Origin of the sequence: Burkholderia sp. AU31652 (assembly GCF_002223155.1) — a bacterium.
Taxonomy (GTDB): domain Bacteria; phylum Pseudomonadota; class Gammaproteobacteria; order Burkholderiales; family Burkholderiaceae; genus Burkholderia.
On sequence record NZ_NKFG01000003.1, the window covers coordinates 1,825,310 to 1,939,824 of the forward strand.

Genomic DNA, 114,515 nt, shown 5'->3' on the forward strand with positions numbered 1-114,515 from the left:
GGCCGCCTTCACGGCCGTGTTCTGCCGCAGCGAAAGATGCATTTCGGTAAAGACTTCGGTCAGCGTACGGCGGTTCGCATCGTCGCGCAGCTGCGTGAGCGTCGCATCGGCGAGCGCCTCGGGCGTCGCGAAATGCTGCAGCAGCTCGGGCACGACGAAACGCCCCGCCAGGATGTTCGGCAAGCCGACGTACGGCAGGTAGCCCTGCCGGCGCATGATCTGCCCGGTCAGCCAGGGCACCTTGTATGAGATCACCATCGGCTTCTTCAGCAGCGCGGCTTCCAGCGTAACCGTGCCGCTCTTCACGAGGATCGCGTCGGCAGCCGTCATCGCGACCTGCGAGCGGCCGTCGGTGATCGTCAGCGCGAGCTTCGGATGCGCATCGACGAGCGGCTGCAGCAGCGCGCGCAGCGCGGGCGTCGCCGCCGGCATCACGAACCGTACGCCAGGCTCGCGCTGCTGCATCAGCGCCATCGCCGCGAAGAACGTCGGGCCGATCAGTGCGATTTCCGAGCGCCGGCTGCCCGGCAACACGGCGATCACCGGGCCGTCGGCCGGCAGTCCGAGCGCGATGCGCGCGCCGTGCGTGTCGGGTTCGAGCGGAATCTCGTCGGCGAGCGGATGGCCGACGTAGGTCGAGGCCACGCCTGCCTTGTCGAGAATCGCCGGTTCGAACGGGAACAGGCACAGCATGTGATCGACGGACTTCGCGATCTTCTTGATCCGGCCGCCGCGCCATGCCCAGATCGACGGGCACACGAAGTGGATCGACGGGATGCCCGCGTCGCGCGCTGCCTGTTCGACGTTGAAGTTGAAATCGGGCGCATCGACGCCGATGAACGCGTCCGGCCGCTCGGCGAGCAACTGGCGCTTCAGCTCGCCGCGAATCCGCAGGATCTCGGGAATCTGGCCCAGCGCCTCGACATAGCCGCGCACGGTCAGCTTGTCCATCTGCCAGTGCGAGTCGAAGCCCTGCGCGATCATTCGCGGCCCGCCGATCCCGTAGTACTGGGCCGATTCGGGCAGCCGCTCGCGCAGCCCGCCGAGCAGCGACGCGCCGAGCAGGTCGCCCGACGGTTCGCCGGCCACCATCGCGAGCCGGAGCTGAGAGGTCGGAAGCGGCATCGCTTAGCGAATGATGCCGCGTTGCGACGCGTCGATGAACTCGACGAGCGCCTTCACGGGTGCGTCGCCCTCGCCGCCCGCCGCCGCCAGCTCGCGCAGCTGCACTTTCGCTTCCTCGAGCGACAGGCCGTTCTTGTACAGCAGGCGGTATGCGCTGCGCAGCGCGGAGATCGCGTCGGGCGAGAAACCGCGCCGGCGCAGCCCTTCGACGTTGATCCCGTGCGGCTCGGCCTTGTTGCCGGCCGCGATCACGAACGGCGGAATGTCCTGCACGAGCGCCGACGCGCCGCCCAGCATCGAGTGCGCGCCGATGCGCACGAACTGGTGGACGCCCGACATCCCGCCGATGATCGCCCAGTCGCCGATCTCGACGTGGCCGGCCATCTGTGCGTTGCTCGACAGGATCACGTGGTTGCCGACGGTGCAGTCATGACCGATGTGCACATAGGCCATGATCCAGTTGTCGTCACCGAGCGTCGTCACGCCGACGTCCTGCACGGTGCCCGTGTGGATCGTCGTGAATTCGCGGATCGTGTTGCGGCTGCCGATCACGAGCTTCGTCGGCTCGTCCTTGTACTTCATGTCCTGCGGACGACCACCGACCGACGCGTAATGGCCGATGCGGTTGTCCTCGCCGAGCGTCGTATGGCCTTCGATCACGCTGTGCGAGCCGATCGTCGTACGCGCGCCGATCGTGACGTGCGGACCGACGATCGCGTACGGGCCGATCTCGACCGATTCGTCGATCTGCGCGCCCGGTTCGACAATCGCGGTGGGATGAATCCTGGTCATGCGCCGTTGCCTCTCGATGTGATGTGTCGCGTTGCGTTGCCTGTCCGTGCCGCGTCGCTCAGGGCGCCACGTCGGTCGTCTTGACCGTGCACATCAGTTCGGCTTCCGCCGCCACCTTGCCGTCCACTTCCGCCACCGCCTTGAACTTCCAGATGCCGCGGATGTAGCGTTCGAACGTCACGTTCAGAATCAGTTGGTCGCCCGGCTCGACCGGACGCTTGAAGCGCGCGCCGTCGATCCCGACGAAGTAGTACAGCGTGTTCTCCGGATCCTTCGGCTGCTCTTCCGAGAAGGTCAGCAGCGCCGCGGCCTGCGCGAGCGCTTCGAGGATCAGCACGCCCGGCATCACCGGCCGCTTCGGGAAATGCCCCTGGAAGTACGGCTCGTTGATCGACACGTTCTTCAGCGCTTTGATGCCCTTGTGCGGTTCGAGTTCGAGCACGCGATCGACGAGCAGAATCGGGTAGCGATGCGGCAGCAGCGTGAGGATCTTGTGGATGTCGAGATTGATTTTTTCAGTGCTCATGATGGTTCGTCTCACGCAGAGGCTGCGCGGTGGTGATGCAAAGGCTGAAGCGGGCCGGCGTGCGGCCCAGTCTGGCAAACCGGGCCGGTTGCGCTGGCCGTACCCGGTTCGAGGTCTCGCATGATGCGCTCAGGCGTCCGTGCCGCCCTGGGCGGCGAGCGCGGCTTCGAGCGCCTTGATGCGCTCGCGCAGCTTGTCGAGGTTGCGCACGAGCGCGGCGCTCTTGTTCCATTCGCCGTGGTCGACGGCCGGGAACGCGCTGGTATAGATGCCGGCCTTCGGCAGCGACTTCGATACGCCCGACTTCGCGGTGATGATGACATAGTCGCCGAGCGTCACGTGGCCGGCGATCCCGGCCGCGCCGCCGATCATGCAGTGGCGGCCGATCGTCGTGCTGCCCGCGATCCCGGCGCTGCCGGCGATCACCGTGTAGGCGCCGATCCGGCAGTTGTGGCCGATCTGCACCTGGTTGTCGATCTTCACGCATTCGTCGATGACGGTATCCGCCATCGCGCCGCGATCGATCGTCGTGTTCGCGCCGATCTCGACGTCCGGGCCGATCGTGACGCCGCCGACCTGCGGGATCTTGACCCAGCTACCGGTGCGCGCATCGCCGTCGCCGACGAAATCCGGCGCAAAGCCGAAGCCGTCGGAGCCGATCACGGCGCCCGCATGGATGATCGCACGCGGGCCGACCTTGCAGCCGTGGTACACCGACGCGTTCGGATACAGGTGCGAGCCCGCGCCGATCGTCGTGCCGCGGCCGATGAAGACGTTCGCGTCGAGCTGCACGCCGTCCTCGATCACCGCACCGGCCTCGACCGTCACGTGCGGGCCGATCACCGCGCTCGCGGCGACCTGCGCGGCCGGATCGATCGTCGCGCTCGGATGCACGCCGGCGGCGCGCTGCGGCGTGGCGAGATCGATGAACATCTGCGCGACGCGCGCGAAGTACGCGTACGGATTCGGCGTCACGATGAAGTTGCGACCGCTTGCGGCCGCGCCCAGCTTTTCCAGATCCTTCGGCGCGATCAGCACCGCGCCGGCGCGGGTCGACTCGACCTGCGACAGGTACTTCGGATTCGCGAGGAACGCGAGTTGCTGCGGGCCTGCCTGGTCGAGCGGTGCGAGCCCGCCCACCTTGCACTGTGCGTCGCCGGCGATCTCGCCGCCGAACCGCTTTACGAGTTCCTCAAGCGTCAATGCCATTCGTCGTCTGCTCCGTTCAGTTCGTCGAGCCGGACGCGAGCGCCTTGAGCACCTTGTCGGTGATGTCGATGCGCGGGCTGACGTACACGGCTTCCTGCACGATCAGGTCGTAATTCTGCTGCTCGGCGATCTGCTTGATGACCTTGTTCGCCCGCTCGAGCACGGCCGCCAGCTCCTCGTTGCGGCGCTGGTTCAGGTCTTCGCGGAACTCGCGCTGCTTGCGCTGGAAGTCGGTATCGAGCTGGGCGAGATCGCGCTGCTTCTGCGCGCGGTCGCCCGCCGACAGCGACGCGCCGTTCTTGTCCAGCGAATCGGACATCGACTTCAGGCGCGCCGCCAGATCCTGCAGATCCTTGTCGCGCTTCGCGAACTCGGCTTCGAGCTTCGTCTGCGCCGCCTTCGCGGGCACCGACTCGCGCAGGATCCGATCCGAATTGACCGCCGCGATGCGGGCGACGTCCTGTGCGTGCACCGTTGCCGCGCCCAAGGCCAGCGCAACGGTCAGCGCGCACATCACTCGTTTCGAAAACTTACCGGTTAGCAAAATTACCCTCTCGTTGCTGTTGTCATGCGTTCGGTCAGAACGCCGTCCCGATCTGGAACTGGAATTTCTGGTACTGGTCGCCTTCATGCTTCTGCAGCGGGAACCCGAGGCTCAGCTTCAGCGGGCCGATCGGCGAGATCCACGCGAGACCCACACCGTAGCCGTAACGCAGGCCGTTGGCGCCCGTACTCGTGCCGCCCGGCGCGTTGCCCCACACGTTACCGCCGTCGAGGAACGTGAATACGCGCAGCGTGCGGTCGTAGCCCGTGCCCGGCAGCGGGAACGTCAGCTCGATGTTGCCGACGACCATCTTCGAACCGCCGATCGGGTCGTTCGTCTTCGTGTCGCGCGGGCCCAGCGAGCTCGGCTCGTAGCCACGCACGGAGCCGATACCGCCCGCGTAGTAGTTCTTGAAGATCGGGTACGGGTTGCCGATACCGTTACCGTAGCCGCCCTGCAGGTTCAGGCCCAGGATGAAGCCGCGCGAGAACGAATAGTAGTACTGGGCCTGCAGGTCAGCCTTGTAGTACTGGATCTTGCCGACCGGCACGCCGTACTCCATGTTCGCCTGCGTGAAGTAGCCGCGGCTCGGAATCAGCGCGCTGTCACGCGCGTCGCGCGACCACGCGACCGTCAGCGGCACCGTGTTCGACACGCGGCCGAACTCGTTCACGTAAGCCTGGTAGCTCTGCGGCGTGTTCGAATCGACGGAGAGACGGTTCTGCTCGAAGCCCGCGCCGAAGTAGACCGTGTCGACTTCCGAGAACGGGATGCCGAACTTCAGGTTGCCGCCCGCACTGATGATCCGGAAGCTCGAGCTCGTCGAATAGTAGAGCGGCTGGTACGTGCGGTAGTAGACGTCCGTGATCCGCTTGATGCCGTCGACCGTGAAGTACGGGTCGACCTGCGTGACGGTCAGCGTACGGTAGCTCTTCGCGGTGTTGACGTTCACCGACAGGCTGGTACCCGAACCGAACACGTTGTCCTGCGACACGCCCGCCGACAGCACGACCTTGTCCGTCGACGAGAAGCCGGCGCCCAGCGTGATCGCGCCGGTCGGCTTTTCGTCGACCTTCACGTTCACGTCGACCTGGTCATTCGTGCCTTCGACCGGCAGCGTCGTCACGTCGACGTTGGTGAAGTAGCCGAGACGGTTCACGCGATCCTTCGACAGCGCGAGGCGGTTCGAATCGAACCACGAGCTTTCGAGCTGGCGCATTTCGCGGCGCACCACTTCGTCGCGCGTGCGCGTGTTGCCGACGACGTTGATGCGGCGCACGTACACGCGGCGGCTCGGATCGACGACGAGGTTCAGGTTCACCTTGTGGTTCGCCTGGTCGATGTCCGGCTGCGCGTTGACGGTCGCGAATGCGTAGCCGTACTCACCGAGCTTGTCGACGATCGACTTGGTGGTCTGTTGCAGCTTTTCGGCCGAGAAGCGATCGCCCGGCTTGATCTTGATCAGCTTGTTGAGTTCGGCTTCGCGATCGAGCAGGTTGCCCGACAGCTTGATGCCCGACACCGTGTACGGCTCGCCTTCGTGCAGCGTGACCGTCAGGTACATGTCCTTCTTGTCGGGCGAGATCGACACCTGGGTCGAATCGATGTTGAACTCGAGATAGCCGCGGTTCAGGTAGTACGAGCGCACCGCCTCGAGGTCGCCGGTGAGCTTTTCCTTCGAGTACAGGTCGTTCTTCGTGTACCAGGAGAACCAGTTCGGCGTCGACAGCTGCATTTCGTCGCGCAGCGTGCTGGTGCTGAATGCCTTGTTGCCGATGAAGTTGATCTGGCGGATCTTCGCACTCGGACCTTCGGCCACCGCGAACAGGATCGACACGCGGTTCGCGTCGACCGGCGTGACCGTCGTCTTGACCTCGGCCGCGTAGAAGCCGCGCGTGAGGTACTGGCGCTTGAGTTCCTGCTCCGCCTTGTCGACGAGCGCCTTGTCGTAGTAGCGGCCGTCGGCGAGGCCGACTGCGCGCAGCGCCTTCGTCAGGTTGTCCTTGTCGAACTCCTTCGTGCCGGTGAAGTCGATCGACGCGATGGCCGGACGCTCCTGCACCTGCACGATCACGACGTTGCCCTGCGTGGCGATGCGTACGTCGTTGAAGAAGCCCGTCGCGTACAGCGCGCGGATTGCTTCGGATGCCTTGTCGTCCGTGAAGGTATCGCCCTGCTTGATCGGCAGGTAGGCGAACACCGAACCCGCTTCGACGCGCTGCAGCCCCTCGATCTTGATGTCTTGCACCACGAACGGTGCCGCTGCATGGGCCGCGAGGCCGTGCGCGGCGAGCGCGGCCGCTGCAACTGTCTTAGGTACAAAGCGATGAGGTTTGAACAACATGCATCCCCAATATTTAGCTGCATCAAATCAGGCGGCTACCCAGCGGCGGCCGCCTGACGCTTCAGAAATGGATTAACCGAGCCAGATCGTTGAACAGCGCGATCGCCGACAATGCGACGATGCAGATCAACCCGGCTCTTTGCAGAATCAGCTGCCAGCGCTCCGAGACGGCTTTCCCGGTCGCGGCTTCAACCGCATAATATAACAGATGCCCCCCGTCCAAAACGGGAATCGGCAACAAGTTCAGGACGCCAAGGCTAATGCTGACAAGGGCGAGGAACGACAGGAACGCCGACGGACCGAGCCGCGCACTCTTGCCCGCGTAGTCGGCGATCGTCACCGGGCCGGACAGGTTCTTCAGCGACGCGTTGCCCGTGATCATGCGCCCGAACATCTTCAGCGAATACACGGAGATGTCCCACGTACGGTGCGCGCCGAGCTGCAGGCTTTCGATCGGCCCATATCGCACGTCGACGGACGGCGCATGCATCGACAGCGCCGCGCCGATCCGGCCGACCTGCTGCCCCGACTCGTCGTCGCGCTGCATCTGCGGCACGATCGACACCGTCTGCGCGGCGCCGTCGCGCTCGATCTGCAGCTCGAGCGGCTTGCCCGCATGGTGTTTCACGAAATCGATGAAGCGCGACGCGCCGCCGATCGGCTTGCCGTCGAGCGCGACCAGCTTGTCGCCGGACTTCAGGCCGGCCTGCTCCGCCGCGCTGCCGGGCTGCACCGACGCGACCGACAGCGTGCCGCCGCCGGTCTCGAAGCCCAGATGGGCCATGAAATCGTCGTCGAGCTGACTTTCGGGAACATGGCGGAGGTCGACGCGGAAATCGAACGTCGTGTTGCCGTCGCGTGCGCCGAGCACGATCTCGCGGTGATCGAATGCAGCGGCCAGCAGCTTCCAGCGCAGGTCCGACCACGACCGCACCGGCTCGGCCTCGCCGCCCTGCGCGTTGCGGATCGACACGATCTTCTCGCTGCCGTCGAAGCCCGCGCGCGCCGCCACCGTGCCGGCGGCCGGCGGTGCGACGATCGCGGCCGGCTCGGTTACGCCGGTGGCGAATACGACGGAAAACAGCACGATTGCCAACAGGAAGTTGGCAATCGGCCCGGCTGCAACGATCGCGATGCGCTTGTAGACGGACTGCCGGTTGAACGCCTGGCCGAGCTCCTCGGGCGCGATGCCGGGGCCGGGATCACGCTCGTCGAGCATCTTCACGTAGCCGCCGAGCGGCAGTGCCGACAGCGTCCACTCGGTGCCCGTCCTGCGGCTGACCCAGCGCGCGACGGGCTGGCCGAAGCCGATCGAGAAACGCAGCACCTTCACGCCGCACCAGCGCGCGACGCGATAGTGTCCGTACTCATGCACGACGACCAGCACCCCGATCGCCACCGCAAACGCGATCAGTTCGACCAGCACGTTCATGAGCACCCCATTCAGACAGTACGCTCCACGCGTGGCGCAGGCGCTTTCGCAATGATCTCGGCGGCGAGGCGGCGTGCCTCGGCATCCGCCGCCAGGACGTCCTCGAGCCCGTCGGGCGTACGGTTCGGCAGCGTGTTGAGCACGGCGTCGACCGTCGCCGCAATCGCCATGAAGCCGATGCGGCGCTCGAGAAACGCTTCGACCGCGACTTCGTTCGCCGCGTTCAATGCGGCGCTTGCGATGCCGCCTTCCTCAAGCGCCTTCAGCGCGAGCGCGAGGCACGGGAAGCGCGCGTAATCGGGCTTCTCGAACGACAGCTGGGCAATTTGCGCGAGATCGAGTTGTTCGACGCCCGCATCGACACGCTCGGGGAACGCGAGCGCGTGCGCGATCGGCGTGCGCATGTCGGGGTTGCCGAGCTGCGCGAGCACCGAGCCGTCGCGATACGACACGAGCGAATGGATCACGCTCTGCGGGTGGATCAGCACGTCGATGCGCTCGCCCGGCAGCCCGAAGATCCAGTGCGCCTCGATCACCTCGAGGCCCTTGTTCATCATCGTCGCGGAATCGACCGAGATCTTGCGGCCCATCACCCAGTTCGGGTGCTTGCACGCCTCGTCCGGCGTCACATCGACGAGCGTGGCCGGTTCGCGCGTGCGGAACGGGCCGCCCGACGCGGTCAGGATGATCTTCGAGATCCCGCCATGCTCGGCCGCGTCGCGCGGCATGCACTGGAAGATCGCGTTGTGTTCGCTGTCGACCGGCAGCAGGATCGCGCCATGGTCGCGCACGGCGTCCATGAAGATCGCGCCCGACATCACCAGCGCTTCCTTGTTCGCGAGCAGGATGCGCTTGCCGGCGCGCGCGGCCGCGAGGCTCGGCGCCATGCCGGCCGCACCGACGATCGCCGCGACCACCGTGTCGCAGCCATCGCTCTTCGACACGTCGACGAGCGCCTGCGGCCCGTGCAGCACGGTCGTCTTGCTGCTCGCCGCGCGCAGTTTCGCGTCGACGTGCGCGGCCGTCTCGGCATCGCCGACCACCGCCACTTCGGGCGCGAAGCGCAAGCATTGCTCGACCAGCTTGTCGCCGTTGCGGTGTGCGGTCAGCGCATAGACCGAGAAGCGCTCGGGATGGCGCGCGACCACGTCGAGCGTGCTGTCTCCGATCGAGCCCGTGGAACCGAGCAATGTCAGACGTTTTTGCATAAAAGAATGAGTGGTTTAACCAAGCAGCAGCATCGCGAGCGGCAGCACCGGCAGCAGCGCGTCGACACGGTCGAGCACGCCGCCATGGCCTGGCAGCAGTCCGCTCGAATCCTTCACGCCCGCCTGCCGCTTCAGCAACGACTCGAACAGGTCGCCGATCACGCTGTATGCGACCAGCAGCGTCAGTGCGGCCCACGCGCCGGGCATCCCGTAGCGCACGGCGAACGCGGAAAACAGGGTCGGCTCGAACGCATGCACGGCCATCGCGACACCGGCGACGACCATCACGGCGAGCCAGCCGCCGATCGCGCCCTCCCAGCTCTTGCCGGGGCTGATCGTGATGGCCAGTTTACGCTTTCCGAAGGCCTTGCCCGCGAAGTATGCGCCGATATCGGCGAGCCAGACGACCAGAAGCAGCGACAGCACGAACGGCACGCCCTGCGCACGCGCCGCGACGAGCGCATGCCAGCAGGCCGCAAAGACCACGAGGCCGGCTGCCAGCAGGAACGGCCGCCAAACGCCGCCCGCGAGCTGGGGCTTGCGCCGCAGCGTGAACGGGCCGACCAGCAGCCAGAACACGCCGGCCGCCATGAAAAGGGGACGGGACGAAGCCGCATCGACGCCGAGCGGCGCCGTTGCCGCGAGCGCCAGGGCCGCGACGACTGCATAGACGACCGGGCCGGCGCCGCCGAGCTTGAGCAGGCGCGCCCATTCCCACGCGGCAAACACGAGCACGACGCCGATCAGCGCGCCGAACGCGGTGAGCGGCGCGAACAGCGTCACCGGCAGCAGGACCGCCAGCATCACGATCGCCGTGATCACACGGGTTTTCAGCATGAAAGGGAGTCGGCGTTCTGCGATTGCGGTTCGAGCTGTGCGCTCGTGCGGCCGAAACGGCGTTCGCGCTCCGTATACGACGCGATGGCGTCGGCCAGCGCCGCGCCGTCGAAATCCGGCCAGTATTTGTCGGTGAAATAGAATTCGGCGTACGCGAGTTGCCACAGCAGGAAGTTGCTGACGCGCTGCTCGCCACCGGTACGAATGAAGAGATCGGGCTCCGGCGCATAGGCCATCGCCAGGTGCGGCGCGAACGCGTCCTCGGTCACTTCGACCTCGCGACCCTCGCGCACGGCCTGCTCGACGAGCTTCTTCGTCGCCTGCAGGATGTCCCACCGGCCGCCGTAGTTGGCCGCGATGGTGAGCGTAAGACGGGTATTGCGCGCCGTCTTGGTTTCGGCGCGGCGAATCAGCTCGCGGATGCGCGGCTCGAAGCGGTCGAGATCACCGACGACACGCAGGCGGATCCCGTTCGCGTGAAGCTTGCCGACCTCGCGCTCGAGCGCGGTGATGAAGAGGCGCATCAGGAACGACACTTCGTCGTTCGGACGGCGCCAGTTCTCCGAACTGAACGCGAACAGCGTCAGGTATTCGACGCCGGCGCGCGCGCAGCCTTCGACCACCGCCCGCACGGCATCGACGCCGCGGGTGTGCCCCGCGACGCGCGGCAAGCGGCGTTCGGTCGCCCAACGGCCGTTGCCGTCCATGATGATCGCGATGTGACGCGGCACGACGCCGACGTCAGGCACGCGAACGGTAGAGCTGGTATAGGTCATGGCCGTTGAGACAGTAATGCGGGAAGAAGGCGGCGCGCGAGGACGGTCGTCAGACCGTCATGATCTCGGCTTCCTTGCTCTGCACGAGCTTGTCGATTTCGGCAACGTGCTTGTCGGTCAGCTTCTGCACGTCGTCGCTCGCGCGGCGCTCGTCGTCTTCCGAGATTTCCTTGTCCTTCACGAGCTTCTTGAGCGCTTCGTTCGCGTCGCGGCGCAGGTTGCGGATCGCGACCTTGGCCGTTTCGCCTTCGCTCTTGACGACCTTGGTCAGCTCGCGGCGGCGCTCTTCCGTCAGCGCGGGCATCGGCACGCGGATCAGGTCGCCGGCGGTGGCCGGGTTCAGGCCCAGGTCGGCTTCGCGAATGGCCTTCTCGACCTTAGCGACCATGTTCTTTTCCCACGGCTGCACGCCGATCGTGCGCGCATCGACGAGCGTCAGGTTGGCGACCTGCGAGATCGGCACCATCGAGCCGTAGTAGTCGACCTGCACGTGATCGAGCAGACCGGTGTGTGCACGGCCCGTACGGATCTTTGCCAGATCGTTCTTGAACGCTTCGATCGAGCGCTGCATCTTTTGCTCGACGCCCTTCTTGGTATCAGCGACACTCATTTCAACCTCCGAACCTTCTAACCTTCAAAGAACACGGGCCCTGCCCGGCGCATCGGGTGCGCCGCGGCCGATGGCCCGCATCCGCGGGAGTTTACACGTGGACGAGCGTACCTTCGTCCTCGCCCAGCACGATGCGCTTGAGCGCGCCCGGCTTGTTGATCGAAAACACGCGAATCGGCAGCTTCTGGTCGCGGCACAGCGCAAAGGCCGTCGCGTCCATCACCTGCAGGTTGCGGCTGATCGCCTCGTCGAAAGTGATCGTCGTGTAACGCGTGGCCGACGGATCCTTCTTCGGATCGGCAGAATATACGCCATCGACCTTGGTCGCCTTCAATACGACCTCGGCGCCCACTTCCGAACCGCGCAGCGCGGCGGCCGTGTCCGTCGTGAAGAACGGGTTGCCCGTACCGGCCGCGAAGATCACGACGCGGCCTTCCTCGAGCTGGCGGATCGCGCGGGGCCGGATGTACGGCTCGACGACCTGGTCCATCCGCAGCGCGGACTGCACACGCGCCTCGATGCCGGCGTGGCGCATCGCGTCCTGCAGCGCCAGCGCGTTCATCATCGTCGCGAGCATCCCCATGTAGTCTGCCGTCGCGCGATCCATGCCGGCCGCGCCACCCGCGACACCACGGAAAATATTACCGCCACCGATCACGACCGCGAGCTGCGTACCGAGACGCACGACTTCGGCGATATCGGCCACCATCCGTTCGATCGTCGCGCGATTGATGCCGAAGGCATCGTCGCCCATCAGCGCTTCGCCGGAGAGTTTGAGGAGGACGCGTTTATAGGCATTGGACATAGGGGCTTCCGAGCGACGAGAGGATGACAACCACGAACTGTAGGGGCGAAATACTGATTCGGGCAAGCGCCGACGGTCGGACCGGGTTTCCCGGCCGGCCGGCGGCGGCGCCGACCGCGGCGGAGCGGACGCCCGCCGCGGATACTGCCTGACTGCTTACGGCTTACTGCTGCTTTGCTGCTGCGACTTGCGCGGCCACTTCGGCGGCGAAGTCGTCCTGGCGCTTCTCGATGCCTTCGCCGACGACGAACAGTGCGAACTTCTGCACTGCGGCATCCGCTGCCTTCAGCATCTGCTCGATCGTCTGCTTGTCGTTCTTCACGAACGTCTGGTTCAGCAGCGACACTTCCTTCAGGTACTTCTGGACGCTACCGTCGACCATCTTCGCGACGATTTCAGCCGGCTTGCCCGATTCCGCAGCCTTCTGCTCGGCCACGCGGCGCTCCGTCTCGATCAGTTCCGCCGGCACGTCAGCCGACGACAGCGCGACCGGCTTCATTGCCGCGATGTGCATCGCGACGTCCTTGCCGACCTGCTCGTCCGCGCCCGTGTACTCGACGATCACGCCGATACGCGCGCCGTGCAGGTACGTTGCGATCTTGTTTGCGGTTTCGAAACGGACGAAACGGCGGATCGAGACGTTCTCGCCGATCTTGCCGACCAGCGCCAGACGCACTGCGTCGACCGTCGAGCCTTCGAGCGGCAGCGCCGACAGCGCAGCCACGTCAGCCGGGTTTTGCGTCGCGACGAGTTCTGCAACCGTCTTCGAGAATGCGAGGAAGTCGTCGTTCTTCGCGACGAAGTCGGTTTCGCAGTTCAGTTCGACCAGCGAGCCTGCGTTGCCGCCGACGAACGAGGCGACGACGCCTTCTGCCGTCACGCGCGATGCCGCCTTGCTCGCCTTGTTGCCGAGCTTGACGCGCAGCAGCTCTTCAGCCTTGGCCAGATCGCCGTCGGCTTCCGTCAGCGCCTTCTTGCACTCCATCATCGGTGCGTCGGTCTTTGCGCGCAGTTCTGCCACCATGCTTGCGGTAATTGCCGCCATCATTCGCTCCTTGAGTCTGTATTCACAACGCCGCCCGCTTGGACGCGAACGGCCGAGATTCGTTTCCGGACCCGCGCCGATTCGGCGCGATCAGGTCCGGCGCACAAGCTTAAAAAAAGGGGGCCTGTTGAGAGCCCCCTTTTTGCGCCGGCTCGGGGCCAGTTACGCGTTTTCCTCGACGTACTCGTCGTCGCCGCGTGCGGCCTGGACCACTTCGTTGACCGCGTTCGCACGGCCTTCGAGGATCGCATCGGCCACGCCTTCAGCGTACAGCGCGACTGCCTTGCTCGAGTCGTCGTTACCCGGGATCACGTAATCCACACCTTCCGGCGAGTGGTTCGTATCGACCACGGCGATGACCGGCACGCCCAGCTTGTTCGCTTCCGTGACAGCAATCTTGTGATAGCCGACGTCGACGACGAAGATCGCGTCCGGAATGCCGCCCATGTCCTTCACGCCGCCGATCGACTTTTGCAGCTTGGCGATTTCGCGTTCGAACAGCAGCGCTTCCTTCTTGCTCATCTTCTCGGTTTCGCCCGATTCGACGGCCGCTTCCATGTCCTTCAGGCGCTTGATCGATACCTTCAGCGTCTTGAAGTTGGTCATCATGCCGCCGAGCCAGCGTGCATTGACGTACGGCATGCCTGCGCGCTGCGCTTCCTGGGCGATCGTGTCACGCGATTGACGCTTCGTGCCGACGAACAGGATCGTGCCGCGGTTCGCTGCCAGCTGGCGCACGTACTTCTGTGCGTCCGTGAACATCGGCAGCGTCTTTTCGAGGTTGATGATGTGAATCTTGTTGCGGTGACCGAAAATGAACGGAGCCATCTTCGGGTTCCAGAAGCGCGTCTGGTGACCGAAGTGGACACCCGCTTCCAGCATTTGGCGCATCGTAACTGCCATGTAAATTCTCCACGAGGGTTGGGTCTTAAGCCGGCCGCCGTACCGCCGCGCGATCCCACCCCGAAGGGCGCGAATTCCGCGCGGCCGGCACCCTGGTTGCGCCGGCTTGCGATTCGACACGTGCAAACGCCCGTGCCGCAAGCCTTCCATCCGCGATGCCGCCCCAACATGGGGCAAGCTCGGCAATTGGATATCGACTTAGCCAAAGAGTATAGCACGCCGATTTGTCCGCCCTCAAGTCGCTCACCACTTTCGCCTGCCGCGCGGCAGCCGGCCGGACAATCCGCGAAAACCCGGATCCGCACCCCCGGCAGGGGCTGCGAGGCCTGCCAGAAGGTGCGATAATCCGTCAATTCACCGCATTCCAGGCATACCTCGATGGCTATTACGCTCAAAAACGAACACGATATCGCCGAGATGCGCGTCGCCTGCCGTCTCGCGAGCGAAGTGCTCGACTTCATCACGCCGCACGTCGTCGCGGGCGTGACGACCGCCGAACTCGACCGCCTCTGCCACGAGTTCATGCTCAACGAACAGGGCACGATCCCGGCACCGCTGAACTACCAGCCGCCCGGCTACCCGCCGTACCCGAAGGCCACCTGCATTTCGGTCAACGACGTGATCTGCCACGGCATTCCCGGCGAGAAGGTGATCAAGAACGGCGATGCGCTGAACATCGACATCACCGTGATCAAGAACGGCTACTTCGGCGACACGAGCCGCATGTTCATCGTCGGCGAGGGTTCGATCCTCGCGAAGCGCCTCGTGCAGACCACCTACGAATGCATGTGGCTCGGCATCGACCAGGTCAAGCCGGGCGCACACCTCGGCGACATCGGCTACGCGATCCAGAAGCACGCGGAAGCGCAGGGCTACAGCGTCGTGCGCGAATACTGCGGCCACGGCATCGGCACGGTGTTCCACGAAGATCCGCAGGTCGTCCACTATGGCCGCCCGGGCACCGGCATCGAACTGAAGGCCGGGATGATCTTCACGATCGAGCCGATGATCAACGCCGGCAAGCGTGACATCCGCACGATGCCCGACCAGTGGACGGTCAAGACGCGCGACCGCAGCCTGTCGGCGCAGTGGGAGCACACGGTGCTCGTCACCGAAACCGGCTACGAAGTGCTGACCGTATCGGCCGGCACGCCGGCGCGCCCGGTATTCTCACAACCAGCCGCCGCCGTCTGAGCGCCGTCGCGCCAGCCCGCCCCACCCGCACCTGAACGGCCGCCCATGAGCGCTCACGCTGCCCCCTCGCCCGAAGCGCTGTCGCGGCGCGCCGAATTCAAGGCCGCCAAGGCGGAGATGCTCGAGCGCTTTCGCCGCGCGGCGAACGTCGCTTCGCTGATGCACGCGCTGTCGAAACTCACCGACGAAGCGCTGAAGCGCGTGTGGGACGACTGCGGGCTGCCCGCGACGCTCGCGCTCGTCGCCGTCGGCGGCTACGGGCGCGGCGAGCTCGCGCCCTATTCCGACGTCGACATCCTCGTGCTGCTGCCCGATGCGCACGATCCGGCACTCGACGCGCGCATCGAGCGCTTCATCGGCATGGCGTGGGATCTCGGCCTCGAGATCGGCAGCAGCGTGCGCACGGTCGCGCAGTGCATCGAGGAGGCGTCGCAGGACGTCACGGTGCAGACCTCGCTGCTGGAAGCGCGCCGCATCGTCGGCAGCACCGCGCTGTTCGAACGCTTCACGGTGCGCTACCACGAGGCGCTCGACGCCCGCGCGTTCTTCACCGCGAAGGTGCTCGAGATGCGCCAGCGCCACGCGAAGTTCCAGGACACGCCGTACAGCCTCGAGCCGAACGTGAAGGAAAGCCCCGGCGGCTTGCGCGACCTGCAGACGATCCTGTGGATCGCGCGCGCGGCCGGTTTCGGCAGCAGCTGGCGCGAGCTCGACACGCGTGGTCTCATCTCCGATCGCGAGGCGCGCGAGCTGCGCCGCAACGAAGGTTTCCTGAAGACGCTGCGCGCGCGGCTGCACGTGATCGCCGGCCGCCGCCAGGACATGCTCGTGTTCGACCTGCAGACGCAGGCCGCCGAGAGCTTCGGCTATCAGGCGACGCAGGCCAAGCGCGCGAGCGAACAGCTGATGCGCCGCTATTACTGGGCCGCGAAAGCCGTCACGCAGCTCGCGACGATCCTGATCCAGAACATCGAGGCGCAGCTCTTCCCCGCGACGAGCGGCATCACGCGCGTGCTGTCGCCCGACCGCTTCGTCGAGAAGCAGGGCATGCTCGAGATCGTCGACGACGGCGTGTTCGAACGCCACCCCGACGCGATCCTCGAAGCGTTCCTGCTGTACGAGACGACCCGTGGCGTGAAGGGCCTGTCCGCCCGCACGTTGCGCGCGCTGTACAACTCGCGCGAGATCATGAACAACACGTGGCGCCGCGATCCGCAGAACCGCGACACATTCATGCGGATCCTTCAGCAACCCGAAGGGATCACGCACGCGTTCCGGTTGATGAACCAGACGAGCGTGCTCGGCCGCTACCTGCTGAACTTCCGCCGCATCGTCGGCCAGATGCAGCACGACCTGTACCACGTGTACACGGTCGACCAGCACATCCTGATGGTGTTGCGCAACATCCGCCGCTTCGCGGTGGCCGAGCACGCGCACGAATATCCGTTCTGCAGCCAGCTGATCGGCAACTTCGAGCGCCCGTGGGTGCTGTATGTCGCGGCGCTGTTCCACGACATCGCGAAGGGCCGCGGCGGCGATCACTCGACGCTCGGGATGGCCGATGCGCGGCGCTTCTGCCGCGAGCACGGCATCGCCGGCGACGATGCGGCGCTGATCGTGTGGCTCGTCCAGCATCACCTGACGATGAGCCAGGTCGCGCAGAAGCAGGACACGAGCGACCCCGAAGTCATCAAGCGCTTCGCCGAAGTCGTCGGCAACGAGCGGTACCTCACCGCGCTGTACCTGCTGACCGTCGCCGATATCCGCGGCACGAGCCCGAAGGTGTGGAACACGTGGAAGGGCAAGCTGCTCGAGGACCTGTACCGCATCACGCTCGCGGTGCTCGGCGGGGCCAATCCCGACGCGCATTCGGAGCTGAAGTCGCGGCAGGAGCAGGCGCTCGCGCTACTGCGTCTCGAGACCGTGCCCGACGACGCGCATCGCGCGCTGTGGGACCAGCTCGATGTCGGCTTCTTCCTGCGTCACGACGCGGCCGACATCGCGTGGCAGACACGCGTGCTGTACCGGCACGTGAATGCCGAAACCGCGATCGTCCGCGCGCGGCCGTCGCCGATCGGCGACGCGCTGCAGGTGCTCGTGTACGTGAAGGATCGTCCGGACCTGTTCGCGGGCATCTGCGCGTATTTCGACCGCAACGGGCTGTCGGTGCTCGACGCACGGGTCAGCACGACGCGGCACGGCTATGCGCTCGACAACTTCATCGTCACGCAGACCGAAAGTGACGTGCGGTATCGCGACATCGCGAATCTCGTCGAGCAGCAACTCGCGTCGCGGCTCACCGAAACCGCACCGCTGCCGGAGCCGTCCAAGGGCCGCCTGTCGAGGCTGTCCCGGACGTTTCCGATCACGCCGCGCGTCGACCTGCGGGCCGACGAGCGCGGCCAGTACTACATCCTGTCCGTGTCGGCCAACGACCGGCCGGGCCTTCTCTATTCGATCGCGCGCGTACTCGCCGAGCATCGGATCGGCGTCCACGCGGCGCGGATCAATACGCTCGGCGAACGCGTCGAGGACATTTTCCTGCTCGCGGGTGCCGGCCTGTCCGACAACCGCCTGCAGATCCAGCTCGAAACCGAATTGCTGCGTGCGATCGCAGTCTGAATGAATTCCAGCGTTTATGCGCACCAAATTAACCGTCAAGAATCCGAAGCCGGCGTCGCCGACCCGCGCCCCTGTCCGCTCCGGCAGCCTCGTCGCCCGCAAGGCGGTGCGTCCCGCCACGCCTCCCGCCGGGGACAAGCCGGCCCGCCCGAAGAAGGCGCCCCCGGCCGGCGCCGGCGAACGCACGTTCAAGCCGCGCGCTGCCGCGGGCGCCGAGCGCCCCGGCGCCGATCGCGCACCGGCCAAGCGTGCACCGCGTGACGGCGGTGCGGAACGCGGCACGCGCGCCCCTTATCGCGACAACGCGGCCGGGGAAGGCGCGAAGCGCAGCTTCGGCGACCGCCGTACGTCGTCGGACCGTCCGCCGCGGCGTGATGACGACGCGCGGCCGCGTCGTGCAGGTGGCGAAGGCGGTGCACGCGCGCCGTATCGCGACAACGCGGGCGGTGAAGGCGCGAAGCGCAGCTTCGGCGACCGCCGCACGTCGTCGGATCGTCCGCCGCGCCGCGATGACGATGCGCGGCCGCGTCGTGCAGGTGGCGAAGGCGGCGCACGCGCGCCGTATCGCGACAACGCAGGCGGTGAAGGCGCGAAGCGCAGCTTCGGCGACCGCCGCACGTCGTCGGATCGTCCGCCGCGCCGCGACGACGACGCACGGCCGCGTCGTGCAGGGGGCGAAGGCGGCGCACGCACGCCTTATCGCGACAACGCATCCGGTGAAGGCGCAAAACGCAGCTTTGGCGACCGCCGCACGTCGTCCGATCGCCCGCCGCGCCGCGATGACGACGCCCGCCCGCGCCGCGCAGGCGCTGAAGACGGCAAGCGCCCGTCGTATCGCGACAACGCATCCGGCGAAGGTGCGAAGCGCAGCTTCGGCGACCGCCGCACGTCGTCCGATCGCCCGCCGCGCCGTGATGACGATGCACGTCCGCGTCGCGCAGGCTCCAGTGAAGGCAGCGCACGCGCACCGTATCGCGACAAGGCAGCCGGCGAAGGCGCGAAGCGCAGCTTTGGCGACCGCCGCACGTCGTCCGATCGCCCGCCGCGCCGTGATGACGATGCCCGCCCGCGCCGCGCAGGCGCTGACGACGGCAAGCGCCCGTCGTATCGCGACAAGCCTGCCGGCGAAGGTGCGAAGCGCAGCTTCGGCGACCGCCCGGCCCGCCCCGCACGCGACGGCGAGCGCCGCTCGTTCGGTGCGGTCAAGACCGCGCAACCGGTCAAGCGCGCCGCCGCCGACGTTGACTACGGCGATGAATCGGGCCTGATGCGCCTGTCGAAACGGATGTCCGAGCTCGGCATGTGCTCGCGCCGCGAAGCCGACGAATGGATCGAAAAGGGCTGGGTGCTCGTCGACGGCGAACGCATCGACACGCTCGGCACCAAGGTCCGCGCGGACCAGAAGATCGAGATCGACGAACGCGCGAGCGCCGCGCAGGCCGCGCAAGTGACGATCCTGCTGCACAAGCCGGTCGGCTACGTGTCCGGCCAGGCGGAAGACGGCTACGAGCCCGCGGCCGTGCTGATCACGCGCGCGAACCGCTGGAGCGGCGACCATTCGCCGGTGCGCTTCTCGCCGCAGCATCTGCACGCCCTCGCACCGGCCGGCCGCCTGGACATCGATTCGACCGGCCTGCTCGTGCTGACGCAAAACGGCGTGATCGCGAAGCAGCTGATCGGCGAGCAGTCGGACATCGACAAGGAGTACCTGGTGCGCGTGCGCTTCGGCGAACGGCTCATCGACATCGACCAGCACTTCCCCGCGGAATCGCTCGCGAAGCTGCGCCACGGCCTCGAGCTCGACGGCGTCGCGCTGAAGCCCGCGATGGTGAGCTGGCAGAACGGCGAGCAGTTGCGCTTCGTGTTGCGCGAAGGCAAGAAGCGCCAGATCCGTCGCATGTGCGAGCTGGTGGGCCTCGACGTGATCGGCCTGAAGCGCGTCCGGATGGGCCGCGTGATGCTCGGCGCACTGCCGCAGGGTCAATGGCGCTATCTGTCGGCCGACGAGACGTTCTGATCGCGGGCGCACACCTGTGCGCCACGCAATGAAAAAGCCCGCGCAAGCGGGCTTTTTCTTGTCTGCGAGAAGCCGGCAAAGCCGGCCAATCAATCGTCGGAAGCCGGATCGAGCCCCGGGAACAGCACTTCCGTGAAGCCGAAGCGCGTGAAGTCGGTGATCCGCATCGGATACAGCTTGCCGATCAGGTGGTCGTATTCGTGCTGGACGACGCGTGCGTGAAAACCGTCGGCCACGCGGTCGATCTTCTCGCCGTACTGGTCGAAGCCGCTGTAGCGCACTTTCGCGTAGCGGCTGACGACGCCGCGCATGCCCGGCACCGACAGGCAGCCTTCCCAGCCCTCTTCCATGTCCGGCGGCAGGTACTCGATCTTCGGGTTGATCAGCACGGTCTCGGGCACCGGGGGCGCGTCCGGGTAACGGTTGTTGTTGCCGAAGCCGAAGATGATGATCTGCAGCCCGATGCCGATCTGCGGTGCAGCCAGGCCGGCGCCGTTCGCATGGTGCATCGTCTCGAACATGTCCGCGACGATCTCGTGCAGTTCGGGTGTATCGAACCGCTCGACCGGCTTGGCGACTTCGAGCAGGCGCGGATCGCCCATCTTCAGGATCTCGCGAATCATGGCGTATTACCCTCCAGGAGTTGGTGCAGGCCGTCTTCGTCCAGCACGGGGATGCCGAGTTCCTCGGCCTTCGCGAGCTTGCTGCCGGCTTCGGCGCCCGCGACCACGTAATCCGTCTTCTTCGATACCGAACCGGCCACTTTCGCGCCCGCCGCTTCGAGCATTTCCTTCGCGGCATCGCGCGTGAGCGTCGGCAGCGTGCCCGTCAGCACGACCGTCTTGCCGGCCAGCACGCCCTGCGGCGCCTTCGGCGCGGGCGGCCCTTCCGGCCACGTCACCTTGCCCGGCGCGCGCAACTGCTCGATCACGGTCCGGTTGTGCTCTTCCGCGAAGAACTGATGGAGCGACTCGGCGACGATCGGCCCGACGTCATTGACTTCGAGCAGTTCTTCGATCGACGCGTCCATGATCGGGGTCAGCGAGCCGAAATGCTTCGCGAGATCCTTCGCGGTCGATTCGCCCACGTGACGGATGCCGAGCCCGTAGATGAAGCGCGCGAGCGTCGTGTGCTTCGCCTTCTCGAGCGAGTCGAGCAGGTTCTGTGCCGACTTCTCGGCGAACCGGTCGAGCTCGGCGAGCGTCGCAAAGCCGAGATTGAACAGATCGGCCGGCGTGCGCACGAGATTCAGCTCGACGAGCTGGTCGATGATCTTCTCGCCGAGCCCGTCGATGTCGAGCGCGCGGCGCTGCGCGAAATGCCACAGCGCCTGCTTGCGCTGCGCCGGGCAGAACAGGCCGCCCGTGCAGCGCGCGATCGCCTCGTCCGGTAGGCGCTCGATCTTCGAGCCGCACACCGGGCATTCGGTCGGCATCACGAACTCGGCCGCATCGGCCGGGCGCCGGTCGAGCAGCGCGCCGACCACCTCGGGGATCACGTCGCCCGCGCGGCGCACGATCACGGTATCGCCGATCCGGATGTCCTTGCGGCGCACCTCGTCCTCGTTGTGCAGCGTTGCGTTCGTCACGGTCGCGCCGCCGACGAATACGGGCTCGAGGCGCGCGACCGGCGTGATCGCGCCGGTGCGGCCGACCTGCACGTCGATCGCGACGAGCCTGGTCAGCGCTTCCTGAGCGGGGAACTTGTGCGCGAGCGCGAAGCGCGGCGCGCGCGACACGAAGCCGAGGCGCTCCTGTTCGTCGCGCCGGTTGACCTTGTAGACGACGCCGTCGATGTCGTACGGCAGCGACTCGCGCTTCTCGCCGACCTTGCGGAAGAAGTCGAGCAAGCCTTCGGCGCCGTGCACCACCGCGCGCTCGCGGTTCACGGGCAGGCCGAGCGACTCGTACCAGTCGAGCAGCGCGCTGTGCGTATCGGGCATCGGCATCCCGTCGAGCACGCCGATCCCGTACGCGAAGAACGACAGCGGGCGCTGCGCGGTGATCTTCGAGTCGAGCTGGCGCAGGCTGCCGGCCGCCGCGTTGCGCGGGTTCGCGAATTCGCGCTGGTCGGCCGCGCGCTGGCGTTCGTTCAGGCGTGCGAAATCGCGCTTGAACATCAGCACCTCGCCGCGCACGTCGAGCACGGCCGGCACGTTCTTGCCCTTCAGCTTCAGCGGAATCGAGCGGATCGTGCGCACGTTCTCGGTCACGTCCTCGCCTGTCGTCCCGTCGCCGCGCGTGGACGCCTGGACGAATACGCCCTGCTCGTAGCGCAGCGAGATCGCGAGACCGTCGAACTTCAGTTCGCATGCGTACTCGACGGGCTCCGTCACCGAGCCGGCGAGATCGGTCGTCTTGTCGAGCGCGTCGGCGACACGCTTGTCGAATGCGACGATGTCCTCGTCGGCGAAACCGTTGTTCAGCGACAGCATCGGCGCGTCATGCACGACCGGCGTGAAACCGCCGGCCGCCTCGCCGCCGACACGCTGCGTCGGCGAATCGGGCGTCACGAGTTCCGGATGGTCGGCTTCGAGCTGCTGCAGTTCGCGGAACAGCCGGTCGTATTCGGCGTCGGGCAGATCCGGCTGGTCGAGCACGTAATAGGCGTAGTTCGCCCGCTCGAGTTGATCGCGCAGCCACGCGGCGCGCGCGTCGGGCTGGCTGGCTGGCGGTTCGGCTTGGGTTCGGGCCATGCTGGCGGCAGAGTCGTTCTGAAAAATCGGAATTCCGATTATCTCAGTTTGACGCCGCAGCGGGGGCACGCGATGCGTGCCGCGCGGGCCCGCTGCAGTGCACACAAGCACGGTGCATGGCAGCGACGGGCGACGGCGCCGGAAGCCGCCGCCCGCCGGGCGCGCGTTACTGGCTGAAGAGGCGGCGCGTGACCGGCGAACCGGCCGGGATGCCGGCTTCCTCGAGCTTCGCGTACAGCTTCATCAGTTGCTGATCGATCGCGACCAGCGTCGATTCCGGCAGCGGCCGCCGCGAATCGTCGACGACCCGCGCGCCGATCCGCTCGGACAGCGATTTCGCGTAGTCGCACATCAGCCGGAACGGCAGGATGTCCTCTTCGGCGACCGGCACGTCGAGCACCAGCGTGATCATGTTGCCGCCCTTGTACGTGAGGTCGTCGCGCAGGAAGTTCGTGTCGCCGAACTGCAGCATGAACACGGGGTTCTGCTTCGCGTCGAGCTTCACGAAACGCGTGCCGTCGCGCGACAGCAGCAGCCCGTCCTGCGACGCGACCGCCTGCACGTAGTTCGCCGACCACGGCGCGCCGTCCGACATCACGTTGATCGACAGCTGCGCGTCGCACTGCGCGGCAAACGCGTCGAGCTCGCGCGCCATCGCGACCGTTTCCATCATGTCCGGGAATTCCGGCGCGCCGTCGATCGCGTCGGCGAACTGCTGGACGCCCGTCACGAATTCCGAGAATTCGAGCTCGTTCAGCGCACCGCTGCGGTTCGCGAGCTGCGCGGCCGCGCGCAGTTCCTCGTAGCGCACGCCGTTCTGCAGCAACTCCCACTGGCCGCCTTCCGGCTTGCCTTCGATGTGCACGGGCTTGCTGCCCGCGCGGCGCAGCCGCTGCGCGGCCGGCAGGATCTTGTCGCCCGGCAGCGACCCGCCGAGGCGGATCGGCACGATGCAGTCGATCCGGCGGTCGACGACCGCCGGCGGAGCCGACGAAATGGTCGTAGCGGCCGGCAGCACCGGTTCGGCCGGCTCTGCCGGTTCAGCGTGCGTGTCGTGCGCGGAAGCCGGTGCGGCTGCTTCGCCGGCAACCGGCTCGACCGACTCGGCCGGTGCATCGATACCGGTCGCCTCGGCCTGCAGATCGGCCGGCGTGTCGGCAGGTGCCGCTCCACCGAACGTCGGCTCGACGCGCGCGACTTCGGCCGGCGTGCCGCCCGTGGCGGCCGCCGGGGCCGGTGCCGCGGGCTCGCGCCGCACCGGCTGGCGCACCGGCTCGATGAACGGCAATTCTTCCTCGCGTTCGGGGCGGTTCATCGCCTCGGCCGCTTCCTCCGGCATCGGGCGCGGCATCCTGCGCCGCACCTTCGCGCCCTGCCATGCGTTGTAGACCACGACGCCGCCCACCACGACGGCGCCCGCGCCGATCAAACCGAGTGTCAACTCGTCCATGCACGCTCCATCAGCAATTCTTGTTCGTCGGAACCGCGAACGGGCGCCCATGCGCCGCGCGAACGCGGTCCGGTTTCGTCAAACGTCAATTCTGGGCAAAACCCGCGGCGGTTTCCATGTCCACCGCAACGATCCGCGACACGCCCTGCTCCTGCATCGTCACGCCGATCAGCTGCTGCGCCATTTCCATCGCGATCTTGTTGTGCGAGATGAACAGGAACTGCGTCTTGTCGGACATCGCGCGCACGAGATTCGCGAAACGCTCGGTGTTCGCGTCGTCGAGCGGCGCGTCGACCTCGTCGAGCAGACAGAACGGCGCCGGGTTCAGCTGGAACATCGCGAACACCAGTGCAGTCGCGGTCAGCGCCTTCTCGCCACCCGACAGCAGGTGGATCGTCGCGTTCTTCTTGCCCGGCGGCTGCGCCATCACCTGCACGCCGGCGTCGAGGATTTCGTCGCCCGTCATGATCAGCTTCGCCTGGCCGCCGCCGAACAGGCGCGGGAACAGGTCGCTGAAGTGACGGTTAACCTCGTCGAAGGTGCCCTGCAGCAGCGTGCGCGTTTCCTGGTCGATCTTGTGGATCGCGTCCTCGAGCGTCGTGATCGCGTCGATCAGGTCGGCCGACTGCGCATCGAGGAACACCTTGCGCTCGCTCGCGGCCTTCAGCTCGTCGAGCGCGGCCATGTTCACCGGGCCGAGCGCGTTGATCGCGTTGTTCAGGCGCGTGACCTCGCCCTGCAGGTACGACGGCTTCAGATCCGGCGTGAGCTTCTCGCGCAGCGCTTCCTCGTCGACCTCGGCCGTCGTCAGTTGCTCGGCGAACTGCTCGACCGACAGGCGCGCGGCCTGCTCCTTCAACTGCAATTCGGTGATGCGGTCGCGCAACGGTTGCAGCGAGCGCTCGGCGACGAGTCGCTGCTCGTCCGACGCGCGCAGCTTCGCGGTCAGGTCATCGAGTTCGATCCGCGCGGCCTGCAGCGCCTCTTCCTTCACCGCGCGAATCTCGAGCGCGTCCTGCAGGCCCGTGTGCGCGGTCTGCTCGTTGATCGTCTCGAGCTCGGCGCGTGCGTCTTCGAGCGACGCGGCGACACGCTCGCTCTGCTCGTGTGCAACCTGGATGCTGCGCTTGAGCTCGTCGATCCGCGTCACGGCATTGCGTGCGGCGAAGCGCGCGTCGTTCGCGCCGCGCTCCAGGTCACGCGCTTCCTGACGCGCCTGCGTCAGCGATTCGTCGAGCGCTTCGAATGCGAGCTGGTTGTCCTCGAAGCGCGCCTGCAGTTCGGCCAGTTCGCCGTCGAAACGCTCGAAATTCGCTTCCGACTCCGCGCGCATCGCGCGCTGCTCTTCGATCTGCGCGCCGATTTCCTCGAGTTCCTCGCGGATCTGCGTGCTGCGCTGCGTGTAACGTTCGTGCGCCTGCGCAAGCTTCAGCACGTCCATCTGCAACGCATGCACGCGCTGCGTCGCACGCTCGGCCTGTGCGCGCACGTCGCCGAGTGCCTGCGTGGCCTGCGTGTGCGTGGCTTCCGCGCGGACAGCGGCCGTGCGCGCCTCGTCGGCGAGCAGCGCCTGTGCACGCACCTGGCGCGTCAGGTTTTCGATTTCCTGCTGGCGGGCCAGCATCCCGGCCTGCTCCGAATCGGCCGCATACAGCTGCACGCCGACGCGCGTGACGATATGGCCGGCCTTGACGACGAACGCGCCGCCTGCCGGCAGCTGCGTGCGCGTCGCAAGCGCCTGCGCGACGTCGTCGGCAACGTACACGTTGCCGAGCCAGTCGTTCAGCACCGCGCGGATGCCCGCATCGTCGATGCGCACGAGCGACAGCACCGGACGCAGGCCGGCCACGGCCGCCGGCGGTTCGCCGGCCGCGGGCGGCGCATAGAACGCGAGCTTCGCGGGCGGTGCGTCGGTCGCAAAAGCCTTCACCCAGTCGAGATTCGACACTTCGAGCGCGGCGAGGCGCTCGCGCAGCACCGCTTCGAGCGCCGCTTCCCAGCCGGCTTCGACGTGCAGCTTCTTCCACAGACGCGGCAGCGCGCCGAGCTCGTGCTTGTCGAGCCACGGCTGCACCTTGCCTTCGGTCTGAACATTTTCCTGCAGCTGCTTCAGCGCGGCGAGACGCGCCTCGAGCTGGTGGATCTGCGCGGCTTCGGCCTGCACGCGCTCCTGCGCGGCACGGCGTTCGCCATCGAGGCGCGGCACCGTTTCCTGCGCGTCGGCGAGGCGCGCCTGCGCTTCGGCCAGGATCTCTTCCTGCTCGGCGAGCTGCATGCGCAGCTCCTCGAGCTGAGCCTCGTCCGGCGCGTCGAGCCCGCCCGCTTCGCTCTTCAGGCGCTCATGGCGCTGCTGCAGCTGCTGGAGCTGCTGGTCGGCGTTGCGCTGGTGCGCGGCTTCGAGCTTCAGCGACTGTTCGGTCTGCGCGATCCGCGCGCGCTCGTCGTTGAGCTGCGCCTGCGCATCGCGGAACTTCGCTTCGAGCGCCGGCAGCGCGTCGTGCTTCGCGGCGGCGTTGTCTTCGGCGAGCGCGGCCTTCTCGTCGGCCATCGCGCGCGCTTCCTCGGCTTCCTCGAGCTCGTCCTGCGCCTTCTCGGCCTGCGCGCGCCATTGCTCGCGCTGCGCATTCAGTGCGGCGATCTGCGCCTGCACGCGGTTGCGCGATTCGACGATGAACTTGATCTCGGCTTCGAGGCGGCTCACCTCGGCGTTCGCTTCGTAGAGCGAGCCCTGCGCGCCCTGCATCGCGTCGCTTGCGGAGTAATGCGCAACGCGCAGCGTCTCGAGCTGCGCCTCGACTTCGCGCAGCTTCGCCGTTTGCGCCTCGAGGTCGATCTGCGCCTGTTCGATCGCGCGCTGCTGCTTCTGCTGCTCGCCGGCGGCCTCGTTCTTGCGCAGCAGCCACAACAGGCGCTGCTTCTCCTCGCCGTCGGCGACGAGTTCCTTGTACTTGGTGGCAACGACGGCCTGCGCCTCGAGCTTCTCGAGGTTCGCGCCGAGCTCGCGGACGATGTCCTCGACGCGGGTCAGGTTCTCGCGCGTGTCGTGCAGGCGGTTCTCGGTCTCGCGGCGGCGTTCCTTGTACTTCGACACGCCCGCGGCTTCCTCGAGGAACACGCGCAGCTCTTCCGGCTTCGCCTCGATGATCCGGGCGATCATGCCCTGCCCGATGATCGCGTACGCACGCGGCCCGAGGCCGGTGCCGAGGAAGATGTCCTGGATGTCGCGGCGGCGCGCCGGCAGGTTGTTGATGTAGTAACTCGACGTGCCGTCGCGCGTCAGCACGCGCTTCACGGCGATCTCGCCGTACTGGCCCCACTGGCCGGCCGCGCGGCCGTCGGAGTTGTCGAAGATCAGTTCGACGCTGGCCCGGCTGCCGGGCTTGCGGGCGGTCGAGCCGTTGAAGATCACGTCCTGCATCGATTCGCCGCGCAGCTCGGAAGCGCGCGACTCGCCGAGCACCCAGCGCACGGCATCGATGATGTTGGACTTGCCGCACCCGTTCGGGCCCACCACGCCGACAAGCTGGCCCGGAACCTGGAAATGCGTGGGATCGACAAAGGATTTGAAGCCAGCGAGTTTGATCGAGCTCAGACGCACGGCGGTATCGGATGTGAAGAAGGTGTGAAACGGACGGAGCCGCACTGCGCGAGGCCGGACGGCCCATGCGCGCGATGCGCTCCGGAATTCAAAAGCGGGGCCGCGCGCATCCAGCGTTGGGCCCCGCAAACGGCTTCCATCATACCATCGCGCGTGCGCCGTCCCGACCGTCGCCGGGTTTGTCCGGTGCCGGCGCGGCACGATGGACCCGGCTCGACAGCAGCGTCGCCAGCACGATGCACGCGCCGCCCGCCCACTCGCGCGCGCTCGGCAGCTCGTTCGCGAACACCCAGGCCGACAACGCGGTGATCACGATCTCGAACAGCATGATGATCGACGCACGGTTCGCCGGCACGCGCGCCAGCCCGTATTGCACGAGCAGGTTGTTCGACGCCATCGTCACGCCGATCGCGACGATGATCAGCGCGGCCGTGCCGAGGTGGCCGCCCGCCGGCGCAGCCGGTATCCCCTCGAACAGCGACGCGATCGCGCCGAACACCGCCGCGCCGCCGAACAGCGTCGCGGTACGCATCTCGGCGCGCATCTCCGGCAGCTCACGGCTCGCCTTGATCACGAGCACGTTGCTCATCGCGAAGCTCAACCCGGCCGCGAGACCGGCCCATTCGGCCGGGGTGGCCGGCAACGGCAGGCCGAGCGTCGGCGACCACAGCATCAGCATCGCGCCGCCGATCGACAGCGCCGCGAGCCCCGCGCCGGCCCAGGTCAGCCGCTCGCGCAGCAGGAAGTGCGCATAGATCGCGGTCCACGCGGGGGTCAGGTAGAACAGCAGCATCACGCGCAGCACCTCGCCGTGGATCGTGCCCCACACGAACCCGAGGTTCGTCACGCCGGCCGTCACCGCGATGCCGGGCAGCACCCAGTGCCAGCGCAGCGTCGCGATCGTGCGGTGGCGCGCGACGATCACGAACAGGAAGGCGACGAGGCTCGTCAGCGCGCTCGCCAGCGTGCCCGTCACGCCGAGCGACGCCAGGATCCGCAGCGGATACCAGATCAGGCCCCATACCGATGCGCCGATCAGGATGGCCAGCGTCGGCAGGCTGCCGCGTACCGCGTTATTCATTTGGTTCAATACCCTTTATTCGACCGGCCCGGCCGCCGTTCCGGCAGGCCGTGACCGCATTCCGTCACGCTATAATCGTCCGTTGCGACCCGCGCGCCATCGGCGCCCGTTCGCAGCCGCGCGGCGCGCCCGCCGCTTCTTTCGCTCCAACCGGCCGCGATGGCCGCTTCGCCCGTGAACCCTCGACTCGACTCGCTCCAGCCCTATCCCTTCGAAAAGCTGCGCGCCCTGTTCAAGGACGTGACGCCCTCCGGCGCCCTCAAACCGATCAGCTTCGGCATCGGCGAGCCCAAACATGCGACCCCGGCGCTGATCCGCGACGCCGTGGTGGCCGCGCTCGACGGTCTCGCGTCGTACCCGGCCACCGCCGGCTCGGACGCGCTGCGCACGTCGATCGCGCACTGGCTCGAGCGCCGCTACGGGCTGCCGGCCATCGATCCGGCCACGCAGGTGCTGCCCGTGTCGGGGTCGCGCGAGGCGCTGTTCTCGCTCGCGCAGACGGTGATCGACGCCCGCCCGGCCGAACAGGGCGAGAAGGCGATCGTACTCTGTCCGAATCCTTTCTATCAAATTTACGAGGGCGCGGCGCTGCTGGCCGGTGCCGAACCCTATTTCGCGAACAGCGACCCGGCCCGCAACTTCGCGTGCGACTACGCGTCCGTGCCGGACGCAGTCTGGGCGCGCACGCAACTGCTGTACGTGTGCTCGCCGGGCAACCCGACGGGCGCCGTGCTGACGCTCGACGACTGGCGCGAGCTGTTCGCGCTGTCCGACCGCCACGGTTTCGTGATCGCGTCCGACGAGTGCTATTCGGAAATCTATTTCGACGAAGCGGCGCCGCCGCTCGGCGGCCTCGAGGCCGCGCACCGCCTCGGCCGCGGCTTCGAGCGGCTCGTGATGCTGTCGAGCCTGTCGAAGCGCTCGAACGTGCCGGGCATGCGCTCGGGCTTCGTCGCCGGCGACGCTGCGCTGCTGAAGAAATTCCTGCTGTACCGCACGTACCACGGCGCGGCGCTGTCGCCGGTCTGGCAGCACGCGAGCATCGCCGCGTGGAACGACGAGGCGCACGTGCGCGAGAACCGCGCGCTGTACCTGCAGAAGTTCAATACCGTCACGCCGATGCTTGCCGACGTGATCGACGTAAAGCTGCCCGACGCGGCGTTCTACCTGTGGGCCAACGTGTCGCGCACCGGGCTGTCGGACACCGAGTTCGCCCGCCGCCTGTACGCCGACTATAATGTGACGGTTCTGCCCGGCTCGTACCTGGCGCGTGATGCGCACGGCACGAATCCGGGCCGCGATTTCATCCGGATCGCGCTCGTCGCGGGCACCCCCGAATGCGTCGAGGGCGCGCAACGCATCGTCGATTTCTGCCGCTCTCTCGCGCGGTAATCGTCCATCCGATCAATTCCATCCATCTCCTGCGAAAACGAACATGTCGCAACAACTTCAGCAAATCATCGATACCGCCTGGGACAACCGCGCCGAGCTGTCGCCGAAGGCCGCACCGGCCGACGTCCGCGAAGCCGTCGCGCACGCGATCGAGCAGCTCGACAAAGGCGCGCTGCGCGTGGCCGAGAAGGTCGACGGCAACTGGACCGTGCACCAGTGGCTGAAGAAGGCCGTGCTGCTGTCGTTCCGCCTGGAGGACAACGCGCCGATGCCCGCCGGCGGCTACTCGCAGTTCTACGACAAGGTGCCGTCGAAGTTCGCGAACTACACCGCTGAAGATTTCGCCGCGGGCGGCTTCCGCGTCGTCCCGCCGGCCATCGCGCGCCGCGGCTCGTTCATCGCGAAGAACGTCGTGCTGATGCCGTCGTACACCAACATCGGCGCGTACGTCGACGAAGGCACGATGGTCGACACGTGGGCAACGGTCGGTTCGTGCGCACAGATCGGCAAGAACGTGCACCTGTCGGGCGGCGTCGGCATCGGCGGCGTGCTCGAGCCGCTGCAGGCGAACCCGGTCATCATCGAAGACAACTGCTTCATCGGCGCGCGCTCGGAAGTCGTCGAAGGCGTGATCGTCGAGGAAAACTCGGTGATCTCGATGGGCGTGTACCTCGGCCAAAGCACGAAGATCTACGACCGCGAGACGGGCGAAGTCAGCTACGGCCGCATCCCGGCCGGCTCGGTCGTCGTCGCCGGCAACCTGCCGTCGAAGGACGGCTCGCACAGCCTGTACTGCGCGGTGATCGTCAAGAAGGTCGACGCGAAGACCCGCGCGAAGGTCGGCCTGAACGAGCTGCTGCGAGGCGACTGATGGCAAAGCCGCACACCGTGGTCGTCTACGGCATTCCGAACTGCGACACCGTGAAGAAGGCCCGCGTGTGGCTCGACGATCACGGCGTCGAATTCGAGTTTCACGACTTCAAGAAGCTCGGTGTCAGCGCACCGCTCGTCGAGGACTGGCTGAAGGACGTGTCGCTCGACGCGCTCGTCAACAAGCGCGGCACGACGTGGCGCGGCCTGGACGACGCGATGAAGGCGGCCGCCGAAACGAAGGCCGGCGCGGTCGCGCTGATGATCCACAAGCCGTCGGTCATCAAGCGCCCCGTGCTAGTGATCAACGGCCGCGTGAAATCGCTCGGCTTCGTGGCCGATCAATACGCGGCGCTGTTTGCCGCATAGGGCTGCCCGCGCTGCGCCTGTCGGCGCAGCCCGACGTCTTGTCGCTGCCGGCCACCGCGCCGGCATTTTTTATCGAAAGTGGTCCGAACCATGTCCGCCACCCTAGCCCTTACCGAACAGCTGATCGCCCGCGCGTCCGTGACGCCCGACGACCAGCATTGCCAGCAGATCATGACCGAGCGCCTCGCCGCGCTCGGCTTCGAATGCGAGACCATCGCGTCGCACGGCGTGACCAACCTGTGGGCCGTCAAGCGCGGCACCGACGGCCGCGACGGCAAGCTGCTCGCGTTCGCGGGCCACACCGACGTCGTGCCGACCGGCCCGCTCGAGCAGTGGAGCTCGCCGCCGTTCATCCCCGCCCATCGCGACGGCAAGCTGTACGGCCGCGGCGCGGCCGACATGAAAACGTCGCTCGCGGCATTCGTCGTCGCGTCCGAGGAATTCGTCGCTGCCCATCCCGGCCACCGCGGCGCGATCGCGTTCCTGATCACGAGCGACGAGGAAGGCCCCGCCACCGACGGCACCGTGAAGGTCGTCGAGCTGCTCGAAGCGCGCGGCGAACGCATGGACTACTGCATCGTCGGCGAGCCGACGTCGACCACCGAGCTCGGCGATGTCGTGAAGAACGGCCGCCGCGGCTCGATGTCGGGCGAACTCGTCGTCAAGGGCGTGCAGGGCCACATCGCGTATCCGCACCTCGCGAAGAACCCGATCCACCTGCTCGCGCCGGCGCTCGCCGAGCTCGCCGCCGAGCAGTGGGACGAAGGCAACGAATACTTCCCGCCGACCACCTGGCAGGTGTCGAACCTGCATGCCGGCACCGGCGCGACCAACGTGATCCCCGGCCACGCCGACCTGCTGTTCAACTTCCGCTTCTCGACCGCCAGCACGGTCGAAGGCCTGCAGGCACGCGTGCACGCGATCCTCGACAAGCACGGCCTCGAATACACGCTGAAGTGGTCGGTGAGCGGCCTGCCGTTCCTCACGCCGCGCGGCGAGCTGTCGGGCGCGCTGGAAAACGCGATCCGCACCGAGACCGGCATCACGACCGAGCTGTCGACCACGGGCGGCACGTCGGACGGCCGTTTCATCGCGCGCATCTGCCCGCAGGTGATCGAGTTCGGCCCGCCGAACGGCAGCATCCACAAGATCGACGAGCACATCGAAGTGCGCTTCGTCGACCCGCTGAAGAACGTGTACCGCCGCGTGCTCGAACAACTGATCGCCTGATGGAGCCTCGCATGACGACACCTTTTGCCACTGTTCGCGACCTGCTGCGCTACGCGGTCACGCGCTTCTCGAAGGCGAAGCTCGCGTTCGGCCACGGCTCCGACAACGCGTACGACGAAGCGGCCTACCTCGTGCTGCGCACGCTCGACCTGCCGCTCGACACGCTCGAGCCGTTCCTCGACGCGCGGCTGCTGCCCGACGAAATCGCGGCCGTGCTCGCGGTGATCGAACGGCGCGCGACCGACCGCGTACCGGCCGCGTACCTCACGCATGAAGCGTGGATGCACGGCCACCGCTTCTACGTCGACGAACGCGTGATCGTGCCGCGCTCGTTCATCGGCGAACTGCTCGACGACGGGCTGCAACCGTACGTCGCCGACCCCGAGCAGGTCGGCGCGGTGCTCGAGCTGTGCACGGGCTCCGGCTGCCTCGCGATCCTCGCGGCGAGCGCGTTCCCGAACGCCGAGATCGACGCGGTCGACCTGTCCGACAAGGCGCTCGAAGTCGCCGAGATCAACGTGCGTGACTACGGCCTCGAAGACCGCGTCACGCTGCACCACGGTGACCTCTACGCGCCGCTGCCCACGTTCCGCACCGACCCGGGCTCGCGCTACGACGTGATCCTGACGAACCCGCCGTACGTGAACGCGTCGTCGATGGCCGCGCTGCCGCCCGAGTACCGGCACGAGCCGGAGATGGCGCTCGCGGGCGGCGATGACGGCATGGACATCGTGCGACGCATCGTCGCCGAGGCCCATCGCTGGCTGCACGACGACGGCGTGCTCGTCGTCGAGATCGGCAACGAGCGCGAGCACGTCGAAGCCGCGTTCGGCGGCCTCGAGCTCACGTGGCTGCCCACCAGCGCGGGCGACGACGCCGTGTTCCTGATCCAGGCGTCGGACCTGCCCCGCAAGGCCTGAGCCTTCCCGGCTCGCCCACCGTGCGGTGCACCGTTGCGCCGCACGGTTGGGTAAGATGCGCGTAGGCGGCCGCCCGGCCGCGCGACCTCAGGAGTCCGACACGCGCCCATGACCCTCGACTGGCTACATCTCGGCACCCTGATCCTGACCATCCACGTGCTCGGGATCGTCGCGGCGTTCCACGCGATCATGAATACACGCACGTCGCAAGGCGCGATCGCGTGGGCCGTCTCGCTCGCGGCCATGCCGTACCTGACGCTCATTCCGTACCTGTTCCTCGGCCGCAGCAAGTTTTCCGGCTACGTCGACGCCCGGCGCCACGAGCTGGAAATGTTGCGCATGCACACACCGCGCTCGCCCTGGCTCACCACCGACGCGACCGACGGGCCGGCCGCCGACGCAATCGGCCAGGCCGCGGTGCTCGCGCTCACGCGGCTCGGCGGCATGCCGTTCCTCGGCGGCAATTCGGTGCGCACGCTCGTGAACGGCGACGCGACGTTCTCGGCGATCCTGGCGGCCATCGACGCCGCGCGCGACTACGTGGTGGTCCAGTTCTTCATCGTGCGCGACGATGCGCTCGGCCGAATGCTGCGCGACTCGCTGCTCGCGCGCGCGGCGGCCGGCGTGCGCTGCTGCCTGCTGTACGACAGCATCGGCAGCTTCGACCTCCCGCACAGCTACGTCGACACGTTGCGCCGGGGCGGCGTCGAGGTTCATCCGTTCGCGACCAACCGGAAGTTCGTCAACCGCTTCCAGCTCAACTTCCGCAACCACCGCAAGATCGTCGTCGTCGACGGCAATCGGGCGTTCGTCGGCGGCCACAACGTCGGCGTCGAGTATCTCGGCGCGAAGCCGCGCCTGTCGCCGTGGCGCGACACGCACATCGAGATTCGCGGCCCGGTGGTCGCGAGCATCCAGTACGTGTTCGCCGAAGACTGGCACTGGGCAACGCAGAAGCTGCCGCCGCTCGCGTTGCCGCCGCCCGCGCAGCCCGGCGACAACATGCATTGCCTCGCGGTGCCGATGGGGCCGGCCGACAAGCAGGAGACGGGCTCGCTGTTCTTCGTCGAGGCGATCAACGCCGCGCGCGAGCGGGTCTGGATCACCACGCCGTACCTCGTCCCCGACGAAGCCGTGATTTCCGCACTGAAGCTCGCCGTGATGCGCGGCGTCGACGTGCGCATCCTGATCCCGAGCCGGCGCGACCACTATGTGGTATTCGAAGCGTCAAAGCTGTACGCGCGCGACCTGGTCGATGCGGGCGTCAAGGTGTTCCGCTACCGGCCCGGCTTCCTGCACCAGAAGGTCGTGCTGATCGACCGCATCGCGGCGGCGATCGGCAGCGCGAATCTCGACAACCGCTCGTTCCGCCTCAATTTCGAGATCATGGTGCTGACCGTCGACCGCACATTCGCCGACGAAGTCGAGACGATGCTCGATGCCGATTTCGCGCAGGCGTACGAGGTCGATGCGAGCGAATACCGCCAATCGCCCGCCTGGCGACGCATCGCGATGCACGTCGCGCGGCTGTTCGCACCGATCCTCTAACGGCCTAGACGACGGCGGCGGCGCCCGTGCGATCCGCACCGGCGCCGCGAACGCCGCCGGCAGCCGTCACAGCAGCTTGTCGATATCCGCGGCGATTTCGTCCGGCTTGGTCGACGGCGCGTAGCGCTTGACGATGCGCCCTTCACGATCGACCAGGAACTTCGTGAAATTCCACTTGATCGCCTTGAGGCCGAGAATGCCGGGCGCCTCGTCGGTCAGGTAGCGGTACAGCGGATGCGCATGGTCGCCCTTCACGTCGATCTTCGCGAACATCGGGAATGTGACGCCGTAATTGCGCTCGCAGAACGCACCGATCTGCGTGGCGTCGCCGGGCTCCTGCTTGCCGAACTGGTTGCACGGGAAGCCGAGCACATAGAAGCCGCGCGCCGCGTACTGGTCGTACAGCTTCTGCAGGCCCGCGTACTGCGGCGTGAAACCGCACTCGCTCGCGGTGTTGACGATCAGCAGCACCTTGCCGCGATATGCGTCGAGCGAGGCCGGCGCGCCGGCAAGCGTCTCTGCGCTGAACGAATACAGGGTGGACATCGGGCACTCCTTTTACGAAACCGGATCGACGTGGAGTCTAGGCGAAATTGCCCCGTTGCGGCATCCGCCGAACGGCCAATGCCCGGCGCGAGCGGCGCGCAGTCTAGAATAGCGGTTTTGGCCAGTCATTTCCGCCGTGATCCGTTTCAATCAGTTCAGCCTTGCGCGCGGCACCAAGCCGCTGTTCGAGTCGACCTCCTTCGTGCTCAATCCCGGCGAGAAAGCCGGCCTGATCGGCGCGAACGGCGCCGGCAAGTCGACCCTGTTCTCGGTCCTGCGCGGCGAGCTGCACTCGGACGGCGGCGATTTCTCGATGCCGCCGTCGTGGCGGATCGCCCATGTGTCGCAGGAAACGCCCGCGGTCGACCGCTCGGCGCTCGACTACACGCTCGACGGCGACGCCGCGCTGCGCGAGATCGAGGCCCGTATCGCCGCCGCCTCCGCCGCGCATGACGGCGCCGCCGAAGCCGACGCGCACGCGGCGTTCGCCGACGCCGACGGCTACACCGCGCCTGCCCGCGCCGAGGCGCTGCTGCTCGGCCTCGGCTTCACGCTCGCGCAGACGCGCGAATCCGTCGCCAGCTTCTCCGGCGGCTGGCGCATGCGCCTGAACCTCGCGCAGGCGCTGATGTGCCGTTCCGACCTGCTGCTGCTCGACGAACCGACGAACCACCTCGACCTCGACGCGATCGTCTGGCTCGAAGACTGGCTGCACCGCTACCCCGGCACGCTCGTCGTGATCTCGCACGACCGCGAATTCCTCGATTCGATCTGCAACGTTACGCTGCATCTGGAAAACCGCCAGGTGAAGCGCTACGGCGGCAACTACTCGCAGTTCGAAGTGCTGCGCGCGCAGCAACTGGCGCTGCAGCAAAGCGCCTACGAAAAGCAGCAGAAGACGATCGAGCACCTGCAGAGCTTCGTCGACCGCTTCAAGGCCAAGGCGACCAAGGCCAAGCAGGCGCAGAGCCGGATGAAGGCGCTCGAGAAGATGGAGCTGATCGCGCCCGCGCACATCGCGTCGCCGTTCACGTTCGAATTCCGCACGCCCGATGCCGCGCCGAACCCGATGATGGTGATGGAAGACGTCCGCTGCGGCTACCACGCCGACGGCGGAGCGGAAATCCCGATCGTCGAGCGTGTCGCGCTGTCGATCCAGAACGGCCAGCGCATCGGCCTGCTCGGCGCGAACGGCCAGGGCAAGTCGACGCTGATCAAGACGCTGGCCGGCACGCTCGCGCCGCTGTCGGGGCACGTCCGCGACGGCAAGGGGCTGACGATCGGCTATTTCGCGCAGCACCAGCTCGAAACGCTGCGCGAAGATGATTCCCCGCTCGCGCATCTGGCGCGGCTCGCGCCCGACACGCGCGAGCAGGAACTGCGCGACTTCCTCGGCGGCTTCAACTTCTCGGGCGACATGGCGACCACCCCGGTCGGGCCGTTTTCGGGCGGTGAAAAGGCACGCCTCGCGCTCGCGCTGATCATCTGGCAGAAGCCGAACCTGCTGCTGCTCGACGAACCGACCAACCACCTCGACCTCGAAACGCGCCATGCGCTGACGATGGCGCTCGCGCAGTTCGAAGGCACGCTGATCCTCGTCTCGCACGACCGTCACCTGCTGCGCGCGACGACCGACCAGTTCATGCTGGTCGCGAAGCACCGGCTGCAGCCGTTCGACGGCGACCTCGACGACTACCGCGACTGGCTGCTGCAGCACGCGGCCGAGCAGCGCGCGGCCGCGAAGGCCGATAGCGCGGCGTCTTCGGGCGCGGGTACGGGTGCCGCAGCCAACCGCAAGGACCAGAAGCGTCAAGCAGCCGAGGAGCGGCAGCGCCTGTCGGTGCTGAAGAAGCCGCTGCAGACGCGCATCACGAAGCTCGAAAAGGAAATGGAGACGCTGCACGCGGAGAAGGCCCGCCTCGACGCATTCGTCGCCGATCCGGCGAGCTACGAGGCTGAGCGCAAGACGGAACTGACCGAGGCGATCCGCAAGCTCGGGGACGTCAACACGCGTCTCGAAACGGTCGAGGCCGACTGGCTCGCCGCGCAGGAAGAGCTCGAGCAGATCGGCTGACCGCCGTCGCGGCGCGCAGCCGACCGATGCGCCCACCAGCCCGGCGTGCCGGCTGGCGCCGCGCCCCCTCGGCATCGCAGCACCTCGACAGACCATCGGGCCGTGGGCGGCCCCAGATGTGACAAGGCCGGGCGCGCCGGCCCGGCCTGTTCATTCATTACCGCAATCACCCAATTCGCCGAGTTGCCGGCTCAACGCCGCGGCAACGTGTCGCGCGGCATCTGCTCGTCGTCGCCCATCAGGTGCCGGCGCCCTTCGGTCGGCCGCCGGATCGCCGCGGCGACTTCCGCTTCCGTCACGTCCTCGGACACGACCTTGCGCGCCAGGCGCCCCTCGTCGTCGATCCATTCGACGATCCGGCATCCGCCGCCCCAGGGCTGGCGAATCGGCTCCGACACGCGGCAGCCACGCAGGTTGTAAAGGCGTCCGCTCGGCGCTTCCCCATACGATTTCAACATAGGATCCCTTCGCATTGCGCGGTTCGACAATCCGGCAAAGGATAGGGAAAAGCGATGTCCGGCGGGTTACATAACCCTACATCTTCTTTACAGCGAATTACGCGACAGATCGCCCGCTCAGATGACACGGGCGCCTGCCGCGCCGGTCACTCGAGATCGCGCACGCGGTCGATCGCCTGCTCGAGCCGATCGACGGCCATCACGTTCAGCCCTTCGATCGGCTGCTTCGGCGCATTCGCCTTCGGAATCAGCGCGGACGTGAAACCGAGCTTCGCCGCCTCGCGCAGCCGTTCCTGCCCGCGCGGGGACGGCCGGATCTCGCCCGCCAGCCCGACTTCACCGAACACGATCAGCCCCTTCGGCAGCGCCTTGTTGCGCATCGACGAATGGATCGCCAGCAGCACCGCGAGGTCAGCGGCCGGCTCGGTGATCTTCACGCCGCCCACCGCGTTGAGGAACACGTCCTGGTCGAAGGCCGCGATGCCGGCGTGCCGGTGCAGCACCGCGAGCAGCATCGCGAGACGGTTCTGCTCGAGGCCGACCGCGAGCCGGCGCGGGTTCGGCACGTGCGCCGTATCGACGAGCGCCTGGATTTCGACGAGCAGCGGGCGCGTGCCTTCCTGCGTGACGAGCACGCACGAGCCGGGCACGACCTGCTCGTGCTGCGACAGGAACAGCGCGGACGGATTCGCGACGCCGCGCAGCCCACGCTCGGTCATCGCGAACACGCCGAGCTCGTTGACCGCGCCGAAGCGGTTCTTGAACGCGCGCACGAGCCGGAACGACGAATGCGTATCGCCTTCGAAGTACAGCACCGTGTCGACGATGTGCTCGAGCACGCGCGGGCCGGCCAGGTTGCCCTCCTTCGTCACGTGCCCGACCATGATGATCGCGGTGCCCGACTGCTTCGCGATACGCGTGAGCTGCGCCGCGCACTCGCGCACCTGTGCAACCGAGCCCGGCGCCGACGTGAGCGCTTCCGAATAGACGGTCTGGATCGAGTCGATCACGGCCACATCCGGCCGTTCCGCGTCGATCGCGGCCTGGATCTTCTCGAGCTGGATCTCGGCGAGCAGCTTCAGCTCATCCGCCGCCGCACCGCCGTCGAGCAGCGCAAGCCGTTGTGCGCGCAACGCGATCTGCGCGGCCGATTCCTCGCCGCTGATATAGAGCGCGCGCCGCTCGCTCGCGATGTCCGCAAGCGACTGCAGCAGCAGCGTCGACTTGCCGATGCCCGGATCGCCGCCGATCAGCACGACACCGCCCGGGACCAGCCCGCCGCCGAGCACGCGGTCGAATTCGCCGATGCCGGTCGAGAAGCGCGGCACGTCGGCCGCTTCGATGTCGACGAGACGCTGGACGGGCGCCCGCTTCGCGAGCGACTGGAAACGATGGGCAGCGGGCGATTCGGCGACCGACTCAACCAGCGTGTTCCAGGCCTGGCACGACGGGCATTGGCCCTGCCACTTCGGGGTCTGTCCGCCGCATTCGCTGCAGACGTATACGGTTTTCTGTTTGGCCACGCGCAACGCCCTTATTCCGCGCGCACGGGCACGCGGCCGGCGACCGCGCACATCAGCTCGTAGCCGATCGTGCCGCAATGGCGGGCGACGTCGTCGATCGGCAGCGCGTTGCCCCACAGCTCGACGCGCGCGCCGACGCCGGCCTGCGGGCACGGGGTCAGGTCGACGGTGATCATGTCCATCGATACGCGACCGACGATCCGCGTGCGGATGCCGTCGACGATCACCGGCGTGCCTTCGGGCGCGACCCGCGGATAGCCGTCCGCGTAACCGCACGCGACCACGCCGATCCGCATCGGCGCCTGCGCGGAGAACGTCGAGCCATAGCCGATGGCCTGGCCCTTCCCGATCGTCTGCACCGCGATCAGCTCGGATGCGAGCGTCATCGCGGGCTTCAGCCCGGTATCGGCGATGTCGGACGACAGCCCGGACGGCGACGCGCCGTACAGTACGATCCCCGGGCGCACCCAGTCGAAGTGGGTATCCGGATGCCACAGCACGGCCGCGGAATTCGCGAGGCTGCGCGCGCCGGCGATGCTTTCCGCGCCGCGCTCGAACGTCGCGAGCTGCTCGGCGACGCCGCGCTCGTTGTCCGCATCCGAAAAATGGGTCATCAACGTGATCTGGCCGATCCCGGGGCACGCGCGGGCGCGCTCCCATGCGGCACGGTATTTTTCCGGCTGGTAGCCGAGCCGGTTCATCCCGCTGTTCATCTTGAGCTGCACGTTGACGGGCTTCGACAGCCGCGCCGTTTCCAGCATCCGCATCTGCTCGTCGTTGTGGACGGTCGTCGTCAGGCTGTAGCGGTCGATCACGTCGATGTCGGTCGAGCGGAAGAACCCTTCGAGCAGCAGGATCGGGCCGGCCCAGCCGAGTTCGCGCAGCTTGACGGCCTCGTCGAGGTCGAGCAGGCCGAAGCCGTCGGTGCCGCGCAGGCCGGGAAACACACGCGCGAGCCCGTGACCGTACGCGTTGGCCTTGACGACCGCCCAGACCTTGGACGGGCCGGCAAAGCGGCGGACGACGGAGAGATTGTTCGCGAGAGCGGCGGTATGGATGGTGGCGGAGATCGGGCGCGGCATGGGAAATTTACGTAAAGACGCTTGCGAATCATCAGCTTACCGCGCCTTTTGAGCACTGAAGCCGACAATTTGCGGAACGATCGGGGAATCTTGCTAGTCCGAATTGGCGTATTTTCATGTTATAAAGCCGTGCGCACAACCCATTTCGAACGGAATAAGCCGATCGCATACTAGGCGGCCTACGCGGCCCTGCCGCAGCGACGAAAGCATCGCATCAGATGAAAAAAGGTTTTTACACCATCATGGCCGCGCAGTTTTTCTCGTCGCTGGCCGACAATGCGCTCCTCATCGCCGCCATCGCCCTGCTGAAAGACCTCCACGCCCCCAACTGGATGACACCGCTGTTGAAGCTGTTCTTCGTGTTGTCCTATGTGGTGCTGGCGGCCTATGTCGGCGCCTTCGCGGATTCGCGCCCGAAGGGCCGCGTGATGTTCATCACCAACTCGATCAAGGTCGTCGGCTGCATGATCATGCTGTTCGGCGCCCACCCGTTGATTGCGTACGGGATCGTCGGCTTCGGCGCCGCGGCCTACTCGCCCGCGAAATACGGCATCCTCACCGAGCTGCTGCCGGCCGACCGGCTGGTCGCCGCGAACGGCTGGATCGAAGGCACGACCGTCAGCTCGATCATCCTCGGCACCGTGCTGGGCGGCGCGCTGATCAGCCCGCACATCGCGTCGCACGTGATCGCGCACACGCCCGCCTGGATCGGCACGCCCGCCGAAGCGGCGATGGCGATCATCATGGCGATCTACGTGATCGCCGCGCTGTTCAACCTGCGCATCCCCGATACGGGCGCCCGCTACCCGAAGCAGGAACGCGGCCCGGTCAAGCTCCTCACGGATTTCGCCGACTGCTTCATGGTGCTGTGGCGCGACAAGCTCGGCCAGATCTCGCTGGCGGTCACGACGCTGTTCTGGGGCGCCGGCGCGACGCTGCAGTTCATCGTGCTGAAGTGGGCTGAAGTGTCGCTCGGCATGTCGCTGTCGGAAGGCGCGATCCTGCAGGCCGTGGTCGCCGTGGGCGTCGCGGCCGGCGCAATCGCCGCCGCCGCCCGAATCCCGTTGAAGAAGTCGCTGACCGTGCTGCCCGTCGGCATCATCATGGGCATCGCGGTGATGCTGATGGCGTTCTACACGCGCGACCTGTTCCCGTCGCACTGGGCCGTGCACATCGGCCACCTGCGCATGCCCGTGTACCTGATCATCGCGTACATCTTCCTGATGTGCGTCGGCGCGTTGTCCGGCTACTTCGTCGTTCCGATGAACGCGCTGCTGCAGCACCGCGGCCACGTGCTGCTGTCGGCCGGCCACTCGATCGCGGTGCAGAACTTCAACGAGAACCTGTCGGTCCTCGTGATGCTGTGCCTGTATGCGGTGCTGGTGTGGCTCGACGTGCCGGTCGGCGTCGTGATCGTGCTGTTCGGCACGTTCGTCTGCCTGACGATGTGGCTCGTGATGCGCCGCCACCAGGCGAACCAGCGCCAGTTCGACTCGGTCGCGCTGATCGGCGAATCGCGGCACTGACGCTACACTTCCCGTTTCCGTCCGCCGGCGCCGGTCCTCGAACCGGCGCGTCGCCCTCATGACGCACCCGATACCCAACATCCTGACGATCGCCGGCTCCGATTCGGGCGGCGGCGCAGGCATCCAGGCCGACCTGAAGACCTTTTCCGCGCTCGGCGCGTATGGCGCGAGCGTGATCACCGCGCTGACCGCGCAGAACACCCGCGGCGTGACGGGCGTGCATGCGCCGGACGCGGCGTTCGTGACCGCGCAACTCGACGCGGTGTTCGGCGATATCCGTATCGATGCGGTCAAGATCGGGATGCTCGCGAACGCGGCGATCGTGCACGCGGTCGCCGACGCGCTGCGGCGCTACGCGCCGCGCTTCGTCGTGCTCGACACGGTGATGATCTCGAAGAGCTCGCACGCGCTGCTCGCACCCGATGCCGTCGACGCGTTGCGCGATGCGCTGCTGCCGCTCGCGACGGTCGTGACGCCGAACCTGCCCGAAGCGGCCGCGCTGCTGAACGATGTGCCCGCAACCACCGAAGACGACATGGTCCGGCAAGGTCAGGCACTGTTACAGACGGGTGCGCGCGCCGTGCTGATGAAAGGCGGCCACCTGCCGGACGCGTCCGCGAGCCCCGACTGGCTCGTGGAAGCGACCCGCACCGTGCGGCTCGACGGCGCACGCGTGCCGGTCAGCAACACGCACGGCACCGGCTGCACGCTGTCGTCGGCGATCGCCGCGCTGCTGCCGCAGCAGCCCGACCTCGAAAGCGCGCTGCGCGAAGCCAAGACCTACCTGACCGGCGCGATCACCGCGAGCGGCCGCCTCGACGTCGGCCACGGCGTCGGCCCCGTCCATCACTTCCATCGCTGGTGGTGAGCGCCGGCTGACGCGGCGTCAGTGATCCTGCGCCGCGAACGCCCGGGCACGCACCGGCCAGTCGTCCGGCACGACGAAGCCGCGCGCCGTTTCGCGCCACGTGCCGTCACTGCCCTTTTCATGAATGCCGATCAGCGCAGGCGCCTCGCGCGTCGTCAACACCGACGGCAATTCCAGCGTGGCCGCCAGCGTTTCGGGTTCGAATCCGCTACCGACGGCAGCCAGTCGCGGCGCTAGCCACGCAAGCCGCGGCAACACGCTCCATGCGACGCCGGCACGCTGAGCGGCCGCCCAGGCCGGCCACTGCGCGTGCGTGAGCCAGAAACCGTGCGGGTGATCCGGCGCGATTTCCGCGGACACCGGCGGCAGCGGCGCGCCATGCGGATAGAACAACCAGCCCTTGATGAACATCTGCGCGTCGGACGGCGCGCCGTAGCCGAGCCGCGCAAACCCGTCGCGATCGCCGAGCCGCAGCTGGTGCTCGAGCAACCGGCGGCGCTTGCGGTCGAACCGGTCGACGAGGTTGGGGCCAACGAAATCGGCAAGCGATGCGCCGGCTTGCACCGGCGCGCACAGGTAGCACTTCACCGCGAGTTCCCAGTGCAGGCGCCGCCCGTCCGGTGCGTCGACGAGAAAATCGACTTCGCCGAGCGTCTTGCCGTTGCTGCGCAGCGGCAGATTGGCCGCGACGAGCCGCAGCGACGGCCCGTGCGTCAGGAAATACTCGAGCAGGCATTCGGCATAGCGGCCGAGGCGGGTGGGCCGGAAGCCGTCGAGCGCGCGATGCAGCGGCTCGGGCTGCGCATCGAGCGCGGCGAGCCATGCTTCGACGGCCGACTGTCCCACCGCATCCAGCCACGGGCGCGCCAGCGGCGCGTCCGGCACCGCGGTAAGCAAGCTCGGGCTGGCCAGCAGCCAGCCCAGATCCCGAACCGCGACGTCGTGCAGCGTATCGACGAATGCGCACGCCGCGCCGGTCGTCATTGTCCGGCCGGCCCGTTCGCGTCGCCGCCCTCTGCGCGCCGGAACGTGTCGCGCGCGAGGCACAGGTCGGCCCACGCCTTCGACTTGTCCTGCAGGCTGCGCAACAGGTACGCCGGATGGTAGGTCACGATCACCGGCACGCCTTCGTACGCATGCACGCGGCCACGCAGCGACGCAATGCTCGCGTCCGTCTTCAGCAGCGTCTGCGCGGCGAAGCGGCCGAGCGCGACGATCAGCTTCGGCTTCACGAGCGCAACCTGGCGCTGCAGATACGGCTCGCAGCTCGCGACCTCGTCCGGCTCCGGATTGCGGTTGCCGGGCGGCCGGCACTTGATCACGTTCGCGATGTACACGTTGTCGCCGCGCTTGAGCGACAGCGAATGCAGCATGTTGTCGAGCAGCTTGCCGGCCTGGCCGACGAACGGCTCGCCCTGCTTGTCCTCGTTCTCGCCCGGCGCTTCGCCGATCAGCATCCAGTCCGCTTCGCGGTCGCCGACGCCGAACACGGTGTTGGTCCGCTTCTCGCACAGACCGCACAGCGTGCAGTCGGCCACGCGCGCGGCCAGCGCATCCCAGTCGAGCGCGGCAACCGGCGTACCGACGGGACGCGCTTCGGCCATCGGCACGGGATCGCCCGGCGGCGCCGCGTCGAACCACGCGAAATCGTCGGGTCCGGCAGGCGGCATGTCATCCATCGGCGGCATCGTGTCGGCCGACGCGACCGGCGTAACCGGTGCAGGCCGCCCGGTCGCGACGGCCGGTGCGGCGTCCACCCCACCGGTTTGCGCGGCGGCGTGCGCTTTGGCTGTCGCGCCCTCGTCCGTGCCTGCATCCGCGCCTTGCCCGCGCCGCACCCAGATCTGCGCAAGGCCCATTTCCTCGAGCGCCGCTTCAGCCCATGCCATGCGCGTCCCCTTCGTCCTTGTTCAGCGTCAGACGCATCACGATCGCGTCCTCCCGGCTGCGATGCTTCGCCGGGTAATAATTCTTGCGCCGGCCGATCGTCAAGAAGCCGAAACGCTCGTACAGATGGATCGCGCGCGGATTGGACGGCCGCACCTCGAGCAGCACGCCGTCGAGCCCTTCCGCGCGCGAAATGCGCACGGCCTCGCGCAGCAGCGCCAGGCCCGCGCCCGCGCACTGCGCGGCCGGCGCGACGCACAGGTTCAGCAGGTGCATCTCGTCGACCACGGGCATCAGCACGCAATAGCCGATCAACGAACCCGTCACGTGCCGCAGGCACACGCCCAGATAGCCGTTGCGCAACGAATCCTCGAAATTGCCGCGGCTCCACGGGAATTCGTACGCGACGTGCTCGATCGCGACGACCTCGTCGAGATCGGCATCCGTCATCGGCGCCAGATAGCGGTCGCTCAGCAGTACGCCCGTCATCCCTTCGCTCCGCCCGTCTGCGCGGCCCGTGCCGCGACGCGCTCGGCGGTGGTCTGCGCGACCTTGTCGCGCACGTACTCCGGCGCCGCCTGATCGGCCGGCACCGCGCGGCCGGCGCGGAACGCACGCAGGGCGGCATGGGCGACCGCCAGCGCGTGCGGCATCGCGTCGCCGTCGATCACGGCCGCGCGCGCCGCAGCCGGCAACTGCGCGCCGAACGCGGCGGCCGCATTGCCCGCGAGCGTGAACGGCACATCGGGCACGCCGACGGCGCCCGGCGCATCGAGCGAAGCCGGATGCAGCGTGCGCCAGTCGCCGGTACTGTCGTCCCACGCGAAATCCGCCCAGTAGGCTTCATCCATCCGCGCATCCAGCGCGGCCAGCACGCGGGTCGTGCCGGGCGCGCGCAGCCGCGCGTGCTCGGCGCACGCGAGCAGCGTGCCGATCGGCACGACCGGCAGCCCGCGCCCGAACGCGAGACCCTGGGTGATGCCCGTCGCGGTACGCAGGCCCGTAAACGAGCCGGGGCCTGCGCCGAACGCGATCGCGTCGCAATCGGCGAGCGTCAGCCCCGATTCGGCGAAAAGGTCCTGGATGGCCGGCAGCACGCGCGTGCTCGACACGGCGCCCGTCAGCTCGTGGCGGACCCAGGTTTGCGGGGTGGGAACGGCGTCATCGGCGTGGGCCGAGCGCAGCAGCGCGACCGAGCAGTATTCGGTCGACGTATCGATGGCGAGGAGCACTGTTTGCGTCATGGGCGACATTGTAATGCGGCGCCCCGCTCCCACGGGCGATCGGGCCCGATCCGTGCGTGTGCGCCGCACCGGGCGGCGGTTTGGAAGGATCGCTCGACCCCGCGCGGCGGTCCGCTTGTTAAGATCGCCCGACCTTAAACCCTTACGGAGACACCCGATGAGCGAACTCACCGCCCAATTCGACCAGGCCCAGATCGACGTCAAGCAACTGACGGAACGTCCGGGCAACCTGACCCTGCTGCGCCTGTACGCTCTCTTCAAGCAAGCGACCGACGGCGACGCCCATGGCGACAAGCCGGGCTTCACCGACATCGTCGGCAAATACAAGTACGACGCCTGGGATGCGCTGAAGGGCACGTCGCAGGATGCGGCGAAGCAGCAGTACATCGAACTCGTCGAATCGCTGAGGAGCGGCACGGCTTCCTGACCGAATCGCCCCCTGCCGCAATAGGCAATCAAATCAGTGGCGCAGCGCAGCAAATCTCTTTATAATGCTGCCTGCGTCATCTTCCGCGCTCGGCTCGCAAGCCGTTCCGGCCTGACGCCTCGTAGCGTTAAGCTCCAATCCGGTTTAGAACCTGTCCCCTCCTGCTTCGACCTTCACGGTCGTCACTTATCAGGCTGGCGGCCACGCTCCTGAAGCGCGCCGCACCCAAAACAGCTTCTAATGCCTCATCCGCCGACGGTTCGGCGGATTGCACCCCCGTTTCCCGATTTGCTCGCTGAATCCGACGACTTGGGTATGCGCGATTGGCGCCGACGTTTCACCCACTGTGTTTCAAGGATTGTTATGACTTCGAGCATCAACTCCAGCCCGCTCAACGCGATCGCCGACCAGGCGCTCGGTCTCGACGACGCCGCCGCACCGGCCGCGGTCGAACCGGCGTCGGACGAGCCGAGCTTCGCGTCGCTCGGGTTGTCGCCGGAGATCGTCTCCGCGCTGCAGGCCGCCGGCTATGTGAAGCCGACGCCGGTCCAGCAGCGCGCGATTCCGGCCGGCATCGCCGGCCGTGACCTGCTGGTCTCGAGCCCGACCGGTTCGGGCAAGACCGCCGCATTCATGCTGCCCGCGATCGAACGTTTCGCGCAGCTCCAGAAGGCGCAGGCGCAGCAACCGCGCGCGCCGCGCGAACCGAACCAGGGCGACCGCCGCGCGCGCCGCCCGCAACCCGTCGCGCGCCCGGGCCTGCTCGTGCTGACGCCGACCCGTGAACTCGCGATGCAGGTCACCACGGCCGCAACGACCTATGGCAAGCACCTGAAGCGCCTGCGCACGGTCAGCATCCTCGGCGGCGTCGCCTACGGCCAGCAGCTGATGCTGCTCGCGAAGAACCCGGAAATCCTGGTCGCCACGCCGGGCCGTCTGCTCGACCACCTCGAGCGCGGCCGCATCGACCTGTCCGAGCTGAAGATGCTCGTCCTCGACGAAGCCGACCGCATGCTCGACATGGGCTTCATCGACGACATCGAAACGATCGTTGCCGCCACCCCCGAGTCGCGCCAGACGATGCTGTTCTCGGCCACGCTCGACGGCAAGATCGGTTCGCTGACGAGCCGCCTGCTGAAGGATCCGGAACGCATCGAGATCCAGCAGCGCCTCGAGTCGCGCGCGAACATCGCGCAAACCGTGCACTACGTCGACGACCGCGACCACAAGGATCGCCTGCTCGATCACCTGCTGCGCGACGACGCGCTCGACCAGGCGATCATCTTCACGGCGACCAAGATCGACGCCGACCAGCTCGCCGGCCGTCTCGCCGACGCAGGCTTCGAATCGGCCGCGCTGCACGGCGACCTGCCGCAGGGCGCGCGTAACCGCACGATCCGTGCGCTGCGCGAGCGCCGTGTGCGCGTGCTGGTGGCCACCGACGTCGCGGCACGCGGCATCGACATCCCGGGCATCACGCACGTGTTCAACTACGACCTGCCGAAGTTCGCGGAAGACTACGTGCACCGTATCGGCCGTACGGGCCGTGCAGGCCGTTCGGGCACGGCCGTGAGCCTCGTGCACCACGCCGAGCAAGGCGCGCTCAAGCGCATCGAGCGTTTCGTGCGCGCGCCGCTGCCGGTCAACGTGATCGAAGGCTTCGAGCCGCGCAAGGCGCCCCCGCGCAACGGCGGCACCGGCGGCCGTGGCCGTCCGGGCGGCGGTAACGGCGGTCGTCGTTTCGGCGGCAAGCCGGGCGGCGGTTATGGCGGCAGCGGTAACGGCAGCGGCCGCAGCTACGGCGGCGGCAATGGCGGCGGCTGGAGCGGCAAGCCGGGTGGCAGCCGTGACGGCGGCCCGCGTCGCGACGGCCAGCGCAGCGGTGGCCCGCGTCGCAGCAACTCTGCGTCGTAAGCACGCACGGGCGGCCACCGGCCGCCCTACGGAGGGCAGGCCCGCGGATAACCGCCCTGCCCATCCAGCCAACCGGCGCATCCGCGCCGGTTTTTTTTCGCCCCGCCCCAAATTTCACGATGCGGAAAATTTTTTTGCGTCGTAAAAAATCATGCTGCGCGGCACAACCCGGGCGATTGCGGGATGGAAAAAAGCATTTCTTATCCTGAAATAATGATTTCAAGATATTGATTTAAAACAACTAAAAATTTATCCCACCCCGCGGCCGGCCCCCTGTCCTGCTCCAGTCGATTTGCCTAGACTCTTATACAAGACCTCACGAACCGGAACGCACCGCTCCCGGCTTCGAGAACAGCGTCAACACCGTCAGAGTCAACCCATCAGGCATCGCACCGCATCAAGGAGCTCATCATGTCGCGACAGCAACAGGCACAGGAACTGCAAAAGCAATGGGAAACCGATCCGCGCTGGAAGGGCATCAAGCGCAGCTACTCGGCTGAAGACGTGGTCCGGCTGCGTGGTTCGATTCCGATCGAGCACACGCTCGCCAAGCGCGGCGCGGAAAAACTGTGGAGCCTCGTCAACAACGAGCCGTTCGTCAACGCACTCGGCGCACTGACCGGCAACCAGGCGATGCAGCAGGTGAAGGCCGGCCTGAAGGCGATCTACCTGTCCGGCTGGCAAGTGGCCGGCGACGCGAACGTCGCGGGCGAAATGTACCCGGACCAGTCGCTGTACCCGGCAAACTCGGTGCCGCTTGTCGTGAAGCGCATCAACAACACGCTGACGCGCGCCGACCAGATCCAGTGGTCGGAAGGCAAGAACCCGGGCGACGAAGGCTATGTCGACTTCTTCGCACCGATCGTCGCCGACGCGGAAGCCGGTTTCGGCGGCGTGCTGAACGCGTTCGAACTGATGAAGGCGATGATCGAAGCCGGCGCGTCGGGCGTGCACTTCGAGGACCAGCTCGCTTCGGTGAAGAAGTGCGGCCACATGGGCGGCAAGGTGCTCGTGCCGACGCGCGAGGCCGTCGCGAAGCTGTCGGCTGCGCGTCTCGCGGCCGACGTGATGGGCACGTCGACCGTGCTGGTCGCCCGCACCGACGCGGAAGCAGCCGACCTGATCACGTCCGACGTCGACGACAACGACAAGCCGTTCCTGACGGGCGAGCGCACGGTGGAAGGCTTCTTCCGCACCAAGCCGGGCATCGAGCAGGCGATCTCGCGCGGTCTGGCGTACGCGCCGTACGCCGACCTGGTCTGGTGCGAAACGGGCAAGCCGGATCTCGAGTACGCGAAGAAGTTCGCGGAAGCGATCCACAAGCAGTTCCCGGGCAAGCTGCTGTCGTACAACTGCTCGCCGTCGTTCAACTGGAAGAAGAACCTCGACGACGCGACGATCGCGAAGTTCCAGAAGGAACTCGGCGCGATGGGCTACAAGTTCCAGTTCATCACGCTGGCCGGCTTCCATGCGCTGAACTACTCGATGTTCAACCTCGCGCACGGCTATGCCCGCACGCAGATGAGCGCGTTCGTCGAACTGCAGCAGGCCGAGTTCGCAGCCGCGGACAAGGGCTTCACGGCCGTCAAGCACCAGCGCGAAGTCGGCACCGGCTACTTCGACGCGGTGACGCAGACGGTCGAGCGCGAAGCATCGACCACCGCGCTGCACGGCTCGACCGAAGACGAGCAGTTCTTCGACGGCAAGAAGGTCGCGTAAGCCGAAAAGCACGACGCGCCACGCGTCATGCCGATGCCCGCCCCGTCTCGCGGCGGCGCGGCATCGGCCACCGGACAACAATCAGGGAGGAGACGGCAGGCGCGCGATCCCGATCGCGCGACCGGCCGCGCGGCCTGCGGGCCGCCAGCAACGACGCGCGCCGGCTTCGTCCGGCGCGCCCTTTTTCCAGGGCGCCGCCCTACCGATACACGATCACCGGAATTTTCGTATGGGTCAGCACGCGCTGCGTCTCGCTGCCGATCAGCAAGCTGCCGAGCCCGCGGCGTCCGTGGGACGCCATGAAGATCACGTCGCAGCCGCCGCGTTCGGCCGCCTCGATGATGCCGAGATACGGCGACGGATGCACGCTCGTCCAGGTGTCGCACTCGACGCCGGCCGCCTTCGCAGCCGATTCGACCTCGTCGAGGTGCGCACGCGCCTCGCGCTCGCTGCGCGCCCGGAAATCGGCGGGCGGCTCGATGATCACCTCGGAAAACGGCGAGTACGGATACTGCGGCAGGCACGCGTAGGCCGTGACCCGCGCACCGACCGCGCGCGCCAGGTCGATCGCGCCGTCGATCGCCTTCTGCGACAGTTCGGAACCGTCGGTTGGAACGAGGATGTGCCGGAACATCGCGCCCTCCTTCGTCAATCGCACTCCGCGCGCCGCGCGTCCGGGCGGTCCGGCTGCGTCGCGTGGGGCATGCCTGTTTCGATTGTAGGACGTGAAAGCACCCGGCCGGGCCGCGCAGCGGGTTCGCCCTCATATCGGAAACGCGCGGCTGGCCGCCGCCTACTCGCCCCAATAACCGGGCCGCTCGTACGTGTGCTTCAGGTAATCGAGAAACAGCCGCACGCGCAGCGGCAGATGCCGACGTTGCGGAAACACCGCGTGGATACCGATCGGCGGGGCGGCGAATGCGTCGAGCACGCTGACGAGCCGGCCGGCCGCGATGTCCTCGCCGACCTCCCACCACGAGCGCCACGCCAGGCCGTGGCCTTCGAGGCACCACTCGTGCAGCACCGCACCGTCCGAGCATTCCATCGTGCCGTTCACGCGGATCGACACGACCTTGTCGTCCTCCTGGAACGTCCAGCCGCGTTGCTGGTTCGCGTTTGCCGCGAGCGCGAGGCAATTGTGCCGCGCCAGCTCGGCAAGCGTGACCGGCGTGCCGCGTCGAGCCAAATACGCGGGCGAAGCGACGCACACGCGACGGTTCTCGCCGAGCTTCAGCGACACGAGCGACGAGTCGGGCAGCTCGCCGAGCCGCACCGCGCAATCGAACCCCTCGTTGACGAGGTCGACCATCCGGTCGGACAGATCGAGCGTGACCGATACATCCGGATGCCCGACGCTGAATTCGGGCACGAGCGGCGCGACGTGCCGCCGGCCGAAGCCGGCCGGCGCCGAGATGCGCAGGTGGCCGCTCGCCTTGACGCCGCCGGCGGACACGCTCGCCTCCGCGTTCTGCATGTCGTTGATGACGCGCTGGCAATCCTCGAGGAACGCCGAGCCCTCGAACGTCAGCGTGAGCTTGCGCGTCGTGCGCACCAGCAGCTTCACGCCAAGCCGCTCCTCGAGCGCGTCGAGCCGGCGGCCGATGATCGCGGGCGCGACCCCTTCCGCGTGCGCGGCCGCCGACAGGCTGCCCTTTGCCGCGACCGCGGCGAACGTTTCGATCTGCTTGAACCGGTCCATGACTCGCAGGGGCGGCGCCGTCGCCCTTCAAATAGCTTAAACCGCTCAAGATTAGGTAGATGAAAGTAAAAGATCAAGTGATGTTTAGCGTCTTTTTTAGCACATACGATCACGAATAGAATTCACCTGACCTCTGAAACTGGAGTGCAAGGCTATGTCGGCCACAACGACACTCTCCTCTCCCGACGCAATCCTCTTCGACGCATTCGGCACGTTGTTCGACGTGCGTGCGGTCCTGGCCGCGGCGGAGCAGATGTTTCCCGGTCACGGGGAACGGTTGTCGCAGTTGTGGCGACGCAAGCAAATCGAATACTCGCAACTGCGCACGCTCGCCGATCCGGCCGGCGCCCGCTATCGCCCGTTCCGGGACATCACGCTCGACGCGCTGCGGTTCGCCGCGCGCCGGCTCGGGCTCGCGCTGAACAGCGCGGCCGAGAAGCGGCTGATGGACGAATACGCGTGCCTGTCCACCTATCCCGATACGGTGCCCGCGCTGCGCAAGCTGCGCGCGCTCGACCCGCGCCCGCCGCTCGGGATCCTGTCGAACGGCACGCCGCAGATGCTCGACATCGCGATCAAGAGCGCCGGCATGTCCGGGCTGTTCGATCGCGTGCTGTCGGCCGACACCGTGCGCGCGTACAAGCCGAGCCCGGCCGCCTACGCGCTCGGCACCGACGCGTTCGGTCCGAACCGGCGGGGCATCGTGTTCGTGTCGTCGAACGCGTGGGACGTCGCCGGCGCCGTCTGGTTCGGCTACACGACGTTCTGGCTCAACCGCACGGGCGCGCCCGCCGAGGAACTCGGCGCGCCGCCCGACGGCATCGGCACCGGCATGGCCGACCTGCTCGCATTCCTCGCCACCCCGGCTCCGTCCGGCAGACCCGCAAACCGCACGCGCCCCAGCCCGGGTGCATGACGTTCGCAGCGCTGCCGCCTTCCCCCCTTCACCGAAACCGCAACTGACCGACCAAGGAGATGAGACTCATGAGCACCCCGATCACGCTGCCGCAAGGCATGGCGATCACCGGCGAAATCAAGCCGGGTTACGAAGCAATCCTGACGCCTGAAGCGCTCGCACTCGTTGCAGCGCTGCACCGCACGTTCGAACCGCGCCGCCAGGCGCTGCTGCAGGCGCGCGTCGAGCGCACGAAACGCCTCGACGCGGGCGAGCGCCCCGACTTCCTGGCCGAGACGAAGGCGATCCGCGAAGGCGACTGGAAGGTCGCGCCGCTGCCGGCCGACCTGCAATGCCGCCGTGTCGAGATCACGGGCCCCGTCGAGCGCAAGATGATCATCAACGCGCTGAACTCGGGCGCCGATTCGTACATGACGGACTTCGAGGATTCGAACGCGCCGAGCTGGACGAACCAGATCGACGGCCAGATCAACCTGAAGGACGCGGTGCGCCGCACGATCTCGCTCGAGCAGAACGGCAAGTCGTACCGGCTGAACGACAAGGTCGCGACGCTGATCGTGCGTCCGCGCGGCTGGCACCTCGACGAGAAGCACGTGACGGTCGACGGCCAGCGCGTGTCCGGCGGCATCTTCGATTTCGCGCTGTTCCTGTTCCACAACGCGAAGGAGCTGCTCGCGCGCGGCTCGGGCCCGTACTTCTACCTGCCGAAGATGGAAAGCCATCTCGAGGCGCGCCTGTGGAACGACATCTTCGTCGCCGCGCAGGAAGGCGTCGGCGTGCCGCGCGGCACGATCCGCGCGACGGTGCTGATCGAGACGATCCTCGCCGCGTTCGAGATGGACGAAATCCTGTACGAACTGCGCGAACACAGCTCGGGCCTGAACGCCGGCCGCTGGGACTACATCTTCTCGGCCATCAAGAAGTTCAAGAACGACCGCGACTTCTGCCTCGCCGAGCGTTCGAAGATCACGATGACGGTGCCGTTCATGCGCGCGTACGCGCTGCTGCTGCTGAAGACCTGCCACAAGCGCAACGCGCCGGCGATCGGCGGGATGAGCGCGCTGATCCCGATCAAGAACGATCCGGAAGCGAACGACAAGGCCATGGGCGGCGTGCGCTCGGACAAGCAGCGTGACGCGACCGACGGCTACGACGGCGGCTGGGTGGCCCATCCGGGCCTCGTGCCGATCGCGATGGAAGAGTTCGTCAAGGTGCTCGGCGACAAGCCGAACCAGATCGCGAAGCAGCGCGACGACGTGCAGGTCGAAGGCAGGAACCTGCTCGACTTCCAGCCGGAAGCGCCGATCACCGAAGCCGGCCTGCGCAACAACATCAACGTCGGCATCCACTACCTCGGCGCATGGCTCGACGGCAACGGCTGCGTGCCGATCCACAACCTGATGGAAGACGCGGCCACGGCCGAAATCTCCCGTTCGCAGGTGTGGCAGTGGATCCGCTCGCCGAAGGGCGTGCTCGACGACGGCCGCAAGGTCACCGCCGAACTCGTGCGTGAACTCTCGAAGGCCGAACTCGACAACGTGAAGCGCTCGGTCGGCGGCAACACGCAGCCGTACGAGCGCGCGGCGGCGATCTTCGAGCAGATGTCGACGTCGGAAGGCTTCACCGAATTCCTGACGCTGCCGCTGTACGAGGAAATCTGACGTCGCTGCCCGCCTCGACCGGGGCCGGCCCTGCGTCGGCGCCGGTCGCGTGCGATGACGGCATCAAAAAAGCGCCCCGCGGGGCGCTTTTTCTTTTGCGACAGGATCCGCTACCGCGGCTGCCGCGCAACCGGTCACACGGCTTCCCGCTCGCGCCGATGCTGAACCCAGTCGCCCGACGCAATGCGCGGACGCCCCGCAATCGCGTGCGCGGCGACCGGATAGTAAAGGCAGGCGTACTGCCGGCCGCCGAGCTCGACGGTCACGTCTTCCGGCTTGAACAGCGAGTCGACGCCCGGATACACGCGCTCGATCTCGTCGAGCACCGGAACGAGCCGGTCGTCGACCTCGTAGACGTCGCCCCACACCAGCGACTTGTCGGCCGACCCGGCAATCATTCCCGGATAGGTACCGAAATCGTACAGTTCGCCCGGCAGCGCGACGGCACCGAGCAGCGTCGGCGCGGCAATCCCGTGCCTGGCGGCCGCGTGGCCGATGTCGTTGACCTCCCCGTTTCTCAGGGTGCCGTAGACGAATACGTAGCGCATCGTGGTTCTCCTCTTTGATTCGTATGGTGCCGTGTCCGCACGCGATTCGTGGCGAAATCGCCCGCGCCTCGATAGACCACGATACCGGCCGGATGGTTCGAACCCGCCAGCGCGCCCGGCCCCGGGGCAGTCCGGAAATCGCCGGGCCCCCACACAAAGTTCATTTGAACGCGGCATGATCGCCCGACAAACCGCCGTATGCACGTTCGCGGCGCCTTCTACAATAACGGCATCGCCGCCGCGCTGCCCGAATCGTCCATGAACCCGCCGTTCCAAGCCGACGTACCGAACCCGTACGTCATCGACATTCCGCCCGAATTCGCGCCGACCGCCGTCCATCCGATGCGCGTGCGCGCACGGCAGGTCAATACCGGCCACCGCATCCCGCTGCATACGCATGCGTGGGCGCAGCTCGCATACGCATCGCGCGGCGTGCTGCGCGTCGCGACGACCGGCACGACCTGGATGGTGCCGCCGTCCCGCGCGATCTGGGTGCCGCCGCGCGTGACGCACGAGGTCGTGATCGTCGAAGAGGCGTATTTGCGCACGCTGTATATCGACGAGTCGATCGTGCCGGACGGGCTCGACGCGTGCCGCGTCGTCGAGGTGACGGGACTCCTGCGCGAGCTGATCGTCGCACTCGACGCGCGCGACCTGAGCACCACGCGCGAGCGCCTGCTGTGCGGGCTCGTGCTCGACGAGCTGAGTCACGCCGAGCCGCTGCCGCTCGCGGTGCCGATGCCCGACGAAAAAAGGCTGCGCATGCTGTGCGAATCGGTCCTCGCGCACCCGGCCCACGCGGAGTCGCTCGAGCATTGGGCCAGCGAGGTCGGCGCCAGCACGCGCACGATTTCGCGGCTCTTCAAGCAGGAACTGGGCGTGAGCTTTTCGCAGTGGCGCCAGCAGGCGCTGCTGGCGCGGGCCATTCCGCTGCTGAACCAGGGGCGCCCGCTGTCGCATATCGCGCGCGAACTCGGCTACCAGAGCCAGAGCGCGTTTTCGGCGATGTTCAGGCGTGCATTCGGCGAAAGCCCGCGCGCATTCATGCTGCGCGGCTACGAGCACCGCGGCCCGGAAGGCAGCCGCGCGGACGACGAAATGCCGGACGACGACGCGATCGACGCTGCCCGCTGAACGCGTCGCTTCAGGCCGTCAGGACTTCAGACCGGTCGCACCATGTGGCGGATCGAGCCCAGTTGCGCGAGCCGCGACCCGGCAACCTGATAGCCCATGCGCAGGTAGAGACGCGCGGCTGGATTGTCGACGAACACGCGCAGTTGCAGTTCGTGCAGCCCGCGCGCACGCGCCCAGCGATGCGACATGTCGAGCATGTAGGTGCCGGCGCCCTGCCCGCGATGACCGGCCGCGATCTGCACGTCGCGGATGTGCAGCGAGTCGCCTTCCTCGGTCACGCGCAGCACGCCGATGCGCTCGCCATCGGCCTCGAGGATGAAGTTCTCGGATTCGCGCCAGCTCGCGTAGAACAGGTCGCTGCGCCACACGAGCCCATGGCGCTTGTAGTAGCCGCCCATGTTGCCGTGCGTCAGCGCTTCGGCAAACGGAAAATCGCCAGCCTCCGCGGGCCGGAGCTGATACAGGAGTCGCAGGTCGGTCGGATCGAGCATCGCGCAGGGGTCAAGAACGCATCCCGCCACGATAGCGCAGTCGCATGCGGATGCAATCGCGGATTTCTCGTAGCGGCTCGACGCCGGATGACCGGACGTTACGCGGCCAGCGGGCACAACCGGAAACGCAAATGAAAAAGCCCGCACAAGGCGGGCTTCTTCATTTTCTGGCGGAGCGGACGGGACTCGCCTACATCCCGCAGGCCGCGGCTGCGCTTGCAAGCGCAGCCCTTCGAGTCCCGCCGGAAGCCGCGCAGGCGGCTTCCTCCGCTCCGCAGTCACGCGCCCGCAAGCGGGCACAACCGGAAACGCAAATGAAAAAGCCCGCACAAGGCGGGCTTCTTCATTTTCTGGCGGAGCGGACGGGACTCGAACCCGCGACCCCCGGCGTGACAGGCCGGTATTCTAACCGACTGAACTACCGCTCCAGTCTTGCTACTTGCCTGGCAGGCGTCGGTTGCTTCCTGCCGGCGCATCGTTTGTTCGAACGACGCCGAAATCTGGCGTCCCCTAGGGGATTCGAACCCCTGTACTCACCGTGAAAGGGTGATGTCCTAGGCCTCTAGACGAAGGGGACAACGTACTGCTTACATCTTTAATGCAAAAGCCCGTTCAAAAAACGTTCTTTGAACGGGCTTCGTTCTGGCGGAGCGGACGGGGCTCGAACCCGCGACCCCCGGCGTGACAGGCCGGTATTCTAACCAACTGAACTACCGCTCCAGCTTTCTTACTCGCACCTGCAGGACATCGTCACGTTCCTGCAGATGTTGCGACACTTCTACGAAACGCCGCTGAATCTGGCGTCCCCTAGGGGATTCGAACCCCTGTACTCACCGTGAAAGGGTGATGTCCTAGGCCTCTAGACGAAGGGGACAACGTACTGCTTACATCCTTAATACAAAAGCCCGCTCAAAAACGTCTTGAACGGGCTTCGTTCTGGCGGAGCGGACGGGACTCGAACCCGCGACCCCCGGCGTGACAGGCCGGTATTCTAACCGACTGAACTACCGCTCCAGCTTTCCTACCCTCACCCGCAGGACGTCGGTTACGTTCCTGCAAGCGTTGCGACATTTCTACGAAACGCCGCTGAATCTGGCGTCCCCTAGGGGATTCGAACCCCTGTACTCACCGTGAAAGGGTGATGTCCTAGGCCTCTAGACGAAGGGGACAAAATCTTTTCAGATCTGTCTGACTTTCGCTATTCACTTTTCAATCAACAGCGAAGGCCGAAATTCTAACTGCTTTGAATCATTTTGTGAAGCATTTATTACTACCCGTGCTTCGCAAATCAACTCAGCTTGTTCTGATGGTGGAGGTAAGCGGGATCGAACCGCTGACCTCTTGCATGCCATGCAAGCGCTCTCCCAGCTGAGCTATACCCCCTTGCAGAACAGAAATGAGATTATATGGAGCTACTTCGAACTTGTAAATACCCTTTTTGCGATTCGAGCGAAATTTTTTGCGAAGCTGCCGCGATGTCACGCACGGGCAGCTTCGCTAGCCCTCGAACCTCAGGCCAGCGCCGCCTCGATGCGCGACACCACGACATCGCGACCGAACAGCACGAGCACCGCATCGATCGACGGCGTATGCGTCGTACCCGCCACCAGCAGGCGCACCGGCATCGCCAGTTGCGGCATCTTCAGCTTGTGCGTGCCGAGCGTCGACTTCAGCGCGGCGGACACGGCCTCCTTCGTCCAGTCGGCCGCCTTCAGCGCAGCGGCGAGATCGGCCAGCGCCGGACGCACCGCATCGGTCACGTGCTGCGCGAGCGCATCGGCTTCCGGTGCCGGCACACGGTAGAACATCGCGGCGCCTTCCGCGATCTCCTTGACCGTCGTCGCGCGATCCTTCATCAGCCCGACCACCGCCTCAAGCGCCGGGCCCGTCCCGATCGCCGCATCGTCGATGCCGAGGGCGGAGAGGAACGGCTTCGCCAGCTCGGCGAGGCGCGCGTTGTCGGCTTCCTTGATGTAATGCGCGTTCAGCCAGCTCAGCTTGCTGTGGTCGTACTGCGCGGGCGACTTGCCGAGATGCTCGAGATCGAACCATTCGACGAACTGCTCGCGCGAGAAGATCTCCGCGTCGCCGTGCGACCAGCCGAGGCGCGCGAGATAGTTGACGACGGCTTCGGGCAGGAAGCCCGCATCGCGGTACGCCATCACGCTCATCGCGCCATGCCGCTTGCTCATCTTCTCGCCCTGCTCGTTCAGCACGGTCGGCAGGTGCGCGTAGACGGGCGGCTCGCCGCCGAGCGCATTCAGGATGTTGATCTGGCGCGGCGTGTTGTTCACGTGGTCGTCGCCACGGATCACGTGCGTGATGCCCATGTCCATGTCGTCCACCACCACGCAGAAGTTGTAGATCGGCGTGCCGTCCGGGCGCGCGATCACGAGGTCGTCGAGTTCCTCGTTCGAGATCTCGACACGCCCCTTCACGGCGTCGTCCCACACGACCGTGCCGGTCAGCGGATTGCGGAAGCGCAGCACCGGCTTCACGCCGGCCGGCGGCTCCGGCAGCACCTTGCCGGGCTCCGGCCGCCACGTGCCGTCGTAGCGCGGCTTCAGGCCGGCCTCGCGCTGGCGTTCGCGCAGCGCGTCGAGTTCCTCGGCCGACATGTAGCACGGGTACGCGAGGCCCTTCTCGAGCATCTGCGCGAGCACCTCGCGATAGCGGTCCATCCGCTGCATCTGGTAGATCGGGCCTTCGTCGAAATCCAGGCCGAGCCATTGCATCCCTTCGAGGATCGCGTCGACCGCTTCCTGCGACGAACGCTCGACGTCGGTATCCTCGATGCGCAGCACGAACGTGCCCTTCATCTTGCGGGCGAACGCCCACGGATAGAGCGCGGAGCGGATGTTGCCGAGGTGGATGAAGCCGGTGGGACTCGGCGCGAAGCGGGTACGGACAGGACGGGTCATAAACGGTAACTCGAACGCCTGGGGCGCATGAATGATTCGACGCGGGATCGACGGCGGCAGCCCGGACAGCAACGGGGCCGGCGACGCCCGGAACGGGAAAGAAGCCGGAATTATACTCGCGCCGGACATCGCGCCAAGCGCGCCGCTTGCTTTATGATGTGCGCGCCGCGGCCGCCAGCCGGCGCGGCGCCGGCCGCACGGAACCCCTGCGCGGCCGCTCGGAACCTATCGCCGCCGCGGGCCGTGACACCCGCCGCCAAGCCGCCGGAGAACCATTCGATGTCGTCCCCTCGCCTGTCGCGCCGCCACTTCACGATCGCCGCCGCGTCCGCCAGCCTCGCCGCCTGCACGTCGTTCGGCGACAAATCCCGCCCCGGCGCCGCACTGCCGCAGGAAAAGCCGGTGAAGATCGGCATCGCCCTCGGCGGCGGCGCCGCGCGCGGCTTCTCGCACATCGGCGTGCTGAAGGCGCTCGAGGCGCGTGGCATCCCGATCGAGATCGTCGCGGGCACGAGCGCGGGCTCGGTGGTCGGCGCACTCTATGCATCGGGCATGAGCGCCCTTCAGATCAACAAGATCGCGCTCGACATGGACCAGGCGGCGATCAGCGACTGGGCGCTGCCGTTCCGCTCGCGCGGGCTGCTGCAGGGCGTGGCGCTGCAGAACTTCCTGAACAAGACCCTCAACAACCGGCCGATCGAGAAGATGGCGAAGCCGCTCGGCATCGTCGCGACCGATCTGCAGAACGGCCAGCCGATCCTGTTCCAGCAAGGCAATACGGGGCTCGCGGTGCGCGCATCGTGCAGCGTGCCGTCGGTGTTCGAGCCGGTGAAGATCGGCAACCGCGAGTATGTGGATGGCGGCCTCGTGAGCCCGGTGCCCGCGTCGTATGCGCGCAAGATGGGCGCGAGCTTCGTGATCGCGGTCGACATCTCGTCCCGGCCGGACGGCGCGGCAACCAATAACCCGATCGAGATGCTGCTGCAGACCTTCACGATCATGGGCCAGACGATCAAGACCTACGAGCTCGACAAGTATGCGGACGTCGTGATCCGCCCGAATCTCAACGCGATGGGCGGCAGCGACTTCAACCAGCGCAACGCGGCGATTCTCGCGGGCGAGGAAGCCGTCGCGCGCATCATGCCGGAGCTGCAGCGCAAGCTCGCGGCAGCACGCGGCGTGGCTGCCGCGTAAAGCACCGCGATGTTCAGGCCGGCGCGCGCCGCCGGCCCGACAACGGCTCAACGGTTTTCAGCCCGCCGTTTGCACCGCCCCAAAACAAAAAACCCTGCCGCCTCTCGGTGACAGGGTTTTTTCGATCCGGCCGGGCCGGCCGTCGAACGTCAGTTGTTGCCGTTCGCGGAATCGTCGCCGATCGTCGCGCGCACGCGCTGACGCAGGTCTTCCGGCTTCATCGGAAACTCCGATTCGAGCCGGCGCGCGCCGGTGAAACGCTTTTCCCAGTAGCCGCTATCGAGATCGTCGACGCGGATCGTGCTGCCCGTCGACGGCGAGTGCACGAACTTGTTGTCGCCGATGTAGATGCCGACGTGCGAGAACGTACGGCGCATCGTGTTGAAGAACACGAGGTCGCCCGGCTTGAGGTTGCTCATGCTCACCTTCTCGCCGACGCGGCTCATCTCTTCCGCACGACGCGGCAGCGACATGCCGAGGGTGTCCTGGAACACGTAGCGCACGAAGCCGCTGCAGTCGAGGCCCGAATCCGGAGAGTTGCCGCCCCAGCGATAACGCACGCCGATCATGTTCAGCGCGCCGACGACCACGTCGCCTGCCTTGCCGGCCATGCCCGCGAGGAACGACTTCGCGCCGCCGCTCGACGGCTGCGCGCTGGTCTGCTGGAGAGAGGCATTCGACGCGTTCTGCGTCGAATTCGTGACATTCTGGTTAAAACTGCTGACTTCGTCGGCGAACGCGCCGGGTGCTGCTGCGAACAGGGCGCCGATGAACAGCCCGGCGATGGTGCGCGCGCATGCCTGGGTCAGGGATCGATGCTGCATTGGTCGATGGAATGTGCTTAAAAATCAGCTGATTGGCGGAAAATTTCGGTCGATACTAGCCAGCGCGTAATCGTTTGTCAAAACAAATTAATAAATACAATCGAGATGGTCAGACCATTGGCCGCCTATCACGCTTTCCAGACCGCTTTCAACAGCTTTTGTGTGTAAGGATGTGACGGTCTGGTGAAGATGTCGGCCACCTCTCCCGACTCGACGACGGCCCCGTCCTGCATCACCGCGACGCGGTGCGCCATCGCCCCGATCACCTCCAGGTCATGGCTGATGAAGACATAGCCGAGGTTGTATTTCTGTTGCAAATTCGCGAGCAGCTTCAGCACCTGCTGCTGGATCGACACGTCGAGCGCGGACGTCGGCTCGTCGAGGATCAGGATGCGCGGCTCCAGCACCAGCGCCCGCGCGATCGCGATCCGCTGGCGCTGCCCGCCCGAGAATTCATGCGGATAACGGTGCAGCACCGTGCGGTCGAGGCCGACTTCGCGCAGCACCGCCAGCGACTTCGCACGCCGTGCGTCGGGCGTCATGTCCGGGCGATGCAGCTCGAGCCCCTCGCCGACGATCCGCTCGATCGTGTGGCGCGGCGAAAGCGAACTGAACGGATCCTGAAAGACGACCTGCATGTTCGAGCGCAGCGCGGTCTGTTCACGGCCGCGATAGGTCGACAGCGCACGCCCCTGGAATTCGATCGTGCCGCCGGCCGTCTTCTGCAGGCCGAGCAGCGCCATCGCGAGCGTCGACTTCCCCGACCCCGATTCGCCGACGATGCCGAGCGTCTCGCCCTGCCGCACCGACACCGACACGTCCGCGACGGCCGTCACCGGCACCGAGCCGAACCAGCCCGCGATGCCCGGCCGCTTGCGTGCGAACTGCACGCTCACGTGCTGCGCGTCGAGCACGACGGGCGCGATCGGCATCACCGGGGTGACCGCGCGTTGCGGCCGGCTGTTCAAGAGCCGCTGCGTGTACGGATGCTCGGGTTCCGCGAAGATCCGTTCGACCGGCCCGCTCTCGACGAGCCGGCCGTGCTCCATCACCGCGACGCGATCCGCGAAGTGCCGCACGAGATTCAGGTCGTGCGTGATCAGCAGGATCGCCATCCCGCGCTTTTCCGCTTCCTCGCGCTGCAGTTCCAGCAGCAGGTCGACGATCTGCGCGCGGATCGTCACGTCGAGCGCGGTGGTCGGTTCGTCGGCCAGCAGCAGGCGCGGCCGGCAGGCGAGCGCCATCGCGATCATCGCGCGCTGCCGCTGGCCGCCCGACAACTGGTGCGGATAGCTGTCGACACGCTTCTCCGGCTCCGCGATGCCCGTGCGCGCGAGCAACGCGATCGCGCGCTTGCGCGCCTCGACCGCCGAGACGCCGTCGTGCAGCACGATCGTCTCGCCGATCTGCACGCCGATCGTATACAGCGGGTTGAGCGCGGTCATCGGCTCCTGGAAGATCATCGCGATGTCCGAGCCGCGCAGCCCGCGCATCTCGCGCTCGCTCTTGCCGACGAGGTCCTGCCCGGCGAAGCGGATCGCGCCGCTCACGTCGGCGTCGCGCAACAGCCGCAGGATCGACAGCGCGGTCACGCTCTTGCCCGAGCCCGACTCGCCGACCAGCGCGACGCGCTCGCCGCGTCCGATCGCGAGCGTCACGTCGTCCACCGCGACCGTGTCGCCGAAGCGCACGTGCAGATGCTCGAGCGTCAGCAACGGCTCGTGCTGCGTCGATACGACCGGTTCGCTCATCGCTGGCCTCCCGCCGCGCGCACCGAATCGGCGATCCGCGTGTCGAGTGCGTTGCGCAGCGCATCGCCCATGAAGGTCAGCAGCAGCAGCGTCGCGACCAGCACGCCGAAGGTCGACAGCGAGATCCACCACGCGTCGAGGTTGCCCTTGCCTTGCGCGAGCAGCTCGCCGAGGCTCGGGGTCGGCGGCGGCACGCCGAGCCCGAGGAAATCGAGGCTGGTGAGCGCGAGGATCGAGCCGCTCATCCGGAACGGCAGGAACGTGATCACCGGCGTGAGACTGTTCGGCAGCACGTGGCGCCAGATGATCTGCCAGTTCGTGAGGCCCATCGCGCGCGCCGCGCGCACGTAATCCTGCGTGCGGTTGCGCAGGAATTCCGCGCGCACGTAGTCGGCGAGCCCGATCCAGCCGAACAGCGACAGCAGCACGATCAGCAGCAGGAAGCTCGGCTCGAAGATCGACGCGAAGATGATCAGCAGGTACAGCTCCGGCAACGAGCTCCAGATCTCGATCAGCCGCTGCCCGACGATGTCGATGCGTCCGCCGAAGAAGCCCTGCACGGCGCCCGCGGCGATCCCGAGCAGCGTGCCGATCACGGTCAGGATCAGCCCGAACTCGACCGACACGCGGAACCCGTACACGAGCCGCGCGAGCAGGTCGCGCCCCTGCGCGTCGGTGCCGAGCCAGTTCGCGCGCGACGGCGGCGCGGGGTTCGGCACGTTCGAGAAGTAGTTCAGCGTGTCGTAGTAGTAGCGGTTCGGCGGGTAGACGACGAAGTTGCCGGGCGCCTCGAGCCGCTTGCGCACGTACGGATCGAGATAGTCGGCCGGCGTCGGGAAATCGCCGCCGAAGGTCGTCTCCGGATACGCGTGGAACAACGGGAAATAGTACTGGCCGTCGTAACGCACGACGAGCGGCTTGTCGTTCGACCACAACGGCGCCGCCACGCTCGCGGCAAAGGCCACGAAAAAGATCACGAAGCTCCAGTAGCCGAGGCGCTGCTGCCTGAAGCGCTGCCATACGCGGCGCGCGGGCGACGGCGACACGCGGGCGCGCGCCGCGTCGATGCGGGAGGACACGACGGCCCGGTTCATCGCGCACCTCGCCCGGTGACGCCGGGCATGCAGACGGACGGTTTCATGTCAGCGCTCCAGGGTGTCGAATTGAATGCGCGGATCGACCCACACATAGCAGAGATCGGAGATCAGCTTGGTCGCGAGCCCGATCAGCGTGAACAGGTACAGCGTGCCGAGCACGACCGGATAGTCGCGCCGCACCACCGACTCGTACGACAGCAGCCCGAGGCCGTCGAGCGAGAACAGCGTCTCGATCAGCAGGCTGCCGGTGAAGAACGCGCCGATGAACGCCGCCGGAAAGCCGACGATCAGCGGCAGCATCGCATTGCGAAACACGTGCTTCCACAGCACATTGCGCTCGGAGAGCCCCTTCGCACGCGCGGTCAGCACGTATTGCCGGCGGATCTGGTCGAGGAACGCATTCTTCGTGAGCATCGTGACGACCGCGAAGCTGCCGACGACCGACGCCGTGATCGGCAGCGCGATGTGCCACAGATAGTCGAGCACCTTGCCGACGAGCGACAGCTGCGCGAAGTTGTCCGACGTGAGCCCGCGCAGCGGGAACAGCTGCCAGAACGAGCCGCCGCCGAACAGCACGAGCAGCAGCACGCCGAGCACGAAGCCCGGAATCGCATAGCCGACGAGCACGACGAGGCTCGTCGCGACGTCGAACGGCGAGCCGTTGCGCACCGCCTTCGCGATGCCGAGCGGCACCGATATCAGGTACGTGAGGAAGAACGTCCACAGCCCGATGCTGATCGACACGGGTAGCTTCTGCACGACCAGCGACCACACGCTCTGGTGGCGAAAGTAGCTTTCGCCGAGATCGAAGCGCGCGAAGCGCTTGAGCATCAGCCAGTAGCGTTCGAGCGGTGGTTTGTCGAAGCCGTACAGCGCCTTGAGCTGCGCGAGCTGCTGCGCGTCGACGCCGGTGTGCGCACGCAACCCGAACGGCACCGCGCCCTGCTCCGTCGCGCCCTTGCGCAATTCCTGCACGGCCTGTTCGACGGGGCCGCCCGGCACGAACTGGATCACCGCGAACGTGAGGGTCAGCACGCCGATGAGCGTCGGGATCATCAGCAGCAGGCGTTTGAGGATGTAGCTCCACATAGGGCGTCGACTCGCGATCGGTAGGCGGGATGGGACGTTGGGGCGGCGTGGCTCAGTGATCGGGCTTCGCCCACCAGGTCGACACGACCCAGCCCTCGGCCGAATAGTACAGCGGCAGCGTCTGCGGATAGGCAAGCGTGCGCTTGTACGCGACCCGGTGCGTCGTGCTGTACCACTGCGGGACCGCGTAGTAGCCGTGCATCAGCACGCGGTCGAGCGCGTGCGTCGCGTCGAGCAGGTCTTCGCGCGTCTGCGCGGTACCGAGCGCGTGCAGCAGCGCGTCGACGGCCGGCGACTTCAGCCCGATGAAGTTGTCGGAGCCCGGCTCGTCGGCGAACTTGCTCGCGTAACGCGAGTATTGCTCGGCGCCCGGCACCTGCACGCCCGGCAGGCGGATCGTCGTCATGTCGTAGTCGAACGCATCGAGGCGCTTTTGCAGGAGCGCGTAATCGGCCGTGCGAAAACGTGCGTCGATGCCGAGCTTCGCCAGGTTGCGCTGGTACGCCGCCACGATCCCTTCCATCGACGCGCCGGAATCGTCGAGGATCTCGAACGTGAACGGCTCGCCCTTCGCGTTGCGCAACGCGCCGTCTCGATAGGTCCAGCCGGCCTGTGCGAGCAGCGCGCGCGCCTTCAGCAGGTTCGCGCGCAGCGAGCCCGGCGGATTCGTGTTCGGCTGCGTGACCACCGGACCGAACACGGCCGGGTCGAGCTGCGCGCGCAGCGGCTCCAGCAGCTTCAGCTCGCCGGGGCCCGGCGTGCCGGTCGCCTGCAGGTCGGTGTCGGCGAAGTAGCTGTTCATACGCGTGTAGGCGCTGTAAAACAACTGGCGGTTCAGCCATTCGAAGTCGAACGCGAGGTCGAGCGCCTGGCGCACGCGCACGTCGCGAAACAGCGGCCGGCGCAGGTTCATGAAGAAGCCCTGCATGCCGGCGCCGTTATGCTGGCGGAATTCACGCTTGACGAGCTCGCCGTTGTCGAAGCGCTTGCCGACGTCGCGGCGCGTCCAGTTGCGCGCGATGTACTCGACGAGCACGTCGTATTCGCCGGCCTTGAACGCCTCGAGCCGCGCGACGCCGTCGCCGTACAGCTTGTAGACGATCCGCTCGAAATTGTTGGTGCCCACCCGCACCGGCAGGTCGGCGCCCCAGTACGCCGGGTTGCGCCGGTAAGTGATCGTCCGGCCGTTGTCGTAATGGTCGATCAGGTACGGGCCGCTGCCGATCGGCTGCTCGAACGCGAGCTGGTCGAACGGGATGCGTGAGCCGTCCGCGCGCAATCCCCACTTGCGGGAAAACACCGGCATGCCGCCGGCGATCAGCGGCAATTCGCGGTTCGCGCTGCGGAACTCGAAGCGCACGGTGGCCGGATCGACGACCACGGCCTTCGCGATCTCCGCGAAATAGGCGCCGAACTGCGGCGCGGCCTGCTTGCTCTTCAGCGTGTCGAACGAGAACTTGACGTCGTCGGCGGTGACGCGCTCGCCGTTCGAGAAGCGCGCGCGGGGATTCAGGTGGAACGTGACCGACCGGCGGTCCGGCGCGATGTCGATGTCGTCGGCGAGCAGCCCGTACGCGGAGGCCGGCTCGTCCGAACTGCCGGTCGCGAGGCTCTCGAACAACATGTCGATGCCCGGCGCGGAGTTGCCGCGCATCGTGAACGGGTTGAACTTGTCGAACGACGTCAGCCGGTTCGGGTTCGCGAGCACCAGCGTGCCGCCCTTCGGCGCATCGGGGTTGACGTAGTCGAAATGCCTGAAGCCCGGCGGATACTTCGGCTCGCCGTACTGCGCAATGGCGTAGGCCGCGTGCGCAGCGGTCGCGGCCAGCACCGCTTGCAGCACGAACACCGCGGCCGTGCGGCCGGCAGTTCGTATCGCACGGCGGACGCGCGCGGCGGCGGCCCGGGGCGAACCCTTCGTCATAGAGGCCCTGTCGTTCGAATGAGGGGAGTAACGAGGGACGATTCTACCCATTCAAGCCGGCGAGCCAAAAGAAAACCGCCACGCGGGCGGTTTCTTCACGAGCGGATCGGGGGCGCGCATCAGGCGGGCGCGCCCTGCCGATCAGCGCCAGCCGTTGTGGCGGCCGTTGTCCCAGTGGCCACGATCGCCACGATCGCCCCAGCCGCGGCCGTGACGGCGGTACCACTCGTCACGGCCCCAGTAGCGGCGGCCGTCCCAGTAGCGGTCACCGTGCCAGCCGATCACGATGGCCGGTCCCGGTGCGTACACCGGGGCGGGCGCATAGACCGGCGCAGGCTGATACACGACCGGCGGCGGAGGCGGCGGCGCATACACGGGTGCGGGCGCGACGTAGACCGGCGCCGGAACGCCGAGATTGATCCCGACATTGACTCCCGCCATTGCTGCGCCCGACACGAGCAAGGCCGTCATACCGGTCAAGAGCGAGGCAACACGCAAGGTCTTCATGGATTCCTCTTCTGGTTGTTTCATGTGTGATTCGACTATAACGGCAAGCGCCGTCCCCGCATATTTCCACTTTGTAAGAACTGATGCGCCGCATCGCAACGGTAAGCCCGCGCTAACGTCTTGTAACAATCGACGCCCGCCCCGCCCCCTCACGCCCCATTCCTAAAACATCTTTCATCCTGCCCCGCGCCCCGCGTTAAGCGGCGCCACGCACACTGCGCGAGCCGAACCGGGCTCCCGCCGCGCTTCGGCACTTCGCTGACAGGCCGGCGCCCCGCGCCGGCGGAGACCTCGCCGATGCTGAAACTCGTCCGACTCGCGCTCGCGCGCCCCTACACGTTCATCGTCCTCGCACTGCTGATCCTGATCGCGGGGCCGCTCGCGGCGCTGCGCACGCCGACCGACATCTTCCCCGACATCCGGATTCCGGTCATCAGCGTGGTGTGGAACTACGCGGGCCTGCAGCCGGCCGACATGGCCGGACGCATCGTCACCTACTACGAGCGCACGCTCGGCACGACGGTCAACGACGTGGCGCACATCGAGTCGCAATCGTTCCGCAGCTTCGGGATCGTCAAGATCTTCTTCCAGCCGAGCGTCGACATCCGCACCGCGACCGCGCAGGTCACGTCGATCTCGCAGACCGTGCTCAAGCAGATGCCGCCGGGCACCACGCCGCCGCAGATCCTCAACTACAACGCATCGACCGTGCCCGTGCTGCAGCTGGCGCTGACGAGCGACACGCTGAACGAACAACAGCTCGGCGACTACGCGACCAACGTGATCCGGCCGCAGCTGCTGTCCGTCGCGGGAGTCGCGATTCCGTCGCCGTACGGCGGCAAGGTGCGCCAGGTGCAGATCGATCTCGATCCGCAGGCGCTGCAGGCCAAGGGGCTGTCCGCGCAGGATGTCGCGACCGCGCTGGCGCAGCAGAACCAGATCATCCCGGCCGGCACGCAGAAGATCGGCGGCTTCGAGTACAACATCCGGCTCAACGACAGCCCGCTGACCATCGACCAGCTCAATGCGCTGCCGATCCGGAGCGTGAACGGCGCGGTGATCTTCATGCGCGACGTCGCGCACGTGCGCGACGGTTATCCGCCGCAGGGCAACATCGTGCGCGTCGACGGCCGGCGCGCGGTGCTGATGAGCGTGCTGAAAAGCGGTTCGGCATCGACGCTCGACATCATCTCGGGCGTCAAGGCGCAGTTGCCGCGCATCGAGGCGACCCTGCCGCCATCGCTCAGGCTCGTCGTGATGGGCGACCAGTCCGTGTTCGTCAAGGGCGCCGTCAGCGGCGTGGCGCGCGAAGGCCTGATCGCCGCCGCGCTCACGTCCGCGATGATCCTGCTGTTCCTCGGCAGCTGGCGCTCGACGCTGATCATCGCCGCGTCCATTCCGCTCGCCGTGCTCGCCGCGATCGCGGCGCTCGCAGCCGCGGGCGAGACGCTCAACGTGATGACGCTCGGCGGGCTCGCGCTCGCGGTCGGCATTCTCGTCGACGATGCCACCGTCACGATCGAGAACGTGAACTGGCACCTCGAACAGGGCAAGGCGGTGCGCGATGCGATCCTCGACGGCGCGTCGCAGATCGTCGCGCCGGCCTTCGTGTCGCTGCTGTGCATCTGCATCGTGTTCGTGCCGATGCTGCTGCTCGACGGCGTGGCCCGCTTCCTGTTCGTGCCGATGGCCGAAGCCGTGATCTTCGCGATGATCGCGTCGTTCGTGCTGTCGCGCACGTTCGTGCCGATGATGGCCCGCTACCTGTTGAAGCCGCATGCCGCGCATCCGGCGGCCGCGCTCGCGCCGCATGGTGCGCCGTTCCCGCCGCCACGCGCACGCAATCCGCTCGTCGCGTTCCAGCAGGGGTTCGAGCGCCGCTTCGCGGCACTGCGCGCCGGCTACCGCGTCGTGCTCGGTCTCGCACTCGTCCACCGTGCGCGTTTCGTCGCGCTGTTCCTCGCGGCGGTGGCCGTGTCGTTCGTGCTGGTGCCGTGGCTTGGCCGCAATTTCTTCCCGTCGGTCGACGCGGGCGAAATCGCGATCCACGTGCGCGCACCGATCGGCACGCGCATCGAGGAAACGGCCGCGCTGTTCGACCATGTCGAGCAGACGGTGCGCGGCGTCGCGCCGCCGCACGCGATCGCGAGCATCGTCGACAACATGGGGCTGCCGAACAGCGGGATCAACCTCACGTACAGCAACAGCGGCACGATCGGCCCGCAGGACGGCGACATCCTCGTGTCGCTCTCGGGCGACCACGCGCCGACCGCCGACTACGTCAAGCAGTTGCGTACGCGGCTGCCGCGTGCGTTTCCCGGCGTGACGTTCTCGTTCCTGCCCGCCGACATCGTGAGCCAGATCCTCAACTTCGGTGCGCCCGCGCCGATCGATGTGCAGGTGACCGGCCCCGATCGCGCCGCCAACCGCGCCTATGCGACCGAGCTGTTGCGGCGCATCCGCGGCGTGCCGGGGGTGGCCGATGCGCGCGTGCAGCAGGCGTCGACCTATCCGCAGTTCACCGTGTCGGTCGACCGCACGCGGGCCGCACAACTCGGCATCACCGAGCAGGACGTCACCAATGCGGTGGTCGCCAGCCTGTCCGGCACAAGCCAGGTGTCGCCGACCTACTGGCTCGATCCGCACAACGGCGTGTCGTATCCGATCGTCGCGCAGACGCCCCAGTACCGGATGACGTCGCTGGCGGACCTGCGCGCGCTGCCCGTCACGGGCCGCTCGGGCGCGCCGCAACTGCTCGGCGGGCTCGCGACGATCGTGCGCGGACAGACCGACGCGGTCGTGTCGCACTACGACATCGCACCGCTGTACGACATCTTCGCGACGACGCAGGATCGCGATCTCGGTGCGGTCAGCACCGACATCGAACGCGTCCTGCACACGAGCGCGGCCGGCTTGCCCAAGGGATCGCGCGTGACCGTGCGCGGCCAGGTGCAGACGATGAACGGCGCATTCGGCGGGCTGCTCGCGGGCCTCGCCGGCGCGGTCCTGCTGATCTACCTGCTGATCGTCGTCAACTTCCATTCGTGGCGCGACGCATTCGTGATCGTGAGCGGCCTGCCCGCGGCGCTCGCGGGCATCGTCTGGATGCTGTTCGTCACGCGCACGCCGCTGTCGGTGCCGGCCTTGACCGGCGCGATCCTGTGCATGGGCGTCGCGACCGCGAACAGCATCCTCGTCGTGACCTTCGCGCGCGAACGGCTCGCGCACACCGCTGATGCTGCCGTCGCCGCGCTCGAAGCCGGCTTCACGCGCTTTCGGCCCGTGATGATGACCGCACTCGCGATGATCATCGGCATGGCGCCGATGGCCCTCGGTCTCGGCGACGGCGGCGAGCAGAACGCGCCGCTCGGCCGTGCGGTCATCGGCGGCCTGCTGTGCGCGACCTTCGCGACGCTCGTGTTCGTGCCGGTCGTGTTCAGCCTCGTCCACCGGCGCGATCGCGCGCCTCGTTCCGAATCCCTGCCCCTCACTCCGGGAGAACAGCATGTCCACTGAATTCGAAGTCCGCCCTCCTGGCACGCCGCGCTACCTGAAACCGCTCGCGATCGCGGGCGCCATCGCCGCGCTCGCCGTCGCGGCGGCCGGCCTCGTCGCCCGCATGCACGATGCGCACGCGGTCGCCGCCTGGACCGCGCAACAGGCAATCCCGACCGTCGCGACGGTTGCGCCGCAGCCGGCCGCGGCCGACGCGCTGGTGCTGCCCGGCCGGCTCGACGCGTACGTCGACGCACCGATCTACGCGCGCGTGCCCGGCTACCTGCACGCGTGGTACGCCGACATCGGCGCGCATGTGAAAGCCGGCCAGTTGCTCGCGTCGATCGATACGCCCGATCTCGACCAGCAGTTGCAGCAGGCACGCGCCGACCTTCAAAGCGCGAGCGCGAACGAACGGCTTGCGGCCGTCACGGCCGCCCGCTGGGTCGAGATGCTCGCGCAGGATTCCGTCTCGCAGCAGGAGGCCGACGAGAAACGCAGCGACCTCGACGCGAAACGCGCGGCCGTCGCAGCGAGCACCGCCAACGTGCGACGGCTCGAAGCGCTCGAATCGTTCAAGCGGCTCACCGCGCCGTTCGACGGCATCGTCACGGCACGCAAGACCGATGTCGGCGCGCTGATCGACGCGGGCAGCGGCAACGGTGCCGAACTCTTCACCGTCTCGGACGCGCGGCGGCTGCGGCTGTACGTCCACGTTCCGCAAGACGACGCGGCCGCGATCCGCAAAGGCATGCGTGTCGCGCTGACCGTGCCCGAGCGTCCCGGCATGACGTTCGACGCCACGCTCGCGGATTCCGCCCAATCGATCGATCCGGCTTCCGGCACGCTGCTCGCGCAGTTTTCGATCGCCAACCCGGCAGGCACGCTGTTCCCGGGCGAATACGCGCAAGTGCGGATCGCGATGCCCGGCGCCGCGCATGCGCTGTCGATTCCGGCAAGCACGCTGATCTTCCGCCACGACGGGTTGCAAGTCGCCGTGCTCGATGCAACCGGGCATGCGCACCTGCGCAACGTATCGATCGCGACCGATCTCGGCACGCGTGTCGAGATCGCATCGGGGCTCGCGGCCACCGACCGCGTGATCGACAATCCGCCCGACTCGCTCGCAGACGGCGACCCCGTGCGTATCGCCGGCACCACGGCGACGGAGCGTGCGCATGGCTGACCGTCTGCTCGCTGTATGGCTGGGCAGCGTCGCGCTGCTCGCCGGCTGCTCGTTGGCGCCGGCCTATCGCGCGCCGGCCGTTCCGGTGCCGACCGCGTTTCGCGAAACGGGCGCGTGGGTCGATGCCGTACCGGCCGATCGCCTGCCGCGTGACGGCTGGTGGCGCGTGTACGGCGACGCGACACTCGACCGGCTCGAACCGCTCGTCGCACGCGCGAACCCCGACCTGGCCGCCGCCGTCGCGCGGCACGACGAAGCCGCGGCGCTGTTCGACGAGGCCCATGCGGCGTTGCTGCCGACCGTGGGCATCGATGCCGAGACCGACCGCGACCGCCAGTCCGCGCGCCGGCCGCTGCGCGGCAGCGGCCAGCCCGACACCTATGAGTCGAACACGCTCGAAGCGGGATTCGGCTACGACGTCGATCTGTGGGGCAAGGTCCGCAATGCGGTCGCGGCCGGCCGCGACGACGCGCAGGCGGCCGACGACGACCTCGCGTCGGTCCGGCTCAGCCTGCAGGCCGGCGTCGCCAGCACCTACTTCGACCTCGCGGGGCTCGACCGTGAAGCGGACACGCTCGCGCAAACGATCGACACGTACCGCCGTGCATGGCAACTGACGGTCAGCCGACATCGCGGCGGCCTCGCATCGGGGCTCGACGTTTCGCGTGCGCAAACGCAACTCGCGCTCGCCCAGGCGCGTGCGTCCGACATCGCCGCGCGTCGCGCGCTCGACGAGCATGCGATCGCGGCACTCGTCGGGGAATCCGCATCGACGTTCTCGCTGCCGCCCGTTGCGGCGCTGCCGGGCGTGCCGTCGATTCCGACGGGACTCGCGTCGACCCTGCTCGAACGCAGGCCGGACGTCGCCGCCGCCGAACGCCGCGTCGCGGCCGCGAACGCGCGGATCGGCGTCGCACGCGCCGCGTACTTTCCCGACCTGTCGCTCGGCCTCGACGCCGGGTTCCAGAGCGATACGTTCTCGCCGTGGCTCGCCGCGCCCAACGAGATCTGGTCGATCGGGCCGCGTCTCGCGATGACGCTGTTCGACGGGGGCCGGCGTGCCGCCGGCGTCCGCCATGCGCGCGCGCAGTTCGACGAACAGGGCGCGCGCTATCGCGCGGTCGTGCTGCAGGCATTCCGCGACGTCGAGGACGATCTCGCGCAGTTGCACCGCCTCGGCGACGAATCGGACCAGGACGACGCGGCTCTCGTCGCGGCGCGGCATTCGCTTGCGCTGGCGATGTCGCGCTATCGCGACGGCGCGGTCAGCTATCTCGACGTGGTCACCGCGCAGACGACCGAACTCGATACGCAGATCGCGGCGCTCGACGTCGACGCCCGACGCCTGCAGGCATCCGTCGGGCTCGTGCGCGCGCTCGGCGGCGGTTGGCACGACGCGCGTTCATGAACGTTTCTTCATCGGCGCGCCCGGTGCCCGCACGGGCGCATCCGATAACGTCGATCCTGCCGGCATCGCCATCGCGGCACCGGCCACTGTCACTTGAAAAGGATCACGCCATGAAGACATTGATGTTCGCCACCCTGCTCTCCGCGCTGTGTGTCGCGCTGCCCGGCCGGGCCAGCGCAACGCAGCCCGACACCGCGACTGCGCCGCAGACGTACGCCGCGACCGCTTCCGCATCGTTGTCGTCGCAACCGGCATGGAACGCGCGACCGGCCACGCCGCTGACACGCGCGCAGGTGTATCGCCAACTCGTCCGCGCCGAACGCGACGGCCAGCTCGCGCAGCTCAACCGCGAACTCTATTCGCACTGAACGCACGCAATCGAACCTGCCGCGCGACGCGCGGCATGCACACCCTCCACCGGCACGGCGCGATCCCGCATCGTCACCCGCCCGCGTCGAACCTGAAACCGAATCGCGCGACCGTTTCGATGCGCGCGGAAAACGCATGTGCGGCCAGCTTGCGCCGCAACCGCACGACCAGCGCATTGACCGTCTCGGGTTCGACGTCGGCATCGCCCCATGCATAACGCAGCACGGCATCGCGCCCGACCGGTCGCCCCGCTTCGCGCAACAGGCATTCGACGAGACGAAATTCCCGCATGCTGAGCGCCAGCCTCCGGCCCTGCTCCTCGAGTGCACGCGCGGCCACGTCGAGTCGAACCGACTCGCGCGTCGCGATGACGCCCTTGCGGCGCCACAGCGCGCGCAACCGCTCGTGCAGCTCCACGAACGAACAGGGATGGGCAAGACACACATCGCAGCCGGCCTGCAACATCCGTGCGCGCTGCTCAGGTGTCGTACCGGCCACGATCGCGGCAATCGTCGCGCCGCCGGCCGATGCGGCGAGTCGCGACAATGCCTCGAGCATCGCCGGGTCGGCAGCCGGGTCGGGCGCAACGATCACGATGGCATCGAACCGGTCCTGCGCCGCCACGAAGCAGCCATCGCGCCATCCGTCGACGCGCTCGACACCATGCGTGCTCTCGCGAAAGGCCTTGTCGAGCCGCGCCGCCTCCGGGTTCGGCGGGGAAATCAGCAGGATGCGCATCGTTCGTTCCCCGACGCCGTCACGCGAGCGAGCGCGGCCAGCATTCGACCGTGATCGCCGCACCGGCCCGCGGTGCATCGCCGATCCGCAGCGCAAAGCCGTGCACGCGCATCACCGCCGAGACGATGCTCAGCCCGAGCCCCGAGCCGCTCACATGGCGCGTGCGCTCGCCGCGATAGAAACGCTCGAGCACCGCGTCGCGTTCGCCGGGCGGGATGCCGGGCCCGGTGTCCTCGATCCGCACGAGCGGCCCGCTCGGCGTTGAATGGAGCACGACGCGCACGCGGCCGCCCGGCGGCGTGAACTTGATCGCGTTGTCCGCGAGATTGCTGAATGCCTCGAACAGCAACGCGCGATCGCCGTGAATGCGGTCGACCGATGTCGCGGCGAGCTCGAACGATACGTCGACGGCTTCGGCCAACGGCTCATAGAGCTCGCAAACGTCGCGCAGCAAGGCCGTAACGTCGACCGCGGCAAAGCCGCCACGCCGGCTCAGCGTGCCGATCTCGGAGATGCGCAGCATCGCGCGAAAGCGCTCGAGCAAGCGGTCGGTCTCGTCGCGCGCCGACGCGAGCAATGCCGACGACGCAGGGTCGTCCGCGCAAAACGGCTGCTCCGCGAGCCGGGCCAGCATCGTGTGCACGCGTGCGAGCGGCGTGCGCAGATCGTGCGCGATGCCGTCGCAGGTATGACGGACCTCGCCCATCAGCCGCTCGACTTCGTCGAGCATGTGGTTCACGAGATGCGCGAGCAGGTCGAGTTCGTCGTAGCGTCCGACCGGCAGCCGCTTGCCGAGATCGCCCTCGGCGATCTGCCGCGTGACGCGCCGGATCGCGGCGACACGGCGCATCTGCCGCATGCCGAGCATGCTGCCGCCCGCGATGCCGGCGATCAGGATCATCACGCCGCCGATCACGAGCCCGCGGATCGCGACATCGCGGATCTGGATGAAATGCGACAGGTCGCGTGCGACGACCAGCGTCATCCCGTTGTCGCGGCGTACCGCCATCGCGCGCGTGATCGGCGCGGGCTGGCCGTCGAGCGGTGCAAGCGTGCGGTTCAGCGTGCGTCCGTGGCGATCCGTGCGCAGCGCGGGCGGCGTCGCGATGTCCCCGGCCACGCGGCGCCCGTTCGCGTCGAACAGCCCGTAGAAACTGGTATGCATGTGCTCGTGCTCGAGCCGCCGGTGAATCGCGAGCGGCAGCTCGGCATCGGGAATCGAATCGAAATAGATCAGTTGCCACGCGAGCACCTCGTCGGTGTCGCGCGCCATCGTGTGCGTCGCGGCCACGCTGATCACGCCCGCGAGCACGAGCAGCGAAACCGAGAAGATCGCCGCATACGCGCACAGCCACCGAAACGTCGTCGTGTGCCAGCGGCGCGTGAAGTTCGCCGCGCGAGCCGCATCCATCCGGGTCTCCGTCATGCGAGCATGTAGCCCGAGCCGCGCACCGTCTGGATCATCGGGGTCGCGCCGGGCGGGTCGATCTTCTTGCGCAACCGGCCCATGTGGACGTCGATCAGGTTGGTGCCGGGATCGAAGTGATAGCCCCACACGGTCTCGAACAGCATCGTGCGCGTGATCGTCTGCCCCGCATTGCGCATCATGAATTCGAGCACGCGGAACTCGGTCGGCAGCAGCGGTATCTCGTCGGCGCCGCGACGTGCGCAGCGCGAAATGAGATCGAGCTCGAGCGCGCCGACCTTCAACAGCGTCTGCTGCGGCACGCCCGACGCCTGCCGGCGACGCAGCAGCACCTCGATGCGGGCGCTCAGCTCGCCGGAATCGAACGGCTTCGTCAGGTAATCGTCGCCGCCCGCGCGCAGCCCGCGGATGCGCTCGTCGACATCACCGAGCGCGCTCAGCATCAGCACCGGCGTATCGATGCCGACCGTGCGCATCGCGGTCAGGATCGCGAGGCCGTCCGCGCCCGGCAGCATCCGGTCGAGCGTGATCGCGTCGTACGACGCGCTCATCGCGCGCAGCATGCCTTCGCGGCCGTTGTCGATCCAGTCGACCTCGAACCCGCGCGCGGTCAGCTCGCCGACGATTTCGTTCGCGGTCACCGCATCATCCTCGACCGTCAGTACTCGCATGGTTGCCCTCGCAATGAACCTCATGACGGGCGCACGCGAGGCGCCCGCGACTATCGTAGACGCCCCGATCGCCGTGCGGCGTTACATGAAAAATGCTTCATCCGGCGCCGTGGCGCACGGGTGAAACATGTTTCATCCGGGCGTCGCCCGCCCCGACGTGCACGCGGCCTACGCTGACGTCATGCGGCATCGGGCCGCGCAACCAGGAGCTACCGGATGAAACTGTCGACTACCGTCGCCTGCATGCTGCTCGCATGCGCCAGCACCGCCGCGTTCGCGGCACCTCATCTGACACCGCAGGAATGCAACGCGTATCCGTTCGTCCACACCGGCCACGACGTCACGCATGCGGACCTCGTGCGCGAGCTGACCGAACTCGAACAGGTCGGCTACGAGCCGGCGCATGCGAGCCCGTATTACCCCGACGATCTCGATGGTGCGAAAGATCGGCTCGCCGCCGAGTACCGCGCCGACTGCACGCACGCGCTGACGGCGGATGCGGGCGCACGGCACTGATTCCGCTGCCCGGCGCAACACGGCCGGGAAAAACAAAAGGCGGCACTCGCGTGCCGCCTTTTGTTCACGAACGCGCATGGATCTCGACCGCTGCGCTGGGCTGCCGCTCAGCGCGACATCATGTTCATGCTGACGTTGTGCATCACCCACAGCGTGCCGACGATCAGGATCGCCGCGGTCAGCACCGTGTAGCTGAACGCCATCACGTTCCAGCGCTGGCCCGACGAGCCGTTCATGTGCAGGAAGTACACGAGGTGCACGACGATCTGCACGAACGCGAGCACGGCCAGCGCGACCAGCGACGCGTGCGGCGACAGCACGCCGCCCATCACGAGGCCGAACGACGCGGCCGTGAGCAGCACCGACAGGATGAAGCCGGCGACGTAGCCGCCGACACTGCCGTGCCCTTCTTCGAGTTGAGACGAATGCGAATGGGCCATTTAGATCACGCTCGCGAGATAAACAAAGGAAAACACGCAGATCCACACGATGTCGAGGAAGTGCCAGAAGAGGCTCAGGCACGTCAGGCGTCGCAGGTCGCGATCGGTCAGGTCGCCGCCGCGCAGCACGATCTGCCCGGCGAGCACGATCATCCACAGCAGGCCGGCCGTCACGTGCAGCCCGTGCGTGCCGACCAGCGTGAAGAACGCCGACAGGAACGCGCTGCGCTGCGGGCCTGCGCCCTCCGCGATCAGGTGCGAGAACTCGCGTAGCTCCATCACGAGAAACGCCGCGCCGAGCACGAACGTCACCGCGAGCCACGCGAGCAGCGCGCCGCGCCGCTGCTTGTACGCAGCGAGCATCGCGAAGCCGTACGTGATGCTCGACAGCAGCAGCGCGGCGGTTTCCACCGCGACGCCCGGGATGTCGAACAGGTCTTTCGCGGTCGGCCCGCCCGCATACTGCTGGCCGAGCACCGCGAACGTCGCGAACAGCGCCGCGAAGATCACGCAGTCGGTCATCAGGTACAGCCAGAACCCGAACACCGAATGCGACGGCGGATGGTCGTCGTGCTCGAGCAGGGTTGCGCTCAAGGTTTTCTGCAACATCAGTTGGCCTCCAGTTCCACGTCGTCGACGCGCGCAGCCACGCGCTTCGTCGGCTGCTTGTCTTCGATCTTCCGCACCGTCGACGCGGGGATGTAATAGCCGTCGTTGTCACGCGAGCTGTAGATCACGAGCGTCGCGATGATCCCGACCAGCCCGCCGATCGCCATCCACCAGATGTGCCACACCAGCGCGAAGCCGAGCACCAGGCTGAAGATCGCGACCACGAGGCCCGCGCAGGTATTCGACGGCATGTGGATGTCGCGAATCGCCGCCGGGTTCGGCCGGCCTTCGCCGTGCGCCTTCATGTCCGCATACGCGTCGAGCGTGCGCACTTGCGGGATCACCGCGAAGTTGTAGTCGGCCGGCGGCGACGAGGTCGCCCACTCCAGCGTGCGGCCGCCCCACGGATCGCCCGTCGTGTCGCGGTACTCGGGCAGGTTGCGATTGCGGATGCTGACCACCAGTTGCAGCAGCTGGCATGCAATGCCGATCGCGATCAGCACGGCGCCGAATGCGGCGACCAGCAGCCACGGATGCCAGGCCGGGTTGTCGTAGTGGTTGATCCGGCGCGTCATGCCCATGAAGCCGAGCACGTAGAGCGGCACGAACGCCACGTAGAAACCGATCTGCCAGAACCAGAACGCCGCCTTGCCGAGCTTCTCGTTCAGCTTGAAGCCGAACGCCTTCGGGAACCAGTAGTTGAAGCCCGCGAGATAGCCGAACAGCACGCCGCCGATGATCACGTTGTGGAAGTGCGCGATCAGGAACAGGCTATTGTGCAGCACGAAGTCCGCGCCGGGAATCGCCATCATCACGCCGGTCATGCCGCCGAGCGTGAACGTGACCATGAAGCCGATCGTCCACAGCACGGGCGTCGTGAATTCGATCCGGCCGCGGTACATCGTGAACAGCCAGTTGAACACCTTCACGCCGGTCGGGATCGCGATGATCATCGTCATGATGCCGAAGAACGCGTTCACGTTCGCACCCGAGCCCATCGTGAAGAAGTGGTGCAGCCACACGAGGAACGACAGCACCATGATCGCGCAAGTCGCGTACACCATCGTCTTGTAGCCGAACAGCGGCTTCTTCGCGAACGTCGAGATGACTTCCGAGAAAATGCCGAACGCCGGCAGGATCAGGATGTACACCTCGGGGTGACCCCATGCCCAGATCAGGTTCAGGTACAGCATCGCGTTGCCGCCGGCTTCGTTCGTGAAGAAGTGCATGCCGAGGTAACGGTCGAGGCCGAGCAGCGCGAGCGTCGCGGTCAGGATCGGGAACGACGCCATGATCAGCACGTTCGTGCAGAGCGCGGTCCACGTGAACACCGGCATCTTCATCAGCGTCATGCCCGGCGCGCGCATCTTGATGATCGTCACGAAGAAGTTCACGCCGGTCAGCAGCGTGCCGACGCCCGAGATCTGCAGCGCCCACAGGTAGTAGTCGACCCCTACCCCCGGACTGAACCGCAGCTCCGACAGCGGCGGATACGCGAGCCAGCCCGTCTGGGCGAATTCGCCGATCACGAGCGAGATGTTGATCAGGATCGCGCTGACGGCCGTCATCCAGAACGACAGCGAGTTGATGAACGGGAACGCGACGTCGCGCGCGCCGATCTGCAGCGGCACGATCAGGTTCATCAGGCCGACCATGAACACCATCGCCATGAAGAAGATCATGATCACGCCGTGTGCCGTGAAGACCTGGTCATAGTGGTGCGGCGGCAGGTAGCCGGGCCCGTTGTACGAGAGCGCGAGCTGCATGCGCATCATGATCGCGTCCGCGAAGCCGCGCAGCAGCATGATCAGCGCGACGATGATGTACATCACGCCGAGCTTCTTGTGGTCGACCGTGGTCAGCCATTGCGTCCACAGCCATTTCCACCGGCCGGTGATCGTCAGCGCGGCGAGGATGCCCAGCACGACCAGCCCCATGAAGGCACCGGCCCCCATGATGATGGGCTGATCGAACGGGATCGCCGAGAGTGTGAGTTTGCCGAACATGCGTTACCCCTTCGTGCCGCAGGCGGCGTCCTTCAGGTCGAGGACGTGGCCATCGTTGTATTTCGCGATGATGTTGTGGAAGAGCCGCGGATCGACCGACGAGAAGTAGCGCACGGGCGCCTTCTCGCTCGGCTGCGCGACGGTGCCGTACACGGTCGCGTCGAGCCGCTCCGGCGACGCCTTCACCTTCTGCACCCATGCATCGAACTGTTCGCGCGGCTCGGCGAGCGTGCGGAACTTCATGTCGGAGAAGCCGCGGCCGCTGAAGTTGGCGGACGTGCCCGCGTAGTTGCCGGGCTCGTCGGCGATCAGGTGCAGGCGCGTCTGCATGCCGGCCATCGCGTAGACCTGGCCGCCGAGCTGCGGGATGAAGAACGAGTTCATCACCGAATCCGACGTGATGCGGAAGTTCACCGGCGTGCCGACCGGAATCGCGAGCTGGTTCACCGACGCGATGCCGAGTTCCGGATAGATGAACAGCCACTTCCAGTCGAGCGCGACGACCTCGACGTCGATCGGCTTCACCGACGACTCGAGCGGCTTGTACGGGTCGAGCTCGTGCGTGGTCTTCCAGGTGAGCACGCCGAGGAACAGGATGATCAGCGTCGGCACCGTCCAGATCACGACCTCGATCGCGGTCGAGTGCGACCAGTTCGGCGCGTAGGTGGCGTTGCGGTTCGACGCGCGGTAACGCCACGCGAACCACAGCGTGAGCAGGATCACCGGCACGACGACGATCAGCATCGCCCAGGTGGACGTAGCGATCAGCGCCTTTTCGGCAGCGCCCACGCTTCCTTTCGGATTTAGTACATCTAAATTACAGCCTGACAGGCTCAAAGCCGCGCCGATCGACATCAGCGCCACTCCGCCTTTTGAAGCTTTTCTTTTCATCACACAGCCCGAGGGTCATTGAATCCGTTTGCGTATGCCCGATGCGCATTCGATCCACGAAAGTGGCCGAATCATACGTCGCGCGAGTGCGATGAAAAACCAGCTAATGCGGAAAATCATCATTGCAGAATCTGCCGTGAGACAGATTGTCGCGGGGGCAATTTCACGCAGCCGGAAGCCGGCCCGGCGCTGCCTGCGCCGGACCGCGAAGGAATCGATGCGCGTGCAACGACCGCACCGCCGTGCGGTGCGCCCACTCCGCGCGACGTGCCGCGATCAGCCGCGCGTCGATGCCATGTACGACGGCTGCGGCTGCGCAGGGCCGTCCCCGGTCGGCAGCTTCGAATGGCTCGCGTCTTCGATCAGCCGTCCGACGGTCGGATCGATCGCGTCGGTGAACGGCTTGGGATCGATGCCGACCGCCAGCACCACGAGTGCGAGCGACGCGAACATCACGATCTCGCGACGGTTCAGGTCGGCGAGCTTCGCGATCCGCTGGCTCGCCACCTTGCCGAACACGACGCGCTTGAGCATCCACAGCGTGTACGACGCGCTGAGGATCAGCGTCAGCGCCGCGATGGCGCCGATCCAGAAGTTGAAGCGGATCGCGCCCATGATGACCATGAACTCGCCGACGAACCCCGACGTGCCCGGCAGGCCGACGTTGGCCATCGCGAACAGCACCGTGAAGGTCGCGAAACGCGGCATCACGCCCGCGACGCCGCCGTAAGCGGCAATCTCGCGCTGCTTCGTGCGATCGACGAGCACGTTCACGCACAACAGCATCGCGCCCGCGACGAAGCCGTACGACACGAGCTGGACGATCGCGCCTTCGACGCCGATCCGGTTGAACAGGAACAGCCCCAGCGTGACGATCCCCATGTGCGCGACCGTCGAATACGCGAGCAGCTTGCCGAGATCGGTCTGCGCGAGCGCGATCAGGCTCGCGTAGACGATCGCGAACAGCGACAGCGCGATCACGGCCGGCGCGAAGAAGTGGCTTGCATCGGGCGTGACCGGCAGCGCGAAGCGCAGGAACCCGTAGCCGCCGAGCTTGAGCATCGCGAGCATCAGCGCGGCGCCGGTCGGGCCGTCGGTGTAGACGTCGCTCAGCCACGTGTGGACCGGCCACATCGGCACCTTGACCGCGAAGGCGGCGAAGAAGCCGAGGAACACCAGCAACTGCGGCGCGAAGCCGAGCTGCAGCGTGCGCCATACGGCCATGTCGAACGTATGCGACTGCGCGTACAGGTACAGCATCGCCATCAGCAGCAGCAGCGAGCCGGCGAACGAGATGAAGAAGAACTTCACGGCCGCGTACACGCGACGCTCGCGCCCCCACGTGCCGATCAGCAGGTAAAGCGGGATCAGCGTCGCCTCGAAGAAGATGAAGAACAGCAGCCCGTCCTGTGCGACGAACACGCCGACCATCAGCCCCGACAGGATCAGGAACGACGCGTAGTACTGCGCGACGCGTACCGTGACCGACTCCCACGACGCCACCACCACCACGAGCGTCGTGAACGCGGTCAGCACGACGAGCCACAGCGACGCGCCGTCGATGCCGACCCGCCATCCGGAATTGAATGCCGCCAGCCAGTTGCGGCTTTCGACGAACTGCATCGCGGCCGAGTGCGCATCGAAACCGGCAACCAGCGGCACGACCGCCGCAAGCCCCACCAGCGCGCCGACGAGCGCGATCAGCCGCGTACGGCGTGGATGAAGGTCGGAACCGGCGCGCAGCAGGCACGCGCCGAACAGGATCGGAGCCCAGATGGCCAGGCTCAGGAAGGGAAAATCATGCATGTCAACGAGGCCTTGATGAAGTCGCGCACTGCATCGGGGACAGGCGAGACGAAAGGAACGAAATCAAATCGACAGGTAGATTTCGTGAATCGCCAGTGTTGGCAAAATGTAAAGCGGCATCACTGGAAAACTTGACGCCGCTCAAATGCGATCGGGTTAACCAGCATAAAACGATTGATTATTTTCTGCAGCGCAGCAGAGCATTGATTTTCGGCGCAATCCTATGCCACTGATTTTTATGTGTAATTTTTTGTATTGCCCGATGAGATCGATTGCGAAAATCGACGCAGTGCCGCATTTTTGACGTCGGCTTGTTATGACGGAGGGTCGGAGGACGCTAATTGAAGCCGGGCACGGCTGCGAACGAGTGGCCCTTTATCCTTACACACACTCTTTCATTTTCAATACAAACGACCTTGCCTTGCGCAGGCCGTACGACGGGCAGATCGGCTCGCCCCTACCGCTGACGGCTCAGGCGATCCCAGATGCGCATCGTCACTGCGCGATAGTGATTGTGCTGCGCGGGAAAATGGACGAAGCGGCTGTCGCGTGTGGCATAGACCGGCGACGCCGCGAGTGTCATCGCATCGACGATATGGCGCGCGTCGATCATGCCGGACTGCAGCAACTCCACATAGATCGCCTGCTGGTCGCCGCCGCTCGCATAGACCGACGAACGATCGCCGAAACTCTCGATGCGGGCACAGATGCGCTCGACCAGGTCGCGCATCGGCGCCACGTTGCGCACGCCGATCATGCACGAATTGATCGCCCATGCCGTGTGATCGGTACCGATCACGAAGTCGCGGCCGTCGATCGTACTGTCGATGGCCTGACTCTGGTCGATCGCCAGAATGTCGGCGTCGACCCAGAAGACGAACGCGTGATGCGGCAGGTGTTCGCGAATCAGATGCAGCTTCGCCCAGTTCGCACCGATGCCGTCCGGCAGAAATGCGGGAGGTTCGCGATACGTGTGATACGCGTAACCATGCCGCGTGCAGTAGCGAGCAAAATTCTCCTCGTGCAGATCGCCATATCCCGCGATATGCGACGTATGCAGGCTCACGAACGCAATCCGGGCCTGCGGATTCACGTGCCGCTCCGCACCGCGCTTACTCTGCTGCGCGGCACGCCAGTCGTCCATTGCGTGCGGGCGATCGCCGTGCTGGTATCGCTCGGCATCGTCGACGAGCGCCGCCACATAGCGGAAATCGTAGTCGGCAGCCGGCGCCCAGACGTCCTCCACTTGCCGCCACTCGGGCGCCTGGTGCGCCACGAGCGGCCGGGCGCCTGCGATCGAATCGATCGCGAGCCCGTCGCTCCAGATCGTCTGGACCGATGCGAAATGACCGTTCGCGAGCGGCATATCGAACGGCAGCGGCGAAAAATGCTCTGCCAGCAGAGTCGCCTCGCACGCGTGCCGCCGCTCCGGAAGGTACATCGCCCATTTGCCCAGCTCGACCACCAGCTTGCGCAACTGCTCACGCACGCCGGGCACGTTGCGGAAGATCATGCCGCTCGCAGCGGGCAGCGCCGACTTCGGCGTCTGCGTCGTGACGATTGCATCGTAACCCTGCGCGACATCCTGCAGCGCGTGCGGATCGAACACAACGGAAAACGGGTCGAGCACGAGCAGCAACGCGTCCGGCTCCATCGCGACGAGCTGCGCGACGATCACGTGGTACTTGTGCAGGATCGGCTGGCGCTCGCCATACACGTGCATGCCGTCGACCGTCACATGCCGGTAGCCGTGCAACTGCGCATAGCGCGCGTGGTTGTCGACAAGTCCGTCGACAGGCCGATGAGAAAGGATAGTCAGAACAGAATGCGGGCTGGCCAAACGCATCACCCCAAGTCGCATCAAACGATAGGCGATATGTAACCCACTATGACCGCTCAAGTCGAGTACTCATGGCGTGACCGGCCGCATCGTGTGCCCGGCGCTCGGCGGGCCCGAAAAAGAAAAAGCCCCGCAAGTCCGAGAACTTGCGGGGCTTTGTCACCGCTTTTGGCGGAGACGGAGGGATTCGAACCCTCGATCCAGGTTTTGGCCCAGATGCTCCCTTAGCAGGGGAGTGCCTTCGACCTCTCGGCCACGTCTCCCAAACTTTCGCTCGCACCAGGGAGGCAGTGCGACGAGAACGAAATAATATAGGGTTTCGAACCGCGCGTCAATTTCCGTGATGCATTTTCTTCAATGCATCACGAAAAATTCACGATGCCTGGTCGAGTTCGAATGCCTTGTGCAGCGCGCGGACGGCCAGTTCCATGTATTTCTCGTCGATCAGCACCGAAATCTTGATTTCGGACGTCGAGATCATCTGGATGTTGATGCCCTCTTCCGACAGCGTGCGGAACATCTTGCTCGCGACGCCCACGTGCGAACGCATGCCGACGCCGACGACCGACACCTTCGACACCTTCGGGTCGCCCTGCACGTGCTCGGCGCTCACGTGGCCCTTCACCTGGTTGGTGAGGATGTCCATCGCCTTCTGGTAATCGCCGCGGCCGACCGTGAACGTGAAGTCGGTCTTGCCCTGGACGCTCTGGTTCTGGATGATCATGTCGACGTCGACGTTCGCATCCGCGACCGGGCCGAGGATCTGATACGCGATGCCCGGCTTGTCGGGCACGCCCATCACAGCAATGCGTGCTTCGTCGCGCTGGAACGCGATGCCGGAAATGACTGCCTTTTCCATGGTCTCGTCTTCTTCAAAAGTAATCAGGGTGCCCGAGCGCATTTCTTCGTCGAGCGCAATCAGCGGATCGGTCAGGCTCGACAGCACACGCGTCTTCACCTGGTATTTGCCGGCGAATTCGACCGAGCGGATCTGCAGGACCTTCGAGCCGAGGCTGGCCATTTCCAGCATTTCCTCGAACGTCACGCGATCGAGGCGGCGCGCCTCTTCGACAACGCGCGGATCGGTCGTGTAGACGCCGTCGACGTCCGTATAAATCAGGCACTCTTCGGCACCCAGCGCAGCCGCGACCGCCACCGCCGACGTATCCGAGCCGCCACGGCCCAGCGTCGTGATGTGGCCGTCCGGATCGACGCCCTGGAAGCCCGTGATGATCACGACCTTGCCGGCATTCAGATCGGCCTTCACGCGTTCGTCGTCGATCGAGTGAATGCGCGCCTTCGTGAACGCGCTGTCGGTCTTGATCGGCACTTGCCAGCCGGCGTAGCTCACGGCCTCGACGCCGATTTCCTGCAGCGCGATCGACAGCAGGCCGACGCTGACCTGCTCGCCGGTCGACGCGATCATGTCGAGCTCGCGCGGGCTCGGCTGGCTCGAAATCTCTTTCGCAAGACCGAGCAGACGGTTGGTTTCGCCGGACATCGCCGAAGGCACGACCACCATCTGGTGCCCGGCCTGATGCCATTTTGCGACGCGTTTCGCGACGTTCTTGATGCGCTCGACCGAGCCCATCGAAGTGCCGCCGTATTTGTGTACGATGAGTGCCATTGTCGTTCTGAACTGGAGGAGAAACCGCACGGGCGCGCTGGGCAGGCCGCGTAGCCGTTCGGTCACGCGGCTTGTGGCTGTGGACGGACGACGAGGGGGACGGCTGGGACGCAACACGCAAGCGTGACGGATTTTGCCCGGAAGGCCGATCAGGCCGCGCAAACCGGGTACGTCACGCGGAAAACCTGCACAAATCGCTCAAAAATCGAGCCGAGCAAACGACCGAGCGTACCCGATAGAGGCCCGCTTGACAAGCCGCTCGCGGCGTCGGAGGCCGTTCCGTCGCTGTTTACCAAATGGTGAAAATGCGCGTGCCATCGCGCCGTCAGGCGGGCCGCCGACGCTATGCGATCAGCAAGTCGGGACGCCACTCGATCCGGCGCCACGCGCCGTCACCGGGCGCCCCGCCGCCGGACAAGCCGGCATCGCGATTCACGCCGAGGCGCGGCACGTAGATCAGCAAGTCGCCAGCGAACAGCAGCGGCACGTCGCGCTGCCAGGCGGGCACGCCGCGCTCCTGGAACAGGTTCTTCAGCGTACGGCCCGGGCCGCCCGGCGACGTGCGCATCCGCTCACCGCCCGCGCGGGCACGCGCCGCCAGCCGCGCGCCGCGCAGCAACGCCTCCGGCACCGCGTCGGCGCTTCCCGCGTCGGCCGGCGCGAACACGAACGTGCCGCGCCACCCCGGCAGGTGCCAGACTTCCTGCCCGTCCCACGCGAGCACCGCTTCCGGATGCGGGCTCCCGGTGCCGTCATCGGCCGGTTCGCTGCTGTCGCCCGCTTCCCAGTAGACGACATCGCGATACAGGCGCAGGCATTGTCCCGCGTGATCGACGCGCAGCGCATGGGCGACATGCGTGGCACGCAACTGCCTCATCATGTTGGCGAGCCGGGCTGCCGACGCACCCGGCAAGCCGAGCCGGCGCATCCAGAAGCGCAGCAGGTTCGCGCCGCGCGTGTCGTCGAACGCGACCAATGCGTCGCGCGACAGTGCCTGCCCGTCATCGCGCGCGGCAACGGCGAAGTCGAGTTCGGCCAGATCGTCGAGCAGTCGCTGCGCGGCCGCCGCATGCTGGGCCGCGCGGCCGAGCGCATCGCGAAAGCCCGGGAAATGCACGGCCAGCGCCGGCAGCACGTCGATGCGCAGCGCATTGCGCGCGTAACGCGTGTCGTTGTTCGATTCGTCGTCGATCCATGCCAGGTCGCGCTGCGTCGCATAGCGCTCGAGTTGCGCACGCAACAGTCGCAGCAGCGGGCGCACGCGCTCGACGCTCACGCCGTCAGGGCGGTAACGCGGCGCCATGGCGGCCAGCCCCGCGATCCCCGCGCCGCGCAACAACTGCAGCAATACGGTCTCGGCCTGGTCGTCCGCATGCTGCGCGAGCCACAGCGCGGCCGCGCCGTGGCGCTCGCACATCTCGTCGAGCGCTGCATAGCGCCGCTCGCGCGCCGTTGCCTCGACACCGAGGCCGCTGTCACGCGGCACGTCGACGCGCATCGATTCGAACGCGACACCGAGCCCTGCGGCGCTCGCCTCGGCGTGCGCAACCCACGCGTCGGCATTCGCACTGAGCCCGTGATGCACGTGCAGCGCGACGCAGCGCGACGCGCCCGCGACGCGCACGGCCGCATCGAGCAATACCGTCGAGTCGAGGCCGCCGCTGTACGCGATCGCGATGCGTGCATCGGGCGGCATGCCGGAAAGCGCAACGCCGACCGCGTCGAGAACGACGCGGTCGGCGGAGAATTCGGTGGGCGGAATCACGAGAGGAACGCGCGCGCAGCGGCGCGCGATTGGAGGACGCAGCCGGTCATGCGCCCGGCGTGGTTTCCTTGAACTTGCCGTAGGCCATCAGGCGCTCGAAGCGGCGCTCGCGCAGCGCATCGATGCTCATCCCCTGGAACTGGCGCAGCGAATCGGCCAGCGCACGGCGCAGCAGCGCAGCCATGCCCTTCGGATCGCGATGCGCGCCGCCGAGCGGCTCGTTGATGATCTTGTCGATCAGGCCGAGCGCCTTCAGGCGGTGCGCGGTCAGGCCCAGCGCTTCCGCTGCTTCCGGCGCCTTCGCGGCGCTCTTCCACAGGATCGACGCGCAGCCTTCCGGCGAGATCACCGAGTAGGTCGAGAATTGCAGCATCATCACCGTGTCGGCCACTGCGATCGCCAGCGCGCCGCCCGAACCGCCCTCGCCGATCACCGTCGTGATGATCGGCGTCTTCAGTTCGGCCATCACGTAAAGGTTGCGGCCGATCGCCTCCGACTGGCCACGCTCTTCCGCGCCGATGCCCGGGTACGCGCCCGGCGTGTCGACGAACGTGAAGATCGGCAGACCGAACTTCTCGGCGAGACGCATCAGGCGCTCGGCCTTGCGATAGCCTTCCGGACGCGGCATCCCGAAGTTGCGCGCGGCGCGCTCCTTCGTGTCACGGCCCTTCTGGTGACCGATCACCATGCACGGATGGCCGCCGAAGCGCGCGAGGCCGCCGACGATCGACACGTCGTCCGCGAAGGCGCGGTCGCCGTGCAGCTCGTGAAAATCGGTAAACAGTTCCGCAACGTAATCGAGCGTGTACGGACGCTGCGGATGCCGCGCGATCTGCGAGACCTGCCACGGCGACAGGTTCGCGTAGAGGTCTTTCGTCAGTTGCTGGCTTTTCTTCGACAACCGCTCGATTTCTTCCGAAATGTCGACAGCCGAGTCGTCCTGCACGAATCGCAGCTCTTCGATCTTGGCCTCGAGTTCGGCGATCGGCTGTTCGAAATCCAGAAACGTGGTCTTCATGTGTTCGAATCCTTGGGTCTTGCGGCAGCGCGTATTCTACCCGCGCGGGCGACGCTCAAAACCGACTCTCAACTATTGATGTTTAAAACCCGATAGCCGCCGCTCAGGCGTCGGCGTCGGGCGCATCGAGGCTGCGCCACATGTACCAGGTCGCGACGGTACGCCACGGCTCCCAGTTGGCGGCAACCTCGCGCGCCTCGCTGCGCGTGACGGGTTCCCCGCTGAAGTAATTGACGCTGATCGCGCGGATCAGGCCCGGGTCGTCGAGCGGCAGGACGTCCGGCCGCGACAGGTTGAAGATCAGGAACATTTCGGCCGTCCAGCGGCTGATGCCGCGGATCTGCGTGAGTTCCGCGATCACGTCCTCGTCGTCCATCGACGTCCATTTGTCGACGTGCAGCGCGCCCGACACGAAATGCTGCGCGAGATCGAGGATGTATTCCGTCTTGCGCTTCGACAGCCCGCACGCGATCAGCTTGTCCGCGCCGAGCCGGATCACCGGCTGCGGCGCGAGTTTCGGACAGGCATCCCCGATGCGCGCCCACAGCGACTGCGCGGACGGCACCGAAATCTGCTGGCCGACGACCGAGCGCGCGAGCGTGACGAACGGGTCGCCGCGCTTCACGAGATGCGCGGGACCGAACTTCGGAATCAGTTTCTTCAGGATCCGGTCGCGCTTGACGAGGTCGGCGCATGCCTTGTCCCAGTAAGCAGGACGCACGACGACCTCCTCGCCGTCCGCTTCGGACGCACGGGCCTTGCGGGCCGCGTCGGCGGCCGGCGGCACCGCCGCCGGTTGCGCATGACCGTTGAGCGCGCCGTTCGGCACGGCGCGCGTCGCGTCCGTCTTCGCCGGCGGTACGCGCTTGGCCGCCGGACGCGCGGCGACCGGGGTCGCGCGCCTGACCGGCGCTTTTCTGGCCGTTGCCATCTTGCCTCCTACCTGACGGATCGGTCAGTGGAACGCACCGCGCTCATACGCGACGCCATTCGGTCGATCCGCCCGGTTTGTCTTCAAGTGCGATACCGGTCTCGAGCAGTTCCGCCCGGATCCGGTCCGCTTCGGCATAGTCCTTCGCTTGCTTCGCCGCGACACGCGCGGCGATCTTCGCTTCGATCTCGTCGGCGGCGAGCCCGCCCGCCTGCGCGGCGCCGGACGCCTGCTGCAGGAACGCGCGCGGTTCGCGGCCCAGCAGGCCGAGCAGGCCCGCCAGCTGTTTCAGTTGCCGCGCGAGCGATGCGTCGCCCGTGCGATTCACCTCGCCCGCCAGCTCGAACAGCGTCGCCACCGCGACCGGCGTGTTGAAGTCGTCGTTCATCGCGGCGGCGAAACGCTGCGCGTGCGGCTCGTTCCAGTCGAGCGCGAGCGTGTCGGCTTCAACATCTTTCAGCGCGGTATAGAGACGCGTGAGCGACGCGCGCGCATCGTCGAGATGCACGTCGCTGTAATTGAGCGGCGAACGGTAGTGCGTGCGCACGATGAAGAAGCGCATGACTTCCGCATCGTAGCGTTCGAGCACTTCGCGGATCGTGAAGAAGTTGCCGAGCGATTTCGACATCTTCTCGTTGTCGACCTGCACGAAGCCGTTGTGCATCCAGTAATTGACGAACGTCTGGCCGGTTGCGCCTTCGCTCTGCGCGATCTCGTTCTCGTGGTGCGGGAATTGCAGATCCTGCCCGCCGCCGTGGATGTCGAAATGCTCGCCGAGCAGCGTGCAGCCCATCGCCGAGCACTCGATGTGCCAGCCCGGACGCCCCATCCCGTACTTCGACGCCCACGACGTGCCTTCCGGATCTTCCGGCTTCGCGCGTTTCCACAGCACGAAATCGAGCGGATCCTCCTTCGCGTCGTTCGCGGCGACGCGCTCGCCCGCGCGCAGGTCGTCGAGCGACTTGCCCGACAGCTTCCCGTAGTTCGCGAACTTGCGCACCGAGTAATTGACGTCGCCGTCGGTCGCCTGGTACGCGTAGCCGTTCGTCTCGAGCGTCTCGATCATGCCGAGCATCTGCGGGATGAACTCGGTCGCGCGCGGCTCGATGTCGGGCCGCTGGATGCCGAGCGCGCTTTCATCGTCGCGCATCGCGCCGATGAACCGGTCGGTCAGCGACTTGATCGTCTCGCCGTTCTCGACCGCGCGGCGGATGATCTTGTCGTCGATGTCGGTAATGTTGCGCACATACGTGACCCGGTAACCGATCGCACGCAACCAGCGCTGGACGAGGTCGAACACGACCAGCATGCGCGCGTGGCCCACGTGACAATAGTCGTATACGGTGATTCCGCATACGTACATCCGCACTTCGCCAGCCTGGCGCGGCACGAAGACTTGCTTGTCACGCGCGAGCGTGTTGTAGATGCGCAGTGATTCCATAGAGATGAACCGTGAGCCGAAGGAAACCGCCCTGGCGAAGCTCGCCCAGCATGCGAAACGGACGGACCATCTGCTGCGGCACCAGGCCGAGCGTCCTCGATATCACATGGGGCGGTCAGGCTGCAAGCACAGCGGTGACGGCCACGAGAGGCAAAGAAAGACTGTCTGACGCTCGCCGGAACGCGCAGACGTTTTGTTAGAATGGCTCGGAGTATAACATTCCGATTTACGCCTATGAAACCTCATCGCGGCCGCGCGCAGAGCGCTGCGACCCTCGTTGCGACCACCGTCATGGGCGTCGCGCTGACGCTTTTCGCGGCTCCCGCGGCGCATGCGCAGAAGGCCCCGGCCACCGCCGACGGCACGCCCGAAATCGATGCGTCGATCGCCGGCAAGCAGTGGAAGCAGGCGCTCGCGCAGCTCGACGCGCGCATCGCATCGAACCCGCGCGACGTGCAGGCGCAGTTCAAGCGCGGCACCGTGCTCGCCCGCCTGAACCGCGATGACGACGCGATCCAGCAGTTCGTCGCGATCACGCAGGCGTACCCCGAACTGCCCGAGCCGTACAACAACCTTGCGGCGCTTTACGCGAAGCACGGCCGCTACGACGAAGCGCGCACCGCGCTCGTCACGGCGACGCAATCGAACCCCGGCTACTCGCTCGCGTACGAGAACCTCGGCGATCTCTACCTGCGCCTCGCGGCCGAGTCGTACAAGCGCGCGCAGTCGCTCGGCCGCACGAGCGGCGCGACCGCGCAGCGCCTCGCCGATCTCCAGAAGATCGTGTCGCCGCCGAAGGCCGCGCCGAATGCCCGCGCAGCCACACCGGCCACGCGCGACTACTCCGACCGCGCAGCCGCGAACGTGAGCACCACCACGCTGCCGATGTCGCCGACGTTCCAGTTCAGCGGTCCGTCGGGCGCACTGGCGGCGCCGTACGTCGCGCCGTCGCAATAAGCGGCGCGGCCTTCTTTCCCTCCCAACCTGAGGATCGCAATGAAACGTCTGTTGCTGGCGCTTGGCGGCGCCGCCCTTCTCGCGACCGCGACCGCACCTGCGTTCGCGCAATCGGCTACCGCGCACCCCGTCGTGCAGCTGAAGACCTCGCAGGGCGACATCCGCGTCGAGCTCTACCCGGAGAAGGCGCCGAAGTCCGTCGCCAACTTCCTCGATTACGTGAAGGCCGGCCAGTACAACGGCACGATCTTCCATCGCGTGATCAAGGGCTTCATGATCCAGGGCGGCGGCTACAAGACCAACTTCGAGGAGAAGCCGACCCGCGCGCCGATCCCGCTGGAGAGCCGCAATGGTCTGAAGAACCTGACGGGCACGATCGCGATGGCACGCACGAGCGATCCGAATTCGGCCACCGCGCAGTTCTTCATCAACACCGTCGACAACAGCGGCCTCGACTACCCGAATCCGGACGGCAACGGCTATGCGGTGTTCGGCAAGGTCGTGTCGGGTCTCGACGTCGTGAAGAAGATCGAAGGCGTCGCGACGACCTCGCGCGGCCCGATGCAGGACGTGCCCGCGCAACCGATCGTGATCGAATCGGCCAGCATCGTCTCGAAGTAAGAACCTGCCGGCACGTCCGGCGCCTCACGCGGCCGCGTCGCACGACCGGCCGCGTGCCATTTAAACCGCCTCACCGAAGGAATTCATCATGGTTGAACTGCATACGAACCACGGCGTGATCAAGCTCGAGCTCGACGCCGCGAAGGCACCGAAGACGGTCGAGAACTTCCTGAACTACGTGAAGAAGGGCCACTACGACGGCACCGTGTTCCATCGCGTGATCAACGGCTTCATGATCCAGGGCGGCGGCTTCGAGCCGGGCCTGAAGCAGAAGCCGACCGATGCGCCGATCGACAACGAGGCGAACAACGGCCTGAAGAACGACAACTACACGGTCGCGATGGCGCGCACCAACGATCCGCACTCGGCGACCGCCCAGTTCTTCATCAACGTGAACGACAACGACTTCCTGAACCACTCGTCGCCGACCCCGCAAGGCTGGGGCTACGCGGTGTTCGGCAAGGTCGTCGAAGGCCAGGACGTGGTCGACAAGATCAAGGGCGTCAAGACGGGCAACGCTGGTTTCCACCAGGACGTGCCGACTGACGACGTCGTGATCGAGAAGGCCGTCGTGGTCTGACGCGCAGTTACGGAGGCACTTCGATGTTGCAGGAGAGTCCGCCGCGAAGCGTCTCCGCGGGCGTGCCGGGCGAGCGCGAATACGCGCAAGCCGCACGCCCGTTCCTGTTTCTCTCCGATCTGCACCTGAGCGAAGCGATCCCGAAGACGGTCGCCGCGTTCGAGCATTTCGTGAAATACACCGCCGACAGTGCCGACTCGGTGTTCATCCTCGGCGACCTGTTCGAATACTGGATCGGCGACGACATCCTCGACGACGATCCGTTCGCGGCCCGCATGGCCGCGCTGATGCACACGTTCTCGGAGCGCGGCATTGCGCTCTACGTGATGCACGGCAACCGCGATTTCCTGCTCGGCCGGCGCTTCATGAAGGCAGCCGGCGCGATGCTGCTGCCCGATCCTTCGCTGATCATGGCGTTCGGCCAGCGCATCGTGCTCGCACATGGCGACGCGCAATGCACGGCCGACCGCGGCTACCAGGTATTCCGTCGCGTCGCCCGCAACCGCGCTGCGCAATGGCTGTTTCTCGCCTGGCCGTTCCGTTGGCGCCGTGCGCTCGCGCAGCGCATGCGCTCGAACAGCGAAGCGGGCCGGATGCGCCCTGCTTCGGCGATCTACGATGTCACGCGTGAAGGCGTGGCCGCGCTGTTCCGGAAAAGCCGCGCGAGCGTGATCATTCACGGCCATACGCACCGCCCCGCCCGGCACATGGAACCGGGTGGCATCCGCTGGGTGTTGCCCGACTGGGATCTCGACCACGGCAAGCCGCGCGGCGGCTACCTGCGCGTCGACGCGGAAGGCATCCACGCGATGCCGCTCGACTGACACTGCCGCTGCCGTCGCACCCACCGGCAGCAGCGGGCATCCATTGAATTACGCCTGGCGTTCGACCGACTTGCCTTCCAGCACGGCCGACAGCCGGCGCAGATCGAGGCGCGCCGCGTCGGCGCCCTGCAGTGTTTCCAGATGCGTGCCGAGCCGCTCGAGCGCCGCGACGATCTCGTCGACGCGGCGGCTTTCCTTCGCCGCGTGATCGATCAGCCCGTGAATCGCGAGCGACATCGGATCGTCGGCATTCGGCGTGATCCCGTATGCGCAGAACGCCGCGCGTTCGGGCTGCGGCTTCGGCTGCGCCGGCATCACGACGCGCGCCGGATTGCCGACCGCCGTGCCGCCTGCCGGCACCGGCTTCACGACGACCGCGTTCGAACCGATCTTCGCCCCCGCACCGACCGTGAAGCCGCCGAGCACCTTCGCGCCCGCCCCGACGATCACGCCGGCCTCGAGCGTCGGGTGCCGCTTGGCGCCGCGCGTGAGCGACGTGCCGCCCAGCGTCACGCCCTGATAGATCGTGCAGTCGTCGCCGACGATCGCCGTCTCGCCGATCACGACGCCCATCCCGTGATCGATGAACACGCGCCGGCCGATCGTCGCGCCGGGGTGAATCTCGATCCCCGTCAGGAACCGGCCGGCCTGCGACGCGAAACGCGCGAGCCAGTAGCGCTTCGCGCGCCAGCATGCGTGCGCGAAGCGATGCAGCACGAGCGCATGCAACCCTGGATAACAGGTCAGCACTTCCCATGCACTGCGAGCGGCGGGATCCCGCTCGCGAATCGTTGCAACGTCTTCGCGCAGTCTCGTGAACATGATGTGGTCTGGGAAAAGGCCGGCGCGCATCGCCGGCAATGACCGGCCGTTATCGCGCCCGGTAATTTACTTATGACGTTCGGCGATTGTAGGGCGAGTCACGAACGGCCGCACGCGCTCGCCAGTTCACCCCGCCGCCGGCGCGGGTATTCCGGCGGAACGCCTGCCGTTACTGGGTTGGCGGGGTGGTCGACCAAGTGGAGTGATCGGCCCCGGCGCTTTCGGCGGCCGACCCGGCACCTGCCGACGGGGTGGTTGCCCCGCGCGCCGACACATCCACCACTCCATGCGCCGACCGCTTACGCGTCGCCGTCGGGCTTGCCCGATTTCAGCAGGATGTGCTTCGCGACGCCGCGCAGGATGTTGACCTCCTCGCGCTCGAGGCCCGTGCGCGCGAACAGGCGCCGCAGCCGCGGCATCAGCTTCTTCGGGTTGCGCGGATCGAGGAAATCGAGCGCGATCAGCGCGTTCTCGAGGTGCACGTACATCCGCTCGATCTCGTCGCTCTGCGCAAGCGTGCCGGCTTCGGCCGACGGTTGCGCCGACGGCTCGCTCGCCTGCTCGAGCAACGCGACACGCAGCTCGTACGCAAGCACCTGCACGGCCTGAGCGAGATTCAGCGAACTGTAGGCCGGGTTCGCCGGGATGTGCGCCAGCGCACTGCACTGCTCGACATGCTCGTTCGCGAGGCCCGTGCGCTCGTTGCCGAACACGAGCGCGATGTCGCCCGTGCCGACCTGCGCGCACGCCTGCGTGGCGGCGGCACGCGGCGCCAGGCGCGGCGGCCCGTATTCGCGCGTGCGCGCGGTCAGCGCGATCGACCAGTGAACACCGGACAGCGCGTCGCCGAGCGTCGGCACGACATGCGCGGACGCGAGGACGTCGTCCGCGCCGCTGGCCATCGCGATCGCCTCGGGATCACTCTGCACGTGCGGCACGCGGGGCGCGACCAGCACGAGACGCGAGAAGCCCATCGTCTTCAGCGCGCGGGCGGCCGCCCCGACATTGCCGGGATGGCTCGGCTCGACGAGCACGAAACGGGTGGACGTGAACCCGCCGGACGGCGGCTGGGACGAGGCCGCGCCCGGCTCGGACGGCGCGGCGGTGATCTGCGGGGTTTCCACTACGATACGACTCGGTTCATCAGAATGGCAGTATGGTATCGCCATCGCCGCGGCAAACCCACTCGTCCGGACGGATAGTGGGGGTTTCCCCGTACGCCGGTCGCCTGAAACCGCCAAAAATCGGGTAAAATCATGCCTTTACGCGTCGCACTCCGTGCGGCGCGGGTCGTACCCCGTTCTTTGTCAATTCGCGTCTCATCTCGCCTGCCACGCTTGCGCCGTGCCGGGCGGTTGTTCCACTTCGTGGCGGCCCGTGCCGCCAGCTACAGGATCCAGGCTCATGCATCCCATGCTCAACATTGCTGTCAAGGCTGCGCGCCGCGCCGGACAGATCATCAATCGCGCGTCCCTCGATCTCGACCTGATCGAGATCCGCAAGAAGCAGCAGAACGACTTCGTCACCGAAGTGGACAAGGCCGCCGAAGACGCGATCATCGAGACGCTGAAGACCGCCTACCCCGACCACGCGATCCTCGCGGAAGAATCGGGCGAGTCGGAGAACGAATCCGAATTCAAGTGGATCATCGATCCGCTCGACGGCACGACCAACTTCATCCACGGCTTCCCGTACTACTGCGTATCGATCGCGCTCGAGCACAAGGGCGTCGTCACGCAGGCTGTCGTCTACGACCCGAACAAGAACGACCTGTTCACGGCCACCCGCGGCCGCGGCGCGTACCTGAACGACCGCCGCATCCGCGTCGGCCGCCGCGACCGCCTGTCGGACGCACTGGTCGGCACGGGCTTCCCGTTCCGCGAAAAGGACGGCCTCGATGCCTACGCGCGCCTCTTCACCGAAATGACGCAGGCCTGCACGGGCCTGCGCCGTCCGGGCGCGGCCGCACTCGATCTCGCGAACGTCGCGGCCGGCCGCCTCGACGCGTTCTTCGAGCAGGGCATCAACGTGTGGGACATGGCAGCGGGCAGCCTGCTGATCACCGAGGCCGGCGGCCTCGTCGGCAACTACACGGGCGACGCCGACTTCCTGCATCGCCATGAAATCGTCGCCGCGAACCCGAAGATCTACGCGCAGATGATCCCGATCCTGAAGGGTTACACCCGCGTGCATCCGGCAGCGGAGTAAGCCCCGGCCGCGCCTGCATGGCGCGGCTTGCGCGCACGCCGCTCGCGGGCATCGTCATGACGGCGCACCGTTCGCCTCCCGGTTGCCGGGAGGCGGGACAATCTTCCCGCACAAGGGTCGCTTCGTGCGCCTATCCTGAAGTTGCCTGAGTTGTACGGGCCGGTCAGCGTACTGCCGCTTGCACGGCCCTTCCCGCAATGACAATGATGGGTTTGCGTCCGGCATGCCCGCACGGCGGACAACACCGCCGGCCTGCCGGCCCCCGACCGTATCAACACCGCCACGACGCCGTGGCAATCGCATCCGAGTCCCCATGTTACGGCTAAGCGAAATTAAACTCCCCCTCGACCACCCCGAAAGCGCGCTCGAGGCCGCGATTCGCGCGCGCCTCGCGGAGCTTGGCGTGGCCGCGGACGGGCTCCTCCGTTACACCGTGTTCCGCCGTGCGCACGATGCGCGCAAGCGCGCCGACATCAAGCTCACGTATATCGTCGATGTCGAAGTCACGGATGAGGCAGCCGCGATCAAGCGCCTCGCCGGCAAGCCGCATTGCGGCGTGACGCCCGACATGGCGTACCACTTCGTCACGAAGGCGCCCGAGCACGGCAATTTCCTGCGCCCGGTCGTGATCGGCATGGGGCCGTGCGGCCTGTTCGCGGGGCTGATCCTCGCGCAGATGGGTTTCCGCCCCATCATCCTCGAACGCGGCAAGGCCGTGCGCGAGCGCACCAAGGACACCTTCGGCCTGTGGCGCAAAAGCGTGCTCAACCCCGAATCCAACGTGCAGTTCGGCGAAGGCGGTGCCGGGACGTTCTCCGACGGCAAGCTGTACAGCCAGATCAAGGATCCGAACCACTATGGCCGCAAGGTGCTGGACGAATTCGTCAAGGCCGGTGCGCCGGACGACATCCTGTATCTGAGCCGGCCGCACATCGGCACGTTCCGCCTCGTCAGCATGGTGGAAAAGATGCGCGCGTCCATCCACGAACTGGGTGGTGAAGTGCGTTTCGAAACGCGGGTCGACGATATCGAGATCGATCAGGGCAAGGTGCGCTCGCTGAAGCTCTCGAACGGCGAAACGCTGCCGTGCGACCACGTGGTGCTGGCCGTGGGCCACAGCGCGCGCGACACCTTCCAGATGCTGCACGATCGCGGCGTCTATATCGAAGCCAAGCCGTTCTCGCTCGGCTTCCGTATCGAACATCCGCAGGGGCTGATCGATCGCAGCCGCTTCGGCAAGTTCGCAGGCCACAAGCAGCTCGGTGCGGCCGACTACAAGGTCGTCCATCACTGCAGCAATGGCCGCGCCGTCTACAGCTTCTGCATGTGCCCGGGCGGCACGGTGGTCGCGGCGACCTCCGAGCCGGGCCGCGTGGTCACCAACGGCATGAGCCAGTATTCGCGGGCCGAGCGCAACGCGAATGCGGGCATCGTCGTCGGCATCACGCCGGACGACTATCCCGGCGGCCCGCTGGCGGGCATCGCGTTCCAGCGCAAATGGGAAGAGCGCGCGTTCGAACTCGGCGGCGGCGATTACCGCGCGCCGGGCCAGCTGGTCGGTGATTTCATCGCCGGCCGGCCGTCGACGTCGCTCGGCTCCGTAGAGCCGTCGTACAAGCCGGGCGTGAACCCGACCGATCTGAGCACCGCGCTGCCGGATTACGTGATCGAAGCGATCCGCGAAGCGCTCCCCGAGATCGACAAGAAGATCGCCGGCTTCGCGATGCACGATGCGGTGCTCACCGGTGTCGAGACGCGCACTTCGTCGCCGATCCGGATTCGACGCAAGGACGATTACCAGAGCATGAACGTCGAGGGGCTGTATCCGGCGGGTGAAGGTGCGGGGTATGCGGGTGGCATCTATTCGGCGGCCATCGACGGGATCGAAGTCGCGCAGGCGGTGGCGCTCAGCATGACGTCGGGGCAAACGGCCTGAGGTGCGAAACGAGTCGGCGCGCGAAGGTTCTCGATCTGAGCGGCGCCGACTTTCGCATGGCCGGCCAGGAGCGCGGCCGGACGACGGCGTGAGAACGACCGCCGCCGGTCGCGCAATCTCCGGCAACCTGGCCGAATGGCGAACTTCGCGCGTGCATGCCGAAGCCACTGGTCAACTCGGGCAACCCAAGCAACAACTTCACGCCTGACTTATGACCACGCTGTCGCCCAACGCCTTCGCCGGTCATACTCCAATGATGCAGCAGTACCTGCGCATTATCTGACAAGGAAAAGATCAAAAATCTACGCTGCAAGTTACGCCAGCTAAATTGGCAAACGGTCGCACGCGCTACACGCTTCAACATCGACAGCTGGATCATCGATAAACCCAAATAGGGGCCGACTCGGGTTGCGTGCTATCACCAGTAGCACATGGAGCAAAACAGGGCGACGATATGAGATCGCCTTCGGGGAAGCATCTCAAGTGCGCAGCGAGAGTACGAGTTACAACCGCCCTTCAGTGTGCAATTGAGGAAAGGCATGAGATGAACGAGAGACTTGCAGCAGGCATCTTTGGGGGAGCGTGCATAATAATTGGCATCATCAAAGCAGCTCGACCGTCGTTATTTATCGATTATCGTGAGCGCCACCCTTGGATAAACTTGTTTGGATTTTACCCTTTCATTTTCAAAACAAAATATGCAAGACCGGCCATCGTCGCGAATGGCATCATACTCATCTTAATGGGACTAGCGCTTTTCATATGGTCCCAGCGCGACTAGATATTTCCACATAGTTGGCGCTTACCATCAGTATCAACTGGCCAGACGGCGAACTTCGCGCTGTCGCGCCCGGCTCACTAGTAAACTCGGGCAGCCAAAGCAACCTTCCCCCGGTCACGCAGTTCACCGCAGCACCCGCACCCCAAGACCTACGCTCAGGCTGTTCGGGACCGACACGCTATTGATCGTGCTTCACATGCATTTCGATGTTGATTGACTTACTTCTCGGCCGCTGCTTGAATCTCTCGGCAAAAGTCCTTCAGAGTTCCAGGGCATTGTTTGTCCGACGCGATCATGGGTTCCAACTGCTGAATAGTGCCCCAGTGATCTGCGAGCAAAAGAGTGTTTGATTCGCTGAACCCTTCCGCGACTGCCCCATCGTCACAGTTTGCGAAATTTCGAAATTGTCGATGCAACTGCTTCCACGACGTGGCGGCATCAGAAACAGCCTCGGCCCTCCGAGTTTGGTCTGAAGCGCAAACGTTGGGCCCGGCGAGCGCCGTTGACGAGTAGAAAATGGCGACAAGCCATAGTGCGAAGTAGCGACGTGTCGTTTGGAAGGCTGCTGCGTCGACCGACGGAAAGTGGGCGCTTTGCGTCTCATGACCAATCCCGTTCACTCGGACGCCTCCTCGATAGCCTTTAAAATTATTTGTGGGTCGTCAATTACACTCTCGTCTCCGGAAAAACGCGACATTTCCATATGTCCATCGTCGAAGACATCGATCTCGATACGCTCACCTGGCACAGTTATCGAGATCAGAATGGTGTCCGGGCGATGCCGGCCCAATGTATAAAAGAGGCGGCGTTCGTCGAGGCTGCTAAGCAATTCGTACAAGGAATGCGCCATATGTCCTCCGTCACGGTCAGCAGATCATGACAAACCCGAAAATGACACGGTAGGTCGATTCGTTCACGTAGCGATCTCCGGTCGACATATCGAGGAAATGGACAGAACGTCCGATATCCGATCAACGAACCCGTACAGTCACAATCTAGCCTGTCGACCGCAACTGGCGTGTCGGGGTTAGCACTACGTGGCGGGTCGTGCCTGCTGCGCTACCGCCTGCGAACTAAGACAGGCCTCTGTACGCTGCCGATTCGCCCTGTACCTGGCCAAACGGCCAACTTCGCGCCCGCACATCAAGCCACTGGTAAACTCGGGCAACCAAAGCAACAACTTCACGCCTGACTTATGACCACGCTGTCGCCCGACGCCTTCGCCGGCCACACCCCAATGATGCAGCAGTACCTGCGCATCAAGGCCGACCATCCCGACACGCTTGTCTTCTACCGGATGGGCGACTTCTACGAGCTGTTCTTCGAAGACGCGGAGAAAGCCGCACGCCTGCTCGACCTGACCCTCACGCAACGCGGCGCCACCGCCGGCACGCCGATCAAGATGGCCGGCGTACCGCATCACGCGGTCGAGCAGTATCTTGCGAAGCTCGTGAAGATGGGCGAATCGGTCGCGATCTGCGAGCAGATCGGCGATCCCGCCACGTCGAAGGGCCCCGTCGAGCGCAAGGTCGTGCGCGTCGTCACGCCCGGCACGCTGACCGATGCCGCGCTGCTGTCCGACAAGAACGACGTCTACCTGCTCGCGATGTGCACGGGCCACAACAAGCGCGGCGTCGCGGTGAACATCGGCCTTGCGTGGCTGAACCTCGCCAGCGGCGCACTGCGGCTCGCCGAAATCGAACCCGACCAGCTCGCGGCCGCGCTCGAGCGCATCCGGCCGGCCGAGATCCTGACGCCGGACGGCGCGACCGATGCTGTGCCGCCCAGCGCCGGCGCAAGCAAGCGCGTACCGGCATGGCACTTCGACATCGCGTCGGGCACGCAGCGCCTGTGCGACCAGCTCGATGTCGCGAGCCTCGACGGTTTCGGTGCGCATTCGCTCACGAGCGCGTGCGGCGCAGCCGGCGCGCTGCTGCTCTATGCGGCCGCCACGCAGGGCCAGCAACTGCGGCACGTGCGCAGCCTGAAGGTCGAGAACGAAACGGAGTACATCGGTCTCGATCCGGCCACGCGCCGCAACCTCGAACTGACCGAGACGTTGCGCGGCACCGAGTCGCCGACGCTGTATTCGCTGCTCGACACCTGCTGCACGACGATGGGCAGCCGCCTGCTGCGTCACTGGCTGCATCACCCGCCGCGCGCATCGGTCGCCGCGCAGTCGCGCCAGCAGGCGATCGGCGCACTGCTCGATGCGCCGGCAAACGCAAGCCTCGATGCGCTGCGCAGCGCGCTGCGCCAGATCGCCGACGTCGAGCGGATCACCGGGCGTCTCGCGCTGCTGTCCGCCCGCCCGCGCGACCTGTCGAGCCTGCGCGACACGTTCGCCGCGCTACCGGCTCTGCGCGAGCGCATCAGCGCGATCGTCGCGAACGCGGACGCACTCACCCGCGTCGACGCAGCACTCGCACCGCCCGCCGAATGCCTCGATCTGCTGACGAGCGCGATTGCGCCCGAGCCGGCCGCGATGGTGCGCGACGGCGGCGTCATCGCGCGCGGCTACGATGCGGAACTCGACGAACTGCGCGACATCTCGGAGAACTGCGGGCAGTTCCTGATCGATCTCGAAGCGCGCGAGCGTACGCGCACCGGCATCGCGAATCTGCGCGTCGAATACAACAAGGTGCACGGCTTCTACATCGAGGTCACGCGCGGCCAGACCGACAAGGTGCCCGACGATTACCGCCGGCGCCAGACGCTGAAGAACGCCGAGCGCTACATCACGCCCGAACTGAAGACCTTCGAGGACAAGGCGTTGTCCGCGCAGGAACGCGCACTGGCGCGCGAGCGCGCGCTGTACGACGCGGTGCTGCAGGCGCTGCTGCCGTTCATCCCGGAGTGCCAGCGCGTCGCATCGGCGCTCGCCGAGCTCGACCTGCTCGCCGCATTCGCCGAACGCGCCCGCGCGCTCGACTGGGTCGCACCGACCTTCACCGACGAGATCGGCATTGAAATCGAACAGGGCCGCCACCCGGTCGTCGAAGCGCAGGTCGAACAGTTCATCGCGAACGATTGCCGCTTCGGCACCGAGCGCAAGCTGCTGCTGATCACCGGCCCGAACATGGGCGGTAAGTCGACGTTCATGCGGCAGACCGCATTGATCGCGCTGATGGCCTACGTGGGCAGCTACGTGCCGGCCAAGTCGGCATGCTTCGGCCCCATCGACCGGATCTTCACACGGATCGGCGCGGCGGACGATCTCGCGGGCGGCCGCTCGACGTTCATGGTCGAGATGACCGAAGCCGCTGCGATTCTCAACGACGCGACGCCGCAAAGCCTCGTGCTGATGGACGAGATCGGCCGCGGCACGTCGACGTTCGACGGCCTCGCGCTCGCGTGGGCCATCGCGCGCCACCTGCTGGCGCACAACGCGTGCTACACGCTGTTCGCGACGCACTACTTCGAGCTGACGCAACTGCCGGCCGAATTCCCTCAAGCGGCCAACGTCCACCTGTCGGCCGTCGAGCACGGCCACGGCATCGTGTTCCTGCACGCGGTCAACGAAGGCCCGGCCAACCAGAGCTACGGCTTGCAGGTCGCGCAGCTCGCAGGCGTTCCGGCGCCCGTGATCCGCGCCGCGCGCAAGCACCTCGCGTATCTCGAACAGCAGTCGGCGTCGCAGCACACGCCGCAGCTCGACCTGTTCAGCGCGCCGCCGGCGGCCGCCGACGATCTCGAATGCGCGGACGCGCCGGCGCTGCCCGACACACCGCATCCGGCGCTCGAAAAACTGCGCGACATCGATCCCGACGATCTCAAGCCGCGCGAGGCGCTCGACCTGCTGTACGAACTGCGCACGCTGGTCCGGTCGCACGATGTCGACGGACACGCGTAAGCGCATCCTGTGCGGCCTGCCGGCTCGCACGGCCGCCATGCTCGTCGCGGCGGCGCTCGCGCTCGCGCAGGCCACCGCGCTGGCCGCGCCGCCGAAGCGCAGCACCACGCCCTACTCGTTCGCGGTCGTGTCGGGCGTGATCAACGCCCCTGCGGACGAACCGGCCGCCCAGCGGCTGCTCGATGCGATCGCGCGCGAGCGCAACCTCGCGTTCGTCGTCTATGCGGGTGATCTCAAGGGTTCGAAGGAAGCGTGCCGCGATGCACTGTATTCGCAGCGCGGCGCGATCCTGGATGCGGCACGCGTGCCGCTCGTGTTCATTCCCGGCCACGACGACTGGGTAACGTGCAACACCGCGGCCGGCGGCGGCTACGATCCGGTCGAGCGGCTCGACTTCCTGCGGCAGACGCTGCTTGCCGATTCGGCACTGCCCGACCCCGGCGCGCTGCAGATCACGCGGGAAAGCGAAGTCGCACGGTTCCGACCGTATCGGGAGAACGCCCGCTGGATGCGCGACGACATCGTCTACGTCGCGCTCAACGCGCCGGCGCCGAACAACCATTACCTGACGGCCGGCGGCCGCAACGGCGAATTCGAGGACCGCATCATTGCAAACGGTTTCTGGATCGACCACGCGGCCGAATACGCGAAGCGGCGCGAGGCACGCGCGATGGTGGTGATGTTCGAAGGCGATCCGCAGTTCGAACGCTATGAACGCGCGGAACGCTTCGCTTGGCTGCGTTTCAACCGGCCGCGCGTGCGCGACGGCTTCCGTGAGCTGAAACGAACGCTGGTGAAGGCGGCGGCGACGTTCCGCGGCCCGATACTCGTGATGCACGCGAGCGGTGAGCCGCTTGCGAACGGTTTTCTGATCGACCGCCCGCTGCGGGCAGACGACGGTGAACTGGTGGGCAATGTGACGCGCGTCGCGATCGGACCGCGCCATCCGACGAATCAGTGGATCAAGGTGAGCGTGTCGCCGGCACGGCAGACGATCTTCAACGTGAGCCTGCAGGAGGTGCCGAAGAACCTGCCCGTGCCACCCGCGCTGCCGCTCGTGCCGCGTGACGACGTGCCGCTGCCGCAGATGCCGGAAATCCCTGCGTTGCCGGCGCTGCCCGACTCGTCGTCGGTCGCGCCGCCGTTGCAGGGTGACGGCGCCGCACCGGGCGGCGCGTCGTGGCCGGCGCCCGCCCCTGCGTCGGGGCCGGCACCCGGCTTGCCTGCGAGCTCAGTGCAGGGTACGCCCTGACGGCGCTTCGCCGTCTTCGTCGTCGTCCTCGTCGACGATCTCGAGCCCTTCCGCGCCATGTGCGTGCTCATGCTCGATTTCGTCTTCGGTGGCTTCGCGAACGTCCTTCACGGTGAGCGCGAAACGCAGCGCCATGCCGGCGAGCGGGTGATTGCCGTCGAGCACGACCTTGTCTTCGGCGACGTCGGTGACCGTGTAGATCAGCGAATCGACTTCCTCGTCGCCGTCTTCCGGCGTGCCTTCGAACTGCATGCCCACTTCGAGCGGCTCGGGAAAACGGTCGCGCGGCTCGATCTTCACGAGTTCGGGATCGTAGTCGCCGAACGCGTCCTGCGGCTCGAGCTGAACCTGCGCCTCGTAGCCCGGCTCATGGCCGTCGAGCTGTTCCTCGATCTTGGGGAACGTGCCATCATAGCCGCCGTGCAGATAGACCATCGGCTCGTCGCTTTCCTCGATCAGATTGCCCTGTGCATCGGACAGCTTGTAAGTAACCGACACGACGGTGTTTTTTGCGATTTTCATCCAATTCTCCCAAATACAAATCTCATTATACGATGCGCAACCGGTCTCAAGCCGAACCGCGGGATGCCGCTGCCGCCCCGTTCGGCGCGCCGCCTTCCGATCTTCCCACACCGCTGCTCGGCGGTCTTACGCCGGCGCAATTCATGCGCGGCTACTGGCAGAAGAAGCCGCTCCTGATCCGCCAGGCAATCCCCGGCGTCGCGTCGCCGGTCTCGCGCGACGCACTGTTCGAGCTCGCCGCGGACTATGACGCGGAATCGCGACTGATCACCCATTTTCGTAACAAGTGGCAACTGGAGCAGGGCCCGTTCGAGTCCGGCTCGCTGCCGGCCGTCACGCGCAAGGCCTGGACCCTGCTCGTGCAGGGGCTCGACCTGCACGTCGATGCCGCGCGCGCACTGCTCGACCGCTTCCGCTTCATCCCCGATGCGCGTCTGGACGACCTGATGATCTCCTATGCGACGGACGGCGGCGGCGTCGGTCCGCACTTCGATTCGTATGACGTATTCCTGCTGCAAGTCGAAGGCCGGCGCCGCTGGCGCGTCGGTGCGCAGAAAGACCTGTCGCTGCAACCGGACGTGCCTCTGAAGATCCTCGAAAATTTCGAGCCGAGCGACGAATGGGTGCTGGAACCCGGCGACATGCTCTACCTGCCGCCGCACATCGCGCACGATGGCGTCGCCGAAGGCGAATGCATGACCTGCTCGATCGGCTTCCGGGCCCCGTCCGCCGGCGAGCTGGGCGCCCAGTTCCTGTACTATCTCGCGGAGCGTGGCGGCCTGCGCGACGGTTGCGGCGATGATCTTTACCGCGATCCGAAGCAGCCGGCCGTCGACACGCCCGCCCAGTTGCCTCCGGCGATGGTCGAGCGCGTGGCCGAGATCGTGGACGCGATCCGCTGGCGCAAACGGGACGTCGCCGAATTCCTCGGCTGCTACCTGAGCGAGCCCAAGCCGAACGTCGTTTTCGACCCGCCCGCGCGCCCGCTGTCCGAAGCCGCGTTCGTCACGCAAGCGTCACGCCGTGGCGTGTGTCTCGACAGAAGGGCCGCATTGATGTATAACGCGCGCTCGTACTTCATTAATGGTGAAGAAGGACCGCTCGAGCAGGCCAGCGAATGGCTGCCCGAACTGGCCAATCAACGCCAGATGGAGGCGAAACGGTTTGTAACACTATCCCGGGTTCCCTCGATGACAGCCTTGTTGCACGAGTGGTATCGTGCGGGCTGGATACGGGTCGGAAACCGGATTTAGTGTGAGTCGCCCCGTATGCCCGTACGGATCAAATTCTGTATGGGAAAGACAACGTATTGACCCCGCATTTGTCGACGGTCGATAGGAAAGTGCATATAATTTCCGCCCAAGCCGTAGGGAAGATTCACGCTCTAAGAAGTGCATCTCCACCAGCGGCCCAGGTCGGTGTTGGAGCACATTACCGGTATTGTTTCGCGCTGTTGCTTACCTTTAACCATAAAAGGACGTGATCATGAAGAAATCCCTCCTCGTAGCTTCCCTGTTGGCTGCTGTTGCACTGGCTGCTTGCAACAAGAGCGCTGATCAAGCTGCTTCGTCGGCTGCTAGCGACGCTTCGGCTGCTGCTTCGTCGGCTGCTTCGGCAGTTGCTGGTGCTGCGAGCGACGCTTCGGCTGCTGCTTCGTCGGCAACGGCTGCTGCGAGCGACGCTGCTGCTGCAGTGGCGTCGGCTGCTTCGGCAGCGACGGCTGCTCCGGCTTCGGGCGCAAGCCAGTAAGCCTCAGCGTCAGCTGAAAAAAACCGGCCCGAGGGCCGGTTTTTTTACGTCTGTCGTTTCTGCGTCTATCGCACGGCAGTCGCACCGGGGCGCCGCAGCGGCCCTGCCCCGCTCATCCGAGCGCCAGCCAGTCGAAGCCCGCGTCCTGCGTGGCCACGACCACGTCGTCCCCGCTCGTCCCCAGTACACCGCCAAACGCTTGGCGGACCAGTTCCGGCAGGTTGTTCTGCTGGCTCAGGTGCGCCGCGACCAGGTGCTTGAGGCGGCTGCGCTCCAGCGACGCGAGGATGTCCGCTGCAGCGTCATTGCTCAGGTGGCCGTGGTTGCCGCCGATACGCGCCTTCAGCGACTGCGGATAGCGGCTCGAGGCCAGCATCGCAGTATCGTGATTGGATTCGAGCACCAGCGCGTCACAGCCGCTCAGGACGGCCGTGATGTGCGGCGTGGCCATCCCGACGTCCGTCAGCACGCCGAGCCGGCTGGCGCCGTCCATAAAGACGAACTGGAGCGGCTCACGCGCGTCGTGAGGGACGGTATAGGGCATCACGGCCAGATCGCGGATCGCGACCGTCTCGTCGCCCCACAGCACGTGGAGATCGACATCAGCCTCGTCCGCGCCTACCGCGCGCGCGGTGCCCCAGCTCATGTAGAGCGGCAGCGATCCGCGGCGGGCGAGCGTCAGCGCACTGCCGACGTGGTCGCTGTGTTCGTGGGTAATGAGGATCGCATCGAGATCGCCGATGCAGAGATTCAGTCGGCCGAGCCGGCGCTCGACCTCCTTGGCGGAAAAGCCGCAGTCGAGCAGCACGCGAGTGGTCGTCGTGCCGCTCGAGGCCTCGACGACCAGCGCGTTGCCTTCGCTGCCGCTTCCGAGGCTGGAGAATCGCACGCGCTTAGTTCAGCTGCGCGTGGAGCAGCGAAATGATCCGCTGAGCGTCCGACGAGTTGTCGACCTGGCCGTTTGCGCCGACCACCGCAACCAGCGTGCTGCCGTTGCCCTGTGCGCGCACGTTGACGAGGTACTCCTTGCCCGGCTTCGCGGCCGACGGACCACCATAGAACAGCTTGCCGAACAGGCCGTCGCGCTTGAGCTCTTCCATCGTGTTCGCATAGCGCACGGTGTACACGCCCTTCTCGCGATCACGATTGTCGACCGCGAAGTTGGTGCGGTCGAGCGCCAGGCCCACGCGCAGCCATGCGCGATCGAACGACTCGGCCAGTTGCAGCGTCGCCCCGCCGCTGCTCGTGTCGCTGACCTGCGCCGGCGCCGTCGCCGGACGGGCATCGGTCAGCAGCTGCTTCGCCTGCGCATCGGTCAGGCCGAACTTCTGCATCAGCTTCGACAGGAATACGGCTTCGAGCACCGGGTTGCGCGGACGCTCTTCCCAGCGCGACGACGTGCCGCCCTGCGGGCCGACCATCATTTCTTCCATCGCGCTGTGCGTGATCGAGATATCGGTGTTGCCGTCCGACGTGCGGTTCACGAGCGTGCGGAAGCGGTCGCGCGTGCCGGACGAGTACGCGAAATCGATGACCTTGCCGATCGTACGGCGGAACCAGTCGTCGGGGATGTTCGCGCGGTTTTCAGCCCAGTCGGTGGCCATGATGCCCGTCGACGGCGCATCGGTCTTCAGCGAGAAGCCGTTCTCCTGCCAGAACTCCTTCAGGATCGGCCACAGCTGCTCGGGCGTGCGGCCATCGACGACGAGCCAGCGGCGGTCGCCGTCGCGCTCGATGTGCATGCCGAGCGGATCCTGCGCGCTCGGGATGCCGTCGGTCGCGTTGCCCGCCTGCGTCGTGACCCGCGGCGGCAGTGTGCCGAGGCCGGCGTTGCTCGGCGGCGCGACGAACTGCTGCGTCGTCGGCACCGGCTTCAGGTCGCTCGGCACCGCGAGCGGCGGCGCCGAACCGGTGTTCTTGTAGTTGACCCGGTCAGGGGCCAGGTAGTCGTTCAGCGTATCGCAGCCGGCGAGCGCGCCCAGCGCCAGCGCCATCACCGACATCTGGATGGCGCGAGAGGAAAAGGCGAAACGTTTCATGAAATCCTTCGTCTTGCTAGAACGCTCGTCAGGAGCGGCGCCGGACGGAGCCGGCCGGTGCGGGTTGATCAGGGTTCGAGCCGGCGGCCGCAGGACGCGACCGCCTCGGCATCAGGCGAGGACGCCGGCCTCGACGAGGGCCGAACGCACGGCTTCGTGGCAGCGCTCGTCGAGCGCCGTGAGCGGCAGCCGGATGCCGCCCTGCATCTTGCCCATCGCCTGCAGCGCCCACTTCACCGGAATCGGGTTCGCTTCGATGAACAGGTTCTTGTGCAGCGACAGCAGCTTCATGTGCAGCGCGCGAGCCGTCTGTACGTCACCGGCCAGCGCCGCGCGACACAGGTCGCTCATCGCGCGCGGTGCGACGTTCGCCGTGACCGAGATGTTGCCGTGGCCGCCGAGCAGCATCAGTGCGATCGCGGTCGGATCGTCGCCGCTGTAGATCGCGAAATGCTTCGGGGCAGCCTTGATCAGGTGCGCGGCGCGATCGATGTTGCCGGTCGCTTCCTTCACGCCGATGATGCCCGGGACTTCCGCGAGGCGCAGCGTCGTCTCGTTCGCCATGTCGGCGACCGTGCGGCCCGGCACGTTGTACAGGATCACCGGCAGGTCGACCGCTTCGGCGATCGTCTTGAAGTGACGGTACATGCCTTCCTGCGTCGGCTTGTTGTAGTACGGCACGACCTGCAGCGTCGCGTCCGCGCCGACAGCCTTCGCGTGCTTCGTCAGCTCGATCGCCTCGGCGGTCGAGTTGCCGCCCGCGCCCGCGATGATCGGGATGCGTTTCGCCGCATGCTCGACCGCCGTGCGGATCATCAGGATGTGCTCTTCGACGTTGAGCGTTGCCGACTCGCCGCTCGTACCGACCACGACCAGCGCATCGGTGCCTTCCGCGATGTGCCAGTCGATCAGTTTGCGAAACGCCGGCAGGTCGAGACTGCCGTCTTCGAGCATCGGGGTGACGATCGCGGGGATGCTGCCGCGGATTTGAATGCCGTCTTGGGTGCCGTTAGCCATGAAACGCGAATGAGATTATGTACCGGTAAACATTGAGATTGTAGCGGATTAGCCGGGCAGTTCGTAACGTGGAATTCCCGCCCCCGCCTTCGGGGTCGCGCCCTCGCGCACTGCGCAAAGACGCTGGACGAATGCCTCGCGCGGCGCGGCGACGAACCCGTCCTCGTACGCGACCACCCGCAGGCGGCCGTGCACGGCGTCCAGCAGCTCGCCCGGGGCGAGCAGGAACGCGGGGTTGGACGGTTTCCCGACCGTTTCGTTTCCTTGCGCGAAGGTTTCGTAGATCAGCACGCCGCCCGGCGCCACCGCATCGAGCAGATGGGGCCAGAGCCGACGATGCAGATAATTCGTGACCACCACCGCCGCAAACTGCTCGCCGGCCGGCAACGGCCACGGCGCGCCTTCGAGATCGGCGTCACGGGCATCGACGCCCGGAATCGAACGCAACGCGGCCAGCGCGGCCGGGTCGCGGTCGAGTGCGACGACCGGATGGCCGTGCGACGCGAACCAGCGCGCATGGCGGCCGCCGCCCGCAGCGACATCCAGCACCGCGCCGCCCGGCGACACGAGCCGCGACCATTGCGCGACCCAGCGCGACGGCTCGGCCTGGGCGACGTGGCCGCCCGCGGCGGCAATGACGGATGCGCTCATGCGGTCGATCAGTTGTACGACAGGCCCATCGCGTCACGCACGTCACGCATCGTTTCCGTCGCGTACTTGCGCGCCTTGTCGCAACCGTCCGCGACGATCGCGCGCAGCAGCGACGGGTCGTCCATGTACTTCTGCGCGCGCTCGAGCATCGGCTGCTGTTCGCGCAGGATGCCTTCGACGACCGGCTGCTTGCAGTCGAGGCAGCCGATGCCCGCCGAGCGGCAGCCCTTCTGCACCCAGTCGTGCGTCGCTTCGTCGGTATAGACCTGGTGCAGCTGCCACACCGGGCACTTGTCGGGATCGCCCGGATCGGTGCGGCGCACGCGCGCGGGATCGGTCGGCATCGTGCGGACCTTCTTCGTGATCGTCTCGGCGTCTTCCCGCAGGCCGATCGTGTTGCCGTACGACTTGGACATCTTCTGCCCGTCGAGGCCCGGCATCCGCGATGCTTCGGTGAGCAGCGCCTGCGGCTCGACCAGGATGATCTTGCGCGCGCCTTCGAGATAGCCGAACAGGCGCTCGCGGTCGCTCATCGACAGGCTCTGCGATTCCTGCAGCATCGCGCGCGCCTGTTCAAGCGCCTCGTCGTCGCCCTCCTGCTGATACGCGTTGCGCAGCTCGTGATAGAGCTTCGCGCGCTTGCCGCCGAGCTTCTTCGCGGCATCGAGCGCCTTCTCCTCGAAGCCCGGCTCGCGGCCGTACAGGTAGTTGAAGCGGCGCGCGATTTCGCGCGTCATCTCGACGTGCGGCACCTGGTCTTCACCGACCGGCACGAGCGAGCCGCGATACAGCAGGATGTCGGCCGCCATCAGCACCGGGTAGCCGAGGAAGCCGTAGGTCGACAGGTCCTTGTCCTTCAGCTTCTCCATCTGCTCCTTGTAGGTCGGCACGCGTTCGAGCCAGCCGAGCGGCGTGCTCATGCCGAGCAGCAGCGCGAGTTCGGCGTGCTCCGGCACCTTGCTCTGGATGAACAGCGTGGCCTGCGCCGGATCGATGCCGGATGCGAGCCAGTCGATCAGCACGTCCCACACGTTCTTCTCGATGACCTCGGGAGTCTCGTAGTGCGTCGTCAGCGCATGCCAGTCGACGACGCAGAAGAAGCACGGGTACTCGGACTGCAGCTTCACCCAGTTTTTCAGCACGCCGTGGTAGTGACCGAGGTGCAGCGACCCGGTGGGTCGCATGCCGGAGAAAATACGTTCAGGGAACATGATTGTCGTTAGAGAAGCGAGGCGAATGGGGACAGGATGGCGCTCAGGACGGCGTAGCCGACGTTGACGAGCGGGCGCAGCCAGAAGTTCGTCAGCACGCCCGTCGCGACCAGCACGAGGACGATGATGAAACCGTACGGCTCGATGCGCGACAGCGCGATCGATTGCTTCGTCGGCAGCAGCGCCGCCAGGATGCGGCCGCCGTCGAGCGGCGGCAACGGAAACAGGTTCAGCACGCCGAGCACGAGGTTCGCGCTGACGCCGGCAAACGCCATCCGCGTGAAGAACGGCTCGTCGACGCCGACGGCGGGTAGCACGAGGGTCAGCACACCCCAGATCAGCGCCTGCACGAAGTTGCAGGCCGGACCCGCGAGCGATACCCACAGGCTGCCCCAGCGCGGATCGCGCAGGTTGCCGAACGACACCGGCACCGGCTTCGCATAGCCGAACAGGAACGCGCCGCCCGTCAGGAAATACATCGCGAGCGGGATCGCGATCGTGCCGAGCGGATCGATGTGACGCATCGGGTTGAACGACACGCGCCCCATCATGTAGGCAGTGTTGTCGCCGAGCAGGCGGGCGGCGTAGCCATGCGCGGCCTCGTGCAGCGTGATCGCGAAGATCACGGGCAGCGCGTAGACGGCGATGGTCTGTATCAGGGAAGCATCCATATCGCGTTATTGTAACAAGCGCACTCGCGCAAAAAATGGAACGGCGCGCTTACGCGGCCGAGAGTCCGAACGGTTCGAGCGCGCCGCGCCCCGCGCGCACGAGCTCGGGCTCGTCGCCGGTCAGGTCGATCACCGTCGACGGCTCGCGCGGGCACGCGCCACCGTCGATCACGAGGTCGACCTGCTTCTCGAGCCGCTCGCGGATTTCTTCGGGGTCGTTGAGCGGCTCGTCGTCCGGCGGCAGGATCAGCGTCGTGCCGAGCAGCGGCTGGCCGAGCGATTCGAGCAACGCGAGCGTGATCGCGTGATCGGGCACGCGCAGGCCGATCGTCTTGCGCGACGGGTGCGACAGCCGGCGCGGCACTTCCTTCGTCGCCTGCAGGATGAAGACGTACGGGCCCGGCGTCACCGACTTGATCTGCCGGTACTGGCGGTTGTCGACCATCGCGAAGTTGGCGAGCTCCGACAGGTC

Annotated in this window: 97 protein-coding genes, 8 tRNA genes and 1 pseudogene (2 of these 106 running past the window's edge); 34 read left to right on the forward strand and 72 right to left on the reverse strand. The window is 66.6% G+C overall.

Annotated features, from left to right (window positions below):
- The 14 genes from lpxB to rpsB form a co-directional block, all read right to left on the reverse strand.
- Positions 1-1,125 carry the 5' portion of a lipid-A-disaccharide synthase gene (lpxB, locus tag CFB40_RS11045; RefSeq protein ID WP_089425681.1) on the reverse strand. The gene continues 45 nt to the left of window position 1, outside the view, so only the first 1,125 of its 1,170 coding nucleotides appear in the window; it begins with the start codon at positions 1,123-1,125; the stop codon falls past the left edge of the window.
- Positions 1,126-1,128: 3 nt separating this feature from the next.
- Positions 1,129-1,917, reverse strand: a complete 789-nt coding sequence (gene lpxA / locus CFB40_RS11050; RefSeq protein WP_089431231.1) for an acyl-ACP--UDP-N-acetylglucosamine O-acyltransferase — start codon at positions 1,915-1,917, stop codon at positions 1,129-1,131.
- A gap of 58 nt (positions 1,918-1,975) precedes the next feature.
- Positions 1,976-2,443 carry a 3-hydroxyacyl-ACP dehydratase FabZ gene (gene fabZ / locus CFB40_RS11055; protein ID WP_011352450.1) on the reverse strand — a complete coding sequence of 156 codons (468 nt, stop codon included), beginning with the start codon at positions 2,441-2,443 and terminating at the stop codon, positions 1,976-1,978.
- 129 nt (positions 2,444-2,572) lie between these two features.
- Complete coding sequence (gene lpxD / locus CFB40_RS11060; protein ID WP_089431232.1) at positions 2,573-3,652, reverse strand: UDP-3-O-(3-hydroxymyristoyl)glucosamine N-acyltransferase; 1,080 nt, start codon at positions 3,650-3,652, stop codon at positions 2,573-2,575.
- Between the two features lie 16 nt (positions 3,653-3,668).
- Positions 3,669-4,166, reverse strand: coding sequence for an OmpH family outer membrane protein (locus CFB40_RS11065; RefSeq protein ID WP_174972625.1), 498 nt, complete (start codon positions 4,164-4,166; stop codon positions 3,669-3,671).
- A 64-nt stretch (positions 4,167-4,230) separates the two neighbouring features.
- Entirely contained in the window at positions 4,231-6,540 is a 2,310-nt protein-coding gene (bamA, locus tag CFB40_RS11070; RefSeq protein WP_089425685.1) for an outer membrane protein assembly factor BamA, read from the reverse strand.
- Between the two features lie 61 nt (positions 6,541-6,601).
- The gene (gene rseP, locus CFB40_RS11075; RefSeq protein ID WP_089425686.1) at positions 6,602-7,972 is read right to left on the reverse strand and encodes an RIP metalloprotease RseP; all 1,371 of its coding nucleotides are present in this window, start codon (positions 7,970-7,972) and stop codon (positions 6,602-6,604) included.
- 11 nt (positions 7,973-7,983) lie between these two features.
- A complete protein-coding gene (locus tag CFB40_RS11080; RefSeq protein ID WP_089431233.1) occupies positions 7,984-9,180 on the reverse strand; it encodes a 1-deoxy-D-xylulose-5-phosphate reductoisomerase in 1,197 nt (398 codons plus the stop codon).
- Positions 9,181-9,195: 15 nt separating this feature from the next.
- Positions 9,196-10,017, reverse strand: coding sequence for a phosphatidate cytidylyltransferase (locus tag CFB40_RS11085; protein ID WP_089425688.1), 822 nt, complete (start codon positions 10,015-10,017; stop codon positions 9,196-9,198).
- Positions 10,011-10,793: a polyprenyl diphosphate synthase gene (gene uppS / locus CFB40_RS11090; RefSeq protein WP_048248626.1), complete on the reverse strand. Its 783-nt coding sequence runs from the start codon at positions 10,791-10,793 to the stop codon at positions 10,011-10,013. Before uppS ends, CFB40_RS11085 begins: the two co-directional genes overlap by 7 nt.
- Before the next feature lie 49 nt (positions 10,794-10,842).
- Positions 10,843-11,403 carry a ribosome recycling factor gene (gene frr, locus CFB40_RS11095; protein WP_039342717.1) on the reverse strand — a complete coding sequence of 187 codons (561 nt, stop codon included), beginning with the start codon at positions 11,401-11,403 and terminating at the stop codon, positions 10,843-10,845.
- A 91-nt stretch (positions 11,404-11,494) separates the two neighbouring features.
- Positions 11,495-12,208 carry a UMP kinase gene (gene pyrH / locus CFB40_RS11100; RefSeq protein ID WP_011352459.1) on the reverse strand — a complete coding sequence of 238 codons (714 nt, stop codon included), beginning with the start codon at positions 12,206-12,208 and terminating at the stop codon, positions 11,495-11,497.
- A 163-nt stretch (positions 12,209-12,371) separates the two neighbouring features.
- A complete protein-coding gene (gene tsf / locus CFB40_RS11105; protein ID WP_089425944.1) occupies positions 12,372-13,253 on the reverse strand; it encodes a translation elongation factor Ts in 882 nt (293 codons plus the stop codon).
- A gap of 162 nt (positions 13,254-13,415) precedes the next feature.
- Positions 13,416-14,156, reverse strand: coding sequence for a 30S ribosomal protein S2 (gene rpsB / locus CFB40_RS11110; RefSeq protein ID WP_011352461.1), 741 nt, complete (start codon positions 14,154-14,156; stop codon positions 13,416-13,418).
- Positions 14,157-14,534: 378 nt separating this feature from the next.
- On the opposite strand from rpsB, the gene map reads away from it, so the two are divergent.
- Genes map through CFB40_RS11130 form a run of 3 tightly spaced genes read left to right on the forward strand, consistent with a single transcriptional unit; the run spans position 14,535 to position 19,989 of the window.
- Positions 14,535-15,350: a type I methionyl aminopeptidase gene (gene map, locus CFB40_RS11120; protein WP_089425689.1), complete on the forward strand. Its 816-nt coding sequence runs from the start codon at positions 14,535-14,537 to the stop codon at positions 15,348-15,350.
- 45 nt (positions 15,351-15,395) lie between these two features.
- A complete protein-coding gene (locus tag CFB40_RS11125) occupies positions 15,396-17,972 on the forward strand; it encodes a [protein-PII] uridylyltransferase (RefSeq protein WP_089425690.1) in 2,577 nt (858 codons plus the stop codon).
- A gap of 16 nt (positions 17,973-17,988) precedes the next feature.
- Positions 17,989-19,989, forward strand: coding sequence for a pseudouridine synthase (locus CFB40_RS11130; RefSeq protein WP_089431234.1), 2,001 nt, complete (start codon positions 17,989-17,991; stop codon positions 19,987-19,989).
- Between the two features lie 89 nt (positions 19,990-20,078).
- Here CFB40_RS11130 and def read toward each other — a convergent pair whose 3' ends face one another.
- From def to CFB40_RS11155, 5 genes are all read right to left on the reverse strand, one after another.
- Complete coding sequence (def, locus tag CFB40_RS11135) at positions 20,079-20,612, reverse strand: peptide deformylase (protein WP_039342702.1); 534 nt, start codon at positions 20,610-20,612, stop codon at positions 20,079-20,081.
- Positions 20,609-22,684 carry an NAD-dependent DNA ligase LigA gene (gene ligA / locus CFB40_RS11140; protein WP_089425692.1) on the reverse strand — a complete coding sequence of 692 codons (2,076 nt, stop codon included), beginning with the start codon at positions 22,682-22,684 and terminating at the stop codon, positions 20,609-20,611. The genes def and ligA overlap by 4 nt, the downstream gene beginning before the upstream one ends.
- A gap of 166 nt (positions 22,685-22,850) precedes the next feature.
- On the reverse strand, positions 22,851-24,134 hold the full coding sequence (locus CFB40_RS11145) for a cell division protein ZipA C-terminal FtsZ-binding domain-containing protein (RefSeq protein WP_089431235.1): 1,284 nt from the start codon (positions 24,132-24,134) through the stop codon (positions 22,851-22,853).
- An 85-nt stretch (positions 24,135-24,219) separates the two neighbouring features.
- Positions 24,220-27,732, reverse strand: a complete 3,513-nt coding sequence (smc, locus tag CFB40_RS11150; RefSeq protein ID WP_089425945.1) for a chromosome segregation protein SMC — start codon at positions 27,730-27,732, stop codon at positions 24,220-24,222.
- A gap of 139 nt (positions 27,733-27,871) precedes the next feature.
- Complete coding sequence (locus CFB40_RS11155; protein ID WP_089425694.1) at positions 27,872-28,813, reverse strand: DMT family transporter; 942 nt, start codon at positions 28,811-28,813, stop codon at positions 27,872-27,874.
- 159 nt (positions 28,814-28,972) lie between these two features.
- On the opposite strand from CFB40_RS11155, the gene dapC reads away from it, so the two are divergent.
- The 6 genes from dapC to cls all read left to right on the forward strand — a co-directional run bounded on the left by dapC (position 28,973) and on the right by cls (position 35,142).
- Complete coding sequence (gene dapC / locus CFB40_RS11160; protein ID WP_089425695.1) at positions 28,973-30,205, forward strand: succinyldiaminopimelate transaminase; 1,233 nt, start codon at positions 28,973-28,975, stop codon at positions 30,203-30,205.
- Positions 30,206-30,248: 43 nt separating this feature from the next.
- Positions 30,249-31,076 (forward strand): 2,3,4,5-tetrahydropyridine-2,6-dicarboxylate N-succinyltransferase, encoded by an 828-nt coding sequence (gene dapD, locus CFB40_RS11165; protein ID WP_089425696.1) that lies wholly within the window; start codon positions 30,249-30,251, stop codon positions 31,074-31,076.
- The gene (locus CFB40_RS11170; RefSeq protein WP_039342680.1) at positions 31,076-31,444 is read left to right on the forward strand and encodes an ArsC family reductase; all 369 of its coding nucleotides are present in this window, start codon (positions 31,076-31,078) and stop codon (positions 31,442-31,444) included. The genes dapD and CFB40_RS11170 overlap by 1 nt, the downstream gene beginning before the upstream one ends.
- Positions 31,445-31,534: 90 nt before the next feature.
- Complete coding sequence (gene dapE / locus CFB40_RS11175) at positions 31,535-32,674, forward strand: succinyl-diaminopimelate desuccinylase (RefSeq protein WP_047850710.1); 1,140 nt, start codon at positions 31,535-31,537, stop codon at positions 32,672-32,674.
- Positions 32,675-32,685: 11 nt separating this feature from the next.
- Positions 32,686-33,594, forward strand: coding sequence for a 50S ribosomal protein L3 N(5)-glutamine methyltransferase (gene prmB / locus CFB40_RS11180; protein ID WP_089425697.1), 909 nt, complete (start codon positions 32,686-32,688; stop codon positions 33,592-33,594).
- A 108-nt stretch (positions 33,595-33,702) separates the two neighbouring features.
- Positions 33,703-35,142, forward strand: a complete 1,440-nt coding sequence (gene cls / locus CFB40_RS11185) for a cardiolipin synthase (RefSeq protein ID WP_089425698.1) — start codon at positions 33,703-33,705, stop codon at positions 35,140-35,142.
- 66 nt (positions 35,143-35,208) lie between these two features.
- Here cls and CFB40_RS11190 read toward each other — a convergent pair whose 3' ends face one another.
- Positions 35,209-35,688 carry a glutathione peroxidase gene (locus CFB40_RS11190; RefSeq protein WP_089425699.1) on the reverse strand — a complete coding sequence of 160 codons (480 nt, stop codon included), beginning with the start codon at positions 35,686-35,688 and terminating at the stop codon, positions 35,209-35,211.
- 136 nt (positions 35,689-35,824) lie between these two features.
- Between CFB40_RS11190 and CFB40_RS11195 the strand changes: the two genes are divergently transcribed.
- Positions 35,825-37,762: an ATP-binding cassette domain-containing protein gene (locus CFB40_RS11195; RefSeq protein ID WP_089425700.1), complete on the forward strand. Its 1,938-nt coding sequence runs from the start codon at positions 35,825-35,827 to the stop codon at positions 37,760-37,762.
- Between the two features lie 191 nt (positions 37,763-37,953).
- Here CFB40_RS11195 and CFB40_RS11200 read toward each other — a convergent pair whose 3' ends face one another.
- The 3 genes from CFB40_RS11200 to alr form a co-directional block, all read right to left on the reverse strand.
- Complete coding sequence (locus CFB40_RS11200) at positions 37,954-38,220, reverse strand: DUF2866 domain-containing protein (protein ID WP_039342663.1); 267 nt, start codon at positions 38,218-38,220, stop codon at positions 37,954-37,956.
- Between the two features lie 146 nt (positions 38,221-38,366).
- On the reverse strand, positions 38,367-39,743 hold the full coding sequence (gene radA / locus CFB40_RS11205; RefSeq protein ID WP_089425946.1) for a DNA repair protein RadA: 1,377 nt from the start codon (positions 39,741-39,743) through the stop codon (positions 38,367-38,369).
- A gap of 11 nt (positions 39,744-39,754) precedes the next feature.
- Complete coding sequence (gene alr, locus CFB40_RS11210) at positions 39,755-40,825, reverse strand: alanine racemase (RefSeq protein ID WP_069248292.1); 1,071 nt, start codon at positions 40,823-40,825, stop codon at positions 39,755-39,757.
- Positions 40,826-41,043: 218 nt separating this feature from the next.
- Between alr and lplT the strand changes: the two genes are divergently transcribed.
- Both lplT and thiD read left to right on the forward strand, forming a co-directional pair.
- Positions 41,044-42,351 (forward strand): lysophospholipid transporter LplT, encoded by a 1,308-nt coding sequence (gene lplT / locus CFB40_RS11215; protein ID WP_089425701.1) that lies wholly within the window; start codon positions 41,044-41,046, stop codon positions 42,349-42,351.
- A 58-nt stretch (positions 42,352-42,409) separates the two neighbouring features.
- On the forward strand, positions 42,410-43,219 hold the full coding sequence (thiD, locus tag CFB40_RS11220; protein ID WP_089431236.1) for a bifunctional hydroxymethylpyrimidine kinase/phosphomethylpyrimidine kinase: 810 nt from the start codon (positions 42,410-42,412) through the stop codon (positions 43,217-43,219).
- 18 nt (positions 43,220-43,237) lie between these two features.
- On the opposite strand, the gene CFB40_RS11225 is transcribed toward thiD, so the two are convergent.
- From CFB40_RS11225 to tsaB, 4 genes are read right to left on the reverse strand one after another with little or no spacing between them, the layout of a single operon-like run.
- Entirely contained in the window at positions 43,238-44,203 is a 966-nt protein-coding gene (locus CFB40_RS11225) for a DUF1853 family protein (RefSeq protein WP_089431237.1), read from the reverse strand.
- Positions 44,200-45,108, reverse strand: coding sequence for a uracil-DNA glycosylase (locus tag CFB40_RS11230; protein WP_089431238.1), 909 nt, complete (start codon positions 45,106-45,108; stop codon positions 44,200-44,202). The genes CFB40_RS11225 and CFB40_RS11230 overlap by 4 nt, the downstream gene beginning before the upstream one ends.
- Positions 45,095-45,595 carry a ribosomal protein S18-alanine N-acetyltransferase gene (rimI, locus tag CFB40_RS11235; RefSeq protein ID WP_089425705.1) on the reverse strand — a complete coding sequence of 167 codons (501 nt, stop codon included), beginning with the start codon at positions 45,593-45,595 and terminating at the stop codon, positions 45,095-45,097. Before rimI ends, CFB40_RS11230 begins: the two co-directional genes overlap by 14 nt.
- Positions 45,592-46,359 carry a tRNA (adenosine(37)-N6)-threonylcarbamoyltransferase complex dimerization subunit type 1 TsaB gene (gene tsaB, locus CFB40_RS11240; protein WP_089431239.1) on the reverse strand — a complete coding sequence of 256 codons (768 nt, stop codon included), beginning with the start codon at positions 46,357-46,359 and terminating at the stop codon, positions 45,592-45,594. Before tsaB ends, rimI begins: the two co-directional genes overlap by 4 nt.
- A 148-nt stretch (positions 46,360-46,507) precedes the next feature.
- Here tsaB and CFB40_RS11245 point away from each other — a divergent pair, with 148 nt between their 5' ends.
- The 3 genes from CFB40_RS11245 (at position 46,508) to aceA (ending at position 50,410) form a co-directional block, all read left to right on the forward strand.
- Positions 46,508-46,777, forward strand: a complete 270-nt coding sequence (locus CFB40_RS11245; RefSeq protein WP_089431240.1) for an acyl-CoA-binding protein — start codon at positions 46,508-46,510, stop codon at positions 46,775-46,777.
- A 363-nt stretch (positions 46,778-47,140) separates the two neighbouring features.
- Positions 47,141-48,691 carry a DEAD/DEAH box helicase gene (locus CFB40_RS11250; protein ID WP_089431241.1) on the forward strand — a complete coding sequence of 517 codons (1,551 nt, stop codon included), beginning with the start codon at positions 47,141-47,143 and terminating at the stop codon, positions 48,689-48,691.
- A 411-nt stretch (positions 48,692-49,102) separates the two neighbouring features.
- Positions 49,103-50,410, forward strand: coding sequence for an isocitrate lyase (gene aceA / locus CFB40_RS11255; protein ID WP_069248300.1), 1,308 nt, complete (start codon positions 49,103-49,105; stop codon positions 50,408-50,410).
- 199 nt (positions 50,411-50,609) lie between these two features.
- Here the strand turns inward: aceA and CFB40_RS11260 are convergent, their stop codons facing one another.
- Together CFB40_RS11260 and CFB40_RS11265 are read right to left on the reverse strand one after the other, a co-directional pair.
- Positions 50,610-51,044 carry a universal stress protein gene (locus CFB40_RS11260; RefSeq protein ID WP_089425708.1) on the reverse strand — a complete coding sequence of 145 codons (435 nt, stop codon included), beginning with the start codon at positions 51,042-51,044 and terminating at the stop codon, positions 50,610-50,612.
- Positions 51,045-51,203: 159 nt separating this feature from the next.
- On the reverse strand, positions 51,204-52,109 hold the full coding sequence (locus CFB40_RS11265) for a LysR family transcriptional regulator (RefSeq protein WP_089425709.1): 906 nt from the start codon (positions 52,107-52,109) through the stop codon (positions 51,204-51,206).
- 154 nt (positions 52,110-52,263) lie between these two features.
- Between CFB40_RS11265 and CFB40_RS11270 the strand changes: the two genes are divergently transcribed.
- Both CFB40_RS11270 and aceB read left to right on the forward strand, forming a co-directional pair.
- Complete coding sequence (locus CFB40_RS11270; RefSeq protein ID WP_089431242.1) at positions 52,264-53,025, forward strand: haloacid dehalogenase type II; 762 nt, start codon at positions 52,264-52,266, stop codon at positions 53,023-53,025.
- Positions 53,026-53,093: 68 nt separating this feature from the next.
- Positions 53,094-54,686: a malate synthase A gene (gene aceB, locus CFB40_RS11275; RefSeq protein ID WP_089431446.1), complete on the forward strand. Its 1,593-nt coding sequence runs from the start codon at positions 53,094-53,096 to the stop codon at positions 54,684-54,686.
- A gap of 134 nt (positions 54,687-54,820) precedes the next feature.
- Here aceB and CFB40_RS11280 read toward each other — a convergent pair whose 3' ends face one another.
- Positions 54,821-55,234, reverse strand: a complete 414-nt coding sequence (locus CFB40_RS11280) for a gamma-glutamylcyclotransferase family protein (protein ID WP_089425711.1) — start codon at positions 55,232-55,234, stop codon at positions 54,821-54,823.
- A 258-nt stretch (positions 55,235-55,492) separates the two neighbouring features.
- Here CFB40_RS11280 and CFB40_RS11285 point away from each other — a divergent pair, with 258 nt between their 5' ends.
- Positions 55,493-56,368: an AraC family transcriptional regulator gene (locus tag CFB40_RS11285; protein WP_089425948.1), complete on the forward strand. Its 876-nt coding sequence runs from the start codon at positions 55,493-55,495 to the stop codon at positions 56,366-56,368.
- Positions 56,369-56,394: 26 nt separating this feature from the next.
- Here CFB40_RS11285 and CFB40_RS11290 read toward each other — a convergent pair whose 3' ends face one another.
- The 9 genes from CFB40_RS11290 to gltX all read right to left on the reverse strand — a co-directional run bounded on the left by CFB40_RS11290 (position 56,395) and on the right by gltX (position 59,780).
- On the reverse strand, positions 56,395-56,859 hold the full coding sequence (locus CFB40_RS11290; RefSeq protein WP_027787064.1) for a GNAT family N-acetyltransferase: 465 nt from the start codon (positions 56,857-56,859) through the stop codon (positions 56,395-56,397).
- Between the two features lie 351 nt (positions 56,860-57,210).
- Positions 57,211-57,287 (reverse strand) — tRNA-Asp (locus CFB40_RS11295).
- Between the two features lie 73 nt (positions 57,288-57,360).
- Positions 57,361-57,436, reverse strand: a tRNA-Glu gene (locus CFB40_RS11300).
- 66 nt (positions 57,437-57,502) lie between these two features.
- Positions 57,503-57,579: transfer RNA gene (locus tag CFB40_RS11305), tRNA-Asp, on the reverse strand.
- A gap of 78 nt (positions 57,580-57,657) precedes the next feature.
- Positions 57,658-57,733, reverse strand: a tRNA-Glu gene (locus CFB40_RS11310).
- Between the two features lie 63 nt (positions 57,734-57,796).
- Positions 57,797-57,873, reverse strand: a tRNA-Asp gene (locus CFB40_RS11315).
- Between the two features lie 79 nt (positions 57,874-57,952).
- A tRNA-Glu gene (locus tag CFB40_RS11320) sits at positions 57,953-58,028 on the reverse strand.
- 138 nt (positions 58,029-58,166) lie between these two features.
- Positions 58,167-58,242: transfer RNA gene (locus CFB40_RS11325), tRNA-Ala, on the reverse strand.
- Positions 58,243-58,370: 128 nt separating this feature from the next.
- Complete coding sequence (gene gltX / locus CFB40_RS11330) at positions 58,371-59,780, reverse strand: glutamate--tRNA ligase (RefSeq protein ID WP_089431243.1); 1,410 nt, start codon at positions 59,778-59,780, stop codon at positions 58,371-58,373.
- Between the two features lie 279 nt (positions 59,781-60,059).
- Here gltX and CFB40_RS11335 point away from each other — a divergent pair, with 279 nt between their 5' ends.
- Positions 60,060-60,974: a patatin-like phospholipase family protein gene (locus CFB40_RS11335; RefSeq protein ID WP_089425949.1), complete on the forward strand. Its 915-nt coding sequence runs from the start codon at positions 60,060-60,062 to the stop codon at positions 60,972-60,974.
- Positions 60,975-61,123: 149 nt separating this feature from the next.
- Here CFB40_RS11335 and CFB40_RS11340 read toward each other — a convergent pair whose 3' ends face one another.
- From CFB40_RS11340 to CFB40_RS11365, 6 genes are all read right to left on the reverse strand, one after another.
- Positions 61,124-61,798, reverse strand: coding sequence for a C40 family peptidase (locus CFB40_RS11340; protein WP_089425713.1), 675 nt, complete (start codon positions 61,796-61,798; stop codon positions 61,124-61,126).
- 128 nt (positions 61,799-61,926) lie between these two features.
- Complete coding sequence (locus tag CFB40_RS11345; RefSeq protein ID WP_089425714.1) at positions 61,927-63,549, reverse strand: ABC transporter ATP-binding protein; 1,623 nt, start codon at positions 63,547-63,549, stop codon at positions 61,927-61,929.
- Positions 63,546-64,643, reverse strand: a complete 1,098-nt coding sequence (locus CFB40_RS11350; RefSeq protein ID WP_011352500.1) for an ABC transporter permease — start codon at positions 64,641-64,643, stop codon at positions 63,546-63,548. Before CFB40_RS11350 ends, CFB40_RS11345 begins: the two co-directional genes overlap by 4 nt.
- A 48-nt stretch (positions 64,644-64,691) precedes the next feature.
- On the reverse strand, positions 64,692-65,735 hold the full coding sequence (locus CFB40_RS11355; protein ID WP_089425715.1) for a microcin C ABC transporter permease YejB: 1,044 nt from the start codon (positions 65,733-65,735) through the stop codon (positions 64,692-64,694).
- Positions 65,736-65,787: 52 nt separating this feature from the next.
- Positions 65,788-67,659 (reverse strand): extracellular solute-binding protein, encoded by a 1,872-nt coding sequence (locus tag CFB40_RS11360; RefSeq protein WP_089425716.1) that lies wholly within the window; start codon positions 67,657-67,659, stop codon positions 65,788-65,790.
- A gap of 141 nt (positions 67,660-67,800) precedes the next feature.
- Positions 67,801-68,166 carry a hypothetical protein gene (locus tag CFB40_RS11365; RefSeq protein ID WP_089425717.1) on the reverse strand — a complete coding sequence of 122 codons (366 nt, stop codon included), beginning with the start codon at positions 68,164-68,166 and terminating at the stop codon, positions 67,801-67,803.
- A 297-nt stretch (positions 68,167-68,463) separates the two neighbouring features.
- Between CFB40_RS11365 and CFB40_RS11370 the strand changes: the two genes are divergently transcribed.
- The 4 genes from CFB40_RS11370 (at position 68,464) to CFB40_RS11385 (ending at position 74,623) form a co-directional block, all read left to right on the forward strand.
- Positions 68,464-71,682, forward strand: coding sequence for an efflux RND transporter permease subunit (locus CFB40_RS11370; protein ID WP_089431244.1), 3,219 nt, complete (start codon positions 68,464-68,466; stop codon positions 71,680-71,682).
- A complete protein-coding gene (locus tag CFB40_RS11375) occupies positions 71,672-72,847 on the forward strand; it encodes an efflux RND transporter periplasmic adaptor subunit (protein WP_089431245.1) in 1,176 nt (391 codons plus the stop codon). The genes CFB40_RS11370 and CFB40_RS11375 overlap by 11 nt, the downstream gene beginning before the upstream one ends.
- Positions 72,840-74,255, forward strand: a complete 1,416-nt coding sequence (locus tag CFB40_RS11380; RefSeq protein WP_089431246.1) for an efflux transporter outer membrane subunit — start codon at positions 72,840-72,842, stop codon at positions 74,253-74,255. Before CFB40_RS11375 ends, CFB40_RS11380 begins: the two co-directional genes overlap by 8 nt.
- A 110-nt stretch (positions 74,256-74,365) precedes the next feature.
- Positions 74,366-74,623 carry a DUF4148 domain-containing protein gene (locus CFB40_RS11385; protein ID WP_089425721.1) on the forward strand — a complete coding sequence of 86 codons (258 nt, stop codon included), beginning with the start codon at positions 74,366-74,368 and terminating at the stop codon, positions 74,621-74,623.
- Between the two features lie 73 nt (positions 74,624-74,696).
- Here CFB40_RS11385 and CFB40_RS11390 read toward each other — a convergent pair whose 3' ends face one another.
- Genes CFB40_RS11390 through CFB40_RS11400 form a run of 3 tightly spaced genes read right to left on the reverse strand, consistent with a single transcriptional unit; the run spans position 74,697 to position 77,459 of the window.
- The gene (locus CFB40_RS11390) at positions 74,697-75,362 is read right to left on the reverse strand and encodes a response regulator transcription factor (protein ID WP_089431247.1); all 666 of its coding nucleotides are present in this window, start codon (positions 75,360-75,362) and stop codon (positions 74,697-74,699) included.
- Between the two features lie 19 nt (positions 75,363-75,381).
- Positions 75,382-76,773, reverse strand: a complete 1,392-nt coding sequence (locus tag CFB40_RS11395; protein WP_089431448.1) for a sensor histidine kinase — start codon at positions 76,771-76,773, stop codon at positions 75,382-75,384.
- Between the two features lie 11 nt (positions 76,774-76,784).
- Positions 76,785-77,459 (reverse strand): response regulator transcription factor, encoded by a 675-nt coding sequence (locus tag CFB40_RS11400; RefSeq protein WP_069248317.1) that lies wholly within the window; start codon positions 77,457-77,459, stop codon positions 76,785-76,787.
- 216 nt (positions 77,460-77,675) lie between these two features.
- Between CFB40_RS11400 and CFB40_RS11405 the strand changes: the two genes are divergently transcribed.
- Positions 77,676-77,975, forward strand: a complete 300-nt coding sequence (locus CFB40_RS11405; protein ID WP_039342572.1) for a DUF4148 domain-containing protein — start codon at positions 77,676-77,678, stop codon at positions 77,973-77,975.
- Between the two features lie 107 nt (positions 77,976-78,082).
- Here the strand turns inward: CFB40_RS11405 and cyoD are convergent, their stop codons facing one another.
- The 12 genes from cyoD to cysS form a co-directional block, all read right to left on the reverse strand.
- Complete coding sequence (gene cyoD, locus CFB40_RS11410; RefSeq protein WP_009692722.1) at positions 78,083-78,415, reverse strand: cytochrome o ubiquinol oxidase subunit IV; 333 nt, start codon at positions 78,413-78,415, stop codon at positions 78,083-78,085.
- The gene (gene cyoC, locus CFB40_RS11415) at positions 78,416-79,024 is read right to left on the reverse strand and encodes a cytochrome o ubiquinol oxidase subunit III (RefSeq protein WP_089425723.1); all 609 of its coding nucleotides are present in this window, start codon (positions 79,022-79,024) and stop codon (positions 78,416-78,418) included.
- Complete coding sequence (cyoB, locus tag CFB40_RS11420) at positions 79,024-81,030, reverse strand: cytochrome o ubiquinol oxidase subunit I (protein ID WP_089431248.1); 2,007 nt, start codon at positions 81,028-81,030, stop codon at positions 79,024-79,026. The genes cyoC and cyoB overlap by 1 nt, the downstream gene beginning before the upstream one ends.
- Positions 81,031-81,033: 3 nt before the next feature.
- Positions 81,034-81,921, reverse strand: coding sequence for a ubiquinol oxidase subunit II (gene cyoA / locus CFB40_RS11425; RefSeq protein ID WP_089425725.1), 888 nt, complete (start codon positions 81,919-81,921; stop codon positions 81,034-81,036).
- Between the two features lie 276 nt (positions 81,922-82,197).
- Entirely contained in the window at positions 82,198-83,727 is a 1,530-nt protein-coding gene (locus CFB40_RS11430; RefSeq protein ID WP_089425726.1) for a complex I subunit 4 family protein, read from the reverse strand.
- A 457-nt stretch (positions 83,728-84,184) separates the two neighbouring features.
- Positions 84,185-85,573 carry a hypothetical protein gene (locus CFB40_RS11435; RefSeq protein WP_089425727.1) on the reverse strand — a complete coding sequence of 463 codons (1,389 nt, stop codon included), beginning with the start codon at positions 85,571-85,573 and terminating at the stop codon, positions 84,185-84,187.
- A 163-nt stretch (positions 85,574-85,736) separates the two neighbouring features.
- Positions 85,737-85,830: transfer RNA gene (locus CFB40_RS11440), tRNA-Ser, on the reverse strand.
- Between the two features lie 110 nt (positions 85,831-85,940).
- The gene (locus CFB40_RS11445; protein ID WP_039364692.1) at positions 85,941-87,194 is read right to left on the reverse strand and encodes an aspartate kinase; all 1,254 of its coding nucleotides are present in this window, start codon (positions 87,192-87,194) and stop codon (positions 85,941-85,943) included.
- A gap of 343 nt (positions 87,195-87,537) precedes the next feature.
- Complete coding sequence (gene tilS, locus CFB40_RS11450; RefSeq protein ID WP_089431249.1) at positions 87,538-88,959, reverse strand: tRNA lysidine(34) synthetase TilS; 1,422 nt, start codon at positions 88,957-88,959, stop codon at positions 87,538-87,540.
- A 46-nt stretch (positions 88,960-89,005) separates the two neighbouring features.
- Entirely contained in the window at positions 89,006-89,977 is a 972-nt protein-coding gene (locus CFB40_RS11455; RefSeq protein ID WP_039364696.1) for an acetyl-CoA carboxylase carboxyltransferase subunit alpha, read from the reverse strand.
- 103 nt (positions 89,978-90,080) lie between these two features.
- Positions 90,081-90,908, reverse strand: a complete 828-nt coding sequence (locus tag CFB40_RS11460) for a DNA-3-methyladenine glycosylase family protein (protein WP_089425730.1) — start codon at positions 90,906-90,908, stop codon at positions 90,081-90,083.
- Between the two features lie 43 nt (positions 90,909-90,951).
- Complete coding sequence (gene cysS, locus CFB40_RS11465; RefSeq protein ID WP_089431250.1) at positions 90,952-92,349, reverse strand: cysteine--tRNA ligase; 1,398 nt, start codon at positions 92,347-92,349, stop codon at positions 90,952-90,954.
- Between the two features lie 234 nt (positions 92,350-92,583).
- On the opposite strand from cysS, the gene CFB40_RS11475 reads away from it, so the two are divergent.
- From CFB40_RS11475 to CFB40_RS11490, 4 genes are all read left to right on the forward strand, one after another.
- A complete protein-coding gene (locus tag CFB40_RS11475; protein ID WP_174975570.1) occupies positions 92,584-93,306 on the forward strand; it encodes a tetratricopeptide repeat protein in 723 nt (240 codons plus the stop codon).
- 39 nt (positions 93,307-93,345) lie between these two features.
- Positions 93,346-93,927, forward strand: coding sequence for a peptidylprolyl isomerase (locus CFB40_RS11480; protein ID WP_011352517.1), 582 nt, complete (start codon positions 93,346-93,348; stop codon positions 93,925-93,927).
- An 88-nt stretch (positions 93,928-94,015) separates the two neighbouring features.
- The gene (locus CFB40_RS11485) at positions 94,016-94,507 is read left to right on the forward strand and encodes a peptidylprolyl isomerase (protein WP_006478428.1); all 492 of its coding nucleotides are present in this window, start codon (positions 94,016-94,018) and stop codon (positions 94,505-94,507) included.
- A 23-nt stretch (positions 94,508-94,530) separates the two neighbouring features.
- Positions 94,531-95,331, forward strand: a complete 801-nt coding sequence (locus CFB40_RS11490; protein WP_089425732.1) for a UDP-2,3-diacylglucosamine diphosphatase — start codon at positions 94,531-94,533, stop codon at positions 95,329-95,331.
- A 48-nt stretch (positions 95,332-95,379) separates the two neighbouring features.
- Here CFB40_RS11490 and cysE read toward each other — a convergent pair whose 3' ends face one another.
- Positions 95,380-96,183 carry a serine O-acetyltransferase gene (gene cysE / locus CFB40_RS11495; RefSeq protein ID WP_089425733.1) on the reverse strand — a complete coding sequence of 268 codons (804 nt, stop codon included), beginning with the start codon at positions 96,181-96,183 and terminating at the stop codon, positions 95,380-95,382.
- A 269-nt stretch (positions 96,184-96,452) separates the two neighbouring features.
- Positions 96,453-97,277, reverse strand: coding sequence for an RNA methyltransferase (locus tag CFB40_RS11500; protein ID WP_089431252.1), 825 nt, complete (start codon positions 97,275-97,277; stop codon positions 96,453-96,455).
- Between the two features lie 280 nt (positions 97,278-97,557).
- On the opposite strand from CFB40_RS11500, the gene CFB40_RS11505 reads away from it, so the two are divergent.
- Complete coding sequence (locus tag CFB40_RS11505; protein ID WP_011352522.1) at positions 97,558-98,361, forward strand: inositol monophosphatase family protein; 804 nt, start codon at positions 97,558-97,560, stop codon at positions 98,359-98,361.
- Positions 98,362-98,674: 313 nt separating this feature from the next.
- The gene (locus tag CFB40_RS11510; RefSeq protein WP_089425735.1) at positions 98,675-100,297 is read left to right on the forward strand and encodes an NAD(P)/FAD-dependent oxidoreductase; all 1,623 of its coding nucleotides are present in this window, start codon (positions 98,675-98,677) and stop codon (positions 100,295-100,297) included.
- 1,397 nt (positions 100,298-101,694) lie between these two features.
- On the opposite strand, the gene CFB40_RS11515 is transcribed toward CFB40_RS11510, so the two are convergent.
- Entirely contained in the window at positions 101,695-101,928 is a 234-nt protein-coding gene (locus CFB40_RS11515) for a hypothetical protein (RefSeq protein ID WP_089431253.1), read from the reverse strand.
- Positions 101,929-102,273: 345 nt separating this feature from the next.
- Here CFB40_RS11515 and mutS point away from each other — a divergent pair, with 345 nt between their 5' ends.
- Together mutS and CFB40_RS11525 are read left to right on the forward strand one after the other, a co-directional pair.
- Entirely contained in the window at positions 102,274-104,931 is a 2,658-nt protein-coding gene (gene mutS, locus CFB40_RS11520) for a DNA mismatch repair protein MutS (RefSeq protein ID WP_089425737.1), read from the forward strand.
- A complete protein-coding gene (locus CFB40_RS11525) occupies positions 104,912-106,183 on the forward strand; it encodes a hypothetical protein (RefSeq protein ID WP_179255267.1) in 1,272 nt (423 codons plus the stop codon). The genes mutS and CFB40_RS11525 overlap by 20 nt, the downstream gene beginning before the upstream one ends.
- Here the strand turns inward: CFB40_RS11525 and CFB40_RS11530 are convergent.
- Positions 106,163-106,705: an FKBP-type peptidyl-prolyl cis-trans isomerase gene (locus CFB40_RS11530; protein WP_059554208.1), complete on the reverse strand. Its 543-nt coding sequence runs from the start codon at positions 106,703-106,705 to the stop codon at positions 106,163-106,165. The genes CFB40_RS11525 and CFB40_RS11530 overlap by 21 nt on opposite strands.
- Before the next feature lie 32 nt (positions 106,706-106,737).
- Here CFB40_RS11530 and CFB40_RS11535 point away from each other — a divergent pair, with 32 nt between their 5' ends.
- Together CFB40_RS11535 and CFB40_RS39400 are read left to right on the forward strand one after the other, a co-directional pair.
- Positions 106,738-107,958, forward strand: a complete 1,221-nt coding sequence (locus tag CFB40_RS11535; RefSeq protein ID WP_089425738.1) for a cupin domain-containing protein — start codon at positions 106,738-106,740, stop codon at positions 107,956-107,958.
- 56 nt (positions 107,959-108,014) lie between these two features.
- Positions 108,015-108,261, forward strand: a pseudogene (locus tag CFB40_RS39400) (hypothetical protein).
- 20 nt (positions 108,262-108,281) lie between these two features.
- Here CFB40_RS39400 and CFB40_RS38615 read toward each other — a convergent pair.
- From CFB40_RS38615 to CFB40_RS11580, 8 genes are all read right to left on the reverse strand, one after another.
- Positions 108,282-108,446 (reverse strand): hypothetical protein, encoded by a 165-nt coding sequence (locus CFB40_RS38615; protein ID WP_164725389.1) that lies wholly within the window; start codon positions 108,444-108,446, stop codon positions 108,282-108,284.
- A 120-nt stretch (positions 108,447-108,566) separates the two neighbouring features.
- Positions 108,567-109,343, reverse strand: coding sequence for an MBL fold metallo-hydrolase (locus CFB40_RS11550; RefSeq protein ID WP_089425740.1), 777 nt, complete (start codon positions 109,341-109,343; stop codon positions 108,567-108,569).
- Positions 109,344-109,347: 4 nt separating this feature from the next.
- The gene (gene bamC, locus CFB40_RS11555; protein ID WP_089425741.1) at positions 109,348-110,493 is read right to left on the reverse strand and encodes an outer membrane protein assembly factor BamC; all 1,146 of its coding nucleotides are present in this window, start codon (positions 110,491-110,493) and stop codon (positions 109,348-109,350) included.
- Positions 110,494-110,604: 111 nt separating this feature from the next.
- Positions 110,605-111,510 carry a 4-hydroxy-tetrahydrodipicolinate synthase gene (gene dapA, locus CFB40_RS11560; protein WP_011352532.1) on the reverse strand — a complete coding sequence of 302 codons (906 nt, stop codon included), beginning with the start codon at positions 111,508-111,510 and terminating at the stop codon, positions 110,605-110,607.
- A gap of 48 nt (positions 111,511-111,558) precedes the next feature.
- Positions 111,559-112,161: a class I SAM-dependent methyltransferase gene (locus CFB40_RS11565; protein ID WP_089431254.1), complete on the reverse strand. Its 603-nt coding sequence runs from the start codon at positions 112,159-112,161 to the stop codon at positions 111,559-111,561.
- Positions 112,162-112,169: 8 nt separating this feature from the next.
- The gene (locus CFB40_RS11570; protein WP_011352534.1) at positions 112,170-113,372 is read right to left on the reverse strand and encodes a tryptophan--tRNA ligase; all 1,203 of its coding nucleotides are present in this window, start codon (positions 113,370-113,372) and stop codon (positions 112,170-112,172) included.
- A gap of 8 nt (positions 113,373-113,380) precedes the next feature.
- Entirely contained in the window at positions 113,381-114,043 is a 663-nt protein-coding gene (locus CFB40_RS11575; RefSeq protein WP_069248339.1) for a site-2 protease family protein, read from the reverse strand.
- 49 nt (positions 114,044-114,092) lie between these two features.
- Positions 114,093-114,515: the 3' portion of an L-threonylcarbamoyladenylate synthase gene (locus CFB40_RS11580; protein WP_039364722.1), read on the reverse strand. Its footprint extends 210 nt past the window's final position; 423 of the gene's 633 nt are visible here — the last part of the coding sequence; its start codon lies beyond the right edge, outside the window — the gene reads right to left on this strand; it ends in the stop codon at positions 114,093-114,095.

What these genes read in the sequence shown, in the direction of transcription:
- CFB40_RS11130 (WP_089431234.1), top strand. Translation starts at nt 17,989, where the DNA reads ATGCGCACCAAATTAACCGTCAAGAATCCGAAGCCGGCGTCGCCGACC.
- CFB40_RS11370 (WP_089431244.1), top strand. Translation starts at nt 68,464, where the DNA reads ATGCTGAAACTCGTCCGACTCGCGCTCGCGCGCCCCTACACGTTCATC.
- CFB40_RS11145 (WP_089431235.1), bottom strand. Translation starts at nt 24,134, where the DNA reads ATGGACGAGTTGACACTCGGTTTGATCGGCGCGGGCGCCGTCGTGGTG.
- CFB40_RS11485 (WP_006478428.1), top strand. Translation starts at nt 94,016, where the DNA reads ATGGTTGAACTGCATACGAACCACGGCGTGATCAAGCTCGAGCTCGAC.
- cysS (WP_089431250.1), bottom strand. Translation starts at nt 92,349, where the DNA reads ATGGAATCACTGCGCATCTACAACACGCTCGCGCGTGACAAGCAAGTC.
- thiD (WP_089431236.1), top strand. Translation starts at nt 42,410, where the DNA reads ATGACGCACCCGATACCCAACATCCTGACGATCGCCGGCTCCGATTCG.
- CFB40_RS11265 (WP_089425709.1), bottom strand. Translation starts at nt 52,109, where the DNA reads ATGGACCGGTTCAAGCAGATCGAAACGTTCGCCGCGGTCGCGGCAAAG.
- CFB40_RS11505 (WP_011352522.1), top strand. Translation starts at nt 97,558, where the DNA reads ATGCATCCCATGCTCAACATTGCTGTCAAGGCTGCGCGCCGCGCCGGA.
- CFB40_RS11380 (WP_089431246.1), top strand. Translation starts at nt 72,840, where the DNA reads ATGGCTGACCGTCTGCTCGCTGTATGGCTGGGCAGCGTCGCGCTGCTC.
- CFB40_RS11515 (WP_089431253.1), bottom strand. Translation starts at nt 101,928, where the DNA reads ATGGCGCATTCCTTGTACGAATTGCTTAGCAGCCTCGACGAACGCCGC.
- aceA (WP_069248300.1), top strand. Translation starts at nt 49,103, where the DNA reads ATGTCGCGACAGCAACAGGCACAGGAACTGCAAAAGCAATGGGAAACC.
- CFB40_RS11445 (WP_039364692.1), bottom strand. Translation starts at nt 87,194, where the DNA reads ATGGCACTCATCGTACACAAATACGGCGGCACTTCGATGGGCTCGGTC.
- cyoA (WP_089425725.1), bottom strand. Translation starts at nt 81,921, where the DNA reads ATGAAAAGAAAAGCTTCAAAAGGCGGAGTGGCGCTGATGTCGATCGGC.
- CFB40_RS11360 (WP_089425716.1), bottom strand. Translation starts at nt 67,659, where the DNA reads ATGACGAAGGGTTCGCCCCGGGCCGCCGCCGCGCGCGTCCGCCGTGCG.
- CFB40_RS11280 (WP_089425711.1), bottom strand. Translation starts at nt 55,234, where the DNA reads ATGCGCTACGTATTCGTCTACGGCACCCTGAGAAACGGGGAGGTCAAC.
- CFB40_RS11390 (WP_089431247.1), bottom strand. Translation starts at nt 75,362, where the DNA reads ATGCGCATCCTGCTGATTTCCCCGCCGAACCCGGAGGCGGCGCGGCTC.
- dapA (WP_011352532.1), bottom strand. Translation starts at nt 111,510, where the DNA reads ATGGCTAACGGCACCCAAGACGGCATTCAAATCCGCGGCAGCATCCCC.
- cysE (WP_089425733.1), bottom strand. Translation starts at nt 96,183, where the DNA reads ATGCGCGCCGGCCTTTTCCCAGACCACATCATGTTCACGAGACTGCGC.
- CFB40_RS11065 (WP_174972625.1), bottom strand. Translation starts at nt 4,166, where the DNA reads ATGTGCGCGCTGACCGTTGCGCTGGCCTTGGGCGCGGCAACGGTGCAC.
- cyoB (WP_089431248.1), bottom strand. Translation starts at nt 81,030, where the DNA reads ATGTTCGGCAAACTCACACTCTCGGCGATCCCGTTCGATCAGCCCATC.
- alr (WP_069248292.1), bottom strand. Translation starts at nt 40,825, where the DNA reads ATGCCGCGCCCGATCTCCGCCACCATCCATACCGCCGCTCTCGCGAAC.
- CFB40_RS11350 (WP_011352500.1), bottom strand. Translation starts at nt 64,643, where the DNA reads ATGAACCGGGCCGTCGTGTCCTCCCGCATCGACGCGGCGCGCGCCCGC.
- pyrH (WP_011352459.1), bottom strand. Translation starts at nt 12,208, where the DNA reads ATGTCCAATGCCTATAAACGCGTCCTCCTCAAACTCTCCGGCGAAGCG.
- rpsB (WP_011352461.1), bottom strand. Translation starts at nt 14,156, where the DNA reads ATGGCAGTTACGATGCGCCAAATGCTGGAAGCGGGTGTCCACTTCGGT.
- gltX (WP_089431243.1), bottom strand. Translation starts at nt 59,780, where the DNA reads ATGACCCGTCCTGTCCGTACCCGCTTCGCGCCGAGTCCCACCGGCTTC.
- frr (WP_039342717.1), bottom strand. Translation starts at nt 11,403, where the DNA reads ATGAGTGTCGCTGATACCAAGAAGGGCGTCGAGCAAAAGATGCAGCGC.
- CFB40_RS11245 (WP_089431240.1), top strand. Translation starts at nt 46,508, where the DNA reads ATGAGCGAACTCACCGCCCAATTCGACCAGGCCCAGATCGACGTCAAG.
- CFB40_RS11435 (WP_089425727.1), bottom strand. Translation starts at nt 85,573, where the DNA reads ATGCGTTTGGCCAGCCCGCATTCTGTTCTGACTATCCTTTCTCATCGG.
- CFB40_RS11400 (WP_069248317.1), bottom strand. Translation starts at nt 77,459, where the DNA reads ATGCGAGTACTGACGGTCGAGGATGATGCGGTGACCGCGAACGAAATC.
- lpxD (WP_089431232.1), bottom strand. Translation starts at nt 3,652, where the DNA reads ATGGCATTGACGCTTGAGGAACTCGTAAAGCGGTTCGGCGGCGAGATC.
- lpxA (WP_089431231.1), bottom strand. Translation starts at nt 1,917, where the DNA reads ATGACCAGGATTCATCCCACCGCGATTGTCGAACCGGGCGCGCAGATC.
- CFB40_RS11335 (WP_089425949.1), top strand. Translation starts at nt 60,060, where the DNA reads ATGTCGTCCCCTCGCCTGTCGCGCCGCCACTTCACGATCGCCGCCGCG.
- rimI (WP_089425705.1), bottom strand. Translation starts at nt 45,595, where the DNA reads ATGACGGGCGTACTGCTGAGCGACCGCTATCTGGCGCCGATGACGGAT.
- CFB40_RS11365 (WP_089425717.1), bottom strand. Translation starts at nt 68,166, where the DNA reads ATGAAGACCTTGCGTGTTGCCTCGCTCTTGACCGGTATGACGGCCTTG.
- CFB40_RS11385 (WP_089425721.1), top strand. Translation starts at nt 74,366, where the DNA reads ATGAAGACATTGATGTTCGCCACCCTGCTCTCCGCGCTGTGTGTCGCG.
- CFB40_RS11525 (WP_179255267.1), top strand. Translation starts at nt 104,912, where the DNA reads ATGTCGACGGACACGCGTAAGCGCATCCTGTGCGGCCTGCCGGCTCGC.
- CFB40_RS11460 (WP_089425730.1), bottom strand. Translation starts at nt 90,908, where the DNA reads ATGGCAACGGCCAGAAAAGCGCCGGTCAGGCGCGCGACCCCGGTCGCC.
- CFB40_RS11170 (WP_039342680.1), top strand. Translation starts at nt 31,076, where the DNA reads ATGGCAAAGCCGCACACCGTGGTCGTCTACGGCATTCCGAACTGCGAC.
- cyoC (WP_089425723.1), bottom strand. Translation starts at nt 79,024, where the DNA reads ATGTTGCAGAAAACCTTGAGCGCAACCCTGCTCGAGCACGACGACCAT.
- CFB40_RS11575 (WP_069248339.1), bottom strand. Translation starts at nt 114,043, where the DNA reads ATGGATGCTTCCCTGATACAGACCATCGCCGTCTACGCGCTGCCCGTG.
- tsf (WP_089425944.1), bottom strand. Translation starts at nt 13,253, where the DNA reads ATGGCGGCAATTACCGCAAGCATGGTGGCAGAACTGCGCGCAAAGACC.
- CFB40_RS11260 (WP_089425708.1), bottom strand. Translation starts at nt 51,044, where the DNA reads ATGTTCCGGCACATCCTCGTTCCAACCGACGGTTCCGAACTGTCGCAG.
- CFB40_RS11355 (WP_089425715.1), bottom strand. Translation starts at nt 65,735, where the DNA reads ATGTGGAGCTACATCCTCAAACGCCTGCTGCTGATGATCCCGACGCTC.
- CFB40_RS11270 (WP_089431242.1), top strand. Translation starts at nt 52,264, where the DNA reads ATGTCGGCCACAACGACACTCTCCTCTCCCGACGCAATCCTCTTCGAC.
- CFB40_RS11250 (WP_089431241.1), top strand. Translation starts at nt 47,141, where the DNA reads ATGACTTCGAGCATCAACTCCAGCCCGCTCAACGCGATCGCCGACCAG.
- map (WP_089425689.1), top strand. Translation starts at nt 14,535, where the DNA reads ATGGCTATTACGCTCAAAAACGAACACGATATCGCCGAGATGCGCGTC.
- ligA (WP_089425692.1), bottom strand. Translation starts at nt 22,684, where the DNA reads ATGGCCCGAACCCAAGCCGAACCGCCAGCCAGCCAGCCCGACGCGCGC.
- cls (WP_089425698.1), top strand. Translation starts at nt 33,703, where the DNA reads ATGACCCTCGACTGGCTACATCTCGGCACCCTGATCCTGACCATCCAC.
- tsaB (WP_089431239.1), bottom strand. Translation starts at nt 46,359, where the DNA reads ATGTCGCCCATGACGCAAACAGTGCTCCTCGCCATCGATACGTCGACC.
- CFB40_RS11125 (WP_089425690.1), top strand. Translation starts at nt 15,396, where the DNA reads ATGAGCGCTCACGCTGCCCCCTCGCCCGAAGCGCTGTCGCGGCGCGCC.
- CFB40_RS11430 (WP_089425726.1), bottom strand. Translation starts at nt 83,727, where the DNA reads ATGCATGATTTTCCCTTCCTGAGCCTGGCCATCTGGGCTCCGATCCTG.
- prmB (WP_089425697.1), top strand. Translation starts at nt 32,686, where the DNA reads ATGACGACACCTTTTGCCACTGTTCGCGACCTGCTGCGCTACGCGGTC.
- CFB40_RS11565 (WP_089431254.1), bottom strand. Translation starts at nt 112,161, where the DNA reads ATGAGCGCATCCGTCATTGCCGCCGCGGGCGGCCACGTCGCCCAGGCC.
- CFB40_RS11375 (WP_089431245.1), top strand. Translation starts at nt 71,672, where the DNA reads ATGTCCACTGAATTCGAAGTCCGCCCTCCTGGCACGCCGCGCTACCTG.
- CFB40_RS11200 (WP_039342663.1), bottom strand. Translation starts at nt 38,220, where the DNA reads ATGTTGAAATCGTATGGGGAAGCGCCGAGCGGACGCCTTTACAACCTG.
- def (WP_039342702.1), bottom strand. Translation starts at nt 20,612, where the DNA reads ATGATTCGCGAGATCCTGAAGATGGGCGATCCGCGCCTGCTCGAAGTC.
- bamC (WP_089425741.1), bottom strand. Translation starts at nt 110,493, where the DNA reads ATGAAACGTTTCGCCTTTTCCTCTCGCGCCATCCAGATGTCGGTGATG.
- CFB40_RS11510 (WP_089425735.1), top strand. Translation starts at nt 98,675, where the DNA reads ATGTTACGGCTAAGCGAAATTAAACTCCCCCTCGACCACCCCGAAAGC.
- CFB40_RS11475 (WP_174975570.1), top strand. Translation starts at nt 92,584, where the DNA reads ATGAAACCTCATCGCGGCCGCGCGCAGAGCGCTGCGACCCTCGTTGCG.
- CFB40_RS11405 (WP_039342572.1), top strand. Translation starts at nt 77,676, where the DNA reads ATGAAACTGTCGACTACCGTCGCCTGCATGCTGCTCGCATGCGCCAGC.
- CFB40_RS11190 (WP_089425699.1), bottom strand. Translation starts at nt 35,688, where the DNA reads ATGTCCACCCTGTATTCGTTCAGCGCAGAGACGCTTGCCGGCGCGCCG.
- uppS (WP_048248626.1), bottom strand. Translation starts at nt 10,793, where the DNA reads ATGACCTATACCAGCTCTACCGTTCGCGTGCCTGACGTCGGCGTCGTG.
- CFB40_RS11395 (WP_089431448.1), bottom strand. Translation starts at nt 76,773, where the DNA reads ATGGATGCGGCTCGCGCGGCGAACTTCACGCGCCGCTGGCACACGACG.
- aceB (WP_089431446.1), top strand. Translation starts at nt 53,094, where the DNA reads ATGAGCACCCCGATCACGCTGCCGCAAGGCATGGCGATCACCGGCGAA.
- CFB40_RS11340 (WP_089425713.1), bottom strand. Translation starts at nt 61,798, where the DNA reads ATGCAGCATCGATCCCTGACCCAGGCATGCGCGCGCACCATCGCCGGG.
- fabZ (WP_011352450.1), bottom strand. Translation starts at nt 2,443, where the DNA reads ATGAGCACTGAAAAAATCAATCTCGACATCCACAAGATCCTCACGCTG.
- dapC (WP_089425695.1), top strand. Translation starts at nt 28,973, where the DNA reads ATGGCCGCTTCGCCCGTGAACCCTCGACTCGACTCGCTCCAGCCCTAT.
- CFB40_RS11480 (WP_011352517.1), top strand. Translation starts at nt 93,346, where the DNA reads ATGAAACGTCTGTTGCTGGCGCTTGGCGGCGCCGCCCTTCTCGCGACC.
- CFB40_RS11345 (WP_089425714.1), bottom strand. Translation starts at nt 63,549, where the DNA reads ATGAGCGAACCGGTCGTATCGACGCAGCACGAGCCGTTGCTGACGCTC.
- CFB40_RS11290 (WP_027787064.1), bottom strand. Translation starts at nt 56,859, where the DNA reads ATGCTCGATCCGACCGACCTGCGACTCCTGTATCAGCTCCGGCCCGCG.
- CFB40_RS11455 (WP_039364696.1), bottom strand. Translation starts at nt 89,977, where the DNA reads ATGAAGACCACGTTTCTGGATTTCGAACAGCCGATCGCCGAACTCGAG.
- CFB40_RS11285 (WP_089425948.1), top strand. Translation starts at nt 55,493, where the DNA reads ATGAACCCGCCGTTCCAAGCCGACGTACCGAACCCGTACGTCATCGAC.
- bamA (WP_089425685.1), bottom strand. Translation starts at nt 6,540, where the DNA reads ATGTTGTTCAAACCTCATCGCTTTGTACCTAAGACAGTTGCAGCGGCC.
- cyoD (WP_009692722.1), bottom strand. Translation starts at nt 78,415, where the DNA reads ATGGCCCATTCGCATTCGTCTCAACTCGAAGAAGGGCACGGCAGTGTC.
- lplT (WP_089425701.1), top strand. Translation starts at nt 41,044, where the DNA reads ATGAAAAAAGGTTTTTACACCATCATGGCCGCGCAGTTTTTCTCGTCG.
- CFB40_RS11225 (WP_089431237.1), bottom strand. Translation starts at nt 44,203, where the DNA reads ATGACGACCGGCGCGGCGTGCGCATTCGTCGATACGCTGCACGACGTC.
- CFB40_RS11535 (WP_089425738.1), top strand. Translation starts at nt 106,738, where the DNA reads ATGCGCAACCGGTCTCAAGCCGAACCGCGGGATGCCGCTGCCGCCCCG.
- CFB40_RS11490 (WP_089425732.1), top strand. Translation starts at nt 94,531, where the DNA reads ATGTTGCAGGAGAGTCCGCCGCGAAGCGTCTCCGCGGGCGTGCCGGGC.
- dapD (WP_089425696.1), top strand. Translation starts at nt 30,249, where the DNA reads ATGTCGCAACAACTTCAGCAAATCATCGATACCGCCTGGGACAACCGC.
- CFB40_RS11155 (WP_089425694.1), bottom strand. Translation starts at nt 28,813, where the DNA reads ATGAATAACGCGGTACGCGGCAGCCTGCCGACGCTGGCCATCCTGATC.
- CFB40_RS11230 (WP_089431238.1), bottom strand. Translation starts at nt 45,108, where the DNA reads ATGGCATGGGCTGAAGCGGCGCTCGAGGAAATGGGCCTTGCGCAGATC.
- CFB40_RS11080 (WP_089431233.1), bottom strand. Translation starts at nt 9,180, where the DNA reads ATGCAAAAACGTCTGACATTGCTCGGTTCCACGGGCTCGATCGGAGAC.
- CFB40_RS11530 (WP_059554208.1), bottom strand. Translation starts at nt 106,705, where the DNA reads ATGAAAATCGCAAAAAACACCGTCGTGTCGGTTACTTACAAGCTGTCC.
- mutS (WP_089425737.1), top strand. Translation starts at nt 102,274, where the DNA reads ATGACCACGCTGTCGCCCGACGCCTTCGCCGGCCACACCCCAATGATG.
- dapE (WP_047850710.1), top strand. Translation starts at nt 31,535, where the DNA reads ATGTCCGCCACCCTAGCCCTTACCGAACAGCTGATCGCCCGCGCGTCC.
- rseP (WP_089425686.1), bottom strand. Translation starts at nt 7,972, where the DNA reads ATGAACGTGCTGGTCGAACTGATCGCGTTTGCGGTGGCGATCGGGGTG.
- CFB40_RS11570 (WP_011352534.1), bottom strand. Translation starts at nt 113,372, where the DNA reads ATGTTCCCTGAACGTATTTTCTCCGGCATGCGACCCACCGGGTCGCTG.
- CFB40_RS11085 (WP_089425688.1), bottom strand. Translation starts at nt 10,017, where the DNA reads ATGCTGAAAACCCGTGTGATCACGGCGATCGTGATGCTGGCGGTCCTG.